Annotated in this window: 112 protein-coding genes and 4 pseudogenes (1 of these 116 running past the window's edge); 65 read left to right on the top strand and 51 right to left on the bottom strand. The window is 57.7% G+C overall.

Annotated features, from left to right (window positions below; genetic code table 11):
* On the bottom strand, positions 1-476 hold the 5' end (the start) of the coding sequence (gene tyrP / locus HMPREF3140_RS05815) for a tyrosine transporter TyrP (protein ID WP_004891013.1). Its footprint begins 736 nt before the window's first position; only the first 476 of its 1,212 coding nucleotides appear in the window; it begins with the start codon at positions 474-476; its stop codon lies beyond the left edge, outside the window.
* 191 nt (positions 477-667) lie between these two features.
* Between tyrP and HMPREF3140_RS05810 the strand changes: the two genes are divergently transcribed.
* Positions 668-907 carry a YecH family metal-binding protein gene (locus HMPREF3140_RS05810; RefSeq protein ID WP_004175410.1) on the top strand — a complete coding sequence of 80 codons (240 nt, stop codon included), beginning with the start codon at positions 668-670 and terminating at the stop codon, positions 905-907.
* A gap of 35 nt (positions 908-942) precedes the next feature.
* Here the strand turns inward: HMPREF3140_RS05810 and ftnA are convergent, their stop codons facing one another.
* A complete protein-coding gene (gene ftnA, locus HMPREF3140_RS05805) occupies positions 943-1,440 on the bottom strand; it encodes a non-heme ferritin (protein WP_004141101.1) in 498 nt (165 codons plus the stop codon).
* Between the two features lie 57 nt (positions 1,441-1,497).
* Complete coding sequence (locus HMPREF3140_RS05800) at positions 1,498-1,677, bottom strand: hypothetical protein (RefSeq protein ID WP_020324969.1); 180 nt, start codon at positions 1,675-1,677, stop codon at positions 1,498-1,500.
* Positions 1,678-1,847: 170 nt separating this feature from the next.
* Here HMPREF3140_RS05800 and HMPREF3140_RS05795 point away from each other — a divergent pair, with 170 nt between their 5' ends.
* Positions 1,848-2,486: an RpiB/LacA/LacB family sugar-phosphate isomerase gene (locus tag HMPREF3140_RS05795; RefSeq protein WP_002911528.1), complete on the top strand. Its 639-nt coding sequence runs from the start codon at positions 1,848-1,850 to the stop codon at positions 2,484-2,486.
* Between the two features lie 49 nt (positions 2,487-2,535).
* Here HMPREF3140_RS05795 and HMPREF3140_RS05790 read toward each other — a convergent pair whose 3' ends face one another.
* Positions 2,536-3,957: an MFS transporter gene (locus HMPREF3140_RS05790; protein WP_004148871.1), complete on the bottom strand. Its 1,422-nt coding sequence runs from the start codon at positions 3,955-3,957 to the stop codon at positions 2,536-2,538.
* 150 nt (positions 3,958-4,107) lie between these two features.
* Here HMPREF3140_RS05790 and HMPREF3140_RS05785 point away from each other — a divergent pair, with 150 nt between their 5' ends.
* Positions 4,108-4,359, top strand: coding sequence for a DUF2766 family protein (locus HMPREF3140_RS05785; protein ID WP_002911524.1), 252 nt, complete (start codon positions 4,108-4,110; stop codon positions 4,357-4,359).
* Positions 4,360-4,396: 37 nt separating this feature from the next.
* Here HMPREF3140_RS05785 and HMPREF3140_RS05780 read toward each other — a convergent pair whose 3' ends face one another.
* Positions 4,397-5,908, bottom strand: a complete 1,512-nt coding sequence (locus HMPREF3140_RS05780) for an MFS transporter (RefSeq protein WP_002911522.1) — start codon at positions 5,906-5,908, stop codon at positions 4,397-4,399.
* 65 nt (positions 5,909-5,973) lie between these two features.
* Between HMPREF3140_RS05780 and HMPREF3140_RS05775 the strand changes: the two genes are divergently transcribed.
* Complete coding sequence (locus HMPREF3140_RS05775) at positions 5,974-6,132, top strand: hypothetical protein (protein WP_032411883.1); 159 nt, start codon at positions 5,974-5,976, stop codon at positions 6,130-6,132.
* A 70-nt stretch (positions 6,133-6,202) separates the two neighbouring features.
* On the opposite strand, the gene HMPREF3140_RS05770 is transcribed toward HMPREF3140_RS05775, so the two are convergent.
* Positions 6,203-6,712, bottom strand: a complete 510-nt coding sequence (locus HMPREF3140_RS05770) for a non-heme ferritin-like protein (RefSeq protein WP_004175413.1) — start codon at positions 6,710-6,712, stop codon at positions 6,203-6,205.
* 434 nt (positions 6,713-7,146) lie between these two features.
* A pseudogene (locus HMPREF3140_RS28640) lies at positions 7,147-7,242 on the bottom strand (hypothetical protein); the annotation flags it as partial.
* Between the two features lie 361 nt (positions 7,243-7,603).
* Between HMPREF3140_RS28640 and HMPREF3140_RS05765 the strand changes: the two are divergent.
* The 5 genes from HMPREF3140_RS05765 to otsA all read left to right on the top strand — a co-directional run bounded on the left by HMPREF3140_RS05765 (position 7,604) and on the right by otsA (position 13,505).
* Positions 7,604-8,584 (top strand): arabinose ABC transporter substrate-binding protein, encoded by a 981-nt coding sequence (locus HMPREF3140_RS05765; protein WP_002911518.1) that lies wholly within the window; start codon positions 7,604-7,606, stop codon positions 8,582-8,584.
* A 62-nt stretch (positions 8,585-8,646) separates the two neighbouring features.
* Positions 8,647-10,161: an L-arabinose ABC transporter ATP-binding protein AraG gene (gene araG / locus HMPREF3140_RS05760; RefSeq protein WP_023341893.1), complete on the top strand. Its 1,515-nt coding sequence runs from the start codon at positions 8,647-8,649 to the stop codon at positions 10,159-10,161.
* A gap of 14 nt (positions 10,162-10,175) precedes the next feature.
* Entirely contained in the window at positions 10,176-11,156 is a 981-nt protein-coding gene (araH, locus tag HMPREF3140_RS05755) for an L-arabinose ABC transporter permease AraH (protein WP_002911507.1), read from the top strand.
* A gap of 161 nt (positions 11,157-11,317) precedes the next feature.
* A complete protein-coding gene (gene otsB / locus HMPREF3140_RS05750; RefSeq protein ID WP_002911505.1) occupies positions 11,318-12,106 on the top strand; it encodes a trehalose-phosphatase in 789 nt (262 codons plus the stop codon).
* Positions 12,081-13,505, top strand: a complete 1,425-nt coding sequence (gene otsA, locus HMPREF3140_RS05745) for an alpha,alpha-trehalose-phosphate synthase (protein ID WP_004175414.1) — start codon at positions 12,081-12,083, stop codon at positions 13,503-13,505. The genes otsB and otsA overlap by 26 nt, the downstream gene beginning before the upstream one ends.
* Positions 13,506-13,528: 23 nt before the next feature.
* On the opposite strand, the gene uspC is transcribed toward otsA, so the two are convergent.
* Positions 13,529-13,957 carry a universal stress protein UspC gene (gene uspC, locus HMPREF3140_RS05740; RefSeq protein ID WP_002911500.1) on the bottom strand — a complete coding sequence of 143 codons (429 nt, stop codon included), beginning with the start codon at positions 13,955-13,957 and terminating at the stop codon, positions 13,529-13,531.
* Positions 13,958-14,309: 352 nt separating this feature from the next.
* On the opposite strand from uspC, the gene HMPREF3140_RS05735 reads away from it, so the two are divergent.
* A complete protein-coding gene (locus HMPREF3140_RS05735; RefSeq protein WP_002911499.1) occupies positions 14,310-15,893 on the top strand; it encodes an MFS transporter in 1,584 nt (527 codons plus the stop codon).
* Positions 15,894-15,897: 4 nt separating this feature from the next.
* Positions 15,898-17,037 (top strand): beta-galactosidase BglB, encoded by a 1,140-nt coding sequence (locus tag HMPREF3140_RS05730; RefSeq protein WP_002911497.1) that lies wholly within the window; start codon positions 15,898-15,900, stop codon positions 17,035-17,037.
* A 61-nt stretch (positions 17,038-17,098) separates the two neighbouring features.
* Here the strand turns inward: HMPREF3140_RS05730 and argS are convergent, their stop codons facing one another.
* Positions 17,099-18,832, bottom strand: coding sequence for an arginine--tRNA ligase (argS, locus tag HMPREF3140_RS05725; protein ID WP_032411878.1), 1,734 nt, complete (start codon positions 18,830-18,832; stop codon positions 17,099-17,101).
* A gap of 235 nt (positions 18,833-19,067) precedes the next feature.
* On the opposite strand from argS, the gene HMPREF3140_RS05720 reads away from it, so the two are divergent.
* Together HMPREF3140_RS05720 and cutC are read left to right on the top strand one after the other, a co-directional pair.
* Positions 19,068-19,637 (top strand): VOC family protein, encoded by a 570-nt coding sequence (locus HMPREF3140_RS05720; protein ID WP_004145569.1) that lies wholly within the window; start codon positions 19,068-19,070, stop codon positions 19,635-19,637.
* Positions 19,638-19,713: 76 nt separating this feature from the next.
* Positions 19,714-20,457, top strand: a complete 744-nt coding sequence (gene cutC / locus HMPREF3140_RS05715) for a copper homeostasis protein CutC (RefSeq protein ID WP_032411874.1) — start codon at positions 19,714-19,716, stop codon at positions 20,455-20,457.
* A gap of 81 nt (positions 20,458-20,538) precedes the next feature.
* Here the strand turns inward: cutC and cmoB are convergent, their stop codons facing one another.
* The 5 genes from cmoB to HMPREF3140_RS05690 are packed head-to-tail and all read right to left on the bottom strand — an operon-like array spanning position 20,539 to position 24,152.
* Positions 20,539-21,543: a tRNA 5-methoxyuridine(34)/uridine 5-oxyacetic acid(34) synthase CmoB gene (gene cmoB / locus HMPREF3140_RS05710; RefSeq protein ID WP_004151451.1), complete on the bottom strand. Its 1,005-nt coding sequence runs from the start codon at positions 21,541-21,543 to the stop codon at positions 20,539-20,541.
* Positions 21,540-22,283, bottom strand: a complete 744-nt coding sequence (gene cmoA, locus HMPREF3140_RS05705; RefSeq protein WP_004175417.1) for a carboxy-S-adenosyl-L-methionine synthase CmoA — start codon at positions 22,281-22,283, stop codon at positions 21,540-21,542. Before cmoA ends, cmoB begins: the two co-directional genes overlap by 4 nt.
* A gap of 39 nt (positions 22,284-22,322) precedes the next feature.
* Positions 22,323-22,718, bottom strand: coding sequence for an MAPEG family protein (locus HMPREF3140_RS05700; RefSeq protein ID WP_002911484.1), 396 nt, complete (start codon positions 22,716-22,718; stop codon positions 22,323-22,325).
* A 52-nt stretch (positions 22,719-22,770) separates the two neighbouring features.
* Positions 22,771-23,589, bottom strand: a complete 819-nt coding sequence (locus HMPREF3140_RS05695) for a DUF72 domain-containing protein (protein ID WP_070552879.1) — start codon at positions 23,587-23,589, stop codon at positions 22,771-22,773.
* Positions 23,586-24,152 carry a hydrolase gene (locus HMPREF3140_RS05690; protein ID WP_004145564.1) on the bottom strand — a complete coding sequence of 189 codons (567 nt, stop codon included), beginning with the start codon at positions 24,150-24,152 and terminating at the stop codon, positions 23,586-23,588. Before HMPREF3140_RS05690 ends, HMPREF3140_RS05695 begins: the two co-directional genes overlap by 4 nt.
* Positions 24,153-24,419: 267 nt before the next feature.
* Between HMPREF3140_RS05690 and aspS the strand changes: the two genes are divergently transcribed.
* The 6 genes from aspS (at position 24,420) to ruvB (ending at position 29,686) form a co-directional block, all read left to right on the top strand.
* Entirely contained in the window at positions 24,420-26,207 is a 1,788-nt protein-coding gene (gene aspS, locus HMPREF3140_RS05685; protein ID WP_002911479.1) for an aspartate--tRNA ligase, read from the top strand.
* A 1-nt stretch (position 26,208) separates the two neighbouring features.
* A complete protein-coding gene (gene nudB / locus HMPREF3140_RS05680; protein WP_002911477.1) occupies positions 26,209-26,652 on the top strand; it encodes a dihydroneopterin triphosphate diphosphatase in 444 nt (147 codons plus the stop codon).
* A 27-nt stretch (positions 26,653-26,679) separates the two neighbouring features.
* Entirely contained in the window at positions 26,680-27,420 is a 741-nt protein-coding gene (locus tag HMPREF3140_RS05675; RefSeq protein WP_002911459.1) for a YebC/PmpR family DNA-binding transcriptional regulator, read from the top strand.
* A 34-nt stretch (positions 27,421-27,454) separates the two neighbouring features.
* Positions 27,455-27,976, top strand: coding sequence for a crossover junction endodeoxyribonuclease RuvC (gene ruvC / locus HMPREF3140_RS05670; RefSeq protein ID WP_002911456.1), 522 nt, complete (start codon positions 27,455-27,457; stop codon positions 27,974-27,976).
* A 79-nt stretch (positions 27,977-28,055) separates the two neighbouring features.
* Positions 28,056-28,667, top strand: a complete 612-nt coding sequence (gene ruvA / locus HMPREF3140_RS05665; protein ID WP_002911454.1) for a Holliday junction branch migration protein RuvA — start codon at positions 28,056-28,058, stop codon at positions 28,665-28,667.
* Between the two features lie 8 nt (positions 28,668-28,675).
* Complete coding sequence (gene ruvB, locus HMPREF3140_RS05660; RefSeq protein ID WP_004148860.1) at positions 28,676-29,686, top strand: Holliday junction branch migration DNA helicase RuvB; 1,011 nt, start codon at positions 28,676-28,678, stop codon at positions 29,684-29,686.
* A gap of 63 nt (positions 29,687-29,749) precedes the next feature.
* Here ruvB and znuB read toward each other — a convergent pair whose 3' ends face one another.
* Positions 29,750-30,535 (bottom strand): zinc ABC transporter permease subunit ZnuB, encoded by a 786-nt coding sequence (gene znuB / locus HMPREF3140_RS05655; RefSeq protein WP_004899157.1) that lies wholly within the window; start codon positions 30,533-30,535, stop codon positions 29,750-29,752.
* Positions 30,535-31,254, bottom strand: a complete 720-nt coding sequence (gene znuC, locus HMPREF3140_RS05650; protein WP_416376816.1) for a zinc ABC transporter ATP-binding protein ZnuC — start codon at positions 31,252-31,254, stop codon at positions 30,535-30,537. The genes znuB and znuC overlap by 1 nt, the downstream gene beginning before the upstream one ends.
* Positions 31,255-31,365: 111 nt before the next feature.
* Here znuC and znuA point away from each other — a divergent pair, with 111 nt between their 5' ends.
* The 3 genes from znuA to lpxM all read left to right on the top strand — a co-directional run bounded on the left by znuA (position 31,366) and on the right by lpxM (position 34,737).
* Complete coding sequence (gene znuA, locus HMPREF3140_RS05645; protein WP_004199391.1) at positions 31,366-32,310, top strand: zinc ABC transporter substrate-binding protein ZnuA; 945 nt, start codon at positions 31,366-31,368, stop codon at positions 32,308-32,310.
* A 15-nt stretch (positions 32,311-32,325) separates the two neighbouring features.
* Positions 32,326-33,645, top strand: coding sequence for a murein DD-endopeptidase MepM (gene mepM / locus HMPREF3140_RS05640; protein WP_002911444.1), 1,320 nt, complete (start codon positions 32,326-32,328; stop codon positions 33,643-33,645).
* Positions 33,646-33,762: 117 nt separating this feature from the next.
* Positions 33,763-34,737, top strand: coding sequence for a lauroyl-Kdo(2)-lipid IV(A) myristoyltransferase (lpxM, locus tag HMPREF3140_RS05635; protein ID WP_004175421.1), 975 nt, complete (start codon positions 33,763-33,765; stop codon positions 34,735-34,737).
* Positions 34,738-34,777: 40 nt separating this feature from the next.
* Here lpxM and pyk read toward each other — a convergent pair whose 3' ends face one another.
* Both pyk and HMPREF3140_RS05625 read right to left on the bottom strand, forming a co-directional pair.
* Positions 34,778-36,220 (bottom strand): pyruvate kinase, encoded by a 1,443-nt coding sequence (pyk, locus tag HMPREF3140_RS05630; protein ID WP_002911440.1) that lies wholly within the window; start codon positions 36,218-36,220, stop codon positions 34,778-34,780.
* 125 nt (positions 36,221-36,345) lie between these two features.
* The gene (locus HMPREF3140_RS05625) at positions 36,346-37,251 is read right to left on the bottom strand and encodes a MurR/RpiR family transcriptional regulator (protein ID WP_004145555.1); all 906 of its coding nucleotides are present in this window, start codon (positions 37,249-37,251) and stop codon (positions 36,346-36,348) included.
* Between the two features lie 159 nt (positions 37,252-37,410).
* Between HMPREF3140_RS05625 and HMPREF3140_RS05620 the strand changes: the two genes are divergently transcribed.
* The 4 genes from HMPREF3140_RS05620 (at position 37,411) to HMPREF3140_RS05605 (ending at position 41,760) form a co-directional block, all read left to right on the top strand.
* Positions 37,411-37,560: a hypothetical protein gene (locus HMPREF3140_RS05620; RefSeq protein WP_004145554.1), complete on the top strand. Its 150-nt coding sequence runs from the start codon at positions 37,411-37,413 to the stop codon at positions 37,558-37,560.
* A 10-nt stretch (positions 37,561-37,570) separates the two neighbouring features.
* On the top strand, positions 37,571-39,046 hold the full coding sequence (zwf, locus tag HMPREF3140_RS05615; protein ID WP_002911427.1) for a glucose-6-phosphate dehydrogenase: 1,476 nt from the start codon (positions 37,571-37,573) through the stop codon (positions 39,044-39,046).
* A 222-nt stretch (positions 39,047-39,268) separates the two neighbouring features.
* Positions 39,269-41,080 carry a phosphogluconate dehydratase gene (gene edd, locus HMPREF3140_RS05610; RefSeq protein WP_070552877.1) on the top strand — a complete coding sequence of 604 codons (1,812 nt, stop codon included), beginning with the start codon at positions 39,269-39,271 and terminating at the stop codon, positions 41,078-41,080.
* 38 nt (positions 41,081-41,118) lie between these two features.
* The gene (locus HMPREF3140_RS05605) at positions 41,119-41,760 is read left to right on the top strand and encodes a bifunctional 4-hydroxy-2-oxoglutarate aldolase/2-dehydro-3-deoxy-phosphogluconate aldolase (RefSeq protein WP_002911423.1); all 642 of its coding nucleotides are present in this window, start codon (positions 41,119-41,121) and stop codon (positions 41,758-41,760) included.
* 57 nt (positions 41,761-41,817) lie between these two features.
* Here HMPREF3140_RS05605 and purT read toward each other — a convergent pair whose 3' ends face one another.
* On the bottom strand, positions 41,818-42,996 hold the full coding sequence (gene purT, locus HMPREF3140_RS05600) for a formate-dependent phosphoribosylglycinamide formyltransferase (RefSeq protein ID WP_032411861.1): 1,179 nt from the start codon (positions 42,994-42,996) through the stop codon (positions 41,818-41,820).
* Between the two features lie 144 nt (positions 42,997-43,140).
* Here purT and HMPREF3140_RS05595 point away from each other — a divergent pair, with 144 nt between their 5' ends.
* The 3 genes from HMPREF3140_RS05595 (at position 43,141) to ptrB (ending at position 46,468) form a co-directional block, all read left to right on the top strand.
* Positions 43,141-43,488 carry a YebG family protein gene (locus HMPREF3140_RS05595; RefSeq protein WP_004175424.1) on the top strand — a complete coding sequence of 116 codons (348 nt, stop codon included), beginning with the start codon at positions 43,141-43,143 and terminating at the stop codon, positions 43,486-43,488.
* A gap of 139 nt (positions 43,489-43,627) precedes the next feature.
* Positions 43,628-44,287, top strand: coding sequence for a tellurite resistance TerB family protein (locus tag HMPREF3140_RS05590; protein ID WP_004145550.1), 660 nt, complete (start codon positions 43,628-43,630; stop codon positions 44,285-44,287).
* Between the two features lie 120 nt (positions 44,288-44,407).
* On the top strand, positions 44,408-46,468 hold the full coding sequence (gene ptrB / locus HMPREF3140_RS05585; RefSeq protein WP_004151449.1) for an oligopeptidase B: 2,061 nt from the start codon (positions 44,408-44,410) through the stop codon (positions 46,466-46,468).
* A gap of 3 nt (positions 46,469-46,471) precedes the next feature.
* Here the strand turns inward: ptrB and exoX are convergent, their stop codons facing one another.
* Together exoX and HMPREF3140_RS05575 are read right to left on the bottom strand one after the other, a co-directional pair.
* Positions 46,472-47,131, bottom strand: coding sequence for an exodeoxyribonuclease X (exoX, locus tag HMPREF3140_RS05580; RefSeq protein ID WP_002911407.1), 660 nt, complete (start codon positions 47,129-47,131; stop codon positions 46,472-46,474).
* A 78-nt stretch (positions 47,132-47,209) separates the two neighbouring features.
* The gene (locus HMPREF3140_RS05575) at positions 47,210-47,440 is read right to left on the bottom strand and encodes a DNA polymerase III subunit theta (RefSeq protein ID WP_002911406.1); all 231 of its coding nucleotides are present in this window, start codon (positions 47,438-47,440) and stop codon (positions 47,210-47,212) included.
* A 112-nt stretch (positions 47,441-47,552) separates the two neighbouring features.
* Here HMPREF3140_RS05575 and yobA point away from each other — a divergent pair, with 112 nt between their 5' ends.
* The 3 genes from yobA to HMPREF3140_RS05560 are packed head-to-tail and all read left to right on the top strand — an operon-like array spanning position 47,553 to position 49,155.
* Positions 47,553-47,927, top strand: a complete 375-nt coding sequence (gene yobA, locus HMPREF3140_RS05570) for a CopC domain-containing protein YobA (RefSeq protein WP_023286640.1) — start codon at positions 47,553-47,555, stop codon at positions 47,925-47,927.
* 3 nt (positions 47,928-47,930) lie between these two features.
* Positions 47,931-48,800: a copper homeostasis membrane protein CopD gene (copD, locus tag HMPREF3140_RS05565; RefSeq protein ID WP_032411858.1), complete on the top strand. Its 870-nt coding sequence runs from the start codon at positions 47,931-47,933 to the stop codon at positions 48,798-48,800.
* Positions 48,801-48,816: 16 nt separating this feature from the next.
* The gene (locus HMPREF3140_RS05560; RefSeq protein ID WP_016529031.1) at positions 48,817-49,155 is read left to right on the top strand and encodes a YebY family protein; all 339 of its coding nucleotides are present in this window, start codon (positions 48,817-48,819) and stop codon (positions 49,153-49,155) included.
* A gap of 635 nt (positions 49,156-49,790) precedes the next feature.
* Here the strand turns inward: HMPREF3140_RS05560 and HMPREF3140_RS28635 are convergent.
* Positions 49,791-49,934 (bottom strand): Ecr family regulatory small membrane protein, encoded by a 144-nt coding sequence (locus tag HMPREF3140_RS28635; protein ID WP_002911398.1) that lies wholly within the window; start codon positions 49,932-49,934, stop codon positions 49,791-49,793.
* Between the two features lie 104 nt (positions 49,935-50,038).
* A complete protein-coding gene (locus HMPREF3140_RS05550; protein WP_004151446.1) occupies positions 50,039-51,007 on the bottom strand; it encodes a VirK/YbjX family protein in 969 nt (322 codons plus the stop codon).
* Positions 51,008-51,163: 156 nt separating this feature from the next.
* Between HMPREF3140_RS05550 and pphA the strand changes: the two genes are divergently transcribed.
* Entirely contained in the window at positions 51,164-51,817 is a 654-nt protein-coding gene (pphA, locus tag HMPREF3140_RS05545) for a protein-serine/threonine phosphatase (protein ID WP_004180432.1), read from the top strand.
* Here pphA and HMPREF3140_RS05540 read toward each other — a convergent pair.
* From HMPREF3140_RS05540 to yebS, 5 genes are all read right to left on the bottom strand, one after another.
* Complete coding sequence (locus HMPREF3140_RS05540) at positions 51,814-52,005, bottom strand: YdfD/YebW family protein (protein WP_002911395.1); 192 nt, start codon at positions 52,003-52,005, stop codon at positions 51,814-51,816. The genes pphA and HMPREF3140_RS05540 overlap by 4 nt on opposite strands.
* Before the next feature lie 97 nt (positions 52,006-52,102).
* Positions 52,103-52,342: a YebV family protein gene (locus tag HMPREF3140_RS05535; protein ID WP_002911393.1), complete on the bottom strand. Its 240-nt coding sequence runs from the start codon at positions 52,340-52,342 to the stop codon at positions 52,103-52,105.
* Between the two features lie 115 nt (positions 52,343-52,457).
* Entirely contained in the window at positions 52,458-53,891 is a 1,434-nt protein-coding gene (gene rsmF / locus HMPREF3140_RS05530; RefSeq protein ID WP_032411854.1) for a 16S rRNA (cytosine(1407)-C(5))-methyltransferase RsmF, read from the bottom strand.
* Positions 53,892-54,015: 124 nt separating this feature from the next.
* Positions 54,016-56,649, bottom strand: coding sequence for a PqiB family protein (locus tag HMPREF3140_RS05525; protein WP_070552876.1), 2,634 nt, complete (start codon positions 56,647-56,649; stop codon positions 54,016-54,018).
* Positions 56,618-57,901: a membrane integrity lipid transport subunit YebS gene (yebS, locus tag HMPREF3140_RS05520; RefSeq protein WP_002911387.1), complete on the bottom strand. Its 1,284-nt coding sequence runs from the start codon at positions 57,899-57,901 to the stop codon at positions 56,618-56,620. Before yebS ends, HMPREF3140_RS05525 begins: the two co-directional genes overlap by 32 nt.
* Positions 57,902-58,033: 132 nt before the next feature.
* On the opposite strand from yebS, the pseudogene HMPREF3140_RS05515 reads away from it, so the two are divergent.
* The 4 genes and pseudogenes from HMPREF3140_RS05515 (at position 58,034) to htpX (ending at position 62,494) form a co-directional block, all read left to right on the top strand.
* Positions 58,034-58,547 (top strand): annotated as a pseudogene (locus HMPREF3140_RS05515) (GAF domain-containing protein).
* Positions 58,548-58,628: 81 nt separating this feature from the next.
* Positions 58,629-59,306, top strand: a complete 678-nt coding sequence (gene proQ / locus HMPREF3140_RS05510) for an RNA chaperone ProQ (protein ID WP_002911385.1) — start codon at positions 58,629-58,631, stop codon at positions 59,304-59,306.
* Between the two features lie 19 nt (positions 59,307-59,325).
* Positions 59,326-61,374: a carboxy terminal-processing peptidase gene (prc, locus tag HMPREF3140_RS05505; RefSeq protein WP_004145536.1), complete on the top strand. Its 2,049-nt coding sequence runs from the start codon at positions 59,326-59,328 to the stop codon at positions 61,372-61,374.
* Positions 61,375-61,609: 235 nt separating this feature from the next.
* A complete protein-coding gene (gene htpX, locus HMPREF3140_RS05500; RefSeq protein ID WP_002911381.1) occupies positions 61,610-62,494 on the top strand; it encodes a protease HtpX in 885 nt (294 codons plus the stop codon).
* 65 nt (positions 62,495-62,559) lie between these two features.
* On the opposite strand, the gene HMPREF3140_RS05495 is transcribed toward htpX, so the two are convergent.
* Positions 62,560-63,930 (bottom strand): MFS transporter, encoded by a 1,371-nt coding sequence (locus HMPREF3140_RS05495; RefSeq protein ID WP_004184658.1) that lies wholly within the window; start codon positions 63,928-63,930, stop codon positions 62,560-62,562.
* 177 nt (positions 63,931-64,107) lie between these two features.
* Between HMPREF3140_RS05495 and kdgR the strand changes: the two genes are divergently transcribed.
* Positions 64,108-64,899, top strand: coding sequence for a DNA-binding transcriptional regulator KdgR (gene kdgR, locus HMPREF3140_RS05490; RefSeq protein ID WP_002911378.1), 792 nt, complete (start codon positions 64,108-64,110; stop codon positions 64,897-64,899).
* Positions 64,900-64,956: 57 nt separating this feature from the next.
* Here the strand turns inward: kdgR and HMPREF3140_RS05485 are convergent, their stop codons facing one another.
* Positions 64,957-65,196, bottom strand: a complete 240-nt coding sequence (locus HMPREF3140_RS05485) for a YobH family protein (RefSeq protein WP_004145533.1) — start codon at positions 65,194-65,196, stop codon at positions 64,957-64,959.
* A 159-nt stretch (positions 65,197-65,355) separates the two neighbouring features.
* On the opposite strand from HMPREF3140_RS05485, the gene mgrB reads away from it, so the two are divergent.
* The 6 genes and pseudogenes from mgrB (at position 65,356) to rlmA (ending at position 69,613) form a co-directional block, all read left to right on the top strand.
* Positions 65,356-65,499: a PhoP/PhoQ regulatory lipoprotein MgrB gene (gene mgrB / locus HMPREF3140_RS26980; protein ID WP_002911375.1), complete on the top strand. Its 144-nt coding sequence runs from the start codon at positions 65,356-65,358 to the stop codon at positions 65,497-65,499.
* Positions 65,500-65,573: 74 nt separating this feature from the next.
* Positions 65,574-65,864: a YebO family protein gene (locus HMPREF3140_RS05475; RefSeq protein ID WP_032411849.1), complete on the top strand. Its 291-nt coding sequence runs from the start codon at positions 65,574-65,576 to the stop codon at positions 65,862-65,864.
* A gap of 590 nt (positions 65,865-66,454) precedes the next feature.
* A pseudogene (locus tag HMPREF3140_RS26970) lies at positions 66,455-66,526 on the top strand (DUF2627 domain-containing protein); the annotation flags it as partial.
* An 85-nt stretch (positions 66,527-66,611) separates the two neighbouring features.
* Positions 66,612-66,821: a transcription antiterminator/RNA stability regulator CspE gene (cspE, locus tag HMPREF3140_RS05465; RefSeq protein ID WP_001062678.1), complete on the top strand. Its 210-nt coding sequence runs from the start codon at positions 66,612-66,614 to the stop codon at positions 66,819-66,821.
* Positions 66,822-67,008: 187 nt separating this feature from the next.
* Positions 67,009-68,757 carry a peptidoglycan glycosyltransferase FtsI gene (gene ftsI / locus HMPREF3140_RS05460; protein WP_032411846.1) on the top strand — a complete coding sequence of 583 codons (1,749 nt, stop codon included), beginning with the start codon at positions 67,009-67,011 and terminating at the stop codon, positions 68,755-68,757.
* 61 nt (positions 68,758-68,818) lie between these two features.
* Positions 68,819-69,613 (top strand): 23S rRNA (guanine(745)-N(1))-methyltransferase, encoded by a 795-nt coding sequence (gene rlmA, locus HMPREF3140_RS05455; RefSeq protein WP_032411843.1) that lies wholly within the window; start codon positions 68,819-68,821, stop codon positions 69,611-69,613.
* A 3-nt stretch (positions 69,614-69,616) separates the two neighbouring features.
* Here rlmA and mntP read toward each other — a convergent pair whose 3' ends face one another.
* From mntP to manX, 5 genes are all read right to left on the bottom strand, one after another.
* On the bottom strand, positions 69,617-70,183 hold the full coding sequence (gene mntP, locus HMPREF3140_RS05450; RefSeq protein ID WP_002910921.1) for a manganese efflux pump MntP: 567 nt from the start codon (positions 70,181-70,183) through the stop codon (positions 69,617-69,619).
* A gap of 418 nt (positions 70,184-70,601) precedes the next feature.
* A complete protein-coding gene (locus tag HMPREF3140_RS05445) occupies positions 70,602-71,060 on the bottom strand; it encodes a DUF986 family protein (RefSeq protein WP_002910920.1) in 459 nt (152 codons plus the stop codon).
* Positions 71,061-71,122: 62 nt separating this feature from the next.
* Positions 71,123-71,974 (bottom strand): PTS mannose transporter subunit IID, encoded by an 852-nt coding sequence (locus tag HMPREF3140_RS05440; RefSeq protein ID WP_004145526.1) that lies wholly within the window; start codon positions 71,972-71,974, stop codon positions 71,123-71,125.
* A gap of 12 nt (positions 71,975-71,986) precedes the next feature.
* Positions 71,987-72,787, bottom strand: a complete 801-nt coding sequence (locus HMPREF3140_RS05435) for a PTS mannose/fructose/sorbose transporter subunit IIC (RefSeq protein ID WP_002910918.1) — start codon at positions 72,785-72,787, stop codon at positions 71,987-71,989.
* Positions 72,788-72,843: 56 nt separating this feature from the next.
* Positions 72,844-73,815 carry a PTS mannose transporter subunit IIAB gene (gene manX / locus HMPREF3140_RS05430; RefSeq protein WP_004184651.1) on the bottom strand — a complete coding sequence of 324 codons (972 nt, stop codon included), beginning with the start codon at positions 73,813-73,815 and terminating at the stop codon, positions 72,844-72,846.
* A 446-nt stretch (positions 73,816-74,261) separates the two neighbouring features.
* On the opposite strand from manX, the gene yoaE reads away from it, so the two are divergent.
* A complete protein-coding gene (gene yoaE / locus HMPREF3140_RS05425) occupies positions 74,262-75,821 on the top strand; it encodes a CNNM family cation transport protein YoaE (RefSeq protein ID WP_004145524.1) in 1,560 nt (519 codons plus the stop codon).
* 33 nt (positions 75,822-75,854) lie between these two features.
* Here the strand turns inward: yoaE and HMPREF3140_RS05420 are convergent, their stop codons facing one another.
* From HMPREF3140_RS05420 to pabB, 4 genes are all read right to left on the bottom strand, one after another.
* Positions 75,855-77,432: an EAL domain-containing protein gene (locus tag HMPREF3140_RS05420; RefSeq protein WP_070552875.1), complete on the bottom strand. Its 1,578-nt coding sequence runs from the start codon at positions 77,430-77,432 to the stop codon at positions 75,855-75,857.
* A gap of 182 nt (positions 77,433-77,614) precedes the next feature.
* Positions 77,615-78,979 (bottom strand): L-serine ammonia-lyase, encoded by a 1,365-nt coding sequence (gene sdaA, locus HMPREF3140_RS05410; protein WP_004151445.1) that lies wholly within the window; start codon positions 78,977-78,979, stop codon positions 77,615-77,617.
* Between the two features lie 162 nt (positions 78,980-79,141).
* The gene (locus HMPREF3140_RS05405; protein ID WP_004180429.1) at positions 79,142-79,720 is read right to left on the bottom strand and encodes a CoA pyrophosphatase; all 579 of its coding nucleotides are present in this window, start codon (positions 79,718-79,720) and stop codon (positions 79,142-79,144) included.
* A gap of 3 nt (positions 79,721-79,723) precedes the next feature.
* Complete coding sequence (pabB, locus tag HMPREF3140_RS05400; protein WP_021440371.1) at positions 79,724-81,079, bottom strand: aminodeoxychorismate synthase component 1; 1,356 nt, start codon at positions 81,077-81,079, stop codon at positions 79,724-79,726.
* 88 nt (positions 81,080-81,167) lie between these two features.
* Between pabB and HMPREF3140_RS05395 the strand changes: the two genes are divergently transcribed.
* A complete protein-coding gene (locus tag HMPREF3140_RS05395; protein ID WP_002910911.1) occupies positions 81,168-81,353 on the top strand; it encodes a YoaH family protein in 186 nt (61 codons plus the stop codon).
* Here HMPREF3140_RS05395 and HMPREF3140_RS05390 read toward each other — a convergent pair whose 3' ends face one another.
* Positions 81,354-81,698: a RidA family protein gene (locus HMPREF3140_RS05390; protein WP_002910910.1), complete on the bottom strand. Its 345-nt coding sequence runs from the start codon at positions 81,696-81,698 to the stop codon at positions 81,354-81,356.
* A gap of 131 nt (positions 81,699-81,829) precedes the next feature.
* Between HMPREF3140_RS05390 and HMPREF3140_RS05385 the strand changes: the two genes are divergently transcribed.
* From HMPREF3140_RS05385 to rnd, 5 genes are all read left to right on the top strand, one after another.
* Positions 81,830-83,740 (top strand): ATP-dependent DNA helicase, encoded by a 1,911-nt coding sequence (locus HMPREF3140_RS05385; protein WP_004175456.1) that lies wholly within the window; start codon positions 81,830-81,832, stop codon positions 83,738-83,740.
* Between the two features lie 145 nt (positions 83,741-83,885).
* A complete protein-coding gene (gene tsaB, locus HMPREF3140_RS05380; RefSeq protein WP_004151443.1) occupies positions 83,886-84,581 on the top strand; it encodes a tRNA (adenosine(37)-N6)-threonylcarbamoyltransferase complex dimerization subunit type 1 TsaB in 696 nt (231 codons plus the stop codon).
* 38 nt (positions 84,582-84,619) lie between these two features.
* Positions 84,620-85,201, top strand: coding sequence for a Slp family lipoprotein (locus HMPREF3140_RS05375; protein WP_002910905.1), 582 nt, complete (start codon positions 84,620-84,622; stop codon positions 85,199-85,201).
* 205 nt (positions 85,202-85,406) lie between these two features.
* A complete protein-coding gene (gene fadD / locus HMPREF3140_RS05370; RefSeq protein ID WP_002910904.1) occupies positions 85,407-87,092 on the top strand; it encodes a long-chain-fatty-acid--CoA ligase FadD in 1,686 nt (561 codons plus the stop codon).
* Positions 87,093-87,173: 81 nt separating this feature from the next.
* Positions 87,174-88,289, top strand: coding sequence for a ribonuclease D (gene rnd, locus HMPREF3140_RS05365; protein ID WP_004148826.1), 1,116 nt, complete (start codon positions 87,174-87,176; stop codon positions 88,287-88,289).
* A gap of 77 nt (positions 88,290-88,366) precedes the next feature.
* Here the strand turns inward: rnd and minE are convergent, their stop codons facing one another.
* The 3 genes from minE to minC are packed head-to-tail and all read right to left on the bottom strand — an operon-like array spanning position 88,367 to position 90,174.
* The gene (gene minE / locus HMPREF3140_RS05360) at positions 88,367-88,636 is read right to left on the bottom strand and encodes a cell division topological specificity factor MinE (protein ID WP_002910902.1); all 270 of its coding nucleotides are present in this window, start codon (positions 88,634-88,636) and stop codon (positions 88,367-88,369) included.
* A 3-nt stretch (positions 88,637-88,639) separates the two neighbouring features.
* Positions 88,640-89,452: a septum site-determining protein MinD gene (minD, locus tag HMPREF3140_RS05355; RefSeq protein ID WP_002910900.1), complete on the bottom strand. Its 813-nt coding sequence runs from the start codon at positions 89,450-89,452 to the stop codon at positions 88,640-88,642.
* Between the two features lie 23 nt (positions 89,453-89,475).
* Positions 89,476-90,174, bottom strand: coding sequence for a septum site-determining protein MinC (gene minC / locus HMPREF3140_RS05350; RefSeq protein ID WP_002910899.1), 699 nt, complete (start codon positions 90,172-90,174; stop codon positions 89,476-89,478).
* Positions 90,175-90,300: 126 nt separating this feature from the next.
* On the opposite strand from minC, the gene HMPREF3140_RS05340 reads away from it, so the two are divergent.
* From HMPREF3140_RS05340 to HMPREF3140_RS05330, 3 genes are all read left to right on the top strand, one after another.
* A complete protein-coding gene (locus HMPREF3140_RS05340) occupies positions 90,301-90,582 on the top strand; it encodes a YcgL domain-containing protein (protein WP_002910898.1) in 282 nt (93 codons plus the stop codon).
* Between the two features lie 16 nt (positions 90,583-90,598).
* A complete protein-coding gene (locus HMPREF3140_RS05335) occupies positions 90,599-91,258 on the top strand; it encodes a fumarylacetoacetate hydrolase family protein (protein WP_032411833.1) in 660 nt (219 codons plus the stop codon).
* 94 nt (positions 91,259-91,352) lie between these two features.
* On the top strand, positions 91,353-91,799 hold the full coding sequence (locus HMPREF3140_RS05330) for a YcgN family cysteine cluster protein (RefSeq protein WP_002910896.1): 447 nt from the start codon (positions 91,353-91,355) through the stop codon (positions 91,797-91,799).
* A 6-nt stretch (positions 91,800-91,805) separates the two neighbouring features.
* Here the strand turns inward: HMPREF3140_RS05330 and HMPREF3140_RS05325 are convergent, their stop codons facing one another.
* From HMPREF3140_RS05325 to nhaB, 3 genes are all read right to left on the bottom strand, one after another.
* On the bottom strand, positions 91,806-92,150 hold the full coding sequence (locus HMPREF3140_RS05325) for a TehB family protein (RefSeq protein WP_002910895.1): 345 nt from the start codon (positions 92,148-92,150) through the stop codon (positions 91,806-91,808).
* 150 nt (positions 92,151-92,300) lie between these two features.
* Positions 92,301-92,831, bottom strand: coding sequence for a disulfide bond formation protein DsbB (gene dsbB / locus HMPREF3140_RS05320; protein WP_002910894.1), 531 nt, complete (start codon positions 92,829-92,831; stop codon positions 92,301-92,303).
* 128 nt (positions 92,832-92,959) lie between these two features.
* A complete protein-coding gene (nhaB, locus tag HMPREF3140_RS05315) occupies positions 92,960-94,510 on the bottom strand; it encodes a sodium/proton antiporter NhaB (RefSeq protein ID WP_014343233.1) in 1,551 nt (516 codons plus the stop codon).
* Between the two features lie 36 nt (positions 94,511-94,546).
* Here nhaB and HMPREF3140_RS29485 point away from each other — a divergent pair, with 36 nt between their 5' ends.
* On the top strand, positions 94,547-94,678 hold the full coding sequence (locus tag HMPREF3140_RS29485; protein ID WP_004163532.1) for a hypothetical protein: 132 nt from the start codon (positions 94,547-94,549) through the stop codon (positions 94,676-94,678).
* 80 nt (positions 94,679-94,758) lie between these two features.
* Positions 94,759-95,478 carry a fatty acid metabolism transcriptional regulator FadR gene (fadR, locus tag HMPREF3140_RS05310; RefSeq protein ID WP_002910890.1) on the top strand — a complete coding sequence of 240 codons (720 nt, stop codon included), beginning with the start codon at positions 94,759-94,761 and terminating at the stop codon, positions 95,476-95,478.
* A 74-nt stretch (positions 95,479-95,552) separates the two neighbouring features.
* Here the strand turns inward: fadR and HMPREF3140_RS05305 are convergent, their stop codons facing one another.
* Positions 95,553-97,085 carry a SpoVR family protein gene (locus HMPREF3140_RS05305; RefSeq protein WP_002910889.1) on the bottom strand — a complete coding sequence of 511 codons (1,533 nt, stop codon included), beginning with the start codon at positions 97,083-97,085 and terminating at the stop codon, positions 95,553-95,555.
* Positions 97,086-97,161: 76 nt separating this feature from the next.
* Here HMPREF3140_RS05305 and HMPREF3140_RS28630 point away from each other — a divergent pair, with 76 nt between their 5' ends.
* The 3 genes from HMPREF3140_RS28630 to dadX all read left to right on the top strand — a co-directional run bounded on the left by HMPREF3140_RS28630 (position 97,162) and on the right by dadX (position 99,785).
* A complete protein-coding gene (locus HMPREF3140_RS28630; protein ID WP_004145506.1) occupies positions 97,162-97,308 on the top strand; it encodes a hypothetical protein in 147 nt (48 codons plus the stop codon).
* Between the two features lie 98 nt (positions 97,309-97,406).
* Positions 97,407-98,705, top strand: coding sequence for a D-amino acid dehydrogenase (locus HMPREF3140_RS05295; RefSeq protein WP_004175465.1), 1,299 nt, complete (start codon positions 97,407-97,409; stop codon positions 98,703-98,705).
* A gap of 9 nt (positions 98,706-98,714) precedes the next feature.
* Positions 98,715-99,785, top strand: coding sequence for a catabolic alanine racemase DadX (gene dadX, locus HMPREF3140_RS05290; protein WP_002910887.1), 1,071 nt, complete (start codon positions 98,715-98,717; stop codon positions 99,783-99,785).
* Positions 99,786-99,801: 16 nt separating this feature from the next.
* Here dadX and HMPREF3140_RS05285 read toward each other — a convergent pair whose 3' ends face one another.
* Positions 99,802-101,535, bottom strand: coding sequence for a potassium/proton antiporter (locus HMPREF3140_RS05285; protein ID WP_070552874.1), 1,734 nt, complete (start codon positions 101,533-101,535; stop codon positions 99,802-99,804).
* Positions 101,536-101,627: 92 nt separating this feature from the next.
* Complete coding sequence (gene ldcA, locus HMPREF3140_RS05280) at positions 101,628-102,542, bottom strand: muramoyltetrapeptide carboxypeptidase (RefSeq protein ID WP_032411830.1); 915 nt, start codon at positions 102,540-102,542, stop codon at positions 101,628-101,630.
* A gap of 175 nt (positions 102,543-102,717) precedes the next feature.
* Between ldcA and emtA the strand changes: the two genes are divergently transcribed.
* The gene (emtA, locus tag HMPREF3140_RS05275) at positions 102,718-103,329 is read left to right on the top strand and encodes a membrane-bound lytic murein transglycosylase EmtA (protein ID WP_002910846.1); all 612 of its coding nucleotides are present in this window, start codon (positions 102,718-102,720) and stop codon (positions 103,327-103,329) included.
* Between the two features lie 41 nt (positions 103,330-103,370).
* Here emtA and HMPREF3140_RS05270 read toward each other — a convergent pair whose 3' ends face one another.
* Complete coding sequence (locus HMPREF3140_RS05270; protein WP_064186243.1) at positions 103,371-105,491, bottom strand: TonB-dependent siderophore receptor; 2,121 nt, start codon at positions 105,489-105,491, stop codon at positions 103,371-103,373.
* A gap of 251 nt (positions 105,492-105,742) precedes the next feature.
* Positions 105,743-107,494, bottom strand: a complete 1,752-nt coding sequence (locus HMPREF3140_RS05265; RefSeq protein ID WP_070552873.1) for an alpha,alpha-trehalase — start codon at positions 107,492-107,494, stop codon at positions 105,743-105,745.
* A gap of 184 nt (positions 107,495-107,678) precedes the next feature.
* Here HMPREF3140_RS05265 and HMPREF3140_RS26960 point away from each other — a divergent pair.
* From HMPREF3140_RS26960 to HMPREF3140_RS05245, 5 genes and pseudogenes are all read left to right on the top strand, one after another.
* A pseudogene (locus HMPREF3140_RS26960) lies at positions 107,679-107,807 on the top strand (biopolymer transporter TonB); the annotation flags it as partial.
* Positions 107,808-107,878: 71 nt separating this feature from the next.
* Positions 107,879-109,318, top strand: coding sequence for a circularly permuted type 2 ATP-grasp protein (locus HMPREF3140_RS05260; protein WP_070552872.1), 1,440 nt, complete (start codon positions 107,879-107,881; stop codon positions 109,316-109,318).
* Complete coding sequence (locus HMPREF3140_RS05255) at positions 109,312-110,241, top strand: alpha-E domain-containing protein (protein ID WP_004184646.1); 930 nt, start codon at positions 109,312-109,314, stop codon at positions 110,239-110,241. The genes HMPREF3140_RS05260 and HMPREF3140_RS05255 overlap by 7 nt, the downstream gene beginning before the upstream one ends.
* Positions 110,238-111,053, top strand: coding sequence for a transglutaminase family protein (locus HMPREF3140_RS05250; protein ID WP_021312750.1), 816 nt, complete (start codon positions 110,238-110,240; stop codon positions 111,051-111,053). Before HMPREF3140_RS05255 ends, HMPREF3140_RS05250 begins: the two co-directional genes overlap by 4 nt.
* A 16-nt stretch (positions 111,054-111,069) precedes the next feature.
* Positions 111,070-111,816, top strand: coding sequence for a proteasome-type protease (locus HMPREF3140_RS05245; RefSeq protein WP_032411826.1), 747 nt, complete (start codon positions 111,070-111,072; stop codon positions 111,814-111,816).
* Positions 111,817-111,977 lie beyond the last annotated feature (161 nt).

Genomic DNA, 111,977 nt, shown 5'->3' with positions numbered 1-111,977 from the left:
ATCACCAGGAAGACGATTTTGGCGCTAAACAGGAAGCGATTGAACAGATCCACCAGCGCGGTGCCAATGCACACTACCGCCCCGCCGAGGAGGGTGAAGATCAGTACGCCTGCGGCCGGCGGTAGCTGCCAGTCCAGCCACTGGTTGAGGCTGGAAGCGAGTAATTCACCGGCGCCACTGATATAGGCTGCCGTGAGGGCGTACAGCAGAAACAGCATGCAGAATCCGGTAACCCACTGCCCATAACGGCCCAGATAGCGCGCCGCCAGAGAACCGAGCCCCATATCGGCAGGGACATGCTGGTAGACTTCCAGCAGCAAAAGGGCGGTATAGCACATCAATGCCCACAGGGTGAAAAGTAAACCCAACGTGACGGTAAAGCCGACGCCTGCGGCGGCCAATGGCATTGCCAACATTCCTGCACCGATGGTGGTGCCAGCTACGATTAAAATACTGCCCAGAGTGCGGTTTTTCACGCTTTTCGCTATCCCTACAGCAAGTAACAATAAATTATGCCGCGCAGAGTAGGGGATATTACGGCTTTCGTCAAATCGGGATTACAAGTTGTGTAATGAAATGTTTACATAATAAGAGGGCGAAAGCCTGCGCTGGCGCAAGGCGCGGGTTGACGGTCTGGCCTAAGCTGGCGGTTTTTGCAGGAGGGGTTATGTCTTCTATTCATGGTCATGAAGTTTTACAGATGATGCTCGCCTCGGGTGAGTCCTGGACGGTCGCCTCGCTGGAGGCCGCCATTCGCCGCCGCTTTGGCGAAGAGGCGCGGTTTCACACCTGTTCAGCAGAGAATCTAAGCGCCGCACAGCTGGTGGCGTTTTTAGAGAAAAAAGGCAAATTTATTGCCAGAGAGGAAGGTTTTACTACCGCAGAAAATAAGATCTGCCGACATTAAGGGGGCCGCGACACGGACTGTCGCGGCGCGGGGGATTAATTCTGCGCGTCGAGGGTAGCCAGCTCTTTATCGATAAAGTACAGACCTTCGCCGCTTTTTCCAGCGAGGGTCAGTTTATCGATCACCGATTTAAATAATTTCTCTTCTTCATGCTGTTCAGCAACATACCACTGCAGGAAATTAAAGGTCGGGTAATCCTGGCTGGTCATGGCCGCGTGCGCCAGTTCATTTATTTTTTGCGTGATCAGCTGCTCATGCTCGTAGGTCTGGCGGAACAGCTCGTCGAGTGAGGCATATTCGGCAAACGGGGAGGCGATAGCGTTGATCCGCGGCAGGCTGCCGGTGTCGGTTAGATAGTCGAACAGGCGCTGCATATGGGTCATCTCTTCCTGAGCATGGCGACGCAGGAAGGCCGCGGCGCCTTCAAAACTGTGGTAACTGCACCAGGCGCTCATCTGCTGATAAAGAAGAGAAGAATAGAGTTCAAGATTCATCTGTTCATTCAGTTTGTCAATCATGTCCGTTTTCAGCATCGTTGCACTCCTGGAATTAAATAATAGATGTTATTGGCTGCCACTATAATTTGTTATTTAATTATTTGCAAAAAGTAAATTTAAAAATGTTTTATTTAAAATGCTAATGGGAATAACACGCATTGGCAGTTTAATAATAAATGAGAATGCTTTTAATTTATTATTCATTATTGCCTGGGCGGTCAGGACTTTGTCGCCGGCGGGTGGTAAGGGAGGACGAAGCGGATTCGCCAGCATGCAGAGGGCTGAGGTCAACAGACAGGGGGAGCCTGCGAAAGTGTGAAGCACTGCGTAAATTTTAAAACAACTTTTCATAAAATTTGAAAGTTTGTTTTCAAGGTAGTAAAGTGCAGTCAACGTCAATGACATTCTGCGGGCAGGCCCGCACAGCATTCAGGAGAATAACCATGAAGATTGCACTGATGATGGAGAACAGCCAGGCGAACAAAAACGCCATCATCCTCAAGGAGCTTAACGCGGTTGCCGACGAAAAAGGATTCCCGGTCTATAACGTCGGCATGAGCGATGAGAACGATCATCATCTGACCTACATCCATCTTGGGATCATGGCCAGTATTCTGCTGAATTCGAAAGCAGTTGACTTCGTGGTCACCGGCTGCGGTACCGGTCAGGGGGCGCTGATGTCGCTGAACATCCATCCGGGCGTGGTCTGCGGCTACTGTATCGATCCGGCGGATGCGTTCCTGTTTGCCCAGATCAACAACGGTAATGCGCTGTCGCTGCCGTTTGCCAAAGGCTTCGGCTGGGGCGCCGAACTGAATGTGCGGTTTATCTTTGAAAAAGCCTTTACCGGCCGCAACGGCGAAGGCTATCCGCCGGAGCGCAAAGAACCGCAGGTGCGCAATGCCGGGATCCTCAACCAGGTCAAAGCGGCAGTAGTAAAAGAGAACTACCTCGATACCCTGCGCGCCATCGATCCGCAGCTGGTGAAAACCGCAGTCTCCGGCCCACGCTTCCAGCAGTGCTTCTTCGAAAACTGCCAGGATAAAGCAATCGAAGACTTTGTTCGCCAGATCGTCGCTTAACCGTCATCAGGGCCAGCGCCGCTGGCCCTTCCGTCGTTTATTTTTTCTTCTATTTCTTCTTCTCCGACACGCTGCTGCCGGCCGTTTTGGCCAGATGCAGGCTGTCGATCATCCCTACCAGACATATCAAGGCGATAAACACAAACGACAGGCGGAAGCTGATCCCCGGTAGTTCAGTAAGATGCAGCCAGTCGCCGACCTGCTCGCCCAGGCGAATGCCAATCGCCCCGAGCGTGATCCCCAGCCCTACCGCCAGCTGCGACGCGGTACTGAACAGCGTATTAGCATCACTCATCTGCGCGGCGGGGACATCGGCGAAGGCCAGCGTGCTTACACCGGTAAACTGGATTGAGCGAAACACACCGCCGAGATAAAGGATCAGCATGATGGCCCAGACCGGCGTCTGCGGCGTAAGCAGCGCGCAAGCCAGCAGCGAACAGACGTTCAACGCGCCATTGATCAGCAGTAGCCGACGAAAGCCCAGCCAGCGAATGAGCGGTGTGGTGGCGGGTTTAATGGTTAAATTACCGACAAACACCGCCAGCACCAGCAGGCCGGAATGAAAAGGATCCATACCGAATCCCACCTGGAACAGCAGGGGGAGCAGAAAAGGCACCGCGCTGATGGAGGCCCGGAACAACGAGCCGCCGTACATTGTCACCCGGAACGTCGGCACCTGCAGGGCGTCGAGACGAACCATAGGCGCCGCCGCCCGGCGGAAATGACGAATGGAATATAACAGACAGCCGAAGCCAAGCGCGGCGAGAGCCAGCGTCGGCCAGATCTGCGGCTGGCGATCGCCGAGCCGCTCCATCGCGGTTACCAGACTGACCATCGCGACCGAGGTAGTGATAAATCCGCTGAGATCGAAGGAGCGCCGTTCCGTTTCGCGAATATCAGGGATAATGCGCAGCGAAAGGATGATGGCGGCAAGGCCCAGCGGGACATTGATAAAGAAGATCCAGTGCCAGCTGGCGTAGCGGGTTATAAAGCCGCCCAAAGGCGGGCCGATAATGGGGGCCACCAGCGCTGGCCAGGTCAAGGTGGCGATGGCCTTGATCAGCTGGTGTTTCGGCGTGGTGCGTAGCACCGCCAGGCGACCAACGGGGACCATCAGCGCGCCGCCGACTCCCTGAAGGATACGCATGGCGACAAAGATATGCACCTCGGTGGAGAGGCCGCAGAAGACCGAGGCAAGGGTAAAGATCGCCAGGGCGAGAGTAAAAATAGCCCGGGCGCCGAAGCGATCGGCGATCCAGCCGCTGGCCGGGATCAGGACCGCAAGGGTAATCAGATAGGCGCTGATGCCGATATTCAGTTCGACCGCGGTGACGCCAAAATCCCTCGCCATATCGGGCAGGGCGGTGGCGATCACCGTCCCGTCGAGAAACTCCATAAAAAAGGCACCTGCCACCAGCAGCGCCGGCGCTGAAAAAGCACGTTCATCGCGGGAAGAGATCGCGGTATTCATGTTGTCACTGCCATCAAGAGTGTGATCCTGTGCAAAGCGGCAGGAGACGACCCGCCAGCCAGTAGGGTAGATAAAAAAACCTGCGACGGCAGGTTTTATTATCGTTAACGATTTAGGGTACTATTACGCTCCTGAAAAAAGGAGTAATTAATGTCTCAACATCTTACCGAACACGACGAGCTGGTTTCCGATGTGGTTGCCTGCCAGCTGGTTATCAAACAGATCCTCGATGTCATTGACGTCATTGCGCCGGTGGAAGTGCGTGAAAAAATGACCACTCAGCTGAAAGCTATCGACTTCGCCAGCCATCCGGCCTCTGCCGATCCGGTGACCCTTCGCGCGGTGCAAAAAGCGATCGCGTTGATTGAGCTGAAGTTTACTCCACAGGAAGAAACGCATTAATACCAGGCCTCGCCGGATACCGGCGGGGCCTTCTTCTTTAATGGGAAACGACGGTCTGCGCAGGCGCAGGGGCAGCATCTTTGAACAATTTGCTGTTGCCCCAGCACTCTTCGTAGCGATGGCCGACCAGATCCTCCACGATAACCCGCACGTCCGGCGCAATATCGCTAATTTTGCCGCCCGCTTTTATCCGCGCGACTTCCTGCAGCACCACCAGATGGGCCTTCCGGTCCAGCTTCATCTGCTTGCTGAAGACGATGGCGGCCAGGGCTAATGCGATCACCCCGACGCAGAATACCACTGCGATAGCGGTCACCGCGCTTTCCGGTTGGCTGTGCGCTTTTGACTGGAAACCGTAGAAGCTCAGGATCGCCCCCATCGAGAACACCACAATCGAGCGCAGAATTTTTCCTGAGAAGGTCATGGCGCCGGCATAGATCCCTTCCCGCCGGCGTCCGGTGTAGATCTCATCGACATCGGCCAGGAAGGTGTAAACGGTCCAGGGTATATAGTAAACCCCGCCGGTACCCAGGCCGAACAGCACGGTAATGCCGAACATCAGCACTGTCGCCAGGCCGGACGGTAGATGGAAAAACCACAGCGAGGTATACAGCAGAACCGCGAAAATCACGATCCCCAGCGCCAGGATATAGGGTTTGCTGAAGCCCTTTTTCACGCACAGGCCGATAAACAGCGCCGTAGAGATCAGCTGCAGAATCGAGTTCAGGCTGTTCAGCCCGGCCACCATCGCTGGATCGTGTTGTAGAACGAAGATCACGAAATAGGTGAAGATGGAGGCAAACAGCCATTCCGCGCCAAAGCCGCACAGGTACATACCAAGATGTTTGCGGAATACGCGTAGATAAAAAGTCGAACGCATATCTTTCGCCAGCGACAGCAGGGTGCTCAGCAGTCCTTTTTTCGCGCTGGTTTCCACCTCTTCCCCGCGCTCACGCTCCCAGCTGCACAACCACAGGCAGGAAATAGCGACGATCAGGATCGCGCCATAGGTCAGACCGGTGAGGAAGAAAGGGGTGGCAGAATCTTTGCCATACAGCAGAATGAACTGGCCGGGAATAAACGCCGCGAGGAAGTTGGCCAGCTTACCAAAGATAGCTTTATAGCCGGTCAGTTTTGAACGCAGTGAGAAATCATCGGTCATCTCTGTCGCCAGCGTTTCATAAGGCACCATGATAGAGGTGTAGATGATCTCAAACACCACATAGGTGCTAAGGTAGTACCAGAAACTCAGGCCTTCCACCCACAGCAGCGGGTAGAACATCATCAGCGGAATACCGATTAGCAGAAAGAAACGCCGGCGGCCGAAGCGCTTGCCCAAACGCGTTTTGCCAAAATTATCCGTCAGATAGCCCATCAGCGGGTTGCTGATAGCGTCAATGATGCTGGCGACGGAGAAGATAAATGAGGCCTCGATCAGCGTCAGGCCGCAAAAGGTCGTATAAAAATAGAGTAGCCATGCGCCGCTTATCGCCAGTGCGCCGCTCCCTAACAGATTTCCGCCGCCGTAGGCTAACTGATGGCGTAACAAGATCGGTCTTCCCTGCAGCCCTTCAGAGGCTGAAGCCGTGTATCTAGCCATAAAAAATAAACCTCGTGTTTTATATTTTTGAAACACTGTTTTTATATTTATTTATGGTTCGTCAAAAAGTGACCGCGCTCACTAATCCCCCTTATGGGGTAACGGTGATGAGGGAATGGGATCGAGTTAAAACTTTTTTATTCTTGAAAGGAATAATAGGGGAGAAAAAATAGACGTAATGGATTAATAAACCGGGCGGGGCAGCGCAGACGCGCTCCCCCTGGCAGAGCGATAAAGGCTTGATTAATGCGCTTTCTGCGCTTCTCCAACGATAGCCATCAGACGCCGATCGGTCTGCTCCATCCCGAGACCGGCTTTATCGGCATTACGAATTTCCTCAAGCACGCTTTGCAATAGCAGGCCATCCTGCTGCTGCTCTTCCGCCAACAGCGTGAGAAACCGCCAGGTACTGTCATCGCTTTGCGCTTTGGCTTCCTGAGCGAGACCGCTCAGCAGACGACTGCGCTGTTGGTAATCGCTCAGGGTTTGGGTAAACAGATCTTCCAGCGAGGTGCACTCAGGGTTACAGGCGTGGTCGGGATTGACGATCGGCCAGCTGCCGGCTTTTTTCAGGTAGTCAAATACGCGCATGGTGAGGGTGATGCTGCTTTGCGCGCGGGTGCGCAGAAACGTCGCGGCGCCGTCGAAGCGATGCCGGGCGCACCACTCACTTAAGTTTAGGTAAACGTTAGAGGCGTGAAACTCAAGATTCATTTGGGTGTTTAGCTTTTGTGCCATTCCTGGAACTGCCATAAAAAATATCCTTATTAACCGGGAAGGGGTTACTGGTGCGCGTCAGCGGATCCTGCGGATAACTACAAGATAAAATAGTGACACGCGGCACTGTTGCAGAATAATAAAACTCTACACATTCCGTATGAGTCGGGTATTTTTTCCATTTGCCGACAATTTAAGAATACTCGCTCAACGAAATTAAGAAAACTCTCAAGCGCGGTAATTTACGTTTTGTTACACCATTATTTGTGCAAACTACCAGGGCTGAGATTGTGCGCCGTTGGCAGGGGCTCGCTGGTTTCAGATTGGTTATAAGATATAAGTATTTGACTACGAGATTCGTCGTAGAAGAGAACGGAATAAGTTATTTAATTAGTAATGTTTCAGGTTGATGATCATTATTTTTATTTTTTGTTGCAGGCGCTTTTATCAAGAGGAATATATTTTTTCTATTCGGAATAAATTACGCCAAAGATCCGTTTTTTCGCGATATTAAGCGGGCCATGTGGCTCAGCGGTGCGAGGTGGGTTGCCATTTGAGTGGCGCACAGGCGATCGCCCGTAGCAGCGCCGTCAATCGCTGATGATAACAGTGCTGTAACCCTCCGTTAAACATCCTCTGACAACACAAGGATAAGCCTGCTGATGGTATAGATGATCCTGCTATGCCCCGGTAAAATTGTATGACAATTGTGTCATTTTTTATGTCATTTTTTGCTAAATGTATGTACGCAATTACTGTAATTCCGCGATGTGATAATGCTCTCGTATGGAGAAATAATTTCCGGGTATTACTACTCTAACAACGGCAGTGGGGAATGCGATTTTTCTAATGCCTTGTTTTGATGCCGATTAAATTGTTAATTCCGATTTTTCCCTACATGAAAGCGAATTAAAGCTGGAGTTTACCATGCACAAATTTACTAAAGCGCTGGCGGCCATTGGTCTCGCTGCGGTTATGTCACAATCAGCTATGGCGGAAAATCTTAAACTAGGTTTTCTGGTGAAACAGCCGGAAGAGCCATGGTTTCAGACTGAGTGGAAATTTGCTGATAAAGCAGGAAAAGATTTAGGCTTTGACGTTATTAAAATTGCGGTTCCGGATGGGGAGAAAACTCTGAATGCCATTGACAGCCTGGCGGCCAGCGGCGCGAAGGGCTTTGTCATTTGTACCCCCGATCCCAAGCTCGGGTCGGCGATTGTCGCCAAAGCGCGTGGCTATGACATGAAGGTGATTACCGTCGATGACCAGTTCGTCAATGCGAAGGGCAAACCGATGGAGAGCGTACCGCTGGTGATGATGGCGGCGAGCGAAATTGGCGCCCGTCAGGGGCAGGAACTCTATAAAGAGATGCAAAAGCGCGGCTGGGATGTCAAAGACACCGCCGTAATGGCGATCACCGCCGATGAGCTGGATACCGCGCGCCGTCGCACCACCGGCTCCATCGATGCCCTGAAGGCGGCCGGCTTCCCGGACGCGCAAATCTACCGCGTGCCGACAAAATCCAACGATATCCCGGGAGCGTTCGACGCCGGTAACTCGATGCTGGTCCAACATCCGCAGGTTAAACACTGGCTGATCGTCGGGATGAACGACAACACCGTCCTCGGCGGCGTGCGCGCGACCGAAGGTCAGGGCTTTAAAGCTCCCGATGTGATTGGCATCGGCATCAACGGCGTGGATGCCGTCAACGAACTGTCGAAGGCGCAGCCGACCGGCTTCTATGGTTCTCTGCTGCCAAGCCCGGATATCCACGGCTACAAAACCAGCGAAATGCTCTACAACTGGGTCACCAAGGGCGTCGAGCCGCCGAAGTTCACGGCGGTGACCGATGTGGTGTTGATTACCCGCGATAACTTCAAAGAAGAGCTGGCGAAAAAAGGGCTGTAACAGCCTGATTAAACTGGCCCCCGCCGCGGCGCGGGGGCTGAGTGCAGAAGAGCGGAGTCGTTATGCAACAGTCTACCCCTTATCTCTCATTTCGCGGCATCACCATGACGTTCCCTGGCGTAAAGGCCTTGTCCGATATCAGTTTTGACTGCTACCCAGGACAGATCCACGCGCTGATGGGCGAAAATGGCGCAGGCAAATCGACGCTGTTGAAAATTCTCAGCGGCAACTATATCCCGACCGCGGGCCATCTGCAGATCGGCGGCCAGCAGATGGCATTCGCCAATACCATGGAGGCGCTGAACGCCGGCGTGGCAATTATCTACCAGGAGCTGCATCTGATCCCGGAGATGACCGTCGCCGAAAATATCTATCTCGGTCAGCTGCCGCACAGAGGCGGCATCGTCAATCGCTCGCTGCTCAACTATGAGGCCCGCCTGCAGCTGGAGCATCTGGGTCTGGATATCGACCCGGAGACGCCGCTGAAATATCTCTCCATTGGTCAATGGCAGATGGTGGAGATTGCCAAAGCGCTGGCGCGTAACGCCAAGATTATCGCGTTCGATGAGCCGACCAGCTCGCTCTCCGCCAGAGAGATCGACAACCTGTTTCGCGTCATCCGCGAGTTGCGTGAGGAGGGAAGGGTCATCATCTATGTTTCACACCGGATGGAAGAGATTTTTGCCCTCAGCGATGCCATCACCGTCTTTAAAGATGGCCGCTACGTTTGCACCTTTGACGATATGCCGAGCGTCAGCCACGACGCCCTGGTCCAGGCGATGGTAGGCCGCAATCTGGGCGATATTTATGGCTGGAAGCCTCGCCCCTATGGCGAGGAGCGGCTGCGTCTGGATGAGGTCAAAGCGCCGGGCGTGCGCACGCCGGTTAGTCTCTCGGTGCGCAGCGGTGAAATTGTCGGTTTGTTCGGACTGGTGGGTGCCGGGCGCAGCGAACTAATGAAAGGCCTGTTTGGCGGCACGCAGATAACCGGCGGTCAGGTGTATATCGATGGCCAGCCCGTCTCCATTCGCAAACCGGCCCAGGCCATCCAGGCCGGGATGATGCTGTGCCCGGAGGATCGTAAAGCGGAGGGGATTATTCCGGTGCATTCCGTGCGCGATAACATCAATATCAGCGCCCGGCGCAAGCATATTCACGCTGGCTGCCTGATCAACAACGCCTGGGAGGCGGACAACGCCGATCAACATATCCAGTCGCTGAATATTAAAACGCCGGGCCCGGAACAGCTGATTATGAACCTGTCGGGCGGCAACCAGCAGAAAGCGATCCTTGGCCGCTGGCTGTCGGAAGAGATGAAGGTGATCCTGCTTGATGAGCCAACCCGCGGCATCGACGTCGGCGCCAAACATGAAATTTACAATGTGATCTATGGCCTCGCCGCCTCCGGTGTCGCCGTGGTGTTTGCCTCCAGCGACCTGCCGGAAGTGCTGGGCGTCGCTGACCGCATCGTGGTGATGCGCGAAGGACAAATCGCCGGCGAACTGCTGCATGAAGAAGCCAATGAACAGCAGGCGTTAAGCCTTGCGATGCCAACAGTGAGCCAGGCTGTCGCCTGAGTAAGGAGTAAATGATGTCATCAGTGACTACGTCCGGGGCTACCCGCTCAACCTTTAGCTTTGCCCGCATCTGGGATCAGTTTGGCATGCTGGTGGTGTTTGCGGTGCTGTTTATCGGCTGTGTGATTTTTGTGCCCAACTTTGCTTCATTCGTCAATATGAAAGGGCTGGGGCTGGCGATCTCGATGTCCGGGATGGTGGCCTGCGGCATGCTGTTTTGCCTGGCCTCCGGCGATTTTGACCTGTCGGTGGCGTCGGTTATCGCCTGCGCCGGGGTCACCACCGCGGTGGTGATTAATCTCAGCGAAAGCCTGTGGCTGGGGATCGCCGCAGGCCTGTTGCTGGGGGCGCTTAGTGGCCTGGTTAACGGCTTTGTCATTGCGCGCCTTAAGATCAACGCGCTGATCACCACGCTGGCCACCATGCAGATTGTCCGCGGCCTGGCCTATATTATCTCCGACGGCAAAGCGGTGGGGATCGAAGATGAACGTTTCTTCACCCTCGGCTATGCCAATTGGTTTGGTTTGCCGGCGCCGATCTGGCTGACCGTCGCCTGCCTGGTGGTTTTCGGATTATTACTAAACAAAACCACCTTTGGCCGTAATACGCTGGCTATTGGCGGCAATGAAGAGGCGGCGCGCCTGGCCGGCGTCCCGGTGGTGCGCACCAAGATTATTATCTTTGTGCTCTCCGGTCTGGTATCGGCCGCAGCGGGGATCATTCTGGCGTCGCGCATGACCAGCGGCCAGCCGATGACCTCGATTGGCTATGAGCTGATTGTTATTTCGGCCTGCGTGCTGGGCGGGGTGTCGCTGAAGGGCGGGATCGGCAAGATCTCCTACGTGGTGGCCGGGATCCTGATCCTCGGAACCGTGGAAAATGCGATGAACCTGCTGAATATCTCGCCATTCTCACAATACGTCGTGCGCGGGGTGATCCTGCTGGCGGCGGTGATCTTCGACCGCTACAAACAAAAAGCCAAACGTGCGGCCTGAATTTTAACCCAACTTTTTAGTTTACAGAGTAATTGCCGCCAGCGCCCGTTTCGCTGGCGGTAACTATCAAAAATGGCGAGGTTGGTCACACTGTCTATACTTACATGGCTCACATATAATTAACAACCAGCTTCGGCTGGCCATGATAAGGAGGAAACAGGGTGGATAACCAGATATCTGTACCGCCTGCGCTAACCGGAAACTACGCTTTTTTCTTTGACCTCGACGGTACTCTTGCCGATATCCAGCCGCACCCCGATCAGGTGGTAATACCCGACAGCACGCTGCAGGCGCTCAATGCGCTGGCCCAGCAGCAGGGGGGCGCGGTGGCATTGATTTCAGGGCGCTCAATGGCTGAACTTGACGCGCTAACCCATCCCTGGCGGCTACCGCTGGCCGGCGTTCACGGGGCCGAGCGCCGTGATATCAATGGTAAAACCTACATCGTCTCTCTGCCGACAGCGCTGCGCGATGAGATCGCGGCTGAGCTGACGTCGGCGCTGGAAGCGCTCCCGGGATGTGAGCTGGAGAGTAAAGAGATGGCTTTCGCGCTCCACTATCGCCAGGCCCCGCAGCAGCAGAGCGCCGTGCTGGAGCTGGCGCAGCGGATTGTTCAGCGCTATCCGCTGCTGGCGTTACAGCTTGGCAAGTGCGTGGTGGAGATTAAACCCCGCGGCGTCAACAAAGGGGAGGCGATTACCGCGTTCATGCAGGAGGCGCCATTCGCCGGCCGCGAACCGGTTTTTGTCGGCGATGATTTGACCGACGAGGCGGGATTCAGCGTCGTTAATCAACTGCAGGGAATGTCGGTAAAAGTTGGCGCCGGGGAAACTCAGGCGCATTGGCGGTTGGCGGATGCCGCCGCTGTAAGGACGTGGTTGCAACATCTGGCGTATGACGCGCAAACCGAAAGGAGGGATGACCATGAGTCGTTTAGTCGTAGTCTCTAACCGTATCGCCTTACCGGACGATAAAAAATCGAGCGCTGGCGGTCTGGCCGTCGGCATCCTGGGGGCACTGAGAGCGGCGGGGGGTCTGTGGTTTGGCTGGAGCGGCGAGATTGGCGATGACCAGCAGCCGCTCAAGCAGGTCTCCCGCGGGAATATTTCATGGGCGTCGTTCAACCTTAATGAACGGGACCATGATGAATACTACAACCAGTTCTCTAACGCCGTGCTGTGGCCGGCTTTCCACTATCGCCTTGATCTGGTCAGCTTTCAGCGCGAAGCCTGGGAGGGATATCTGCGGGTTAACGCCATGCTGGCGGACAAGCTTCTGCCGCTGATTGAGCCAGACGATACGCTGTGGATCCATGATTACCATCTTCTGCCCTTCGCCAGCGAGCTGCGCAAGCGCGGGGTGAACAATCGCATCGGGTTTTTCTTACATATTCCGTTCCCGACGCCGGAGATTTTTAACGCTCTGCCGCCGCACGCTGAGCTGCTGGAGCAACTGTGCGATTACGATCTGCTGGGCTTCCAGACCGAAAGCGACAGAACCGCTTTTCTCGACAGCATTGCTATGCAGACTCGCCTATCCGACCTCGGCGATAAACGCTATCAGGCATGGGGTAAGGCGTTCAGTACCGAGGTTTATCCGATAGGGATCGATCCGGACGAAATTACGCGCAACGCTAAAGGTCCGCTGCCGCCGAAGCTGGCCCAGCTGAAGAACGAGCTGAAAAATGTGAAGAATATCTTCTCCGTGGAGCGTCTTGACTATTCGAAAGGGTTGCCGGAGCGATTCCTCGCCTACGAGACGCTGCTCGAGAAGTACCCTCAGCACCACGGCAAAATCCGTTATACCCAGATCGCGCCGACCTCCCGCGGCGATGTGCAGGCCTATCAGGATATCCGCCACCAGCTGGAAACCGCAGCCGGACGCATCAACGGACAGTTTGGTCAGCTTGGCTGGACACCGCTCTACTATCTGAACCAGCATTTTGATCGTAAGCTGCTGATGAAGGTCTTCCGCTACTCTGACGTCGGGCTGGTGACTCCGCTACGCGATGGTATGAACCTTGTGGCGAAGGAGTACGTCGCGGCGCAGGATCCGGATAACCCTGGCGTACTGGTCCTGTCGCAGTTTGCCGGGGCGGCGCAGGAGCTGACCAGCGCCCTGATCGTCAATCCTTACGATCGCGACGAGGTTGCCGCCGCGCTGGATCGCGCGCTCAGCATGCCGCTGGCGGAACGTATCGCCCGTCATTCAGCGATGCTGGACGTGATCAGAGAAAATGATATTCATAACTGGCAGGCGCGCTTTGTCGAGGATCTGCAGCATATTTCACCGCGCAGCGAGGAGAGCCGTCTGCGGGGGAAGATAGCCACCTTCCCTAAACTGGCCTAGTTCAGGAAAAGGGCTAACCGGCGTTAGCCCTTTTCAAGGGAAACCAACAGGACATCAACGCCGCAGCTGCCGACGATACTTTTCGCCGAGCAGGTGGCGCGTGAGAAGAGGGAATGGTTGTGATTGCCGCAGATCACCAGATCAACACGGTGCGAGCGGCAGAAGTCCTTAATATGATGGCCTAGCTCGCCGCAGGCGATGGTCATTCTTTCTATTGGGTAGTCCGCGTGGCGAGCCAGCTCATTGAGAAACTCCCGCGTCTCTTCCTGCATCACTTCGCGCAGATTTTCCATCATCGGTGCGGCGAACTGGTTATACAGCTCCGGATCCGTAGCGAGAGTGATTAAGCTCACTTTCGCGTTAACGGGGCGGGCTATCGACACCGCTTTTTTAATTAATACCTGACTCTCCGGCGTTGGTGCGACGGCAACCAGCAGATGGGTATAAGGCATCTGGCCTCCTTGAGATACGCGGAATAACCCTTTCTTCCATTCTTTACTCCTGTTTCCCCGACTGCGCAAGGGCCGATCCCGGGATTTGCGAGCCTGTTCGTTAGTCGGCGACCTTCCAACCAGATCACATCAATGAACCTGTCTTTTGATTAAAAAGAAATGCTGTTTTATAAATGAGTGAAGTGGGGACGTCATCTCTTTGTCATTTTGCCACCGGCGACTGTTCCGTGGCAAAAGTACAAAGGTAACCTCCTTTCACAGCTTTTAGTGTAGCCAGGTACCCACTCCCTTCCGGTGGCAAATCCGGAACGATTGTCGGCGTTCTTTTAAAAAAAGACACAGGATCACGGCGATGAAAACACGAAAAATTGGACTGGCTAACTATCTGGCCTACGGCGCGGGCGATTTTCTCGGCGCCGGCACGACGGCGTTAACCGCCGCATGGCTGCTCTACTTTTACACGACCTTTTGCGGACTGACCCCGATTGAGGCCACGCTTATTTTTGCTGCCGCCCGCGTGCTGGACGCGGTGGTAAGCCCGCTGATGGGCTTTCTCACCGATAACTTTGGCACCACCTGGCTTGGTAAGCGCTTCGGCCGCAGAAAATTCTTTATTCTGCTCGGCATCCCCTGCGTATTCAGCTATTCAGCGATGTGGGTCGGCGAGATGGGCTTCTGGTACTACCTGGCGACCTATCTGCTGTTTGATATGGTCTATACCATGATTCTGGTGCCCTATGAGACGCTGGTGCCGGAGATGACCGATGACTTTAAACAGAAAACCAAATTCTCCGGCGCGCGCATTTCGATGGCGCAGATGTCGGCGATTTTAGCCTCCTTCCTGCCGGGGATCCTTCTCTCCTGGCTCGGCAAAGATAATGCCAGCTCGTTCTTCTATGCCAGTCTGGTGTTCTCGGTGCTGTGCGCGGTGATGCTGACTCTGGTCTGGTGTTTCACCTGGGAACGACCGCGGGAGGCGTGGTCGGAAGCGGCCCTGCGGGCGGAAGCGGAAAAACAAAACTTAACCCTTGCTCAGAGCCTCAATCGCCTGGTGATTGAGCTGAGTTCTACGCTGCGGATAAAAATTTTCCGCCAGCACCTCGGCATGTATCTGGGGGGCTATATCGCCCAGGACGTCTTCAATGCCGTGTTTACCTATTACGTGGTCTTTGTTCTGATGCAGGAAGCCGCCGTCGCCTCGAACCTGCTGGGGACGATGGCCATCTTCCAGTTTATTGCGGTAATCGCCATGATCCCGCTGTGCATTCGTTTTGGCCCCGCGCCGTCGTACCGCATGGTGGTGGTCTTGTTTGGCCTGAGCTCACTCTCCTACGCGCTGCTCTATTACGCCGGACTGAGCGACGTCTATTCCTTATTGCTGCTCATCTCTGCTGTCGCCGGACTGGGACGCGGCGGGATAAATTACGTACCGTGGAATACCTACACCTATATTGCCGACGTCGACGAAGCGATCACCGGCCAGCGCCGGGAGGGGATTTTTGCCGGCATCATGACCCTGACCCGCAAAGCCTCGCAGGCGGGGGCGGTGATGCTGGTGGGGATCATTATGCAGTTGTCGGGGTTTGTTTCCGGGCAAAAAATACAGCCTGAAGGGGTCAGCCATACCATTCTGCTGATCCTCAGCGTCGGCACTCTGGTGGTGTTAGCCTGCGGCTTCCTCGTCTCGCTGCGCTTCAAGCTCAACCTGCACACCCACAGCGTCCTGCGCAGCGAGACCCTCAGAATGCGCGAGCTCGGCTACGCTCAGTCGGAACAGACCAGTGCGGAACACCGCGCGGTGGTCGAGCTGCTGGCGGGGATGCCTTACGACTGTCTGTGGGGCAATAACAATATTGGCTATCTGAATCGTCATAAACCTGCTGCCCCGGCGCTCATTAAGGGCGGCGCTTTGAATTCGACATATACCCGAGGTTAACAACATGAAAGTTTGGCCGGTCAAACATAGCCCATTACTGCGTCAGCCTGAGCGTTTTATCGCCCGCAGCGAACTGCAGGCGCTGATCCGCAACGTGACACAAAACCTGGTGAATATTAAGGATGAGAGCGGGCAATTTTTACTACGCCTGGATGACGGGCGCGTGATCGATACCAAAGGCTGGGCCGGCTGGGAGTGGACCCACGGCGTTGGGCTGTACGGCATCTATCAGTATTACCAGCAAACCGGCGATATCGAGATGCGTGATATCATCGATCGCTGGTTTGCCGACCGCTTCGCCGAGGGAGCAACGACCAAAAACGTCAATACTATGGCCCCGTTTCTGACCCTGGCTTACCGCTTTGAAGAGACCGGCCGTATGGCGTATCTGCCGTGGCTGGAGAGCTGGGCGGAGTGGGCGATGCACGAGATGCCGCGCACCGAGCAGGGCGGTATGCAGCACATGACTCTGGCGGAGGAGAACCATCAGCAAATGTGGGATGACACGCTGATGATGACCGTGTTGCCGTTAGCCAAAATTGGCAAGCTGCTTAACCGCCCCCAGTATGTGGAGGAGGCAACCTACCAGTTCCTGCTCCATGTGCAGAACCTGATGGACCGGGAGACCGGGCTGTGGTTTCACGGCTGGAACTATGAGGGGCGGCATAACTTTGCCCGGGCGCGTTGGGCGCGGGGCAACAGCTGGCTCACCATGGTGATCCCGGATTTTCTGGAACTGGTGGATCTCCCCGAGGGGAATGCGGTACGGCGCTATCTGATTACAGTCCTCGACGCACAGATTGCCGCCTTAGCAGAATGCCAGGACGACAGCGGCCTGTGGCATACCTTGCTGGACGACCCGCACTCTTATCTTGAGGCCTCGGCGACCGCCGGCTTTGCCTACGGCATTCTCAAAGCGGTGCGCAAGCGTTACGTCGGGCAGCACTACGCCGGGGTGGCTGAAAAAGCGATTCGCGGGATTGTGCAGAATATTTCGCCGCAGGGGGAGCTGCTGCAGACCTCATTTGGCACCGGGATGGGGTCAGACCTCGACTTTTATCGCCAGATCCCGCTTACCTCGATGCCCTACGGTCAGGCGATGGCGATCCTTTGTCTGACGGAGTATCTACGCAAGTACTTCTGAGCAGGGCGCCCCGCTGGCGAGGCGCCGAATAAAACTAACCCGGCTTTCGCCGGGTTGCTTGTTACATACGCTCGACGGTTTCGATACCGAGGGTATCGAGACCCAGCTTGAGGGTTTTCGCCGTGAGCAGCGCCAGCTTCAGACGGCTGTTGCGGGTCTCTTCGCTTTCCGCGCTGAGGATCGGGCAGTGCTCGTAGAAGCCGGAGAACAGGCCCGCCAGATCGTAGAGGTAGGCGCACATCACGTGCGGCGTCCCTTCGCGAGCGACCACGGAGAGGGTCTCTTCAAACTGCAGCAGGCGCGCGGCCAGCTGAGCTTCGCGATCTTCGGCGATGACCACCGGCGCGTCGATCATCGCGTTTTCGTCGATGCCGGCTTTGCGGAACACGGAGAGCACGCGGGTATAGGCATACTGCATATACGGCGCGGTGTTGCCTTCGAACGCCAGCATATTATCCCAGTCGAAGACGTAGTCGGTGGTGCGGTTTTTCGACAGGTCGGCATATTTAACCGCGCCGATACCCACCACTTTCGCCAGATTTTCCAGCTCGTCAGCCGACATATCCGGGTTCTTCTCGGCCACCAGGCGACGGGCGCGCTCCAGCGCTTCGTCCAGCAGATCCGCCAGCTTCACGGTACCGCCGGCGCGGGTTTTAAACGGCTTGCCGTCTTTCCCCAGCATCATACCGAACATATGGTGCTCCAGCGGCACGGAGTCCGGCACGTAGCCTGCCTTGCGCACGATGGTCCACGCCTGCATCAGGTGCTGGTGCTGACGAGAGTCGATGTAGTAGAGCACGCGGTCGGCGTGCAGCGTTTCATAGCGATACTTCGCACAGGCGATATCGGTGGTGGTATAGAGATAGCCGCCATCCTTTTTCTGGATGATGACGCCCATCGGTTCGCCTTCCTTGTTTTTGTACTCATCAAGGAAGACCACGGTAGCGCCTTCGCTCTCAACCGCCAGCCCTTTGGCTTTCAGATCGGCGACGATCCCCGGCAGCATCGGGTTGTACAGGCTCTCACCCATCACGTCATCGCGGGTCAGGGTCACATTCAGGCGATCGTAGGTGATCTGGTTTTGCGACATGGTGATGTCGACCAGCTTACACCACATCTGCAGGAAGTACTCATCACCACCCTGCAGCTTAACCACGTAGCTGCGCGCGCGCTCGGCGAAGGCTTCGTCTTCGTCATAGTGCTTTTTCGCTTCGCGATAGAAACCTTCGAGGTCGGCCAGGGCCATTTCGCCGGCGTTTTCCTGCTGCTGTTTTTCCAGATACGCGATCAGCATCCCGAACTGGGTGCCCCAGTCGCCGACGTGGTTGGCGCGAATCACCTTATGACCCAGGAACTCCAGGGTACGGACTGAAGCATCGCCAATGATGGTCGAACGCAGATGGCCGACGTGCATCTCTTTCGCTACGTTGGGTGCCGAGTAGTCGACGACGATAGTCTGCGCCTGCGGTTTCGTGACGCCCAGGCGCTCAGACTGCAGCGCGCGGTTGACGTTGTCCGCCAGAAACGCGGGGTCGAGGAAAATATTGATAAAGCCCGGCCCGGCGATTTCAACCTTGTTGGCAATGCCGTTGAGGTCAAGATGAGACAGTACCTGCTCTGCAAGTTGTCGCGGCGCCATACCCAGCTTTTTGGCGACAGCCATCACGCCGTTGGCCTGATAGTCGCCGAACTGAACTTTTGCTGACTGGCGGACCTGGGGTTCGCAATCGGCAGGCGCGCCTGCCGCGATCAGGGCCTGGCTGACTTTTTCTGAGAGAAGAGCCTGAATATTCACCGGAATACCTTACGTGTAATGCGCCTGCCCCCGAGGGAGGCGGCGCCATAATGTGGACAAATTAGGGCGGGAGTATACTGCATTTGTCCCCGTCCGTCAGCATTGCGCGCGGCGCGCCGGCGTGCGCAATCCATCGCCGGTCAGTTGCCCATCAGCGGGGCGGCGGTTGGTCCGCAGGCCGAAACACGGTAAATTACCTTTTCATTACTGACGAGCATTATTGACGAGTAAACCCATGGCAAACTGGCAGCAAAATGAACAACTGGCCGATATTACGGCGGATCTCCCGCGATTTTCCGATGCGCTTGAGCGCTTCACTGCGCGACTGGGACTGGAGATCGCCGGGCTCGACGCCGACCATATCTCCCTGCGCTGTCATCAGAATACCACTGCGGAACGCTGGCGCCGCGGTCTGGAGCAGTGCGGCACCCTGCTGTCGGAGAATATGATCAACGGCCGGCCCATTTGCCTGTTCAAACTGGCGGAGCCGGTCTGCGTGGCGCACTGGCGCTTCCATATCGTTGAGCTGCCGTGGCCGGGTGAAAAGCGTTATCCCCATGAAGGCTGGGAGCATATCGAAATCGTCCTGCCCGGCGATCCGGCAACCTTAAATGCCCGCGCTCTGGCGCTGCTGGCCGATGACGGACTCAGCCAGCCGGGGATCGTGGTCAAAACCAGCTCGCCGAAAGGGGAGCATGAGCGCCTGCCGAATCCTACCCTGGCGGTGACCGACGGCAGCGTGACGGTCAAATTTCATCCGTGGTCTATTGAACAAATCGTCGCCAGCGAGCAAGCCGATACGTAACAGTGTGAAGCCGCGCGGCGTCTGCCGCGTGAAATTGTGACATGCTGCAAAGGTTGTCTGGATCAGGGAGAGAGGAATGGCGGTACTGGAAGTGTGTTGCTACAGCATGGCGTGCGCCCGGGAGGCTGAGCGCTGCGGCGCCGATCGTATTGAGCTCTGCGCCGCGCCGCAGGAAGGGGGATTAACCCCCTCTTATGGGGTGCTGGTCTCGGCCCGCGAGGCGATTACTCTCCCGGTGCATCCGATCGTTCGCCCGCGCGGCGGCGATTTCTGCTACACCGAGGAAGAGTTCGCCGCGATGCTTAACGATATTCGCATGGTGCGGGATCTGGGCTTTCCCGGGCTGGTGACCGGCGTGCTGGATGCTGATGGCCAGGTCGATATCCCGCGGATGAAAAAAATAATGGCCGCGGCGGGGCCGCTGGCGGTGACCTTTCATCGCGCGTTCGATCTGTGCGCTGACCCGCGTCAGGCCTGGAAAACGCTGGGTGAGCTGGGGGTCAAACGTATCCTGACTTCCGGTCAGCAATCCTCGGCGGAGAAAGGTATTTCATTAATTACGGAACTTATTGCCGCAGGGGATACTCCAATCATTATGGCCGGTGCGGGAGTCCGCGCCGCGAACCTGTCGCTGTTTCTGCAGGCGGGGGTGAAAGAGGTCCATAGCTCGGCTGGCCACTGGTTGCCGTCGGAAATGCGCTTTCGTCATCCGGGCGTTTCGATGTCAGCCGATCCCGATGCCGATGAATACAGACGCTACGCCGTGAATGGCGCAGCGGTGGCGGAGATGAAAAGGATTATCTCCGCCTGGAGAAGTTAAACGGTTTTTTGCTGCACATCATGTCGCCCAATATGATGATTGCCCGTACCAGGCCCCTGCCCATTAAACAGGGGCCTTTTTTTATCTCGCTTTTTTCGCCAGCGACTGCTGGGTTTCCGGTTTGGTGGCAATGATCACAGCTCGTAATGGCGCCGGATAGCCTTCCACCGTTTTGCGCTGATCCTGTGGGTCGAGGAAATCGGCCAGCGATTCGGTCGTCATCCATTCGGTGCGTCGCTGCTCCTCTGTCGAGGTGACGCAGGCGTCGACGATGCGCACGTCAATAAACCCGCACTTCTCCAGCCACATTTTCAGGGCCGCCGCCGAGGGGATAAAATAGACGTTGCGCATTTGCGCATAGCGGTCGCCCGGTACCAGCACCGTATTTTCATCTCCTTCAACCACCAGCGTCTCCAGCACCAGCTCGCCCCCTGGCGCCAGCTGATCTTTCAGCTGCCACAGATGGTCCAGCGGCGAGCGGCGGTGGTAGAGCACCCCCATCGAGAACACGGTGTCGAAGGCCTCCAGCGCCGGCAGCTGCTCGATGCCCAGCGGCAGCAAATGCGCCCGCTGGTCGTTACCGAGCAGCTTACGCACCGCTTCAAACTGGCACAGGAACAGCTGGGTGGGATCGATACCGACCGCCAGATGTGCGCCGGCGCCGATCATCCGCCACATGTGATAGCCGCTGCCGCAGCCCACGTCGAGGATAGTCCGGCCAGTGAGATCGGACAGGTGCGGCAGAACGCGCTCCCATTTCCAGTCGGATCGCCATTCGGTATCGATATTGATGCCGTACAGCGAATAAGGGCCTTTGCGCCACGGCATCAGGTTTTTAAGCAGATTTTCGATCCGCCGCTGATGGCCTTCGCTGAGCGGCGTTTCGCTCTCGGCGGTGACGCTGTGCAGAAGATCCAGACGCCAGGGCGTTAACTCCGGCAGAAATTCTACGGCGCGCTCCCATTCACGAAACTTGCCGTGCAGGGCATCGCGCTGCCAGGCGGCTACCTGGGCAGGCAGCGTCTCCAGCCAGTGAGACAGCGGGCTTTTGGCGATCAGCTGATAGAAGTTACTGAAGTCGATCATGCCTGCTCCCCGGCTTTAACAGCCACCAGCGAGCCAAAGTTAAAGCACTGGAACCACAGTTCGGCATGTTCAAACCCAGCCTGACGCAGGCGGGCTTTATGGGTTTCGACGGAGTCCGTCAGCATCACATTTTCCAGCATGCTGCGTTTCTGGCTGATCTCCAGTTCGCTGTAGCCGTTGGCGCGCTTAAAGTCATGATGCATATTGAACAACAGTTCGCCAACGTGGGCGTCTTCGAAGCTGAATTTTTCCGAGAGCACCAGCGCGCCGCCCGGATTCAGCCCCTGATAGACTTTATTGAGGATCGCCTGGCGATCGCCCGGCTCAAGGAACTGAATAGTAAAGTTCAGGATCACCAGCGAGGCGTTTTCAATGGTCACGTCGCGGATATCCCCTTCAATCACTTCGACCGGCGTCGGCGCTTTATAAGCGTCAATATGGCGACGGCAGCGCTCCACCATCGCGGGCGAGTTATCGATGGCGATAATGCGACAGTCCGGATGGCTAATATTGCGGCGCACGGAGAGGGTGGCGGCGCCCAGCGAACAGCCAAGATCGTAAACCTGAGTGTTGGGCTGAACGAAGCGCTCGGCCAGCATGCCGATCATCGAGATGATATTGGAGTAGCCGGGCACAGAACGCTGGATCATATCGGGGAAGACTTCAGCAACCCGTTCATCAAAGGTCCAGTCGCCGAGGCTGGCAATCGGCGCGGAAAAAAGCGTATCGCGGTGAGACATAACGTTAAACCCGAAAAAACGAAAACGGCGTATTGTGCGCTAACGGAGGGAGAAAACCAACTCCCAGGGCATATACCAAAGATTGGCCAGCACCATTAGCAACAACGCGCACCAGGTGGCGCTCATGCCGGAGCGGCGCCAGTAGTAGACGCGGTGATGAAAACCCCAGGAGTGCATCAGTCGCCCGACAATCAATAAAATCCCGCAAACGTGCACCATCCAGGTCTGAGCGCCGTTCATCTCCATAAATAACAGCAAAATGAGGCCAATCGGCACATATTCGACGGCATTGCCGTGAACGCGGATGGCAACCTGCAGCTCGCTAAAGCCGCCATCACCGTAGCCTACATGGTATTGGGTGCGCAGACGCACCACGTCAAATGAGAACTTCACTAACAATAACGCACCTAAAACGGCATACAGCGCGCTGACCATACGAAAACTCCCTTTAACTCTGGCAGATGGCTCCGGATATGATAGCAGGATATCAGAAAAGAGAAGATTGCTGCGGAATCGACGGCGCATTTCCTGCCGCCGGCAGGGCAGCGCGCAGGTCACCCCACAGGGTATCCACCAGCGCCGGGGCGAAAGCAATGTCCGGGGTATGCAGGAACAACCACGGGGTCCCCGACTGATGCCACTTCGCCAGGGTCTGAAGCCAGACGCGAAACAGTTCCCGGTTATGGACCATATCGTCACCGCCGATAAACCGCACCATTGGCTGTCGGGCGGTCATCACCGCATGTACCGGCACCTTCGGTTTCTTTTGTTGGGCATCGATCATCGCCGGACTGGTGGCCGCAGCGCTATGGACCGGGCGGCTGTCGAGGATCACGCGGTTGACTTTACGCTCGTGCAGCCCGCGGTTGAGCTGCTGTTCCGCTTCCCCTTTGGTGAAAAACTCGGGATGACGAACTTCGACGCCGTAGGTGAAATCTTTCGGCAGTCCGTCGAGAAAATGCCATAGCGCGGGGAGATCGCGAGGACCGAACGTCGCCGGCAGCTGCAGCCAGTACTGGCCGATGCGCGAGGCCAGCGGCGCCAGGCGGGCAAAAAATTCGCTGCTTAACTCGTCGCAATGGCGCAGGGCGGCCTGGTGCGAGATGGTGGCCGGGAATTTGAAGCAGAAGCGGAAGTCATCGTGGGTCTGTTCGTACCAGCGGGCGACAATCTCCGGCTTTGGTAGCGCATACAGGGTGGTGTTTCCCTCCACGCAGTTAAAGTGGCGGGCGTACTCTTCAAGGCTGGTGATGCCAAGGCGCACCCATTTCGGGTGCGACCACTGGGGAAGCCCAATATAAATCATAGCGCCGTGAGGATCTCCTCGGTACTGCGCACCCGGCCGATGCGCGGGAAAATATGCGTCATACTGCCCTGATGCTGCTCGGCGGAGGCGGCGCTGCAGGCATCTTCGGCGATGACCAGGTTAAAACCCAGCTCCCAGGCATTGCGGGCGGTGGATTCGACGCCGATGTTGGTGGAGATGCCGCAGAGAATAATGGTGTCGATCCCGCGGCGGCGCAGCTGAAGCTCAAGGTCGGTGCCATAGAACGCGCCCCACTGGCGTTTGGTCACTTCGATATCGCTCTCCTGCTTACCCAGCGTGGCCGGGTAGGTCCACCAGTTTTCGGGCAGCGTATGCGCCCCGGCCTGAGCGTCGACAGGCTGTTTCAGCGCTTCGGCGAAATCGGCCGACCAGCCCACGCGGACCATGATGACCGGCGAACCCTGTTGCCGGCACTTGTCTGCCAGGCGAGCGGCGCGCGCCACCACCTCGTCAGCCCGATGCGGGCCGCCGGCGAAAGGCAGAATGCCTTCCTGCAGATCGATTACCACCAGCGCCGTGTTTTTTGCATTGAGTTCTAACATGGTATCCCCGTATCTTCATCTGTTGTCAGGCGGCTACAATACCTTTGCGGCTTCAGCAAAAGAGTAACAAATTTTGTTAATTTATGTGAGTGTGGACGTTAAGCGCGCAGCAAAGCAGCGTACATCGTGCGTCGGACTTATCGAACGACAGAATTTCCAGTATAATAGCCGCCTTTTTTCATTCAGTTGTGACATCAGCTAAAGCTGCGACCTCGTCGCCTGCAGGGCAGACGACAATCCGCCGACGGCTAAGTTAAGGGATATCTCATGCGTACAGAATATTGCGGACAGCTTCGACAGTCCCACGTTGGGCAGCAGGTGACTCTGTGTGGTTGGGTCAACCGCCGTCGCGATCTCGGTAGCCTCATTTTTATCGATATGCGCGACCGCGAAGGCATCGTTCAGGTGTTTTTCGATCCGGATCGTGCGGATGCGTTGAAGTTAGCCTCTGAACTGCGTAATGAGTTCTGCATTCAGGTCACTGGCACCGTTCGCGCGCGTGAAGAGAAAAACATCAACGCGGACATGGCCACCGGCGCTATCGAAGTGCTGGCTTCCGATCTGACGATCATTAACCGCTCAGAATCGCTGCCGCTGGACTCCAATCACGTCAACACCGAAGAAGCGCGTCTGAAATACCGCTACCTCGACCTGCGTCGTCCGGAGATGGCGCAGCGCCTGAAAACCCGCGCGAAAATTACCAGCTTTGTGCGCCGCTTTATGGACGACCATGGCTTCCTCGACATCGAAACCCCGATGCTGACTAAAGCCACCCCGGAAGGCGCCCGCGATTACCTCGTGCCTTCCCGCGTGCACAAAGGCAAATTCTACGCGCTGCCGCAGTCGCCGCAGCTGTTCAAACAGCTGCTGATGATGTCCGGCTTCGACCGCTACTATCAGATCGTCAAATGCTTCCGCGATGAAGACCTGCGTGCCGACCGTCAGCCTGAATTCACCCAGATCGACGTGGAAACCTCCTTTATGACCGCGCCGCAGGTGCGTGAGATCATGGAGGCGATGGTGCGTCAGCTGTGGCTGGAAGTGAAAGGCGTCGACCTGGGCGAGTTCCCGATCATGACCTTCGCCGAAGCCGAACGTCGCTATGGCTCCGATAAACCGGATCTGCGTAACCCGATGGAGCTGGTGGACGTCGCCGACCTGCTGAAGTCTGTGGAATTCGCGGTCTTTGCCGGCCCGGCCAACGATCCGAAAGGGCGCGTGGCGGCCCTGCGCGTCCCGGGCGGGGCCTCTCTGACCCGCAAGCTGATTGACGAATACGGCAACTTTGTGAAGATCTACGGCGCGAAAGGGCTGGCCTATATTAAAGTGACCGAGCGTGCCAAAGGCATGGACGGGATCAACAGCCCGGTGGCCAAATTCCTGACCGCTGAAATCGTGGAAGCGATCCTTGACCGCACCGGCGCGCAGGATGGAGACATGATCTTCTTCGGCGCCGACAACAAGAAAGTAGTGGCCGACGCGCTGGGCGCGCTGCGTCTGAAGCTGGGTAAAGACCTGAGTCTGACTGACGAGAGCAAATGGGCGCCGCTGTGGGTGATCGACTTCCCGATGTTCGAAGACGACGGCGAAGGCGGCCTGACGGCGATGCACCATCCGTTCACCTCGCCGAAAGATATGACCGCGGATGAGCTGAAAGCCGCCCCGGAAGAGGCTGTAGCCAACGCCTACGATATGGTTATTAACGGTTATGAAGTCGGCGGCGGTTCGGTGCGTATCCACCGCGGCGAGATGCAGCAGACCGTATTTGGTATTCTGGGCATTAACGAACAGGAACAGCGTGAGAAATTCGGCTTCCTGCTGGATGCGCTGAAGTACGGTACGCCGCCGCATGCAGGTCTGGCCTTCGGTCTTGACCGTCTGACCATGCTGCTGACCGGTACCGATAACATCCGCGACGTTATCGCTTTCCCGAAAACCACCGCGGCCGCCTGCCTGATGACCGAAGCGCCAAGCTTCGCCAATCCGGCGGCGCTCGGTGAACTGGGTATTCAGGTTGTGGAGAAAGAGGCAAAAGCGTCTCTGGAGAACAAGTAATATGTCATTTAAGCTGCCCGTTTCGGTGCTGGTGGTCATTTACGCCGAAGATACGAAACGGGTGCTGATGTTGCAGCGGCGCGACGATCCCGCGTTCTGGCAGTCGGTCACCGGCAGCCTGGAAGCTGGAGAGACCGCGCTGCAGGCCGCCGCGCGTGAAGTAAAGGAAGAGGTCGCCATTGACGTTGCCTGCGAGCAACTGACCTTAATCGACTGTCAGCGCACGGTGGAGTTCGAGATATTTTCTCATTTGCGTCATCGCTATGCGCCGGGTGTAGAGCGCAATACGGAATTCTGGTTCTGTCTTGCGCTGCCTCATGAGCGGGAGATTACTTTCACCGAACATCTGGCCTATCGCTGGGTCAGCGCGACGGAAGCCGCTGCGCTGACCAAGTCGTGGAGCAACCGGCAGGCGATTGAAGAATTTGTAATTAACGCCGCCTGAAAGGGCGCGCTTTTTGGAGAGTTTTTTATGGCAGGTCATAGTAAATGGGCCAACACCAAACACCGCAAAGCGGCACAGGATGCCAAACGCGGTAAAATCTTTACGAAAATCATTCGCGAGCTGGTCACCGCCGCGCGTCTGGGCGGCGGCGATCCGGCTTCCAACCCGCGTCTGCGTGCGGCCGTTGATAAAGCGCTGTCTAACAACATGACTCGCGACACCCTGAACCGCGCCATCGCGCGCGGCGTCGGCGGCGATGAAGACGCGAACATGGAAACCATCATTTATGAAGGTTACGGTCCTGGCGGCACCGCGGTGATGGTGGAATGTCTGTCCGACAACCGTAACCGTACCGTTGCGGAAGTGCGTCACGCCTTCACCAAAACCGGGGGTAACCTCGGCACCGACGGTTCCGTCTCCTACCTGTTCAGCAAGAAAGGCGTTATCTCCTTCGAGAAAGGCGATGAAGACACTATCATGGAAGCGGCGCTGGAAGCAGGCGCAGAAGACGTGGTGACCTATGACGACGGCGCCATCGACGTCTACACCGCCTGGGAAGAGATGGGCGCCGTGCGCGACGCGCTGGAAGCCGCCGGCCTGAAAGCCGACGCTGCCGAAGTCTCAATGATTCCGTCCACCAAAGCGGATATGGATGCCGAGACGGCGCCGAAGCTGCTGCGTCTGATCGATATGCTGGAAGACTGCGACGACGTGCAGGAAGTGTACCATAACGGCGAGATCTCCGACGAGGTCGCAGCCACCCTGTGATGCAGCCGCATCCACGGTTAACCGGAGGCGCGTGATGGCTATTATTCTCGGCATTGACCCGGGGTCGCGCGTTACCGGTTATGGCGTGATCCGCCAGGTTGGGCGGCAGCTGAGCTACCTGGGCAGCGGATGCATCCGCACCAAAGTGGACGATCTGCCGTCGCGGCTGAAGCTGATCTACGCCGGGGTGACGGAGATCATCACCCAGTTCCAGCCCGACTATTTCGCCATTGAGCAGGTCTTTATGGCCAAGAATGCCGACTCGGCGTTAAAGCTCGGGCAGGCGCGCGGGGTGGCGATCGTCGCAGCGACCAATCAGGCGCTGCCGGTGTTTGAATACGCCGCCCGTCAGGTCAAGCAGACCGTGGTCGGGATTGGCAGCGCCGAAAAGAGCCAGGTCCAGCATATGGTGCGCACCTTGCTCAAGCTGCCCGCCAATCCGCAGGCGGATGCGGCGGATGCGCTGGCGATTGCCATCACCCATTGCCATGTCAGCCAGAATGCCGCTCAGATCAGCGAGACCCGGCTCAATCTGGCGCGGGGGCGCTTACGATAATCGCAAATCAGGCTGGATATCTATCCAGCCTTTTTTTATGATACCGCCAGATACTTAGACCATAACGCAGGAGCCCCACGTGATAGGCAGACTCAGAGGCATCATTCTCGAAAAACAACCCCCGCTGGTGTTGCTGGAAACGGCGGGCGTCGGCTATGAAGTGCACATGCCAATGACCTGCTTCTATGAGCTGCCGGAGGCCGGGCAGGAGGCGATCGTCTTCACCCACTTTGTGGTGCGTGAAGATGCCCAGCTGCTGTATGGGTTTAACAACAAACAGGAACGTACCCTGTTTAAAGAGCTGATTAAAACCAACGGCGTGGGGCCCAAGCTGGCGCTGGCGATCCTCTCCGGCATGTCGGCGCAGCAGTTCGTCAACGCCGTTGAACGGGAAGAGGTCGCCTCGCTGGTGAAGCTGCCGGGGATTGGCAAAAAAACCGCTGAACGTCTGATCGTTGAGATGAAAGATCGCTTCAAAGGGCTGCACGGCGACCTGTTCACCCCGGCGGCCGATCTGGTGCTGACCTCGCCGGCAGGCCCAACGGCGGACGATGCCGAGCAGGAAGCGGTTGCCGCGCTGGTCGCGCTGGGCTATAAACCGCAGGAGGCCAGCCGGATGGTCAGCAAGATCGCGCGTCCGGACGCCAACAGTGAAACGCTAATTCGCGAAGCGCTGCGCGCTGCGTTGTGAGGTAAGGGATGATTGAAGCAGACCGGCTGGTATCGGCAGACAGCAGCGGCTTTGAAGAGGCCGCTGACCGCGCCATCCGCCCAAAATTGCTGGCAGAGTATGTCGGCCAGCCGCAGGTGCGTTCGCAGATGGAGATCTTTATCCAGGCGGCGAAGCTGCGCGGCGACGCCCTCGATCACCTGCTGATTTTTGGCCCGCCAGGGTTGGGGAAAACCACCCTGGCCAATATCGTCGCCAATGAAATGGGGGTGAATCTGCGTACCACCTCCGGCCCGGTGCTGGAGAAGGCGGGCGACCTCGCCGCGATGCTCACCAACCTCGAACCGCACGATGTACTGTTTATCGATGAGATCCATCGCCTCTCGCCGGTGGTGGAAGAGGTGCTCTATCCGGCAATGGAAGACTACCAGCTGGATATTATGATTGGCGAAGGTCCGGCGGCGCGTTCCATCAAGATCGATCTGCCGCCGTTTACCCTGATCGGCGCCACCACCCGCGCCGGTTCGTTGACCTCGCCGCTGCGCGACCGCTTTGGCATCGTGCAGCGTCTGGAGTTCTATCAGATCCCCGATCTGCAGCATATTGTCAGCCGCAGCGCCCGCCATATGGGGCTGGAGATGAGCGACGAGGGCGCGCTGGAAGTAGCCCGCCGTTCACGCGGCACGCCGCGTATTGCCAACCGTCTGCTGCGCCGGGTGCGTGACTTTGCGGAAGTGCGCCACGACGGCACCATCTCCGCCGATATTGCCGCCCAGGCGCTGGATATGCTTAACGTCGATGCGGAAGGGTTCGACTATATGGACCGTAAGCTGCTGCTGGCGGTGATAGATAAGTTCTTTGGCGGCCCGGTGGGGCTGGATAACCTCGCCGCCGCGATTGGCGAAGAGCGGGAAACCATTGAAGATGTACTGGAGCCCTACTTAATTCAGCAGGGCTTTCTGCAGCGTACGCCGCGGGGAAGAATGGCGACGGTGCGCGCCTGGAATCATTTCGGGATTACGCCGCCGGAAATGCCGTAGCGCGTTGCGGTTGAGCAGTTCATGGTGAAGCCCGGTCAGCAGCGTGACCGGGCTTTTTCATTTTCAGCTGGCGGCTTTTTTCGTCATGCTGAGAATAAACAGCACCGCGGCGCAGAGCACCACCGACGGCCCGGCCGGGGTATCATAGAAAGCCGAGAAGGTTAACCCGCCGGTAACGGCCAGCATGCCCACGCCCACCGCCACGGCGGCCATCTGCTCCGGCGTACGGGCAAAACGGCGGGCGGTGGCGGCCGGGATAATCAGCAGGGAAGTAATGATCAGCGCCCCGACGAACTTCATCGCCACGCCGATAGTCAGGGCGGTGACCAGCATCAACAGCAGCTTGACCCGCTGCAGCTTCACGCCGTCGACAAACGCCAGGTCCGGACTGATGGTCATCGCCAGCAGATTCCGCCACTGCCAGAGCAGAATGCCAATCACAATCACCACGCCAATGGCAATGGCGATCAGGTCCTGCGGCGTAACCGCCAGCAGATCGCCGAACAGGTACGCCATCAGATCGACGCGGACGTTAGACATCAGACTGACCACCACCAGCCCCAGGGACAGCGCGCTGTGCGCCATGATGCCCAGCAGGGTATCGATCGCCAGATGCGGTCGTTTTTCCAGCCACACCAGCCCGCCGGCCAGCAGCAGGGTCACGACGATCACCGCATAGAACGGATTGACGTTAAGCAATAAACCGAAAGCGACGCCGAGCAGAGACGCATGCGCCAGCGTGTCGCCGAAATAAGACATGCGGCGCCAGACCACAAAGGAGCCCAGCGGACCAGCGGCGCAGGCCAGCATCATCCCGGCAAGCCAGCCAGGTAACAGAAGTTCAATCATTAGCGGCTGTTTTCCCGACGCAGTACAATTCGCCCCTGAAGGTCGTGGCGGTGATTATGGTGGTGGCGGTATATCCCCAGCTGTTCCGCGCCGCGCGGTCCGAACATGGAGATAAACTCCGGGTGCATGGAGACCACCTCCGGTGCGCCAGAGCAGCAGATATGCTGGTTCAGGCACAAAACTTCGTCGGTTTTGGCCATCACCAGATGCAGATCGTGGGATACCATTAGCACCGCGCAGTCCAGTTCATGGCGCAGCTGGTTGATAAGATCGTAGAGCGCCACCTGGCCGTTGACGTCAACACCCTGGGTCGGTTCATCCAGCACCAGCAGCTGCGGACGGTTGAGCAGGGCGCGGGCCAGCAGTACGCGCTGCGTTTCGCCGCCGGAGAGCTTTTGCATCGGCGCATCGATCAGATGCCCCGCCTGCACGCGCTTCAGCGCCGGCAGGATGTCGTCTTTACGGGTGCCCGGGCGCAAACGCAGGAAGCGGCTAACGGTCAGCGGCAGCGTGGCGTCCAGATGCAGTTTCTGCGGCACATAGCCGATGCGCAGGCGTGCGTCACGCTTGATAACACCCTCTGTCGGTGCTACCAGCCCGAGAACCACCCGCACAAGGGTCGATTTGCCGGCGCCGTTGGGGCCCAGCAGGGTTAAGATTTTGCCTGGCGTGAGAGCCAGCGAGATGTCAGACAACACGCGGCGTTGGCCAAAGGCCACCGAGACATTTTCCAGCGTTACAAGGTTTGTCATAGTAATTTAGGGGTTGCACAAGCTAGTGAATGTTATAATATCACATCACACTCACTTATTTCGATGACTAGACGCATTATGTTACATAAAAATACGCTTCTTTGCGCTGGACTTGGCGCTGTTTTTTTGTTCGCGCAGGTACCGCTGGCCAGCGCCGCCGTGGTGACTTCTATGAAACCGCTGGGCTTTATTGCGGCGGCCATCGCCGATGGGGTGACCGAGACCCAGGTGCTGCTGCCCGATGGCGCCTCCGAGCATGATTATTCCCTCCGTCCTTCTGATGTAAAACGCTTACAGAACGCAGACTTAGTGGTGTGGATTGGTCCGGAAATGGAAGCCTTTATGGATAAGTCGACGCAAAGCATTGCGGCGAATAAAAAGGTGACGATTGCCGAGCTGGATGGGGTCAAACCGCTGCTCATCACCGGGGCGGACGACGATGACGATCACCATGGTCATGGCCATGGCGCAGCAGAAAAAGGTGACGGCGATCACCATCACGGTATTTACAATATGCATCTGTGGTTATCCCCAGAGATAGCGCGGCTTTCGGCGGTTGCAATCCACGATAAATTATTGGAACTTATGCCGCAGAGTCGAGCCAAACTCGACAGCAACCTGCAGCAGTTCGAGACCGCGCTGGCGGCGACCGACAAGCAGGTGAGCAATGAGCTGGCACCGCTGAAAGGGAAGGGCTATTTCGTTTTTCATGACGCCTACGGTTACTTTGAAAAACACTACGGTTTGACCTCGCTGGGGCACTTTACCGTCAACCCTGAAATACAGCCCGGTGCGCAGCGTTTACACGAAATCAGAACACAACTGGTTGAGCAGAAAGCCACTTGCGTTTTTGCTGAGCCACAGTTCAGGCCAGCGGTTATCGAAGCTGTTGCCCGGGGCACGTCTGTGCGCATGGGGACCCTGGATCCACTGGGGACAGGAATTACGCTGGGTAAAACGAGTTACCCGCAATTCCTCACCCAACTGGCGAATCAGTATTCGAGCTGCCTGAAAGGAGATTAACGAGGAAGTGAATACGTGCAACAGATAGCCCGCGCTGTCACTCAGGCATTCAACAATTTGCCACGACCTCATCGCGTCATGCTGGGGTCGCTTAGCGTTCTTACCTTAGCGGTCGCCGTCTGGCGACCCTACATTTACCACCCGGAATCCGCCCCCATCGTCAGAACCATTGAACTGGAAAAAAGCGAGATCCGTTCCCTGCTGCCGGAAGCCTCCGAGCCGATCGACCAGGCCCCGCAGGAAGAAGAAGCCATTCCTCAGGATGAGCTCGACGAAAAAGCCGATAGCGATGCCGGCGGGCACGAATATGTGGTGTCGACCGGCGATACGCTCAGCAGCATCCTGAACCAGTACGGTATCGATATGGGCGATATCGCCCAGCTTTCCTCCGCCGATAAAGAGCTGCGCAACCTGAAGATTGGCCAGCAGCTCTCCTGGACCCTGACCGCCGACGGCGATCTGCAGAGCTTGACCTGGGAGATGTCCCGCCGCGAGACCCGCACCTATACCCGTGTGGATAACGGTTTTAAAATGAGCAGCGAGCTGCAGAAAGGCGATTGGGTCAACAGCGTGCTGAAGGGCACCGTCGGCGCCAGCTTTGTCTCCAGCGCGCGTGATGCCGGGCTGACCAGCACGGAAATCAACGCGGTGATCAAGGCCATGCAGTGGCAGATGGATTTCCGTAAGCTGAAGAAAGGCGACGAATTCTCGGTATTGATGTCGCGCGAAATGCTCGACGGCAAACGTGAGCAAAGCCAGTTACTCGGCGTGCGTCTTCGCTCTGACGGTAAGGATTACTATGCCATCCGCGCCGAAGACGGCAAATTCTACGACCGCAACGGGACGGGTCTGGCGAAGGGCTTTATGCGCTTCCCAACGGCGCGTCAGTTCCGCGTCTCCTCTAACTTTAATCCGCGTCGTCTGAACCCGGTCACCGGCCGCGTCGCGCCGCACCGTGGCGTCGATTTCGCGATGCCGCAGGGAACGCCAGTGCTGGCGGTGGGCGATGGTGAAGTAGTCGTGGCCAAACGCAGCGGCGCTGCCGGGTATTACGTCGCGATCCGCCACGGTCGCACCTATACCACTCGCTACATGCACCTGCGTAAGCTGTTAGTGAAGCCGGGGCAGAAAGTGAAGCGCGGGGATCGCATTGCGCTGTCGGGGAATACCGGACGCTCTACCGGGCCACACCTGCACTACGAAGTGTGGATCAACCAGCAGGCGGTCAACCCGCTGACGGCTAAGCTGCCGCGTACCGAAGGGCTGAGCGGTTCCGACCGGACCGACTATCTGGCGCAGGTCAAAGAGGTCGTTCCGCAGCTGCGGTTTGACTAACCACCGGTCAGTGGAAAGCCGGTGCCCCAGGGCGCCGGCTTTTTCTTTTGTAGGATACCCGACGTCTCGCTACACTATCCCATTATCTTGATTAAGCAGTCGATCTGCGGATTGGGCATGGAAACGAAAAAAAATAATATTGAGTTTATCCCTAAGTTTGAAAAATCCTTTTTACTGCCGCGCTACTGGGGCGCCTGGCTGGGGGTCTTTGCCTTCGCCGGTATTGCGCTGACGCCGCCATCCTTTCGCGATCCGCTCCTCGGCAAACTCGGTCGTCTGGTAGGGCGTCTGGCGAAAAGCTCGCGCCGCCGGGCGCAGATTAATTTGCTGTACTGCTTCCCGGAAAAAAGCGAGTACGAGCGGGAAGCGATCATCGACGCCATGTATGCCTCGGCGCCGCAGGCGATGGTGATGATGGCCGAGCTGGGCCTGCGCGATCCGCAGAAAATCCTTGCCCGCGTCGACTGGCAGGGGAAAGCGATCATCGACGAGATGCAGCGCAATAATGAGAAGGTGATTTTTCTCGTTCCGCATGCATGGGGTGTGGATATCCCGGCGATGCTGATGGCCTCCGGCGGGCAGAAGATGGCGGCGATGTTCCATAACCAGGGTAACCCGGTGTTCGATTACGTATGGAATACCGTGCGTCGTCGTTTTGGCGGGCGTATGCACGCGCGCAACGATGGGATCAAACCGTTTATTCAGTCGGTGCGCCAGGGCTACTGGGGCTACTATCTGCCCGATCAGGATCACGGCGCCGAACACAGCGAGTTTGTGGATTTCTTTGCCACCTACAAGGCCACGCTGCCGGCGATTGGCCGCTTAATGAAAGTATGCCGCGCCCGCGTCGTACCGCTGTTCCCGGTCTACGATGGCAAGACGCATCGCCTGACGGTGCTGGTGCGCCCGCCGATGGACGATCTGCTGGACGCTGACGATACGACCATCGCCCGGCGGATGAACGAAGAAGTGGAAGTGTTTGTTAAGCCGCACACCGAGCAGTATACCTGGATCCTGAAGCTGCTGAAAACGCGCAAGCCGGGTGAAATCGAGCCCTATAAACGCAAAGAGCTGTTCCCGAAAAAGAAATAAAAAAAGCCTCCGTCAGGAGGCTTTTTTATCTCTACCGTGCTTACTCGACGGTGAGGATACGGGTGGTGTTGGTGCTGCCGATGGTGCTCATCACGTCACCCTGGGTCACGACCACGAGGTCGCCGGAGACCAGATAGCCTTTGTCCCGCAGCAGATTGACGGCGTCGTGCGCGGCGGCCACCCCGTCATTCTGGCTGTCGAAGAACACCGGCGTCACCCCGCGGTAGAGGGCGGTCAGGTTCAGGGTGCGCTCGTGGCGGGAGAGGGCGAAAATCGGCAGACCGGAGCTAATGCGCGAAGTCATCAGCGCGGTACGGCCCGATTCGGTCATGGTGATGATGGCGGTAATGCCTTTCAGGTGGTTGGCGGCATACATCGCCGACATGGCAATCGCTTCTTCCACGTTGTCGAACTGGACGTCCAGACGGTGTTTGGAGACGTTGAGGCTAGGGATTTTTTCCGCGCCCAGACACACGCGCGCCATCGCGGCCACGGTTTCCGAAGGATACTGACCGGCAGCGGTCTCCGCGGAGAGCATCACCGCATCGGTACCATCCAGCACGGCGTTGGCCACGTCCATCACTTCCGCGCGAGTCGGCATCGGGTTGGTGATCATCGACTCCATCATCTGGGTGGCGGTGATGACGGAACGGTTCAGCTGACGGGCACGACGGATCAGCGCTTTCTGGATGCCCACCAGCTCAGGATCGCCGATCTCGACGCCGAGGTCGCCACGGGCAACCATTACCACATCGGAGGCGAGGATCACGTCGTCCATCGCATCCTGATCGCAAACCGCTTCGGCACGCTCAACTTTGGCGACGATTTTCGCATCGCAGCCGGCATCGCGCGCCAGGCGACGGGCGTAGTTCAGGTCTTCGCCGCAGCGCGGGAAAGAGACGGCCAGGTAGTCGACGCCGATTTTAGCGGCGGTGACGATATCAGCTTTATCTTTGTCGGTCAGCGCTTCGGCAGACAGGCCGCCGCCCAGCTTGTTGATCCCTTTGTTGTTGGACAACGGGCCGCCGACGGTCACTTCAGTGAACACTTTCATCCCCTGAACTTCGAGGACTTTCAGCTGCACGCGACCATCGTCGAGCAATAAGATATCGCCCGGCACGACGTCCGCCGGCAGGCCTTTATAGTCGATCCCGACTTTCTCTTTGTCGCCTTCGCCTTTGCCAAGGTTTGCGTCGAGCAGGAATTTATCGCCGACGTTGAGGAAAATTTTGCCTTCTTTGAAGGTCGATACGCGAATTTTTGGTCCCTGGAGGTCGCCGAGGATGGCCACATGACGGCCCAGTTTTGCCGCAATCTCACGCACTTTGTCGGCACGGAGCTGATGATCTTCCGGGGTGCCGTGAGAGAAGTTCATACGTACTACGTTTGCGCCCGCGGCGATAACCTTTTCCAGGTTGTTATCGCGGTCAGTTGCCGGGCCTAAGGTAGTAACGATTTTGGTTCTGCGAAGCCTTCTGGACATGTAATACTCCGTTGACTGATACAACTTTGGTGTTGCGTGAACATGGATTCGGTAGCGCCAGCCTGCAACGTCGCACAGCCGGATCGTTATCGAAGGTGTAATGGGGTACTGCTTGTTATCAACTTTTATTGATTATCACTGGGTACGAATGGTTCTTTATCAAAACGCGATTCCTTCAGCGCTTCCTTGACCCTCTTCAAGTTATCTCTGAATTTTGCCCCCCGACGCAAGGTAAAGCCAGTCGCCAACACGTCAATGACGGTCAACTGGGCCAAACGGGAGACCATCGGCATATAGATGTCGGTATCTTCCGGCACATCAAGGGTAATGGCGAGCGTGGCTTCCCTGGCTAGCGGCGTACCGGCGGAGGTGAGAGCGATCACCATGGCATCGTTTTCACGAGCCAGCTGCGCCAGCTCCACCAGGCTCTTGGTTCTTCCGGTATGCGAGATAATCACCACCACATCATCGTCATCGCAATTCATACAGCTCATGCGTTGCAGGACAATGTCGTCGGAATAGATGACCGGCACGTTAAAGCGGAAAAATTTGTTCATCGCGTCGTGAGCGACCGCCGCTGAGGAGCCGAGGCCGAAAAAGGCGATTTTTTTGGCCTGAGTCAGCAGATCCACCGCGCGATTTACCGCCGACATGTCGAGAGAATGGTGCACCTGATCTAAACTCGCCATGGCCGATTCGAATATTTTTCCCGTGTATGACTCAACGCTGTCGTCTTCATCGACATTCCGGTTAACATAGAGCGTGCCGTGCGCAAGGCTCTGGGCCAGATGCAGTTTGAAGTCAGGGAATCCGCGGGTTTCGAGACTACGGCAGAAGCGATTGACGGTCGGTTCGCTAACCCCGGCCTCAAGGGCGAGGGCGGCGATGCTCGAATGAATGGCCTGCTCGGGGGTGGCGAGGATCACTTCCGCCACTTTGCGTTCAGATTTGCTAAGGTGTTCCAGTCGGGACTGGATTTTTTCCAGCATGTTCATTAGTAACAGGGCGCTCATCAATGGAAACGATTTCATTAATGGGTGAAATCATTGGGCGTTTTAGCAAGAATATACCCCTCCGCAAGCGCAAGCGGTGAGGAATGACGTGAAATGATGTTGTTTTTTTTCATTACATGATCAGGGTCGTATTTTACTGACCTGAACCAGGTACAAACAACGAACAATAACGGCCGAATGCCCAAATCATCGCCGAATGTTTTCACCCTGTGCGGTTTTACCGCCGCAAACGAAGGGGAAGGCTTTCGGGAAATACGTAAACACAGTACAGTGCAGTGTAAGAAAATTACAAATATAGCCTGGCAAAAGCACCAGACTATCAACTGAGGAGAATGACATGGCGGTAACGCAAACGGCCCAGGCATGCGACCTGGTCATTTTCGGCGCGAAGGGCGACCTGGCGCGGCGTAAATTGTTGCCTTCCCTGTATCAGCTTGAAAAGGCGGGCCAGATCCACGCTGACACCAGAATCATTGGCGTCGGCCGTGCCGACTGGGATAAAGCGGCTTATACCAAAGTCGTGCGCGAAGCGCTGGAAACCTTCATGAAGGAAAAAATTGATGAAGGTTTGTGGGATACCCTGAGCGGACGCCTGGAGTTCTGTAATCTTGACGTCAATGACACCAGCGGCTTCACCCGCCTGGGTGAGATGCTGGATCAAAAGAACCGTGTCACCATCAACTATTTCGCTATGCCGCCGAGCACCTTTGGCGCGATCTGTAAAGGGCTGGGCGAAGCGAAGCTTAATGCCAAGCCTGCGCGCGTGGTCATGGAAAAACCGCTCGGCACCTCGCTGGAAACCTCCCGTGAAATCAACGACCAGGTCGGCGAGTTTTTTGAAGAGTGTCAGGTCTACCGTATCGACCACTATCTCGGTAAAGAGACGGTCCTCAACCTGCTGGCGCTGCGCTTCGCCAACTCCCTGTTCGTCAATAACTGGGACTGCCGCACCATCGATCACGTCGAAATCACCGTCGCGGAAGAGGTGGGTATTGAAGGGCGCTGGGGTTACTTCGACCAGGCCGGGCAGATGCGCGACATGATCCAGAACCACCTGCTGCAGATCCTGTGCATGATTGCCATGTCACCGCCGTCCGATCTCAGCGCCGACAGCATCCGTGATGAAAAGGTCAAGGTGCTGAAATCCCTGCGCCGTATTGACCGCTCCAACGTGCGCGAGAAAACCGTTCGCGGCCAGTATACCGCCGGCTTTGCCCAGGGCAAAAAAGTGCCTGGCTATCTCGAAGAGGAGGGGGCCAACAAGACCAGCAACACCGAAACCTTCGTGGCGATCCGCGTCGATATCGATAACTGGCGCTGGGCTGGCGTACCGTTCTATCTGCGCACCGGCAAACGTCTGCCGACCAAATGCTCAGAGGTAGTGGTTTACTTCAAAACCCCGGAACTGAATCTGTTTAAAGAGACCTGGCAGGAGCTGCCGCAGAACAAGCTGACCATTCGCCTGCAGCCGGACGAAGGGGTAGATATCCAGGTACTGAACAAAGTGCCGGGCCTCGATCATAAACATAACCTGCAGATCACTAAACTGGATCTGAGCTACTCCGAAACCTTCAACCAGACGCACCTGGCCGATGCCTATGAACGTCTGCTGCTGGAGACCATGCGTGGCATCCAGGCGCTGTTCGTTCGCCGCGACGAAGTAGAAGAGGCGTGGAAATGGGTTGACTCCATTACCGAAGCCTGGGCAGCCGACCGCGATGCGCCGAAACCGTATCAGGCCGGGACCTGGGGACCGGTTGCGTCGGTGGCCATGATCACTCGCGACGGTCGTTCATGGAACGAGTTCGAGTAAGGCTGGAGGCTAATCCGTCAGGGCTATTTTACCGGTAACATGATCTGACGCAGAAAGTCGCACGCTTTTTAATCTTTTAAGCTCCGTGAGGATTCACCCACGGGGCTTTTTTTATTACACTGCCTGCAGACATTTTGCCCCTGAGCGCTGGTGTTTGTGGCCTTTACCACGTCAACACGTCATCACGCAGCGGCCGGACAGATAAAAATTTGAGGAGCCTTTATGAATTCGACAATGTTACGGGTAACAAATCGCATTATCGAACGGTCGCGTGACACCCGCGCGGCTTACCTCGCAAGGATTAACCAGGCCAAAACCGACACCGTGCATCGTGCGCAACTGGCCTGCGGCAATCTGGCTCACGGATTCGCGGCCTGCCAGGCTGACGACAAAGCCTCCCTGAAGAGCATGTTGCGCAACAACATTGCCATCATCACCTCCTACAACGACATGTTGTCCGCTCACCAGCCCTATGAACACTACCCGGAGATCATCCGCAAAGCGCTGCACAGCGCCAATGCGGTCGGCCAGGTCGCCGGCGGCGTGCCGGCGATGTGCGACGGCGTAACGCAGGGGCAGGACGGGATGGAGCTTTCACTCCTGAGCCGCGAGGTGATCGCTATGTCCGCCGCCATCGGCCTGTCGCATAACATGTTCGACGGGGCCCTGTATCTCGGGGTCTGCGATAAAATTGTTCCCGGTCTGACCATGGCGGCGCTCTCATTTGGCCATCTGCCGTCGGTCTTTATTCCCTCCGGTCCGATGGCCAGCGGCCTGCCGAATAAGGAGAAGGTTCGCATTCGCCAGCTGTATGCAGAAGGGAAAGTTGACCGTATGGCGCTCCTGGAGTCCGAAGCCGCCTCTTATCACGCGCCGGGGACCTGTACTTTCTACGGAACGGCGAACACCAACCAGATGGTGGTCGAATTTATGGGCATGCAGCTGCCGGGCTCGTCCTTTGTCCATCCGGATGCTCCGCTGCGGGAAGCACTGACCGCCGCCGCCGCGCGCCAGGTCACCCGCATGACCGGCAACGGCAATGAGTGGATGCCGCTGGGCAAAATGTTTGACGAAAAAGTGGTGGTCAACGGCATCGTGGCGCTGCTGGCGACCGGTGGCTCCACCAACCACACTATGCACCTGGTGGCGATGGCCCGCGCGGCGGGAATTATCATTAACTGGGACGATTTCTCCGACCTGTCAGACGTGGTGCCGCTGCTGGCGCGCCTCTATCCCAACGGCCCGGCGGATATCAACCACTTCCAGGCGGCAGGCGGCGTTCCGGTACTGGTGCGCGAGCTGCTGAAAGGCGGCCTGCTGCATGAGGATGTTCACACCGTGGCCGGCTTTGGCCTGTCGCGCTACACCCTGGAGCCATGGCTGAATAACGGCGAGCTGGACTGGCGCGAAGGGGCGACAGCGCCATTGGACGACCAGGTCATCGCGACCTTTGAAAAACCATTCTCCCGCCACGGCGGCACCAAGGTGCTGAGCGGCAACCTGGGACGTGCGGTGATGAAAACTTCGGCGGTCCCGGTGGAGAACCAGATGATTGAAGCGCCGGCGGTGGTATTCGAGAGCCAGCACGACGTGTTGCCGGCCTTTGAAGCGGGGCTGCTGGACAAAGACTGCGTGGTGGTGGTCCGTCATCAGGGGCCAAAAGCGAACGGGATGCCAGAATTACATAAACTTATGCCGCCACTTGGTGTATTATTGGACCGCCGTTTCAAAATAGCGCTGGTGACCGATGGCCGACTCTCTGGCGCCTCCGGTAAAGTCCCGTCAGCCATTCACGTCACGCCTGAAGCGTATGATGGCGGCTTGCTGGCGAAAGTGCGCGATGGCGATCTTATTCGCGTGAACGGACAGACGGGGGAACTGACGCTGCTGGTGGATGAGGCCGAACTGGCGGCGCGTCAGCCGCATATCCCTGACCTCAGCGCGTCGCGCGTGGGAACCGGTCGGGAGATGTTTGGGGCGCTGCGTGAGAAGCTCTCTGGCGCGGAGCAGGGCGCAACCTGCATCACTTTTTAAGACGATTTAATTTCTAGATCTGGCGAGAGAAAATCCTGATGAAAAACTGGAAAACAACAGCAGAAGCAATCCTCACCTCCGGTCCGGTTGTCCCGGTTATCGTAGTGAAAAAGCTGGAACACGCGGTACCGATGGCGAAAGCGCTGGTGGCGGGCGGCGTTCGCGTGCTGGAAGTGACTCTGCGCACCGAGTGCGCCCTGGAGGCGATCCGCGCGATTGCCAAAGAAGTTCCGGACGCGATTGTCGGCGCGGGCACGGTTACCAACGTTGAGCAGTTGAAAGCGGTAACGGAAGCCGGCGCGCAGTTCGCTATCAGCCCGGGTCTTACCGAATCCCTGCTGAAAGCGGCGACCGAAGACGGCACCATCCCGCTGATCCCGGGGATCAGCACGGTATCTGAGCTGATGCTGGGTATGCAGTATGGCCTGAAAGAGTTTAAATTCTTCCCGGCGGAAGCCAACGGCGGCGTGAAAGCCCTGCAGGCGATTGCGGGTCCGTTCGGCCACATTCGTTTCTGCCCGACCGGCGGTATCTCTCCGGCCAACTACCGTGACTACCTGGCGCTGAACAGCGTACTGTGCATCGGCGGTTCCTGGCTGGTGCCAGCCGACGCCCTCGAAGCCGGCGACTACGATCGCATCACCACCCTCGCGCGAGAAGCGGTGGAAGGCGCGAAATAAACCACGCCTCCAGGTCAACAACCCGGTCTGCGGCAACGCGACCGGGTTTTTTTGTCTTTACCCTTCGACGATGACCGCCGCGGCGGCGGCTTTAGCCCGCGCCACGGCTTCCTCAACCGAATCGGCGACGGCGAGGGTTACCCCCAGGCGGCGGGTACCGTCAATCTCCGGCTTGCCGAACAGACGCAGCTGCAGGCCAGCCCCGACGGCCGACTGCAGCTGGCCAAAGCTGACGTTCTGGCTGGACAACTGCGGAAGGATCACCGCGGAGGCGGCCGGACCATACTGGCGGATAGCGCCGACGGGTAGCCCGAGGAAGGCGCGAACGTGCAGGGCGAATTCCGAGAGATCCTGGGAGATAAGCGTCACCATCCCGGTGTCGTGTGGTCGCGGGGAGACTTCGCTGAAGATCACCTCGTCGCCGCATACGAACAGCTCCACGCCAAACAGACCATAACCTCCCAGCGCCAGCACCACCTCGCGGGCGATGGCCTGGGCACGCTCGAGGGCCAGGTCGCTCATCTGCTGCGGCTGCCAGGACTCACGGTAATCGCCGTCTTCCTGACGATGGCCAACCGGAGCGCAGAAATGCACGCCATCGACAGCGCTGACGGTGAGCAAAGTGATTTCGAAATCGAAGTTCACCACCCCCTCGACGATCACCCGTCCGGCGCCAGCACGGCCGCCCTGCTGCGCATAGCGCCAGGCTTCGCTGAGCTGGTCAGCCGAGCGGATAAAGCTCTGGCCTTTGCCGGAGGAGCTCATCACCGGTTTAACGATGCATGGCAAACCGATCTCGGTAACCGCCGCGCGGAAGCCTTCTTCGCTGTCGGCAAAACGATAGCGGGAGGTGGGAAGCTGCAGCTCTTCCGCCGCCAGGCGGCGAATGCCTTCGCGGTTCATGGTGAGCTTTGCCGCCCGCGCCGTGGGGACCACTTTCTGCCCGGCCTGTTCCAGTTCGACCAGGGTGTCGGTAGCGATAGCTTCGATCTCCGGCACGATGTAATCGGGTTTTTCCTGTTCAATCAGGGCGTGCAGGCTCTCGCCGTGCAGCATATTGATGACGTGGGCGCGGTGGGCGACCTGCATCGCCGGGGCATCGGGGTAGCGGTCTACGGCGATGGTTTCAATGCCCAGACGCTGACATTCAATAGCGACTTCTTTACCCAACTCGCCGGAACCTAACAGCATAACTTTGGTGGCTGCCGGGCGCAGCGCGGTGCCTAATACAGTCATAACTCTCATCCGCAGTAAAAAAAGATGGCAGCGATTATAAACGAAAACGTTTGCGTATGTCTTTACGCGCGTAACGCGCGTGAGTTGAGTCCGGGAGGGAAATTTGCTATACTGTATAAAAATACAGTGTTGAGAGGCTGCAGTATGGCGGTTGAAATTAAATATGTGGTGATCCGCGAAGGTGAGGAAAAAATGTCTTTTGCCAGCAAAAAAGAGGCCGACGCTTACGACAAAATGCTCGATCTGGCAGAGGTGCTGAATGACTGGCTGGTGGCATCGCCGCTGGAGATGGATGACGTCCAGCGCGATACCATGGCGATGTGGCTGGCGGAGCGTAAAGAAGCGCTGCAGCATATCCTGCGAGTTGGCCGACTGCCGGAGCAAGAGACGCCCGCACAGGACGCCTCCGCGCCGTCGGCTACCGCCGAGACTTCTCCGGCGGGTGATGACGCCGTGCCGGCGGCCAAAGCGCGCAAAGCCAAGGCAGCCTGAACGCTGGCGGTCAGTCACTGGTCGGTCGGCTCCGATGCTGCCGTCGCACGTACCTTTGCGCATCTTTAGCCATATCTAACATTTCCTGACATCGCGTCGTTTAGGCTGATAACAGTGTTTGTCACCTGAGAGGAAAACCATGGCTAACTGGCTACATCAACTGCAGTCGCTGCTCGGGCAGCAGGGTGCGTCACCGTCCGGCGAGTCGTCAAAAGGGAGCGGCCTGCTGCCCGGCGCCATCGGTGGGCTGGCCGGATTGCTGGTGGCCAGCAAATCGTCACGCAAATTGTTGGCGAAATATGGCACTAGCGCGCTGCTGGCAGGCGGCGGGGCGGTGGCGGGCACGGTGTTATGGAACAAGTATCAGCAGAAAATGCGCGCGCAGAATACGTCCGCCCAGGCGCCTGAGACGGCAGCGGCGCCGACGGATGTCGATCCGCGTAGCGTGCGGCTGATCACGGCCCTGGTATTTGCCGCGAAAAGCGACGGTCATATTGATGACCACGAGCGGGCGAATATTGAAACTCAGCTGCGGGCGGCCAATATTGACGTTCAGGCCCGGGTGCTAATTGACCAGGCGCTGGCCCAGCCGCTGGATCCGCAGCGTCTCGCCGAGGGCATCATCGACCCGCAGGAGGCGCTGGAGATCTACTACGTCAGCTGCGCGGTGATTGATATCGACCATTTTATGGAGCGTAGCTACCTTAATGCGCTGGGAGACGCCCTGGCGCTGCCGAAAGATGTCCGGGCCGATATAGAACAGGATATCCAGTCACAAAAACAAGCGCTAAGCGTCTAAATCATCACGTTTCGCTTGCATCGCTCGCGTCTTTTGCCACCCTTATAGACACGTCATCATTCAGGCGCCACCCTGCGGCCTGAATGCTCTTGTGTCACGATAAAGCAGCAGAAGAATAACATGCCACCTAAAGCTAAACGGATCCCTCACGCCATGACCTTGCATGGCGATACACGCATCGATAATTATTACTGGCTGCGCGACGATGAGCGCGCGCGACCTGACGTGCTGGAGTATCTGCACGCGGAGAACGCTTACGGCAAGCAAGTGATGGATTCGCAGCTCAGCCTGCAGGAGCGTCTGCTGAAGGAGATTATCGACCGCATTCCGCAGCGGGAAGTCTCTGCCCCCTACAGTAAAAACGGCTTTCGCTACCGTCAGGTGTATGAGCCGGGCTGCGAATACGCTATCTACCAGCGGCAGTCGGTGCTGAAAGAAGAGTGGGATGAGTGGGAGATCCTGCTCGATGCCAACCAGCGTGCGGCGAAGAGCGAGTTCTACACCCTGGGCGGACTGGGCATTGCGCCCAACAACCAGCTAATGGCGGTGGCGGAAGATTACCTTTCCCGCCGCCAGTACGGCCTGCGCTTTTGCGACCTCAGCAACGGCGAGTGGTACCCGGAAATCCTCGAAAATGTCACCTCCGGCTTTGCCTGGAGCAACGATTCACGCTTTGTTTGGTATGTGCGTAAACATCCCACCACGCTGCTCCCTTATCAGGTCTGGCGCCACACCGTCGGGACACCGGCGCAGAGCGACGCGCTGGTCTACGAGGAAAAAGATGAGACCTTCTACGTCAGCGTGCATAAAACCACCTCCCAGCAGTTCGTGGTAATTTATCTCTCCAGCGCCACCACCAGCGAAGTGCTGCTGCTCAACGCCGAACTGCCAGACGCCGAGCCGGTCTGCTTTCTGCCACGGCGTAAAGATCATGAATACAGTCTTGATCACTATCAGCACGCTTTCTATCTTCGTTCCAACCGGGAGGGGAAGAATTTCGGCCTCTACCGTACCGTGCTGCGTGATGAAGAACAGTGGACCACGCTGATCCCCCCGCGTCACGACGTGATGCTCGAAGGATTTACCCTGTTTACCGACTGGCTGGTTGTGGAAGAGCGTCAGCGTGGCCTGACCAGTCTGCGGCAAATTAACCGCAAGACCCGGGAGGTGGTGGGGATCGCTTTTGACGATCCGGCCTATGTCACCTGGCTTGCCTATAATCCGGAGCCCGAAACGTCGCGACTGCGCTACGGCTATTCCTCCATGACTACGCCGGATACGCTGTTTGAACTGGATATGGATACCGGCGAACGAAGAGTGATCAAACAGCAGGAGGTAAAGGGGCTGGATACGAGCTGCTACCAGAGCGAACACCTGTGGGTGACCGCCCGCGATGGCGTCGAAGTCCCGGTCTCTCTGGTCTACCATCGCGAACATTTTCGCAAAGGGAGCAACCCGCTGCTGGTCTATGGCTATGGCTCATATGGCGAGAGTATCGATGCCGATTTCAGCGCCAGCCGGCTGAGCCTGCTCAACCGCGGCTTTGTCTACGCCATCGCCCACGTCCGCGGCGGCGGCGAGCTGGGTCAGCAATGGTATGAAGACGGTAAATTCCTGTGTAAGAAAAATACCTTCAACGACTATCTGGACGTCTGTGACGCGCTGCTTGCCCAGGGGTACGGCGATCCGCGGCTCTGCTACGGCATGGGGGGCAGCGCCGGCGGAATGCTGATGGGCGTGGCCGTGAATGAACGGCCAGAGCTGTTCCATGGCGTGATAGCCCAGGTGCCGTTCGTCGATGTGGTGACCACCATGCTGGATGAAACTATTCCGCTGACCACCGGTGAATTTGAAGAGTGGGGAAATCCGCAGGATGAAACCTATTATCATTATATGAAAAGCTACAGTCCCTATGACGGCGTGAGGGCGCAGGCGTATCCCCACATGCTGGTGACTACCGGTCTGCATGATTCCCAGGTGCAATACTGGGAGCCGGCTAAATGGGTGGCGAAACTGCGGGAACTGAAAACCGACGATAACCTGCTGCTGCTCTGCACCGATATGGATTCCGGACATGGCGGAAAATCCGGGCGCTTCAAAAGCTATGAAGGGGTGGCGCTGGAGTACGCCTTTTTCATCGCCCTGGCGCAGGGGACACTGCCGGGAAAAGCGGCAGTGTAGGCGCTATTCCCCGAGGTAATGCCTGAGCGTCAGGCGCAGTTCGGGGCTCATGCGGTCGAGATTGTTGAATAACCAGCGCAGATAGCCTGGATCGTTTTCAGCAATCTCGGCGACGGCCTTACCCCGGTATTTGCCGAAGGTAAAAGTAGTCAGCAGCGCCGGCCGACCGGTGATATCGGCCATTTCGTCAGGGGTCCAGCCGGAAACATTGATGATATCCAGCAGCAGCGCGGCGGTGATATAGCAGTCATACAGCGCCCGGTGGTGATGCAGTCCCGGCGGCGTAGTCACGTTCAGCTTACGTGATTTATATAACCCCATATTGCTGTATTTGATTCCCGGCCACAGGCGTCGGGCCAGCTTCATCGTACAGATCCACTCGCCGTGCATCTCCGGCAACACCCGGCGATCGAAGCTGGCGTTATGCGCGACGTACCACGGGCTGCCATGATAGTGCGGAATAATCTCCTCAATCCACGGCTTATCGGCGACCATCTCTTCCGTGATCCGGTGGATAGCCATTGCCTGCGGGCTGATGGGCCGATCGGGACGCACCAGATGGCTCATGGGATTGGTAATTTGCCCGTCGACTATATCGACCGAGGCGATTTCAACGATGCCCCCCTGCAGGCCGCAGGTTTCGGTATCAATGACGCGCAGCATGGCTCGCTCCAGAGCAAAACAATAAGCGTAATGGAATTGGCCGGGCTTGCCAACCGACGGGGAGGAGGCGAGCGCGCATTATTTCTGTTTCGGCTCCCACGGTAGTCGCGAAAGGGAGACGGAGGCCAGCCGATGGGCGATCAGTCGTTCACGGAACCAGTCGCGCAGATGTGCAGGCTGTTCACGCTCGACTAAATCAGCGACCACCGGCATATTGTACCGTTCCTTAAAAGCAACGCCGGCGGCGGCGAGATCGACATTGACTTTATCCATCTCATCTTGCGAAATTTTGGCCAGATTTCTTTCCATCATCCACTCCACTCTGCTTATAAATCCGGTCAGGGCCAGATGCCTGGCTCGACTCTGGCATTATACAGGGTTATTCTCTGTGCTACAGACATAACAAAAGGGAATGACGAATATGCGACTTCTTGCTGGACGCGCGTTGCGTCTCTCCGTTGCGCTTGCCGGGATGTTAACCGCGGCGGGCGCCTTCGCCCACGCTCACCTGCAGCAGCAGATCCCGACCGCCGGGGCGCAGCTTTCAGCTTCCCCACAGACGTTGACGCTCAGTTTTTCCGAAGGTATTGAACCCGCATTCAGCGGCGTGACCGTCACCGGTCTGCAGCAGCATGCGGTAGCTACCGGAAAACTGACCCGCAGCGCCGATAATCCCGCCGAGGTCACGTTACCTTTGGCGGAAGCCTTGCCGCCGGGAGAGTACACCGTGGCATGGCATGTGGTCTCGGTGGATGGTCATAAAACCAAAGGGCAATATACCTTTAGCGTGAAGTAAGCGATGCTGACCGGGCTCTATATTACCCTGCGCTTTGGGCACTTTATCTCCCTGATGCTGGCTTTTGGCTGCGTGCTATATGTCGCCTGGTGGGCGCCGGTACCGCTGAGACGCGTGCTGATGCTGCGCTTTTATCCACTACTGCGCCCGCTGCTGCTGATCGGCGCGATCTCTACGCTGGCGCTGTATCTCCTGCAGGGAGGAATGATGGGCGAGGGCTGGACGGATGTCTGGCGACCCGCCGTCTGGCAGGCGGTGGCCGGGACCCGCTTTGGTAGAGTGTGGATCTGGCAGATCCTACTGGCGTGGATCGCGCTTGCGGTAGTGTGGATCCGTCCCCGTCACGGCGCCCGCCAGCTGGTGGCCCTGCTGGCGGCACAGCTGCTGCTTTCCGCCGGGGTAGGGCACGCCGCTATGCACGATGGTCTCACCGGCGTGCTGCAGCGGACAAACCACGCTGTGCATCTCTTCTGCGTCGCCAGCTGGTTCGGCGGTCTGTTGCCCTTTATCTATTGCCTGCGCCTGGCGCAGGGGCGCTGGCGGCCGGCCGCGGTCTATACCATGGCGCGCTTTTCACGTTACGGGCATCTGGCCGTCGCCGGCACGATTGCCAGCGGAGCGCTCAATGCGCTGTTGATCCAGGGAGGATTGATTGGCGCATCGCCGTGGGGACGCATGTTGTTGATCAAATGTGCGCTGGTCGCCGGGATGGTGGTAATTGCGTTAGTGAACAGGTATGTTCTGGTACCGCGCATGTCGGCAAGCGGTTCGCAGGCGGAAAGCCTGATCCTGCGAACCACGCAGGCTGAAATAGGGCTGGGCGCGCTGGCGCTGCTGGCCGTCAGTCTGTTTGCCACCTGGGAACCTTATTGAATTAACTGGCAAAATCATGAAAAAAATTGTTCTGACCATGTTGTTACTGGCAAGCTCCGGGGCTGCTCTGGCAGCGCCGCAAATTATCACCGTGAGCCGTTTTGAGGTGGGGAAGGAGAGCTGGGCGTTCAACCGGGAAGAGGTTATGTTGACCTGTCGACCGGGTAACGCGCTTTACGCCATCAACCCGAGCACGCTGGTTCAGTATCCGCTCAATGAGGTGGCTGAGCAGCAGGTCAAAGCCGGCAAAACCACCGCGCAGCCGATCTCAGTGATCCAGATCGACGATCCGCAGCATCCGGGACAAAAAATGAGCCTCGCGCCCTTTATCGAGCGAGCGAAGAAGCTCTGCTAAACTTTCTCGCTATCCTGCTGTAATAACATTAAAAAAACCGCCCTTGCCGGACAACGGCAGTGGCGGTTTTTTCGCTGGCAGAGGCCCCCTTTCCAGGAATTATGCAGCCACTTTGGCCGCGGACTGGAAAAGCTGACGCGTTAAACTATTCTTATAGTGCAAGGCGACTTAGCCTGCATTAATGCCAACTTTTAGCGCACGGCTCTCTCCCAAGAGCCATTTCCCTGGACCGAATACAGGAATCGTATTCGGTCTCTTTTTATCTTTATCTGTCTTCTTTCTCAATAGCCAGCGACATCCTGTCAGTCAAACACCCGCTGGCCTCTGGATGTCCCGTTATAGCACACCGTTTTTAGCATACACAATTCATTTACACATAAATCGCATCCTGTGGAAGGGGAGGTGGCAAAGGTGGAACCGTAAACGAGGGCGGAGAAAAGAAAAAACCTGCACCTAAACAGGCCCGGCGTGCAGGTTAACTGGCGGGCCAACATCGGAAGCCTGCTAGTATACATATTTGTATGATAAATAAAATAAGCAAAATCTAAACGATTTGGCAATTCATGCGATTACACCTCGCCGGCTGACGAGGTGGCATAAATAATAAGCACGAGCACTTTTGCGGGCGGAAAATATTATTGCGGAACGCTGAATGTAGGGTATATCTGACTTTCCAGATAGCAGAGCAATAGCCAAATTTCATCGCTGAAAATAAACCATATGCTCCCGAGCAGAATGACCGCCAGAATAATCAGCAGAAAAATTTCGGTTTTACTCATTATGCAAGCGACTATCCGGTGGCCTTCGGGGACCCTGATAGTAGCGAAATATTGACATAATAAGCAAACGCCATGTTGTAATTCGGCTTCACCGACAGCGCAATTTAGTCACCGGCATGCCGCTGCGTCAATATTGCCACCTGCTCCGTCAGCTGATCCAGCAGCTGGAATCGCCGCCGATATTCAGCCCGTTTTTTACTGGCGATACTCTCCAGCGATTTTCTTTCCAGACATAGCGGTAGCCGCCAGCGCCAGGGGCTTTCTGGCTGGCCGTCGATAGACTGCCAGAACTCGTCGTAGCTGGCGTGGAAATGGCGGCCTTTGCTCAGGCGATAGCGCAGGGCGCGGAACACGTGACCATTATCGCTGACGCCGTAAATAGCCGCGATTTGGCTGCGCGCGGCCAGCTGCCAGATAAACTCCAGCAGCAGGCGCTTCGGAAACAGGCCGTAGCAGGCGCGAGTCGCCTGCTTAATCACCTCATGAGAAACGTGACGTCGTGGCCCCTGCAGACCGCCGATAACCAGCTGCCAGGCATCGTGATCACGGGTTACGCTGAAGGTGGCGCTGGCCAGCAGGGTGTGGTCGCTGTCGCGCAGCCACAGAGTGGTTTCACCCTCACGTTCGGCTTTGCCTGCCGAGGAGGCATAAAGAGTAAACCGGCGGTCCTCTTTTCCGTTTAACGTCAGCAGCGGGACCTCAGACACCGCGGTCATAGCGTGCGCCAGCCGCGATCCGCGTAGGGTGTCGATATAGCGATAATGGTTGATTACCGCCACCGCCCGCTGCCAGGCGTTGAGATCGCGGGTCAGATATTGACGGTGTACTTTGCCCGGCAGCGTAGCCTGTGCGGCCAGCAGCTGATTAAAATCATCCCGAGCGCTGAGCGCTTCCAGCATCGCTCTGGTGGCGTTATAAAATAAGGCCGTGCGCAGCAAAAACTTAAAGCGGTAATTTTTTTGCCGCCAGATGGGGGCAGGTGTCAATCTGCCCATCACCAGATCGGCAATAAGATGCGAGCGCGGCGCTAGCACGCCGGATGAATGCAGGCTATTGTCTGTCACGATAAACACCTCGTTGTGATTTCCCCCTATTTTAAAGCGAGCCACTGACAAGCTTAATCCTCTGGCGGACTATATTTGCCGTCTGTTTAAAATTGATTGAGGTGTAAATTAAATTCCGTGGACCTTTGCTGGAATTACCTATAATTACCGCTGAGAGGTAATTATATGTATCAACGTATTAACGGCAGCGACTGGCGTAATATCTGGCTGATGGGCGATCTGCATGGCTGCTTTGCGCTGCTGATGAATCGCCTGCGTCAGCTGCGTTTTGATCCCTGGGCCGATCTGCTGATCTCGGTGGGCGATCTGATCGATCGCGGGCCGCAGAGCGCCGATTGTCTTGGCCTGTTGCGCTGTCGCTGGTTCAGGGCCGTTCGGGGGAATCATGAGCAGATGGCGCTGGAGGCGCTGGAGAGCGGAGATATGCGGCTCTGGCAGATGAACGGTGGCGACTGGTACGTCAAGGGTGATGCGCGGCAGCGGGCCGACGTCGATCGGCTGCTGGCGCACTGTCGGCGGCTACCGTTGATTATTGAAGTGGAATGCGGGAAAGCGCGGCATGTGATCGCCCACGCCGATTACCCGGCGCCGGTCTATCGCTGGCAGCAGCCGGTGGATCCCCAACGGGTACTATGGAGCCGCCATCGTCTGAGTGAACACCTGGCGGGGCGCCATGGCGCTATTGCCGGCGCGGACCATTTCTGGTTTGGCCATACGCCGCTTCAGGCGCGTTATGACCACGATAATCAACACTATATTGATACGGGCGCTGTGTTTGGTGGGACGCTGACGCTGGTGGCGCTGCAGTCGGCAGGCTAAAAGTCGCTGTATTCGCTGGCGGGTTGCCAGAAGCCATCAATAAAATCTTCTATCGGGTAGCAGCCACCGTGGCGGATCCGCTGATCCTCCATCGCCACTAAGCACTGCGTTTCCTCGCGGTAGACGTCAACCACAATGTCCTCGCAGCCGCCATCCAGATAGCAAATAAACAACACTAAGGCAAACATCCTGGCCTCATGCTCGGGTTCACATACTATTTAGTGTAGGGGATGACGGCGGGACGGGGAAATAAATAACCCGTCTCAGGCGACGGGTTCATTGGTGTCAGGCAAGGCGCATGACCCAGGCATCGGACTGGCGGTCGTAATGTTTACGGTAGAGAACGGAATGTTCGCCATTGAGAATCGCGGGCACGCTGGTGTCGGCATCCCAGGCGTCAAGCTGCATACATAAGTCTGGATCGGATTTGCAGGGTATGCTTAACGTTCGCTCACCCTGATGCTCACCGTGCAGTTCGGCATCGTCTATTTCGAACGCGCCGATGCGGACATTGGTTTTACTCATCGCTTCACCCCATTTTTCAGCTGAGTTGTGGTACGACCAGTTATGGCCGTTATTTTTCAGCGTAGTCAATGGGGCGAAAAGCGCCAGTCAAAAAGTGCGCATTTTTTGCGCGGCCTCACACCTTGCCGGCAAAAAGTTTTCCATCGCGCACCAGTTCGCGCGGATAGCTGTTCTTCAGTCGGGAGCCGACGCGCTTCGCCAGGCCCAGCGGGACGCCCTGGAAGGTCACAATGGTTTCATCCTGCCCAGGCGCGGTTTGCGGATAGACGTCGCGCCCGCGATACCATTCCTCCGCTTCCTCCTGCGACAGCTCGAAGGCGCGCTGCGGCGCGGCAAAGGCGATAACCGCCTCATGCTGCCAGCGGTACCCCTTATTGTGCAGCTCCGCCAGGCGCACGCCGATGCGAGAAAAGCGCACCTTGCCGAACAGGGACTCCAAAGCCAGCGGAAACAGCCACAGCTCTTTATCCCGCTGCCACAGCGTATGGCCTGCGTCCCACTCCAGGCCAACAGCCCTGGCGGCGGCAGTTACCGCGGCGGCCTCCCGGTCCTTCAGCGGCGTAAACGGGAATTTACCGACCTTATAGCCTGGCGCCGGGAGCGGATCGATCGCCGCAGTTTTGCGCAACCTTGCGACAAAGAAGCCTTCGCAATCGTAAATTTGCGGAAAAACGTGCAGAAAACCTTCCGCGGTTAAGGCGTCGGCTGCGCCGGGAAACAACTCTCCCAGCGGCAGGATCTCCACCGCCTGCGGATAGCGGGACAGCAGCCACTCAATGACCGATTGATTTTCTTCACGATTCAGGGTGCAGGTGGAATACACCAGCGTCCCGCCAGGGCGCAGAGCATGGAAGGCGCTGTCGATAAGCTCGCGCTGAGTGGCGGCGATGTCGAGGTTGCTCTCCGGCGACCAGTTTTTCAGCGCGTCGGCGTCTTTACGTACAACCCCTTCGCCGGAGCAGGGGGCGTCAAGCAGGATGGCATCGAAGGTTTCGGGCAAGGCCGCGCCAAAAACCCGGCCGTCGAAGTGGGTCAGAGCGACGTTGCTGATGCCGCAGCGGCTGATGTTGGCATGCAGCACCTTCACCCGGCTGGCGGAGAATTCATTGGCGAGAATGCCGCCCGCGTTGCCCATTCGGGCTGCAATTTGGGTGGTTTTCGATCCCGGGGCGGCGGCAACGTCCATCACCCGTTCGGGCTGCCGGTTATCGGCGAACAGGGCGGCGACCGGCAGCATCGAACTGGCTTCCTGAATATAGAACAGCCCGCTGAGATGTTCGGCGGTACTGCCCAGCGGCAGCGCGTCGTCATCCTCTCGCTCGATCCAGAATCCCTCTGCGCACCAGGGCACCGGCGCGAGCTGCCAGCCGTAGGGGGCAACCAGAGAGAGGAAATCATCGACGCTAATCTTCAGCGTATTGACGCGAATACTGCGGCGTAGCGGGCGCTGACAGGCGGCGATAAAGTCGTCGAAAGAGAGATGCGCTGGCATCGCCGCGCGCATTTGAGCGAGAAACGCTTCAGGGAAATAGACAGTATTTTCAGCCACGGGCAGCGCACCACAGAAAAAAAAGGGTGCGCAGTTTAGCACAAACGCCCCGGCGCGTGACACCGGGGCGTGCGGTTTACCCTCTCCCCGCGCCCGGCGTTGCCCGGGGCGGGAGAAGGGGGCATTACTGCGGCAGAGCGGTGCCCCACTCCCGCCACTCTTTCGGCTCGCTCTCCTGCAGCAGGAAGTGCTTGCCATCCTGGGCCTTCGGCGCCAGCGGCGTGCCCGGCGGCGTGGCAAAGGCGATCCCGCCGCGGATAAACTGATTGAAGGTACCGGTTTTCACCACCCCGCCAATCAGGCCGAAGTCGAGGCTGTAACCCGAGGCCAGCCAGAACACCGAGTTATTACGTACCAGGTACTGGTAGCGCTTACTGATGCGCAGCTTAACCATCACCCGGTCAGACATCGACCCCAGCGACAGTCCGGTAACCGTCCCGACTTCCAGTCCGCGGAACAGGACCGGCGTACCGATGCCAAGCGACCCCGCCTCCGGCGCTTCCACCACGATGTTCAGGCCGTCGATATAACGCGAATCGCTGATCGTCGTATCCTGGATCTCAAAATCGCGTCGTGCCGGGCCGCGGCCGGGCTCAACGTTGATGTAGGCCTGGAACAGGGTGTCGAGATGTTCCACGCCCGCGGCGGAGATTTGCGGGGTGATCACCGAGAAGCGGGTCCCGGCGCGGGCGAAGGTGCCGACGTATTCCGGATAGAGCACCGCTTTCGCCTGCACTTCGTTTTTGGCGGTGATTAGCTCCAGCGACTGGATTTGACCGATGTCGATGCCGAGATAACGAATCGGCATCCCGGCCGCCATCTTCCCGGCGTCGTACGCGTGCAGGGTGATTTGGCCGCCCACGGCGCGCGCCGCCGTTTCAGATGCATAAAGGATACGTTTGTTATTCAGCCGTGCTCCGGCGCTGCTGCCATTGAGGTTATCGAAACTGATCGCCCCTTTGATCGCGCGCGCCAGCGGCGAGGCCTGCACGGTGAGTCCGTTACCGTCAAGCTTGACCTTCGCACCGCCTTCCGCCCAGAAGACGCTGTTGTTGGTCAGCAGGTAGCGGTACTCCGGCTTGATATGCAGATCGATATCGAATGCATCCTTGCGCGGTTTGACGGCGATGATCTCGCCGACGGCGAATTTACGATACAGCACCACCGAGCCGGCCTGAACGTCAGGCAGCGTCTCAGCAGACAGGCTCAGGGTAGTAGTCGGCACTTCGCTCAGGCTATTTTCCTGCGCCTTTTCAAGGTTAGCGTACAGCGGATAGCTGCTTTGCATTTTGTCTTTTTCGCCGGGGATCACCCTGATCCCGCCGTTCACCCATTCGCTGGCGCTGGCGCCCAGCACCTGCACGCCGTCGAGCCCCACTTTGACGTCCAGACGACTGTTAACCACAAATTTGCTGTCGCCGTGAATTAGATCGCGGTATTCAGGGTCAATGGCAACCTGAAAGGTCACCCCTTTGGCCGTCAGTTTACGCTCCAGCACCTGGCCGACTTTTACTCCGTGCAGCACCAGCGGCTGACCGCCGTCGATGCCGTAGCTCTCCGGCGCCGAGAGGGTAACGGTGGCGACGTTGGGCTCATCCAGCAGCGCTTTATCCGCCGGCATTACCGAGAAGTGATTGCGTGGCTCGCCTTCGCCGGGCACCAGCTCAAAGGTATTGCCGGTGAGCAGGGTGCTAATGCTGGGGTTATCGAGGGAGAGCTTCGGCTTCTTCATCTGAATCAGCGTTTTCTCCCGCAGCAGCGTCACCACGCTCGGGTCGACGGTCATCTCGCCAGTAACTTTGCCGCCGGGGTTTAGATTCAGTTTGCTTAACTGGCCCACCTCCAGCCCCTGATACATGAGCGGCGTCGAGCCTGCTTTCAGTCCGTCGCCATCAGGCAGATCGAGGGTCACTACCACGCCGCGCTGGCTATGCGCCAGATCTTCATACAGGTGATATTCATCGTTTTGCGAGGCGACATGCGAATCGGCGGGGGAGTCAAAGGCGATGGCGCCGTTCACCAGCGCGGACAGGTTCTCCAGTTGCACTTTGGCCCCGCTCAGACCGACGTCGGCCTTGACGCCTGAGACGTTCCAGAAGCGGCTGCCTTTTTTCACCAGATTGGTAAACCGGCGCTCAATTAGCACATCGATGGTCACCCCCTGATTATTGGCATTCAGGGAATAGTCATACACCCGCCCGACCGGGATTTTTCGGAAGTAGACCAGCGAGCCGCTGTTCAGAGAGCCAAGATCCGGCGCCTGCAGGTGGATCATTAGCTCGCCGTTGTTGATGCGGTATTTAGGTTGGGTGTCGAGGGCGACAAAGTGATCTTCGGGTTCACCCTTGCCCGGCATCATGCCGATGTAGTTCCCGCCCACCAGCGCATCGAGGCCCGATACGCCGGCCAGAGAGGCTTTCGGCGTGACCAGCCAGAACTGGGTCTCTTTGCGCAGCGCATCTTTCATATCGCGTTTGATGCTGGCCGAAACCTCAATCTTACTCAGATCTTTACTGAGGCTAATATCCTGGACGGTGCCGACTTCAACCCCCTGATAGCGGATCGGCGTCCGTCCCGGCACGATGCCGTTCGCGGACTGGAAATCAATCGTAATCGTCGATCCGCGATCGTCAAAGCTGGTCCAGATTAGCCAGGCGGCAATCAGCAACGCGATGACCGGCAGCAGCCAGAATGGCGAAATACGGCGTTTGGTTTTTATTCTGGCTTCAGTCTGCGAAGCGGGCGTTTCCTGACTCATGTGCGTCCCAAAGTAAGCGGCTGTCCAGCCATTCAACTGCAAGAATAGTTAAAATTACCGCGCCGCCAAAGTAAACCGCAGCCGGCCCCATGGTGAAGGCGAGGAGCTGATCGCGATTTATTAGCGACATGGTGAGTGAGATAACAAACAGATCCAGCATCGACCAACGGCCAATCCAGGTGATTAGCCGCAGCAGCAGGATGCGGGTGCGCAATCCCTGCTCGCACTTGAATTGTATGCTGAGCAGCAGGGTAAATAACACTATAACTTTGGTGAATGGCACCAAAATACTGGCGATAAACACGACCCCGGCAATGGCGATATTGCTGCTGGCCAGGGAGATGATCCCCGAGAGGATCGTGTCGTCCTGGCGCGCGCCGTTGACGTAGATGATGGAGATTGGCAACAGGTTGGCCGGAAAGAGGAAAACCAGCGAGGCAATCAGCGCCGCCCAGCTGCGCTGCAGGCTCTGCGGTCGGCGATGATGCAGCGGCGTGTGGCAGCGTCGGCAGCGGCCGCGCGCGTCGCGATAGCCGGTGTAATGGCAGCCGGTGCACACCTGCAGATTATTATCGGCGCGGGTCGCCGGACGCTCGGGATAGAAACGCTCCCATAGCTCTTCGACGTTCATATGAATAAGCGTCAGGATGCTCAACAACGTCAGGGAGATAAACGCCACCAGACCGATGCCCGGCTGCAGGAAGGCGTAATCCTGCACCTTGATGGAGGCGACGCCGATGCCCACCAGATAGATATCCAGCATCACCCACTCTTTAAGCTTGCCGAGCATCAGCAGCACCGGCCGCAGGTTCATCCCCAGCACATTGCCCAGCCAGAGATAGCTGATGGAGACCACCAGCAGCACCGGGGCGACCACCGCGCAAAACAGCACCATGGCGGCGGTAATCGGATCGCCCTGCGCGGTCATCTGCCAGATCCCCTGCAGGACGTTGGCGTCGATGCGTACGCCCAACAGATGCAGGCGCAGCAGAGGTTCAGACCAGGCGAAAGGCATGAGCAATAGCATCGCGAGGGCCATGCTGCCCAGGCGGGTCAGCGACCAGTCGCGGCCATCGCGCACCTTCGCGTTACAGCGCGGACACCAGGCGCTTTGGTTGCGTTTGAGCACCGGTAAGCGGAAGAGCATGTCACACTGCGTACAGCGCTGGTAATGCGCATAGGGAAGCGGCGTGCTGACGGTATGCACGACCATCTTTTTCGCAGGTTTGAGGGTGGGTGTTTTTATCGGCATTTATTACGTACAGGAATGAATGTATCTCACTATCTTAACCTATGAATGAATTCATCTTGAGCCCAAGCGCATTTAATGCTTATTTTAGTAGGCTGTACGTATCAGGCAGTAAGACAACAAAGTGAAGATATAATGAGCAAAACAGAATTTTACGCGGATCTGAACCGCGATTTCCAGGCATTAATGGCAGGTGAAACCAGTTTTCTGGCGATGATCGCCAATACCAGCGCGCTGCTGTTCGAGCGGCTGAGCGAGGTCAACTGGGCCGGTTTCTACCTTCTGGAAGGCGATACCCTGGTGTTGGGACCGTTCCAGGGCAAACTGGCCTGCGTGCGGATCCCGGTCGGGCGAGGCGTATGCGGCGCGGCGGTGGCGCAGGCTCAGGTCCAGCGCGTCGAGGACGTCCACGCCTTTGACGGCCACATTGCCTGCGATGCCGCCAGTAATTCGGAAATTGTCTTCCCTCTGCGCGTGAATGGCCAGATTATCGGCGTGCTGGATATCGATAGTCCGGCTTACGGGCGCTTCACCGCTGAAGATGAGCAGGGGTTGCGCACGCTGGTCGAGCATCTGGAAAAACTCATTGCGGCCACGGATTATCAAAAAATCTTTACCCGTGTCGTGGGATAATCAACGGATAACGTAGCATTTAGCGAGGACGTCATTATAATGTCGCCTGTTCATGCCTGCGGCTTGTTGGCTACGTCCGTTGTAATCAGGAAATTTCATGGAAAATCAACCTAAGTTGAATAGCAGTAAAGAAGTTATCGCCTTTCTGGCCGAACGTTTCCCGCAGTGCTTTAGCGCTGAAGGTGAAGCGCGCCCCCTGAAAATCGGAATTTTTCAGGATCTCGTTGAGCGAGTGGGTGGTGAGATGAATCTCAGCAAGACCCAGCTTCGCGCTGCATTACGTCTCTACACGTCCAGCTGGCGTTATCTGTACGGCGTAAAAGCCGGCGCTATTCGCGTTGACCTGGATGGCAATCCGTGCGGCGAACTGGAAGAGCAGCACATTGCCCATGCGCGTCAGCAGCTGGAAGAAGCGAAAGCTCGCGTTCAGGCGCAGCGCGCAGCCCAGCAGGCGAAAAAACGCGAAGCCGCTGCGGCCGCAGGCCAGCAGGATGAAGGCGTTCGCCGCGAGCGTAAACCGCGTCCTCAGCAGCCGCGTCGTAAAGAAGGCGCTGAACAGCGTAAACCGCGTCCTGTTGCGGCCAAAGCCCCGCGTGAAGAGCGTCTTACTCCGGTATCGGATGTATCCGTTCTGACCGTCGGCCAGGCGCTGAAGGTAAAAGCAGGCAATAACGCCATGGACGCCACCGTTCTGGAAATCACCAAAGATGGCGTTCGTGTACAGCTGACTTCTGGTATGTCAATGATTGTACGCGCAGAACACCTGGTGTTCTGAAACGGAGGCCGGGCCAGGCATGAACACATTTTTTAAAATCACCGCGCTTGCGGGCCTGCTGGCAATAGCAGGCCATGCATTCGCTGTTGATGACATAACCCGCGCAGATCAAATCCCCGTGCTGAAAGAAGAGCCGCAGCACGCGACGGTAAGCGAGCGCGTGACGTCGCGCTTTACCCGCTCTCATTACCGTCAGTTTGATCTCGACAACGCCTTCTCGGCAAAGATTTTTGACCGTTACCTGAACCTGCTGGACTACAGCCACAATGTGCTGCTGGCCAGCGATGTGGCGAAGTTTGCGGCTAAAAAAGACCAAATTGGCGATGAGCTGCGCAGCGGGAAACTGGACGTCTTTTACGACCTCTACAACCTGGGGCAGCAGCGCCGCTTCGAGCGCTATCAGTATGCGCTGAAGGTGCTTGAACGTCCGATGGACTTTACCGGCAATGATAATTTCAATCTTGACCGCTCCAAAGCGCCGTGGCCAAAAGACGAGGCCGAGCTGAACAAGCTGTGGGACGCTAAGGTTAAGTTTGACCAGTTAAGCCTGAAGCTGGCGGGTAAAGACGATAAAGAGATCCGCGACACCTTAACCCGTCGCTATAAGTTTGCTATCCGTCGCCTGGCGCAAACCAACAGCGAAGATGTCTTCTCGCTGGCGATGACCGCCTTCGCTCGCGAAATCGATCCGCACACAAATTATCTGTCGCCGCGTAATACCGAGCAGTTCAATACCGAAATGAGCCTCTCACTCGAGGGGATCGGCGCCGTGCTGCAGATGGATGATGACTATACCGTCATTAATTCGCTGGTGGCGGGCGGTCCAGCCGCGAAAAGCAAAGCGATCAGCGTCGGCGATCGCATCGTTGGCGTTGGCCAGACCGGGAAGTCGATGGTTGATGTCATCGGCTGGCGTCTGGATGACGTCGTGGCGCTGATTAAAGGGCCGAAGGGCAGCAAGGTTCGTCTTGAAATCCTGCCGGCCGGTAAAGGAGCCAAGACGCGTATTGTAACGCTGACCCGCGAGCGCATTCGTCTGGAAGACCGTGCGGTGAAGATGTCGGTGAAAACCGTCGGGAAAGAAAAAGTCGGCGTGCTGGATATTCCAGGCTTTTACGTTGGCCTGACCGATGACGTGAAAGTGCAGCTGCAGAAGCTGGAAAAACAGAACGTCAGCAGCATCATCATTGACCTGCGCAGCAACGGCGGCGGAGCGCTGACAGAGGCGGTATCGCTCTCGGGTCTGTTTATTCCGTCCGGCCCGGTAGTGCAGGTGCGGGATAATAATGGCAAAGTGCGCGAAGACAGCGACAACGATGGCGTGGTTTATTACAAAGGGCCGCTGGTGGTGCTGGTTGACCGCTTTAGCGCCTCGGCGTCTGAAATCTTCGCCGCAGCGATGCAGGACTATGGCCGCGCGCTGATCGTTGGCGAACCGACCTTCGGTAAAGGGACGGTACAGCAGTATCGCTCGTTGAATCGTATTTACGATCAAATGCTGCGTCCGGAGTGGCCGGCGTTGGGTTCCGTCCAGTACACCATCCAGAAGTTCTATCGTATTAACGGCGGCAGTACGCAGCGCAAAGGCGTGACGCCGGATATCATGATGCCAACCGGCAATGAAGATCGCGAAACCGGCGAGCAGTATGAAGACAACGCGCTGCCGTGGGATAGCATCAACGCGGCCACCTATGTGAAGTCCGGGGATCTGACCCCGTTTGGACCGGAGCTGCTCAAGCGCCACGACGAGCGTATTGCGCAGGATCCTGAATTCCAGTACATCATGAAGGATATTGCCCGTTATAACGCGATGAAGGACAAACGTAACATCGTCTCTCTGAACTACGCCCAGCGTGAGAAAGAGAACGAAGAAGATGATGCGATTCGTCTGGCGCGGATTAACGATCGCCTGAAACGCGAAGGCAAGCCGCCGCTGAAAAAACTGGACGATCTGCCGAAGGATTACCAGGAGCCGGATCCGTATCTTGATGAAACGGTCCATATCGCGGTAGACCTGGCGCATCTGGAAAAAGCGCGCCCGGCGGTGGAACCGCCGGCCAGCAAATAAGTTGCTAACGGGCACCCTGAGAGGTGCCCGTTTTTTTTGTGCGCGTTGTCATCGCCATTCAGCTCATCTAACAAAATGTCAACCTGCGCTGCCGCTGTCAGCAAGATGCTACAAAATGTAAAGTTGTGTTTTTATCGTGACTTAGCGGGGGCTGATGGTTGAAAATTGCAGCCTGACCCATACGATGTGGGTAATCGCATAGTGCGTTTTGTTAAATTGAGGTAAAAAGAAAATTATGATGCGAATCGCGCTTTTCCTGCTGACGAACCTGGCAGTGATGGTCGTGTTCGGGCTGGTGTTAAGCCTCACGGGGATCCAATCCAGCAGCATGACCGGTCTTCTGATTATGGCCCTGCTGTTCGGCTTCGGTGGTTCTATCGTTTCGCTGATGATGTCGAAGTGGATGGCGCTGAAGTCAGTGGGTGGGGAAGTGATCGAGCAGCCGCGCAACGAAACGGAACGCTGGCTGATGAATACCGTTGCGCAGCAGGCGCAGCAGGTAGGTATTGCCATGCCGCAGGTAGCTATCTATCACGCGCCTGACATTAACGCCTTCGCCACCGGCGCGCGTCGTGACGCCTCGCTGGTCGCCGTCAGCACCGGGCTGTTGCAAAACATGAGCCGTGATGAAGCGGAAGCGGTCATTGCCCATGAAATCAGCCACATCGCCAATGGCGATATGGTTACCATGACCCTGATCCAGGGGGTGGTGAACACCTTCGTTATCTTTATCTCCCGCGTTATCGCGCAGATTGCGGCCGGTTTCCTCGGCGGCAACCGGGAAGATGAAGGGGAGAGCAGCAATGGCAACCCGCTGATCTACTTCGCCGTCGCCACGGTGCTTGAGCTGGTGTTCGGTATTCTGGCCAGCATAATCACCATGTGGTTCTCGCGTTACCGTGAGTTCCATGCTGACGCCGGCTCGGCGCGTCTGGTAGGCCGCGAGAAGATGATTGCAGCCCTGCAGCGTCTGAAAACCAGCTATGAGCCGCAGGAAGCCAGCAGCATGATGGCGTTCTGCATTAACGGTAAAGCGAAATCCATGAGCGAACTGTTTATGACTCACCCGCCGCTGGATAAGCGTATTGAAGCCCTGCGTAGCGGTGAATATCTGAAATAATCTATCTTCTGACGCTGAAAACGAAAATCCGCAGCCCGCAAGCTGCGGATTTTTTTTACCGTCCGTCAGGCTGCGCGCGGCTGAGTGACCCGCAGACCGCTAATTAGCGCGGCGACGATAGCCAGGGTGCCGGCCAGCAGCAGGGCGGTGTGGGTGCCGTTGTTACCGAGCAAATTGAATAGCAGCGCCACCAGCGCCGCGCCGGTGCTCTGTCCGAGCAGGCGAGCGGTGCCCAGCATGCCGCTGGCGCCGCCGCTACGATGGCTCGGAGCCGAGGCGACGATGGTATGGTTGTTCGGCGACTGAAACAGCCCGAAGCCGGCGCCGCACAGCGCCATGCGCCAGATGATATCCAGATCGGAGGGCGACGAGGGCAGCAGCGCCAGGCCGAACAGGCCGCAGGCCATAATCAGCAGGCCGACAGCCCCCAGCAGCCCGGCATGACATTTCTCGATCAAATAGCCGGCCAGCGGCGCCATCACCATGGTCGCTAACGGCCACGGCGTTAGCAGCAGACCAGTCTCCACTTCGCTGCGCCCCATCATCGACTGCAGAAAAAAGGGCAGGGAGACCATCGCCAGCATCTGCGCGCAGAAGGAGCAGATGGAAGTGCAGATAGAGAGAGAGAAGAGTGGGATACGCAGCAGGTCGACCGGCAGCAGGGGGACGGGCATCGTGAGCTGGCGGCGAACGAAGAAGAACCCCACCACCAGCATAGCGGCGACCTCCGCCAGCACCAGCTGAGTGGACTGCCCCTGGGCGAAACCGCTCAGGGCGGTGATCAGCAGCCCGAAGGTAAGGGCGTTCATAATGGCGCTCGGCAGATCGAAGCGGATGATTTTGCTGCGCGCGCTGTTGGGCGGCAGAAAGCGCATGGCCAGAACAAAGGCGACGATGCCGAGAGGCACGTTAATTAAAAACAGCCATTGCCATGAGGCGAGGGAGAGGATCGCTGCGGCGATAGTCGGGCCTGCCGCCGAAGAGACGGCAACGACAAAGGAGTTAATGCCCATGCCGCGACCAAGAAAGCGCTGCGGATAAATCAGACGGATCAGCGCGGTGTTGACGCTCATCAGCGCGGCGCCGCCCAATCCCTGCGCGACGCGGGCGAAGGTTAGCATTTCGAGGCTACGCGACAGCGCGCAGGCCAGCGAGGTAAAGATAAACACCACCAGGCCTATCTTATAGATACGCCGATAGCCGACCATGTCGCCGAGGAAGGAGAGCGGCAGCAGGGCGATGACAATGGCGATTTGGTAGGCGTTAACGATCCAGATTGAAGCCGCCGGTGAGGCGTTGAGATCGCTGGCGATAGTCGGCAGCGCGACGTTGGCGATAGCCCCGTCAAGCACGGCCATGGTCAGCCCAAGCACGATGGTCAGAATGGCGCCATAGCGTTGCGGCAACGGCACGCCATCAGAAGAATTTTTATCCATGGTGAATATGAGTCTTAAATGAAACGGTTTTTTGAATGATGAGTTTAGCATTGATTAATTCGCAGTATGTCGCAGATTTGTAACGAAGTGGCAGAAGAATGATTGCGGCTCAGAGGCGGCGAATTTATAATAAAAACCGGTTCTAATTTTTATAAAACAGTTACGACGAGGTGATAAATGGCAGGTGCAGATTTGGATAAACAGCCAGATTCTGTCTCTTCGGTATTGAAGGTTTTCGGCATCCTACAGGCGCTGGGTGAAGAGCGTGAAATTGGCATTACCGAACTGTCCCAGCGCGTCATGATGTCGAAAAGCACCGTTTATCGCTTTTTACAGACCATGAAATCACTGGGCTATGTGGCACAGGAAGGAGAGTCTGAGAAATACTCTCTCACCCTCAAGCTGTTCGAACTGGGCGCGCGCGCGCTGCAGAACGTCGACCTGGTGCGCAGCGCCGATATTCAGATGCGCGAACTTTCGCGACTGACGAAAGAGACCATCCATCTTGGGGCGCTGGATGAAGACAGTATCGTCTACATCCATAAAATTGACTCGATGTATAACCTGCGGATGTACTCGCGTATTGGCCGCCGCAACCCGCTGTACAGTACCGCGATTGGCAAGGTGCTGCTGGCATGGCGCGATCGCAGCGAAGTGGAGCAGATCCTCGACGGCGTGGAGTATAAGCGCAGCACCGAGCGGACCATTACCAGCACCGAGGAGTTGCTGAAAGTGCTGGATGGCGTTCGCGAGCAGGGCTATGGCGAGGATAATGAGGAACAGGAAGAGGGGCTGCGCTGCATTGGCGTGCCGGTGTTTGACCGTTTCGGCGTGGTCATCGCCGGGCTGAGCATCTCATTCCCAACGCTACGTTTCTCTGAAGAACGCTTGCATGAATACGTGGCGATGCTCCACCAGGCGGCGCGTAAGATTTCTGAACAAATGGGATACAACGACTATCCGTTCTGAGGCGGCGGATAACGGGGTTGGCGACCGCGGCGCTACGTCGCGATCGCCGGTTCGATGTTAGCCGTTATCAACCACGGTTGTGCTTTTACGCAGCAGAGGGCAACTGCTGACGCCGATCACTCCGCTGTCGGAATGAACATAAAGTGCGGTGCTGACTCCGCGGGCGGTGAGATATTGGCACTTAAGACCCAGACCGCCGACGTTTTCCTCACTGTGGAATAACACCCCATAACCGCTCAATAATACGCCAATCCATAAGATAGCCACCAAGATAATAGTACGAATGATTAATCGCATTGATGCCTCATTATTTGTATGATCCCTGGCTTGATTTTGACACGAACACGTTTTGAAACAAGTCGATGATTCCTAAACTTACCTTTCGTAATACAGTTAGCCGCGGTTTAAGAAGGCCGTGCTATCCTGGCGACATTGCGTACTGATGCGGAGAGTGGAGTGAAAAAATTACGGTGGGTTTTACTGATAGTCATCATAGCAGGCTGCCTGTTGCTGTGGACTCAGATGCTTAACGTAATGTGCGACCAGGATGTTCAGTTTTTCAGCGGCATTTGCACTATTAATAAATTTATTCCGTGGTAAGACATTTTTCTGCCGACTGATTTCCTTCTGCGCCGCGGGTGGTAGAATGAACGCCTTCTCTTTGAGGTGGTGAAATGAGTGAGTTACTAAATCCTGGGATTTTAAATCTGGCATCGCTGGCTGTGTCCGTGGCGCTGCTGCTTGTCGGTCTGTTGTTATGGTTCTTCGTCAACCGCGCCAGTTCGCGGGCCAATGAGCAGATAGAGCTGCTGCAAGCGCTGCTGGATCAGCAAAAGCGGCAGAATGCGCTGTTACGTCGCCTGTGCGAAGCTAATGCGCCAGAGAAAGAGGATATGGCTGAGCCGACCGTCGCCGGCAAGGCGAAAGGGGAGGATGAGTTTATCCGCCTGGTAGCTGAACGTTAAGGTGCCCGACAGGTGTGCATCATAAGATGCGCACCTGCATGATAGCGGGCGGTAATATCTTATTCTTATTCCATTATTCCTTTCTTAGTGCAATATCCTCTTTATTACACGCTGTAAATAAAGTCATTCTCGCCGCGTTTATTGTTGGGTAACGTGACACTGTCATCTTTTTTTCATTATTAAGGTGCAGAATTAGCACTATTTTTAGCGTGACGACTAACAGGTTTTATTATCACTACACTGGCACGGCTTAGCGATTTTTAGCCTGGAGTTATAACGAATTATGCGCATCAATATTCACCGTTGCCCACCAGACGCTTACATTACAGCAGTTCGTGTACGGACATACCTGGACGAAGCGAAGTTGTTGAGCTATGGTAAAAAAGTTGCAGTAATGAGGCAACGAATGGGCGATATTGGCTGATGCTGTAGCGCCTTGCCAGGGGCGGCAAAGACGCATAAATGTGCAGGCGATCAAATGATTACCTTATAATTTGTGCGAACGATCGAGACACGTTTAAAAATGGCTTGCCATTATTTACGTAGTGTGTGATAACACGTTTCGGGTTAAACGAGGTACAGTTCTGTTTATGTGTGGCATTTTCAGTAAAGAAGTCCTGAGTAAACACGTTGTCGTTGAATACCGCTTCTCTGCCGAACCTTAAATTAGTGCCTCATGCAGTTATGTGTCAGTTTTATCTAGGTAAACGCCAGCAGGCGAAGAAAACAGTCTAAGGAATTTTGCAAATGGCAAAGATTAAAGGTCAAGTTAAGTGGTTCAACGAGTCTAAAGGTTTTGGTTTCATTACTCCGGCTGATGGCAGCAAAGACGTGTTCGTACACTTCTCCGCTATCCAGGGTAACGGCTTCAAAACTCTGGCTGAAGGCCAGAACGTTGAGTTCGAAATTCAGGACGGCCAGAAAGGTCCGGCTGCAGTTAACGTAACTGCTATCTGATACAAGACCACTCTTCTTGTATAAAAGCCTCGCCTGCGCGGGGCTTTTGCATTTTTATTGCAAAGCATGTCATTTTTCCCCCTCCCGTCGCGTCTTGTTGCAAATACTCATCTTTATTAGCATTGTGTAGCAGTCTGTTTTGCTAATTTTCTGTTAAATCAGTTGGTTGCAAAACAATGCCGGAGCTATGGTGCTAAAGAAAAAAACGAAGTCCGCCGCCAGTTTCACCCCGATTCGCTTCGGGTTACTGTGTGTGGCCATTCTCGGTTGTCTGGGGCTGCTGCTGGTCCGCGTGGGCTGGCTACAAATTATCTCCCCCGATAACCTGGTAAAACAAGAAGATATGCGCTCCCTGCGCGAAGAACCCGTAGCGGTTGAGCGGGGGATGATCAGCGACCGGGAAGGACGGCCGCTGGCGGTGAGCGTTCCGGTCAGTGCTATCTGGATCGACCCGCAGACCACTATGGAGAAGGGCGGTGTGGGCTATGGACCCCGCTGGCAGGCGATGGCCGAAGCGCTGCACCTCAACCTCGGAGAGCTGGCCCAGCGGGTACAGAGTCATCCCCACGCTCGCTTTCTCTATCTGGCGCGTCAGATCAATCCCGAGCAGGCAGAGTGGATTGATAAACTGCATCTGCCGGGTGTCTACCTGCGCGATGAATCGCGACGGTTCTACCCGGCGGGCCACGTGGCTGCCAATCTGCTGGGCTTTACCAATGTTGATAATCAGGGCATCGAAGGGGTGGAGAAAAGCTTTAACGCCCAGTTGACCGGTAAACCCGGGCGACGTCTGGAGCGTAAAGATAAACATGGCAATGTCATTGAGAACATTACCGAAGTGCCGCCGGTTCCGGCGCATAATCTGCAGCTGAGTATTGATGAACGCCTGCAGACGGTGACGGAAGACGCCCTCGACAACGCCGTCCGCTGGAACAAAGCAGAGTCCGGGGCGGCGGTATTGATCAAAATTGATACCGGCGAGATCCTGGCGATGGCCAGCTATCCGGACTTCAATCCGAACAATCGCGATAGCGCGACGCTGGATGATTTTCGCAACCGGGCCATCAGCGACACCTTCGAGCCCGGGTCGACGGTCAAACCGCTGGTGATCATGACTGCGCTACAGCAGGGGATTGTCCAGCCAGACAGCGTGGTGGATACCCATCCGTTCGTCCTCGATGGCCATCGTATTCGCGATGTGGGCTATTATCCGGAGCTGAGCCTGACCGGGATCCTGCAGAAATCCAGCGATACCGGCGTGTCCCATCTCTCGCTCGCCATGCCGGTGCAGCATCTGATCGATACCTATAAAGCTTTCGGCTTTGGCGAACCGACGGGGCTGGGGTTGACCGGCGAAAGCGCCGGGCTGATGCCGCATCGCCGCTACTGGGGGCAACTGGATCGCGCCACCTTCGCCTTCGGCTATGGTTTGATGGTCACCCCGCTCCAGCTCGCCCACGTCTACGCCACCATCGGCGGCTTCGGCATTGCGCGACCACTGTCGATTACCCGCATCGATCCGCCGGTGATGGGCACGCGGGTGATGCCGGAGAGTATTGTGCATAGCGTGGAACATATGATGGAGAGCGTGGCGCTCCCGGGCGGGGGCGGTACCAAAGCGGCGGTACGCGACTACCGGGTGGCGGTAAAAACCGGCACGGCGAAGAAAATCGGCCCGGACGGCAAATATATCGATAAGTATGTGGCCTATACCGCCGGCGTGGCGCCCGCCAGTCGACCACAGTTCGCGCTGGTGGTGGTGATGAACGATCCGAGCAATGGTTCCTATTACGGCGGCGCTGTGTCCGCGCCGGTCTTCAGCCAGATCATGGGCGATGTCCTGCGGCTGGAGAACGTCATGCCGGACGGCATGCCGCAAGGGGCGGAGAATCTGATCGTAATGCACGATAGCCACCCACAGGGGCCGGCGCTGTAACAGTGGTCTGCAGGGGCGAATAGCGCTACACTTTCGCCCTTTCAGCAACACCGGAGCCGTCATGTCATACAGTTGCCCCCTTTGTCACGCGCCGCTCAGCCGTAGCGACAACCACTATTCCTGCCCGCAGCGGCACCAGTTCGATCTGGCGAAAGAGGGGTACGTCAATCTGCTACCGGTGCAGTTCAAGCGGTCGCGCGATCCCGGCGATAGCGCCGAAATGATGCAGGCCCGGCGGGCGTTCCTCGACGCCGGACATTATCAGCCGCTACGGGATGCTATCGCTGAGCGGCTGCGACATTACGCCCCTACGGATTTACTGGATATCGGCTGTGGCGAGGGGTATTACACCCACGCGTTTGCCGCCATCGCCAGCTGCAGCTGGGGGCTGGACGTGTCGAAGCCGGCGATCCGCGCGGCGGCAAAACGCTACCCGCAGGTGAATTTTTGCGTGGCCTCCAGCCAGCGCCTGCCATTTTCCGACGCTAGCTTCGACGCGGTAGTGCGCATTTACGCGCCCTGCAACGCCGAAGAGCTGGCGCGGGTGGTGCGTCCCGGTGGTTGGGTGATCACCGCCACGCCGGGTCCCCGTCACCTACTGGAGCTGAAAGGGCTGATTTACGATGAAGTTCGCCTGCATGAGCTGAAGACGGAAGCGATGCCGGGGTTCCGCCTGGAGGCTCAGCAGCAGCTGGCTTATCCGATGATCCTGACGGGAAGTGAAGCGCAGGCCCTGCTGCAGATGACGCCGTTCGCATGGCGGGCTAAAGCCGAAGTGTACGCCGCGCTGCGTCAGCAGCCGACCTTTGGTTGCCAGACCGATTTTATGATCCACTGCTGGCAGCGCGAAGCGTAAAGCTTAACCGGCGAAATGGCTCCAGAGGATTTCGCTGCCGATGCCAATCAGCACGATACCGCCGAGAATTTCGGCTCGTTTGCCAAGCAGCGGGCCGATAAAGCGACCGACCATCATCCCCAGCGTCGACATGATAAAGGTGGCGCAGCCGATCGCCAGCGCGGTGGTCACAATGCTGACCTGCAGGAAGGCCAGACCGACGCCGACGGCCATCGCGTCAAGGCTGGTGGCGAAGGCGGTGGTGACCAGAAGCCAGAAACCATGTCGGTGAGGCGCCTCGCACGCCTCGTCGCTGTCGCCGCGAAAACCTTCGACGATCATTCGCCCGCCGAGAAACACCAGTAAAATAAAGGCAATCCAGTGATTCCACTCGAGGATAAACTGGCTGGCCAGCATGCCAAGCCCCCAGCCGACCAGCGGCGTCAGGGTTTCAATGGCGCCAAAAATCAGCCCGGTGCGTACTGCCTCTGAAAATTTGGGTTTATGCAGGGTGGCGCCTTTGCCGATGGAGGCTGCGAAGGCGTCCATGGACATGCCGAAAGCGAGAAGAATGGTAGCGGATAAATTCATGTGCGTGTCCTGACCGGGGATAATCCATATGACACATCGCTGCCCCCAGTAAACATACGCGGAGCCGCTCAATGGCTGAGCAATACGTACAGCAGTGATGTATCTATGGTCTCGCCTGATTGAATCTCTTCAACCCGTACGTGCCACGTTTTGCAACGAGTATGTTGACACGTACATTTCCTGGCGGGCAGGAAATCGGCTACTCCCCAACGACGGGCGCAACCTTAACATATTTTTAGAATATAAAACAATAACAGAAGAGGGCTATTTTAATAACCAAATGATAACGATTTTCATTTAAATTTATAAGTGAAAAAATAGTTAATAAAAAAGATAAGGTTAGGCGGGAAATATAGCCGTGGCTATAATATTTCTCCGCTGCTAACGGGAATAATATAGCGCTGGCTATATTTTTAAGTCATTGAGTTGTAATGAGAAGTTTGTATATCTTCTCCAGATCGTCGATATTTCGTACGCGTATCAGCAGCCGCCGTTGCTCTAATTGCATCACCAGCACACCGTCCTCGGATAAATTCATCTCTTTAATCCGCTGATATTCTATCCACACGTTGGCGAAGAAAAAGCCGCGCGGTTTAAAAATGATTTTCGGCGTACGGATCCAGAATAAATAGAGCCCCATCAGCGCCAGCGCAGATAATAGCCAGGTGGTGATCGCCGTGCCGTGCTGGGTAATGTTGTTATAGATCAGAATGGCGGTGAGGCCGACAAAGATCATGCCGTCAACGCGACTGCGGCGAAGCAGGGGGATGGCCAGCAGTACCGGGCCGTTTCGCCTCGGCATAATAAACTGGTCATATATCGCGTAGGCCAGTAGCGCAAGGATAAACAGGATGATCACCAGGTCCGTGAAGGTCATTGCTTTGCGTTTCTCCTGATAAAAAAAAGCCGGGGGCAAGCCCCCGGCGTACAGCCTGGAAATTACAGACCCAGCAGGCCGACCGCGTAGCCGGCGATACCGATGACGAAGAAGCCAACGATGATCCACAGCGGGTTAACTTTCTTACGCAGCAGCCACATACAGGCGAAGGTCAACAGCAGCGGCACCAGACCAGGCATCAGCTGATCAAGGATAGTCTGCACCGTGGTGACGTGAACCTGTCCGTCAGAGCCGGTGATTTTTGACACCACCATCGGAATGTTCACATGCGTCCACTTGTTAACCAGCGCCCCCATGACAAACAGGCCGAGGATTGACGCCCCCTCAGTCAGTTTCTGCAGGAAGCCGCCGCCCATATCTTTAACGATATCCACGCCTTTGCGATAACCATAGGCGACACCGTAGTAACGGGTCAGCAGACGCACCGCGTTGAACAGGATAAAGAACAGCAGAGGACCGAGCAGGCTACCGCTCATCGCGATCCCGGCGCCTAAGGCTGCAAACACCGGACGCACGGTACCCCAGAAGATCGGGTCGCCAACGCCGGCCAGCGGTCCCATCAGACCGACTTTGATGCCGTTGATAGCGCCATCGTCAATCTCTGCGCCATTGGCGCGCTGCTCTTCCATCGCCAGCGTTACGCCCAGTACCGGAGCGGCAACGTAAGGGTGGGTGTTGAAAAACTCAAGGTGACGCTTAATCGCCTGCTTACGCGCATCGTTGTTCTCCGGGTACAGACGACGAATCGCCGGAACCATAGAGAAGCAGAACCCCAGCGCCTGCATACGTTCGAAGTTCCATGAACCCTGGAACAGGTTAGAACGAATGAACACGCCACGAATATCACTCTGTGTGAGTTTTTTCTCGGTGGTATTTTTAGTCATATCAACCATTTCGCTCACCTGTTAGTCCAGTTCGTTATCGAGATCGTTGTTACCAGCCGCCTGAGCCGGCGCACCGGCGACGCGGTTATATTTCGGGCTCAGCTGGATGTAGAGGATTGCCATGACCGCACCAATCACACCCAGGGCCACCAGGTTGAAGTTGGTGAAGGCGGCGGTGACGAAGCCGAGGTAGAAGAACGGCATCAGATAGCCTGCGCGCATCATGTTGATGACCATTGCATAACCGACAACCACGATCATACCGCCGGCGATGTTCAGACCGCTGGTGACCACTTCCGGGATAGCATTCAGCAGGCCCTGAACTTCGCTGGTGCCGACGGAAATCGCCACGATAACGGCCGGGATAGCGATACGCATCGCCTGCAGGAACAGGGACGAGACGTGCAGCCACGACAGGGCGGTCAGGTTACCATTCTCCGCCGCTTTATCCGCCGCGTGCTGGAAGGCCACGGTGATGGTGCGCACGATGATGGTCAGCACCTGGCCTGCCGCCGCCAGCGGGATAGCCAGCGCGATACCGGCGCCGATGCTCTGATGGCCGGCAATAACCAGGACGGTGGAAATAATGGACGCCAGCGCGGCATCAGGGGCTACCGCCGCACCGATGTTCATCCAGCCCAGGGCTATCATCTCCAGCGTACCGCCGATGATAATACCGGTTTTCATATCGCCGAGAACGGCGCCGATCAGCGTACAGGCGATCAGGGGACGGTGGAACTGAAATTCATCAAGTACCGACTCCATACCCGCAATACACGCGACGATGAACACCAGCACAATCTGAAGAAGGGTAATCTCCATTGTACTTCTCCTGTTGATTAAGTCTTAAAGTGAAAACTGGGGCGCGATCCGCCGGGTTATTTATCAACCTTAGCGATCAGATCCATCATTTTCAGTTTCGGGTCGGTGGACACTTTACGTGCCTCCAGCTCGATACCGCGGGCGTTCAGCTTTTTAAACGCCTCAATATCTTTGGCATCGACTGAAATCGCGTTGTTAACCTGGGTTTTACCCTGGCGGAACGCCATACCGCCGATGTTGACGCTGGTGATTTTCACGCCGCCCTCGACGATACGTTCAACGTCGGTCGGGTTAGTAAACAGCAGCATAACGCGCTGTCCGGCATACTTGGGGTTGTTGTAGACGCGGATCATTTTGGCCACATCCACCACGTGAGCGGTGACGCCCGGCGGCGCAACCTGGGTCAGCAGAGTTTTACGCACGGTATCCGCGGCCACTTCATCACTGACAACGATGATGCGGGTAACGTTGGTCTCTTTGGTCCAGCGGGTGGCGACCTGACCATGGATCAGACGGTCGTCTATACGCGCAAGGCCAATTACCATGTAGTCGTCCGGGCCCATGGGTTTGGCCGGTGCGGCGGCTTTTGGCGCTGCGGCAGGCGCGGGCGCAGGGGCCGCTTTTTCCACCGGTTTGGCTTTAAGCGCTTTCACGCCTTCGCTGCCGGTTTCAACCGCTAAGGCGACCAGTTCATCAAAGGAAGGATCGTCGTCGCGGGCCATGAAGGTTTCCACCAGCATCGGGATATTGACGCCGGCGATAACTTCGTAATGCTCTTTATCGACGACAATGCGGCTAGCAGCGTTGAAAGGGCTGCCTCCCCATGTATCGACGAGAAACAGCACGCCTTTACTGGTATCCAGTTTTGCCAACTGGGCGTTGTATTTCTCGATCAACGTTTCGGCATTTTCACCCGGAACGAAATCGATCCAGCCAACGTTTTCCTGCTCGCCCAACAGCATTTCTGCTGTTTTCAGCAGCTGTTCTGCAGCCCAACCATGTGTGCCTATTACAATAGCAATCGTCACTTGCTACCTCCTTTATTATCGTGAATGCATCATCTGCTTTGATACATCCTGAATCACTCTTGAGGACAAAATCGATTCAGTTAGGGTGTAAGATAGAAAATAGTTACTACCGCGAATTATTTTAGACAGTGAAAAAATAATTAATGTGATGAAGATCCGTTAATCACGTATCGTCTGCGAATAATTTTGCAGCGCAAAAAATAGCCTTAGTTATTGCAAATTCAGGTAAATTATTTCCAATTTCGATCTATATTTTGCTATGTTTAACTTCCGTTTAATTACTCAGGAGTATAGGGCATAGCCCGCAGTATGGACCGTCATCGACGTCTTTTCACTTTCTGGCATCTGATTGCCACCTCTACGTATCCCGCATTTCTTTCAGCACCTGGTGTCGCGCCCCTGCATGGCATGGCGATGACTGACCTTGCCGCAAACCGGAGTCGTACATGGAATTGTTAATGGATCCCTCAATCTGGGCCGGCCTGTTGACGCTTATCGTTCTGGAAATTGTGCTCGGTATCGACAACCTGGTGTTTATTGCCATCCTGGCGGACAAACTGCCGCCGAAGCAGCGCGATAAAGCGCGTCTGATCGGCCTGTCACTGGCGCTGGTGATGCGCCTGGGGCTGCTGTCGGTCATCTCCTGGATGGTGACGCTGACGAAACCACTGATTACCATCGCCGATTTCTCCTTTTCCGGGCGCGATCTCATCATGCTGCTCGGCGGGATCTTCTTGTTGTTTAAGGCGACAACCGAGCTGCATGAACGGCTGGAAAACCGCCAGCACGATGCCGGTCACGGTAAAGGCTATGCCAGTTTCTGGGTAGTAGTATTGCAGATAGTGGTGCTGGATGCCGTCTTCTCCCTGGACGCCGTGATCACGGCGGTCGGGATGGTTAACCATCTGCCGGTGATGATGGCGGCGGTGGTGATCGCGATGATCTTGATGCTGCTGGCCTCCAAGCCGTTGACGCGCTTTGTCAACCAGCACCCGACGGTGGTCGTGCTCTGTCTGAGCTTCCTGTTGATGATTGGCCTTAGCCTGGTGGCGGAAGGGTTTGGCTTCCATATTCCAAAAGGGTATCTGTACGCGGCGATCGGTTTCTCGATCATTATCGAGTTCTTTAACCAGGTGGCGCGCCGTAACTTTGTTCGCCACCAGTCGACGCTGCCGCTGCGCGCTCGGACCGCGGATGCCATCCTGCGCCTGATGGGCGGCCGCAAACAGGCCTCCGTCAGCCATGACGCAGACAGTCCAGCCGCGGTGCCCGTTCCTGAGGGCGCCTTTGCGGAAGAAGAGCGCTACATGATTAACGGCGTGCTGACCCTGGCCCAGCGCTCCCTGCGCAGCATCATGACCCCGCGCGGAGAAATCAGCTGGGTCGACGCTGAGCAGAGTGAAGATGAAATTCGTCGTCAGCTGCTGTCGTCGCCGCACAGCCTCTTCCCGGTCTGCCGCGGAGAGCTGGATGAAATCATTGGTATCGTGCGGGCGAAAGAGATGCTGGTGGCCCTGGAGTCGGGGGAAAACGTCGCGGCGCTGGCTTCTGCCTCCCCGGCAATTGTCGTTCCGGAAACGCTGGACCCGATCAATCTGCTCGGGGTCCTGCGTCGGGCGCGCGGCAGCTTCGTCATCGTAACTAATGAATTTGGCGTGGTGCAGGGGCTGGTCACGCCGCTGGACGTCCTTGAAGCCATCGCCGGTGAATTCCCGGACGCTGATGAGACGCCAGAGATTGTCATCGATGGCGATGGCTGGCTTATTAAGGGGTCGACCGACCTGCATGCGCTGCAGCAGGCGCTGGGGCTGGATCCACTGATCAATGACGATGAGGATATTGCCACCGTTGCCGGGCTGGTGATCTCCGCCAATGGTCATATCCCGCGCATTGGCGACGTCGTGTCGCTTCCGCCGCTGCATTTTACCGTAGTGGAAGCGAATGATTACCGGGTCGATCTGGTGCGCGCGGTGGTCACTCGTCCGCCGAGCGACGAAGAAGAGTAATCGCCAGGCTCGCCGGCCGCTGCGGCCGGCGAGTTATTCTGTCGTCTCGCTCTCATCCTCACTCTCCTCCCTGCTGGCCAGCCACGCCGGGAACGCCTCCACCGGCATCGGCCGCGCATAATAAAACCCCTGCAGCACATCGACGCCGTGGCTACGCAGGTAGCTTTCCTGCTCCAGCGTCTCCACCCCTTCGGCAACGGTAACAATATGCAGGCGGTTGGCGAGGGCGATAATAATATCTGTCACCGTCGCGTTCACGCTATCTATGCCGACCGAGCTGGTGAACGAGCGGTCGATCTTCAGGACGTCCGGGCGCAGCTTTTCCAGCCATGAGAGCGAAGTATTGCCGGTACCAAAATCATCGATCGCCAGCTGTACGCCCTTAAAGTGCAGATGTTCGGCCATATGCTGGTCGCCATCCTGCAGGACATCGCGTTCGGTTAGCTCGACCACCAGCTGCTGCACCGGATCCACGCTGAACCAGTAATTGTGCAGGTCGCGCAGCAGGAGTCCGTTAGCGAAATGGCGCGCGGCGACATTGATCGCGATGTGAAAATGGCGGTCGCGAGGAAAAGCGTCCAGGCGGCGAGCGGTTTCGGCAATCACATAGCGGGTGAGAGGGATGATCAGATTATTGCCTTCGGCGATGGGGATAAATACCTCCGGCGAAATCGTCCCACGGCGGGGATTATTCCAGCGCAGCAGGATCTCCACCCCGCAGCAGCGGCCGCTGCGCGCATCCTGCAGCGGCTGGCACCAGAGGGCAAACTCCCGGGCCGAAATGCCAAGGCTTATTTCCCGCGAGAAACTCATTCTGCCGGCGGTGGCCAGCCAGGCGATGCCGGTCATTAGCAGGCTAAAAATCAGCGCCAGCGGCAGCTCGCCGGGCAGCTCCTCAAGCGCAATCGCCGAGGCGCCAGGGCCGTTAATATTGACAGTAAACGGAAACTCCGTAGAGCGCTGGCGATAAATCACCGTGCCCTGCGGGACATGCGCTTTTTCGAGAAGCCCATGGCGGCTGCTAAAATAACGATCGCCAACCTGCAGGCTGACGTCGCTGATCAGGGCCGATTTTTCATTAAGAATTAAGGTTCCCAGCAGCTCAATATTCACCACCAGCATCACGCCGTCCAGGCCGCTCTCCGCGGCTGGATACCATTGGATCAGTACCGGCGAGCCTTTGAGCAATGAGCTGTCGTTCGAGAAGAGCAGCAGAGGGCGGGGCGCAGGAAGCGCGGGCTGCAGGCGATGTAAGTCTGCCTGTCGCGGGCCAAAAATACTGGAACAGTAAACGATACCTGACGTGACGAGGGCGACGGAACGAATGGTTTGCAATGAGGCCGCCATTTTGCGCAGCGTCAGATGGATATCAGGGCAGGGTTTGCCCACCAGAGGGAGCAGGGTGGCTCGCTGCGCGCTTAGCGGGCGCAAGATGTCATTGAGCGCCGCCACCCGTTGGCTGGCGGCCGTGCGAATATAATCTTCATTTACGCTGCGCTGCGAAATAAATCGGATGGCTAATGTGGCGCCCAGGGTCGCCAGGGCTACCAGCAGGCAGATAATAATGCGTTTGTGACGATAGGCCGTAATGACTTTTTGTGCAGTCTGCATGTGCGACACCCTGTCGACAGGACGAGTGGTTAAGCGTGGCTTATTTTATAGAGCAAGTGTAGTGGCAGAATATCGCCAGGTATAGAAAAAAGAAAATGCGCCGTTGAAGGCGCATCAGGGAGATTTCAGTCACCAGGGTTAACCCCCTGCGCGCTTTGCAGGCGCAGAGGGACACGAATAGTTTAGTCACACTGAACTTTAATCGCCAGGCCGCCGCGCGAGGTTTCGCGGTACTTGGCGTTCATGTCTTTACCGGTTTCATACATGGTCTCGATCACCTTATCGAGCGAGACGCGCGGTTCGCTGGTGCGGCGCATCGCCATTCGCGCGGCGTTGATCGCCTTGACGGAAGCGATGGCGTTACGTTCAATGCATGGCACCTGCACCTGGCCGGCGACCGGATCACAGGTCAGGCCGAGGTTGTGTTCCATGCCGATCTCCGCCGCCACGCAAACCTGTTCCGGGCTGGCGCCGAGCAGTTCAGCCAGGCCCGCCGCCGCCATTGAGCAGGCGACGCCCACCTCGCCCTGACAGCCGACTTCCGCGCCGGAAATGGACGCATTCATCTTATACAGCGCGCCGATCGCCCCGCAGGCCATAAAGTAGCGAATATAGATCTCCGGGCTGACGGACTCGATAAAGTGATCGTAATAGGCGAGTACCGCCGGAACGATGCCGCAGGCGCCGTTGGTCGGCGCGGTTACCACGCGACCGCCGGCGGCGTTCTCTTCATTGACCGCCAGCGCGAACATATTGACCCAGTCAACAACGTTCATTGGATCGCTGGAGAGCTTATCGCTGGCCACCAGCAGACGACGCAGCGCCGAGGCGCGACGCGGTACGCGCAGCGGGCCAGGCAGCACGCCCTCGGTGTTCATCCCGCGGTCGATACAGGCGCGCATGGTTTGCCAGACGTTGGCGAAATAATCCTCGATCTCTTTTTTGCTGTGCAGAGCCAGCTCGTTCTGCATCACCATCCCGGAGAGCGACAGGCCAGTCTCTTTGCAGTAGGCCAGCATTTCCTGCGCCGATTTAAATGGGTAGGGCACCTGCAGTTCGTTGGCGTTTTCCTTGCCGAAGTGCTCTTCGTCGACAATAAAGCCGCCGCCGATCGAGTAGTAGGTCTTGCAGTAGATCTCTTTCTCGCCGGCCCAGGCGTGAATGGTCATGCCGTTTTCGTGCAGCGGCAGGTTGTCGCTGCGAAAACGCATGCCGTCATCCGCCGGGAAGTCGACCTCATGCTGGCCGTTGGCCAGCAGCAGACGACCGCGCGCTTCGACGTCACGGATAAAAGCCGGGATCGCGTCAATATCGACCGTATCGGGCTGATTGCCCGCCAGTCCCATGATAATGGCGATGTCCGTATGGTGGCCTTTGCCGGTTAATGACAGTGAACCGTAGACGTCAACCGCCACACGAGTCACTGCATTAAGCAATCCTTTTTCGACCAGGTCATCGACGAACTGTTTTCCGGCCTTCATCGGGCCAACAGTGTGGGAAGATGAGGGACCAATCCCCACCTTGAACATGTCGAATAGACTAATCACGATAATACTCCTGACAGGGTTACCGCGGGTGCGGTAACGATGTAATAACTACGCATAGTGTAAGAGGGAAGCGCCCTGTCAGTTCAACTATTCACATGAATTAAACTAATGGCTAACCGCGATTTTACTAATAATGAGAGCGCCCTCTCATTATCAGTATAGCTAAGGACGTGCGCCAATTTGCAGCGCCAGCTCGCGAATGATCCCGGCGGTCATTCCCCAGACAAAATAATGCTGGTACCAGGAGAGCCAGACGCGGTGGTCGTTGCCCCGGCGGTGGATATCGAGTGGATGGTAGCGCCCAAGGCGCAGGGCTTCGGCGAGCGGCATTTCAAATACCGCGGAGACTTCGTCCTGGCTGGCGTGATAGTGCAGATCCGGGGGAATAATGCCCACCACCGGCGTCACCTGAAAGCCGGTGACGCTGTCCACCGGCGGCAGGACGCCGATCACCTCGACCGCCTCCGGCGGGATCGCCACCTCTTCCTGAGCTTCGCGCAGGGCGGCGGCAATAAGCGTCGCGTCGGTATTATCTACTGCGCCGCCGGGAAAGGCGACCTGGCCGGCGTGCTTGCGCAGCAGCGGCGAACGCTGGGTCAGCAGCAGGCCGGGCTGCGGCCGGCGCACGATCGGCACCAGCACCGCCGCCTGCCGCTGATTGAGCGCATGGCGCGAAGGCTGCGGGCGCAGAAGCTGAAAGCGGGACAGAAAATCATCCAGATTAAGGGCGCGATCCGCCATGGTCTAGTTCTCCAGTTGCTGCAGGATACGATTAACTTTATCAAAAGTTTCCTGATATTCCGCCGCTTCCTCGCTATCCGCCACAATTCCGCCGCCGGCGGAGCAGTACAGCTGTCCCTGCCATGCCGTCAGGGTGCGAATGGTGATGCTGGTATCCATATTGCCGCAATAGCTCAGGTAGCCAATGCTCCCACACCAGGCGTTGCGACGCTGGGGCTCCAGTTCATCGATAATCTCCATCGCCCGCACTTTCGGCGCGCCGGTGATCGAGCCGCCGGGAAAGGCGGCGCGCAGCAGGTCGCTGGCGTGCAGCGTCATTGGCAGGCGGGCGGTGATGGTACTGACCAGATGATGGACCGCCGGGAACGGCTCCACCACGAACAGCTCGGGGACCCGGACGCTGCCCGGGACGGCGACGCGGCCGATGTCGTTGCGCATCAGGTCGACAATCATTAAATTCTCGGCGCGATCTTTCGGCGAATTCGCCAGCTTCTCAGCCTGCTGCGCATCTGCCAGCGGCGAATCGAGCCGCGGCAGGGTGCCTTTTATCGGCCGCGTCTGGATCTCCCCCTGGCGCAGCTGGATAAAGCGCTCCGGCGACAGGCTTAAAATCGCCCCTTCATCGAGGCGAATAAAGGCGCTAAAGGGGGCGCGGTTGACGGCGTTCAGCTGGCGGAAGGCCTGCCATTCATCACCGACGTAGCTGGCCTGAAAACGCTGGGCGAGGTTGACCTGATAGCAGTCGCCGCTGTGCAGATAGGCCTGTACCTGGCGAAATTTTTCGCCGTACTGCTGGCGGCTCATATTTGACTGCCAGGCAGAGGTCAGGGCGAAAGGTTTCATCGCCGGACGTGATTGCGCCAGCAGCCACTGGAAACGCCGCTGAGGATCGTCATAGCTGAGCAGCGATATCTGTTGGCGCTGGTGGTCGACGATCAGCGCCCAGTCATAGATCCCCACCGCCATATCCGCCAGCGCGATATCGGCCTGCGCGTGCGAAGGGAGACGCTCAAAGCGACGGCCCAGGTCGTAACCGAATAATCCCAGCGCGCCGCCGAGAAACGGCAGATCGTCATGGGGCTGCGGCGTGAACGGCTGACGATCCAACTGCTGCTGCAGGAGCTGCAGCGGATCTTCCGCTGAGACAACAACGGTTTCGCCGTCGTCGACCCACGTCTGTTCACCGCGCGTCAGCAGCGTGGCGCGCGGGGCAGCCACCAGAATATCAAAGCGGTTATGCGGATGGTCGGCAAAGCCGGAATGCAGCAGCATCGCCCAGGGCAGGGCGCTTAACGGCGCAAAATAGTGTTCGGCCGCATCCGGGCGCCAGGGCAGGGTAATAATCGCGGGGGACAACATCTTTCTCGATCCTGAACGTTGCCGCCCCTCTGGCGTAGTCGGGGACGGCGTGAAATAATTACGCCCCACAATGTAGCAGGAGTAAAAGATGTTTGCAGGTTTACCTTCGCTGAGCCACGAGCAACAGCAAAAAGCGGTCGAACGTATCCATGAGCTAATGGCTCAGGGGGTAAGCAGCGGCCAGGCGATTGCCCTGGTGGCGGAAGAGCTGCGCGCAACGCATACCGGCGAGCAGATCGTCGCGCGCTTTGAAGATGAGGATGAGGACGAGTAATTACACCGCGGCGATAATTTTGATCTCAACTTTATACTGCGGGTTCATCAGCGTCGCTTCCACCGTGCAGCGCACCGGGGCGTGACCAGCCACCACCCACGCGTCCCAGGCTTTATTCATCGCCGCAAAGTCGCTTTTATCGGCGAGGAAGATGGTGGCGTCAAGAATACGCGACTTGTCGCTGCCCTGTTTTTCCAGCACCGCGTCAATCTGCGCCAGGGTATTGGCGGTCTGCTCGAAAGCGTCGGCATCGAGATTTGCCGGCACGCCGGTGTAGTACAGGGTCTGGTTGTGGATCACCACGTCTGACCAACGGGCTTCGGCATCAATACGCGTAATTGTCATTGCTTTTTCCTCTTTAAGCATTCCATTCGGCTGCGGCAAGACTGCCATAATGTGCCGCTCGCGTCACTACCCGGACTGGCGAAACGCCGTCCTCCCTGACATAATCACTGTCCAAATAACCAGGGGGCAATGTGATCGACGATTTTGCAGCAGACGGCCAGCTAGCCAAAGCCATACCGGGATTTAAACCGCGCGAGCCGCAGCGCCAGATGGCGGTGGCGGTCAGCGAAGCGATTGAGGCCTCCCGGCCGCTGGTGGTGGAAGCGGGGACCGGAACCGGTAAAACCTACGCTTACCTGGCGCCTGCGCTGCGGGCGAAAAAAAAGGTGATTATCTCCACCGGCTCGAAAGCGCTGCAGGATCAGCTTTACAGCCGCGATCTGCCCACCGTCGCCAAAGCGCTCAAATTCACCGGGAAACTGGCGCTGCTCAAAGGGCGCTCCAACTACCTGTGTCTCGAACGTCTTGAGCAGCAGGCGCTGGCGGGCGGCGATCTGCCGGTGCAAACCCTCAGCGATGTGATCCTCCTGCGCTCCTGGTCGAATCAAACCCAGGATGGCGATATCAGCACCTGCGCCAGCGTCGCGGAAGACTCTCAGGCCTGGCCGCTGGTGACCAGCACCAACGATAACTGTCTCGGTAGCGACTGCCCACTGTATAAAGATTGCTTCGTGGTGAAGGCGCGTAAAAAAGCGATGGACGCCGACGTGGTGGTGGTCAACCATCACCTGTTCCTGGCCGATATGGTGGTCAAAGAGAGCGGCTTTGCCGAGCTGATCCCCGAGGCGGAAGTGATGATCTTCGATGAAGCCCATCAGCTGCCGGATATCGCCAGTCAGTACTTTGGCCAGTCGCTCTCCAGCCGCCAGCTGCTGGACCTGGCGAAAGACATCACCATCGCCTACCGCACCGAACTAAAAGACACTCAGCAGCTGCAAAAATGCGCCGACCGCCTGGCGCAAAGCGCGCAGGATTTCCGCCTGCAGCTGGGAGACCCGGGCTACCGCGGCAATCTGCGCGAGCTGCTGGCGGACAGCCACATTCAGCGAGCGCTGCTGCTGCTCGATGACGCGCTCGAGCTATGCTATGACGTCGCCAAACTTTCGCTGGGCCGCTCGGCGCTGCTCGACGCCGCTTTTGAGCGCGCCACCCTCTATCGCGGGCGCCTGAAGCGGTTGAAAGAGATCAACCAGCCGGGCTACAGCTACTGGTATGAGTGTACCTCGCGCCACTTTACTCTCGCGCTGACGCCGCTGACCGTGGCCGAGAAGTTCAAAGAGGTGATGGCGCAGAAGTCGGGGAGTTGGATCTTTACCTCGGCGACGCTGTCGGTGAACGACGATCTGCATCACTTTACCGCCCGGCTGGGGATCGACGAGGCGCAGACTCTGCTGCTGCCGAGTCCCTTTGACTATCAGCACCAGGCGCTGCTCTGCGTGCCGCGCAACCTACCCCTGCCGAACCAGCCCGGCGCGGCGCGACACCTGGCGGCGATGCTCAAGCCGCTGATCGAGGCCAACGATGGTCGCTGCTTTATGTTGTGCACCTCGCACGCCATGATGCGCGATCTGGCGGAGCAGTTCCGCGCCACCATGACGCTACCGGTGCTGCTGCAGGGCGAGACCAGTAAAGGCCAGCTGCTGCAGCAGTTCGTCAGCGCCGGCAACGCGCTGCTGGTGGCTACCAGCAGCTTCTGGGAGGGAGTCGATGTGCGCGGCGACGCGCTGTCGCTGGTGATTATCGATAAGCTACCGTTCACCTCGCCGGACGATCCGCTGCTAAAAGCGCGGATGGAAGATTGCCGGCTGCGCGGCGGCGATCCCTTCGATGAAGTGCAGCTCCCGGATGCGGTGATCACCCTCAAGCAGGGGGTGGGGCGTCTGATCCGCGATATCGACGATCGCGGGGTGCTGGTGATCTGCGACAACCGGCTGGTGATGCGCCCCTACGGCGCGGTGTTCCTGGCCAGTCTGCCGCCGGCGCCGCGAACCCGCGATATCCGTCGGGCGGTGCGCTTTCTCGCCGTACCGCCGGCAAGGTAATCCGCACTAAAATGTGTTAAGCTGCGCGCCATTTTGTTAATTAGCGGTTCCCAATAGACTTCGGGCGGCATGGCGGCGGGTTGGCCGTTTGCCGGAAATCAGGCTGCCTGAAGGCCTGAACTATGTAACGAGAGCGTGACCACCCATGCGAATTTTGGCTATCGATACCGCCACAGAGGCCTGCTCCGCGGCTCTGTGGAATGATGGCACCCTTAGTGCTCATTTCGAAATTTGTCCCCGCGAACATACCCAACGTATCCTGCCGCTGGTGCAGGAGGTCCTCACCGAGAGCGGCACCACGCTGAGCGAGCTGGACGCGCTGGCCTTTGGCCGCGGTCCGGGCAGCTTTACCGGCGTGCGCATCGGCATCGGTATCGCTCAGGGGCTGGCGCTGGGCGCGGAGCTGCCGATGATTGGCGTTTCCACGCTGGCCACCATGGCGCAGGGCGCCTGGCGCAAAACCGGCGCCACCCGTGTGCTGGCGGCCATTGATGCGCGTATGGGCGAAGTCTACTGGGCCGAGTACCAGCGCGACGAGCAGGGCGTCTGGCATGGCGAAGAGACGGAAGCGGTGCTCAAACCGGACGCGGTAGCCGAACGGCTGGCACAGCTTTCCGGCGAATGGGCCACCGTCGGCACCGGCTGGCAGGCGTGGCCGGATCTGGCGAAAGCGAGCGGACTGACCTTAAGCAGCGGCGAAATTGAATTGCCGGCGGCGGAGGATATGCTGCCGTTAGCCTGTTACCTGCTGGCGGCGGGGAAAACCGTGGCCGTGGAGAAAGCGGAGCCGGTTTATTTGCGAAACGAGGTGGCGTGGAAGAAACTTCCAGGCCGCGAGTGAATCTCAGTAACAAGAAGACTGAGAAAAGGAGTCGCATCATGGCGGGTCAAAAACAGGGCGTTCGCTGGCTGTTAGCCGCGGCGGTTGCCGTTGCGCTAAGCGGCTGCGTGTCAGTGCCGGATGCCATCAAAGGCACCAGCCCGACGCCGCAGCAGGATTTAGTGCGGGTGATGAACGCCCCGCAGCTGTACGTTGGCCAGGAAGCGCGCTTTGGCGGTAAGGTGGTCAATGTGCAAAACCAGCAGGGGAAAACCCGCTTAGAAATCGCCACCGTACCGCTGGACAGCGGCGCGCGGCCAGTGCTGGGCGAGCCGTCCCGCGGAAGGATTTTTGCTGACGTCAATGGCTTCCTCGATCCGGTGGATTTCCGCGGTCAACTAGTGACCGTAGTCGGACCGATCGCCGGGGTGGTTGACGGCAAGGTGGGCAGCACGCCGTATAAATTTATGCTGATGAACGCCACCGGCTACAAGCGCTGGAACGTAGTGCAGCAGGTGGTGATGCCTCCGCAACCTATCGACCCGTGGATGCTGGGTCCGCGCCCCTGGGGCTACGGCTATGGCGGCTGGGGCTGGTACAATCCCGGCCCTGCTGAGGTGAGAAACGTTGTAACCGAATGATTTTGTTGTTTATGTTAGTTCAAAGAAACAGCGGCCGGTCCGCTGTTTCTTTGTTTTCAGTCGAATAAGAAAAAAAATAGTGACGCGCTTCGCAACCTGCTCATTGCCTAATTAATAAACTGGTACGCTGAGTTAATATAATGTTAACAAAATGTATTATCCAGGGGCTGTGATGACGACGAATAACTATTTCAGAGGTGATGCAGTGAAAAAGGTTTGGCTAAACCGTTATCCCGCAGATGTTCCGGCGGAGATAAATCCTGACCGCTATCAATCCCTGGTTGAACTGTTTGAACATGCCACCACCCGTTACGCCGACCAACCGGCGTTTATCAATATGGGTGAAGTGATGACCTACCGTAAGCTGGAGGAGCGTAGTCGCGCCTTCGCCGCTTATCTTCAGGAGGGGTTGGGGTTACAGAAGGGCGATCGCGTGGCCCTGATGATGCCTAACCTGCTGCAGTATCCGGTGGCTCTGTTTGGCATCCTGCGCGCCGGGATGATCGTGGTTAACGTCAACCCCTTATATACCCCGCGCGAACTGGAGCATCAGCTCAACGACAGCGGCGCGGCGGCGATCGTCATAGTCTCCAACTTTGCCCATACCCTGGAAAAAGTGGTGGCGAAAACTCAGGTCCAGCATGTGATCCTGACGCGCATGGGCGACCAGCTTTCCACCGCCAAAGGCACGCTGGTGAACTTTGTGGTCAAGTACATTAAGCGCCTGGTGCCGAAGTACCACCTGCCGGACGCCATCTCGTTTCGCAGCGCGTTGCAGCACGGCTATCGCATGCAGTACGTCAAGCCGGAGATCGTTGCGGAAGATCTGGCGTTTCTGCAGTACACCGGGGGCACCACCGGCGTGGCCAAAGGTGCGATGCTCACCCACCGCAATATGCTGGCTAACCTCGAGCAGGTCAATGCCACCTACGGCCCGCTGCTGCATCGCGGCAAAGAGTTCGTGGTGACCGCGCTGCCGCTGTATCACATTTTCGCCCTGACCATGAACTGCCTGCTGTTTATCGAACTGGGCGGGCAAAATTTGCTGATCACCAACCCACGCGATATCCCCGGGCTGGTGAAGGAGCTGGCGAAGTATCCTTTTACCGCCATGACCGGGGTCAATACCCTGTTCAACGCCTTGCTGAACAACAAAGAGTTCCAGCAGCTTGATTTCTCCTCGCTGCATTTGTCCGCCGGCGGTGGGATGCCGGTGCAGCAGGCGGTGGCCGAGCGCTGGGTAAAACTGACCGGGCAATATCTGCTGGAGGGCTACGGCCTGACAGAGTGTTCCCCGCTGGTCAGCGTTAACCCGCACGATATTGACTACCACAGCGGCAGCATTGGCCTGCCGGTGCCCTCCACCGAAGCCAAACTGGTGGATGATGATGATAACGAAGTGGCGCCGGGTCAGCCGGGCGAGCTCTGTATTAAAGGGCCGCAGGTGATGCTGGGCTACTGGCAGCGCCCTGACGCGACGGATGAGATTATTAAAGACGGCTGGCTGCACACCGGGGATATCGCGGTGATGGATGAAGAGGGGTTCCTGCGCATCGTCGATCGCAAAAAAGATATGATCCTGGTGTCGGGTTTTAACGTCTATCCGAACGAAATCGAAGATGTGGTCATGCAGCATAGCGGGGTGCTGGAAGTGGCGGCCATCGGCGTGCCGTCCGGCAGCAGCGGCGAAGCGGTGAAGATTTTCGTAGTCAAGAAAGATGCTGCGTTAACCGAAGAGGCGCTGATTACGTTCTGCCGTCGCCATTTGACCGGATACAAGGTGCCGAAGCTGGTGGAATTCCGTGACGAACTGCCGAAATCCAACGTCGGGAAAATTTTGCGGCGAGAACTGCGTGACGAAGCGCGCGCTAAAGTGGACAATAAAGGCTAAGTAACGAATGAGTCGCCTGACGCCGGCTACGCCGGCGTTTTTTATGGGCGCAAGTTAAGAGAGTATGCTTTGAACTATCAGATGATCACCACCGACGATGGCCTGCGCGCTGTCTGCGAAGCGGCAAGCGCGGCCTCCGCCGTCGCTCTGGATACGGAATTTGTCCGCACCCGCACCTATTACCCGCAGCTGGGCCTGCTGCAGCTGTTCGACGGCCAGCAGGTCTCTCTGATCGATCCCTTGACGATTAACGACTGGGCGCCGATGCGCGACCTGCTGCTCAACCAGGATGTGACTAAATACCTGCATGCCGGCAGCGAAGATTTAGAAGTCTTCCTTAATGCATTTAACCTGATGCCGCAGCCGCTGATTGACACTCAGATCCTGGCGGCCTTCTGCGGCCGCCCAATGTCCTGGGGCTTCGCCTCAATGGTGGAAGAGTATTCCGGGGTAGCGCTGGATAAAAGCGAATCCCGCACCGACTGGCTGGCGCGCCCGCTGACTGAGCGTCAGTGTGAATATGCCGCGGCCGACGTCTGGTATCTGCTGCCGATCGCCAGCCAGTTAATGGCGGAGACCGATCGCGCTGGCTGGCTGCCGGCGGCGCTCGACGAGTGCCGCGTGATGCAGCAGCGTCGTCAGGAGGTGGTCGACCCGGCCGAGGCCTGGCGCGATATCGGCAACGCCTGGCAGCTGCGTACCCGCCAGCTGGGTTGTCTGCAGCTGTTGGCGGAGTGGCGCCTGCGCAAAGCGCGCGAGCGCGACCTGGCGGTAAACTTTGTGGTGCGGGAAGAGCATCTGTGGAGCGTGGCGCGCTATATGCCCACCAGCCTGGGCGAGCTCGACAGCCTCGGGTTGTCCGGTAGCGAAATTCGCTTCCACGGCAAAACGCTGATTAGCCTGGTCGAAAAAGCGCAGGCGCTGCCGGAGTCGGCCCTGCCGGCGCCGCTGCAGAATCTGATCGACATGCCGGGCTATCGCAAAGCCTTTAAAGATATTAAAGCGCTGGTGCAGGAAGTGAGCACGGAGAAGGGCGTAAGCGCGGAGCTGCTGGCGTCGCGTCGGCAGATCAACCAGCTGCTGAACTGGCACTGGCAGCTGAAAACGCAAGCCGGTGAACCTGAGCTGATTTCCGGTTGGCGCGGGGAGCTGATGGCCGAGCGGCTGAAGAGGCTGTTAAACGACTATCCGCGCTAGTTCGCGGCCAGGTTCAGACCATTAAAAAACCGGCGGCGCGTGGCGTAGCCGGTTTTTTTTCGCGATAGCGCGACAGGTCAGGATTTCGACTCTTCCGTTTCGGGTAGGGTCACGTTCAGCTCAAGAATGGATATATCCCCGTCCCGCTGCTCCAGCTGCACGCTGACCATCTCCGGGTCGATCTGTACGTATTTACAGATCACTTCCAGGATATCTTTGCGTAACTGCGGCAGGTAATGCGGCTCCGCGTCTCCGCGGCGGCGCTCGGCGACGATGATTTGCAGGCGTTCTTTCGCAATATTAGCCGTGTTCTTTTTTCGCGAGAGAAAAAAGTCGAGTAAAGCCATAATTTATCCTCCGAACAGGCGTTTGAGGAATCCTTTCTTCTCTTCTTCAATGAAGCGGAAAGGGCGTTCTTCTCCGAGCAGACGTTCAACGGTATCGGCATAGGCTTTGCCTGCGTCCGAGGCGGCATCGAGGATCACCGGCTCACCCTGGTTGGATGCGCGCAGGACTGACTGGTCTTCCGGGATCACGCCTACCAGGTTGATGCGCAGAATTTCCAGCACGTCTTCCATGCTCAGCATATCGCCTTTATTAACGCGGCCTGGATTGTAGCGGGTCAGCAGCAGATGCTCTTTGATTGGCTCTTCGCCATTTTCCGCGCGGCGGGATTTAGAGGCGAGAATGCCAAGGATACGGTCGGAGTCGCGAACGGAGGAGACTTCCGGGTTAGTGGTGATGATGGCTTCATCAGCAAAGTAAAGCGCCATCAGCGCACCGGTTTCAATGCCTGCCGGGGAATCACAGACGATGAAATCGAATTCCATTTTCTTCAGTTCTTCGAGAACCTTGTCGACGCCTTCGCGAGTCAGAGCGTCTTTATCCCGGGTCTGGGAAGCCGGGAGAATGTAGAGATTTTCCGTGCGCTTATCTTTAATCAGCGCCTGGTTCAGTGTGGCATCGCCCTGAATGACGTTGACGAAATCATAAACGACGCGACGTTCGCAGCCCATAATCAGGTCGAGGTTACGCAGGCCGATGTCGAAGTCGATAACGACGGTTTTCTTTCCCTTCTGGGCCAAACCTGTAGCGATGGCCGCGCTGGAGGTGGTCTTGCCAACGCCCCCTTTACCCGAAGTCACAACAATAATGCGTGCCATAGAAATTCCTTGTTAAAAAGGGATTAATTTAACGGTTGAATTGCCAAAGCGCTTTCACCTAAACGCAGGCGCGCCGCTTTGCCATAAAATTCGGCCGGGATGTTATCGCTCAGCCAATATTCCCCGGCGATGGAGACCAGCTCCGCCGCAAGGTGGGTACAAAATATCTGGGCGTCTCTGTCGCCACCGGCGCCTGCCAGCGCACGTCCTCGCATCATGCCATATACATGGATATTTCCGTCAGCGATAAGTTCCGCACCGGCACTCACATGATTTGTAACAATAAGATCACAGTGTGGCGCATAAATGCGCTGACCGGAACGTACCGGCTGATCAATCAAACGCGTTTTTGTGATCTGACTAGCAACTGGCGGCGGCGGGGTGGGTTCGGACGGTGCCGGACGAGAGGCTTTTTCTTTCCCTTCGGTTAATAACGGGATGCCGGCGCGGTCGATTTCGGTTTTCAGGCGCGGAATTTTGCATCCGCTAACGCCCATAATACGTAAACCGGTCGCGGCGATAGCCTCGTTGATGGCGCGCCATTCCACCTCCTCCTCGATGCTGGCGATATTCACCACCACCGGAGCATGACGTAAAAAAGCGGGAGCCTGGGCGATTTTGTCTTCTAACGCCTGACGAATAACCTCGGGATTTGCATCGTGCAAATGAACGACAGATAACGTGAAGCTACTGCCTTTAAGTTCGATTGGCGTATTTGACATCCTGGCCTTACTCAATTTGCTGTTTATCAACCGCCGAAGTGCGGTGATATTCCGAAGACTAAAAGGCATGTTATAGTCACTCATATATTGAGGCAAGTGACCACGGGTCTAATTCCGAGTAAAACTATGTTTTGTGTGATCTATCGAAGTACTAAACGTGAACAAACCTATTTATACGTCGAAAAAAAGGACGATTTCTCGCGCGTTCCTGACGAGCTAATGCGCAGCTTTGGCACGCCGCAAATGGCGATGCTGCTGCCGCTGGATGGGCGCAAAAAACTGGTTAACGCCGATCTGGAAAAAGTGAAACAGGCGTTAAGCGAACAGGGCTATTACCTGCAACTGCCTCCGCCGTCTGAAAATCTACTAAAGAAACACCTGGCGGAACAGGGGAAACAATCCGATTAACCCACGAGGGAAAATAATGTACCAACATCATAACTGGCAGGGTGCGCTTCTGGATTATCCAGTAAGCAAAGTGGTTTGCGTCGGCAGTAATTATGCGAAACACATCAAGGAAATGGGCAGTGCGACGCCGGAAGAGCCGGTGCTGTTTATTAAACCTGAGACTGCGCTGTGCGATCTTCGTCAGCCGTTGGTGCTTCCTGAGGGGCTGGGCTCGGTGCATCACGAAGTCGAGCTGGCGGTGCTTGTCGGCAGCACGCTGCGTCAGGCGACGGAAGAGCATGTGCTGAAAGGGATTGCCGGCTATGGCGTCGCGCTGGATCTCACGCTGCGCGACCTGCAGGCGAAAATGAAAAAAGCGGGACAACCCTGGGAGAAGGCCAAAGGCTTCGATAACGCCTGTCCGATCTCCGGCTTTATCCCGGCCGCTGAGTTCCACGGCGACCCGCAGAATACGTCGTTAAGCCTGAAGATTAATGGCGAAGTGCGCCAGCAGGGCATCACTGCCGACATGATCCATAAGATTGTGCCGCTGATCGCCTATATGTCGCGCTTCTTTACCCTCAAAGCCGGGGATGTGATCCTCACCGGCACCCCGGAAGGCGTGGGGCCGCTGCACAGCGGTGACGAGCTGGAGGTCGGCTTCAACGGCCTGGCGCTCACTACCCGCGTGCTGTAAGCGCTATTTGCCGCCTTTTGGGGCGGCAAAACTTGCATCGGCGTGCCAGACTGGTTATAAGGTGCACCCTTAACTGGCAACGACGGACACTCCGATGAGCGAACAACCTTTCTGGCAACAAAAAACACTGGATGACATGAGCGACGCGGAGTGGGAATCGTTGTGTGACGGCTGCGGCCAGTGCTGCCTGCACAAGCTGATGGATGAAGACACCGACGAGATCTACTTCACCAACGTCGCCTGTCGTCAGCTCAATATCAAAACCTGCCAGTGTCGTAACTACGCGCGTCGCTTTGAGTATGAGCCGGACTGCATCAAGCTTACCCGCGAAAATCTGCCGACCTTCGAATGGCTGCCGCCGACCTGTGCCTATCGCCTGCTGGCGGAAGGCAAGCCTCTGCCGGCCTGGCACCCGCTGCTGACTGGCTCAAAAGCGGCGATGCACGGCGAACGCATCTCCGTTCGCCATATTGCGGTGCCTGAGTCCACGGTGGTCGACTGGCAGGACCATATCCTTAATCTGCCTGACAGGGCGCGCTAAGCGCCGTCACGCTTTCTTCGCGTGGAACAGCCCGTTTTCACCGTCGGTTTCTTCCGCCACCCAGAAGTGAATATTGAAGCGGGCGTCGTCACTGAGTTCGACGCGGTGCCAGTACTGCGGCGGACTGGTAGCAAACTGCCCGGCATGAATCACGACTTTTTTCTCCGGCTCCGTCGCCTGTTCATTGGCAAAACCGTAATAGGTCACCGTTCCCTCCATGACGCACAGCTGGCCGAAGACGCCAGCCGCGGTGTTGTGGTGGCTCAGCAGGGCGGCAGGGACATTCTCTTTGGTAAAGAATGGGGTGGAGCGTTTAACTTTCCAGTCTGCGGGGATCAGTAAAGATGACATGTGAGCTCCTGTGGGGTTTTAAAAGATGTATTTAATATGCGCCTTTTGGTGGCTGTGGTCAACCATAGACATGAAACGATTCAGCGATGCGCAGGAGCCATAAAAAAACGCCCCGCAGGGCGTTTCATTATGGGCTGGACTTGCCGCGGCTTAACGACCAAACAGATCGCGTTTTTTCGCTTTGAAAGGCTGAGCAACGATCACCAGAATAGCGACCAGCAGATAGGCGGCGAAAATCCCCACCAGCCATTGCGGCATCTCCAGCGACAGGAACTGCCACTGACGTACTGAGCAGTCTCCGGACGCAACGAAAACCTGCGGCAGCCATTTATCCAGCGGCAGCCAGGTTGGGAAGCGGGCGGCGAAATCGCAGGTCTGGAACGGTGAAGGGTGCAGCTGGATCATCGTATGCTCCCACGCCAGCTGTAGTCCGCGTATCGCGCTGTACAACCAGATTGCCATGGCGACATAGCGCAGCGGCGTTTTGGGAGCGATAGCGCCCACCAGTCCCGCGCCCATGATGCCGAACAGCGCGCAGCGTTCGTAAATACACATGACACACGGCTGCAGCAGCATCACGTGCTGGAACCACAGCGCGACAAGTTCGAGAATAAAAGCGGTCAACGCCATCAGGAGCCAGGCACCGCGTCCTCTTGAGCACTGGTTTAAATATTGCAACATAATCATTTCCCTGGAAGATGCTAAATCATGGCAGTGTAAACGAAAACCGAACCGACGCCAGAGGCGCGGCGGAAAATATTCCGTAACGGGTTATTGATGCGCCCGGGCGAACCCGGGCAAAAACTGACTCAGGGGAGGGTGGGCGTCACCAGCCAGCCGTGCGCCAGCAGCCAGTCGGTGACTGGCATCAGGGTGAACTCGACGCATAACAGGCCGACCAGCGTCAGTACGATGGTGTAGGGCAGCGCCATCCACACCATACGGCCATAGGAGAGCCTAATAAGCGGCGCCAGGGCGGAAGTCAGCAGGAAGAGAAACGCCGCCTGGCCGTTCGGGGTGGCCACCGAGGGCAGGTTGGTGCCGGTGTTGATCGCTACCGCCAGCATCTCAAACTGGGGCAGGCTGATGGCGCCATGTTCGAGCGCCGCTTTCGCTTCGTTGATGTAGACCGTGCCGACAAACACGTTATCCGAAATGGACGACAGCAGGCCGTTGAACAGATAAAACAGCGACAGCTGCGCGTGCGGCGAGGCCTGCAGGACAAACTCGATCACCGGCGTGAACAGCTGCTGATCGATGATAACCGCGACGATGGAGAAGAAGACCGTCAGCAGCGCGGTAAAGGGCAGCGCCTCGGTGAACGCCTTGCCAATGGCGTGCTCATCGGTAACGCCGGTAAAGGTGGTGGCGAGGATGATCACCGACAGGCCAATCAGGCCGACCTCAGCCAGGTGAAAAGCCAGGGCCACGATCAGCCAAACGCCAATGAGCGCCTGGGCAATCAGCCGCAGTCGCTCCTGACGGCTGCGCTGGGCGCGGCTGCGATCGTCAAACTCCTGCAGCACCTTGCGCACCGTCGGCGGTAGCGGTTCGCCGTAGCCAAACAGGCGATACTTTTCGACCAGCAGACAGGTTAACAGACCGCAGACCATTACCGGCAGGGTCACGGGCGCCATGCGAAGAAAGAACTCGCCAAAATGCCAGCCCGCGGCTTTGGCGATAATCAAGTTTTGCGGCTCGCCGACCATGGTCATGACGCCGCCGAGCGCGGTCCCGACGCCGGCGTGCATCATCAGGCTGCGCAGAAAGCCGCGGAACTGCTCCAGAACCTCGCGATAGTGCTGCTCGATATGGCTGTCATCGAGCAGGTCGCTATCGTCCGGGCGCGCCGAGGCGACGCGGTGATAGATGCCGTAGAACCCGACGGCGACGCTGATCACTACCGCCACCACCGTCAGCGCATCGAGAAAGGCCGAGAGGAAGGCTGCCGCCAGGCAGAAGGCCAGCGATAGCAGCATTTTGCTGCGGATCCCCAGCAGCAGGCGCGTAAACACGAACAGCAAAAGCTGTTTCATAAAGTAGATACCCGCCACCATGAACATCAGCAGGAGCAGCACCTCCAGATTGCCGGCGATCTCTTCCCGGACGTGCGCCGGGCTGGTCATGCCGATCAGCAGCGCCTCGATAGCCAGCAGACCCCCCGGCAGCAGCGGATAGCACTTCAGCGCCATGGCGAGGGTAAAGATAAACTCAACCACCAGCAGCCAGCCGGCGACAAACGGCGCCACGGCGAACACCAGCGGATTTACGATTAAGAAAATGATTAATGCCAGCTTGTACCAGTCCGGCGACTGGCCAAGAAAATTGCGCCACAGCGCGCGGCCATAAGAAATTTCCACGACAGAATCCTTCCCCGTCAATGAGTGCATGGTTTTGTGCATAACGATTGGCAAGAGTACCAGTTGAGCAAAATGAGAAGCAACTTTCTTCGCGCCGCGCTGGCGGTTTGTGAAGATAAGGAAAAGCGCAAAGTAAAAGCGGAAAATGAAACGGCGATCCCTTTTTAATTCACTTGCCATGCTATCTGCGCTATAGCGGCTCTGGTATGATGAGTGCAATTGTAACGCTGTGTAATGGAAATCTTACTATGGTCATTAAGGCGCAGAGCCCTGCGGGTTTCGCGGAAGAGTACATCATTGAGAGTATCTGGAATAACCGCTTCCCTCCCGGATCGATTCTCCCCGCTGAACGCGAGCTTTCTGAGCTGATCGGTGTCACCCGCACAACCCTGCGCGAAGTATTGCAGCGTCTGGCCCGTGACGGCTGGCTGACCATTCAGCATGGTAAGCCCACTAAAGTGAATAACTTTTGGGAAACCTCCGGCCTGAATATCCTCGAAACGCTGGCGCGCCTCGATCACGACAGCGTACCGCAGCTGATTGATAATCTGCTCTCCGTGCGCACCAACATTTCCACGATTTTTATCCGCACCGCGTTTCGCCAGCATCCGGATAAAGCGCTGGCGGTCCTGGACAGCGCCCGGGAGGTGGAGGATCACGCCGACGCCTTCGCCGAGCTTGATTATAATATTTTCCGTGGTCTTGCGTTCGCCTCCGGCAACCCGATCTACGGTCTGATCCTCAACGGCATGAAGGGGTTGTATACCCGCATCGGCCGCCACTATTTCTCCAGCCCGGAAGCGCGCAGCCTGGCGCTCGGTTTCTATCATCAGCTGGCGAAAGTGTGTGAGGCTGGCCTGCATGACCAGGTTTACGAGCTGGTTCGTCGCTACGGCCATGACAGCGGCGAGATCTGGCACCGGATGCAGAAATCGCTGCCCGGTGATTTAGCCATGAATATGCGTTAAGCGGGCTTTTCGCGATCGATATACAGAACAAGGGGGCCAATGGCCCCCTTTGTTATTTTACTCGCCCCGCAATGCTATAGCGCGTTCGGCCGCGCCGGGCAGCGGTCCAACAGCTCAATGCTGCCGTCGGCGTTCTGCTGCTCCAGCAGCACATCGAACCCCCACAGACGATGCACATGCTTCAGCACTTCGCGCCGGCCTTTGTCCAGCGGGACGCGGTTGTGCGGCACATAGCGCAAGGTCAGCGATCGGTCGCCGCGCAGGTCAACGTTCCACACCTGGATATTCGGCTCAAGATTGCTGAGGTTATACTGCGCGGAGAGCTTATTGCGGATCTCGCGATAACCCTCTTCGTTGTGAATCGCCGAGATCTCCAGATAATTGTTGTGATCGTCGTCGAGCACGGTAAAGAAGCGGAAATCGCGCATGATCTTCGGCGACAGGAACTGACTGATAAAGCTTTCATCCTTAAAGTCGCGCATGGCGAAATGCAGCGTTTCCAGCCAGTCAGAACCGGCGATATCGGGGAACCAGTACTTATCCTCTTCCGTGGGCGACTGACAGATGCGCTTGATGTCCTGGAACATGGCGAAGCCCAGCGCGTAGGGGTTAATCCCGCTGTACCACGGACTGTTGTACGGCGGCTGGAACACCACGTTGGTATGGCTGTGGAGAAACTCCAGCATAAAGCGCTCAGTCACTTTCCCTTCATCGTAGAGATGGTTGAGGATGGTGTAGTGCCAGAAGGTGGCCCACCCCTCGTTCATCACCTGGGTCTGTTTCTGCGGGTAGAAATACTGGCTGACTTTACGCACGATGCGCAGGATCTCGCGCTGCCACGGTTCGAGCAACGGGGCGTTCTTCTCCATAAAGTACAGCAGGTTCTCCTGCGGTTCGGAAGGGTAGCGACGAGCGGATTCAATCGCTTTTTCCTCTTCGCGCTTCGGTAGGGTGCGCCACAGCATATTCACCTGGCTTTGCAGATACTCTTCCCGGCTTTTCTGCCGCGCTTTCTCCTCCTGCAGAGAGATTTTTTGCGGACGTTTATAGCGGTCGACGCCGTAGTTCATCAGCGCGTGGCAGGAGTCGAGCAGTTTCTCTACTTCGTCGACGCCATAGCGCTCTTCGCACTCGGTGATGTACTTACGGGCAAAGATCAGATAGTCGATGATCGAGCTGGCGTCGGTCCAGCTGCGAAACAGATAGTTATTTTTAAAAAACGAGTTATGCCCGTAGCAGGCATGGGCCATCACCAGCGCCTGCATGGTGATGGTGTTTTCCTCCATCAGGTAGGCGATACAGGGGTTGGAGTTGATGACTATCTCATACGCCAGACCCTGCTGACCGTGCTTATAGGCCTGCTCGGTCTCAATAAATTTTTTGCCAAACGACCAGTGCGGATAGTTGATGGGCATGCCGACGCTGGAGTAGGCGTCCATCATCTGCTCGGAAGTAATGACTTCGATCTGGTGCGGGTAGGTGTCAAGACGATAGAGCTTGGCGACCCGGTCCACTTCGGCCAGGTAGGTTTCCAGTAACTCGAACGTCCAGTCGGGTCCATCGCTTAAACGGGTGGTGTCCCTGTTCATGGAGTCAATCGTAGCCATTAGCGCGCCCTCGTTGTTGTTGGTTTTCTCTGAACGGAAAACCTCTAAACAAGCATAGAACACGGTGCAGCAAACTGTGCTGTACGCCAATCGCTTTTCTTCGCGATTTCCCCATCTCAAAGCCGTTTTTTTGCCTTGTTTGCAGAATTTAATGCTGGGTAAAAATAAAGCGCAGCATGAGATCGTAAATCTCACAGCGCAGGGCTGGTGCGGTTTGCTGTGAGTTAAGTCACCATAAATAAAGCGTATGTTGAATAATATTTTCAACTGAGTTATCAATTTGTAATTAGATGATTGTTCTTTAACTGTTACGGAGTCGCTATGCGTGTCGTCATACTGGGAAGTGGGGTGGTTGGGGTAGCCAGCGCGTGGTATTTGAGTCAGGCGGGTCATGACGTGACGGTCATCGACCGTCAGCCCGGTCCGGCAGAGGAGACCAGCGCGGCCAACGCCGGGCAGATTTCTCCCGGCTATGCGGCGCCCTGGGCGGCGCCGGGGGTGCCGCTGAAGGCGATCAAATGGATGTTTCAGCGCCATGCGCCGCTGGCGATCGGTCTTGACGGCACCTCGTTCCAGTTGAAGTGGATGTGGCAGATGCTGCGCAACTGCGACACCCGCCACTATATGGAGAACAAAGGCCGTATGGTGCGCCTGGCGGAGTACAGCCGCGACTGCCTGAAGGCGCTGCGCGACACCACCGGCATTCAGTATGAAGGGCGCCAGGGCGGGACGCTGCAGCTGTTCCGTACCGCCAAACAGTATGAAAATGCCACCCGCGACATCGCGGTGCTGGAGGACGCCGGCGTGCCGTATCAGCTGCTGGAAGCGAAGCGGTTGGCGGAGGTGGAGCCGGCGCTGGCGGAGGTCAGCCACAAACTGACCGGCGGCCTGCGCCTGCCAAATGATGAAACCGGCGACTGCCAGCTGTTTACCACCCGTTTGGCGGCAATGGCGGAACAGGCCGGCGTGACCTTCCGCTTCAACACCGCAGTGGATGCGCTGCTGCACGAGGGCGATCGCATTGCCGGGGTGAAATGCGGCGATGAGATTATCAAGGGCGACGCCTATGTGATGGCCTTCGGCTCCTACTCGACGGCGATGCTTAAAGGGCTGGTGGATATACCGGTCTACCCGCTGAAAGGCTACTCATTAACTATTCCGATCGCTCAGGAGGACGGCGCGCCGGTTTCAACTATCCTTGATGAGACTTACAAAATCGCCATCACCCGCTTCGATCAGCGCATTCGGGTCGGCGGCATGGCGGAGATCGTCGGTTTTAACAAAGCGCTGCTGCAGCCGCGTCGCGAAACCCTGGAGATGGTGGTGCGCGATCTGTTCCCGCGCGGCGGCCACGTGGAGCAGGCGACGTTCTGGACGGGCCTGCGGCCGATGACGCCGGACGGCACGCCGGTGGTCGGCCGCACAGCGTATAAAAATCTGTGGCTCAACACCGGCCACGGCACGCTTGGCTGGACCATGGCCTGCGGCTCCGGGCAGCTTATCAGCGATCTGATCTCCGGCCGCACGCCGGCGATCCCTTACGACGATCTGGCGGTTGCCCGCTACAGCCCCGGTTTTACCCCGGCGCGCCCGCAGCACCTGCACGGCGCACACAACTAAGGAGCTTGCATGACCCGTCCGGTAGTGGCCAGCATCGACCTGCTGGCCTTGCGGCAGAATTTACAGATAGTGCGTCGCGCGGCCCCCGGGTCGCGCCTGTGGGCGGTGGTCAAGGCCAACGCCTACGGCCACGGCGTGGCGCGCGTATGGAGTGCGTTAAGCGCGGCGGATGGTTTCGCCTTGCTCAACCTGGAAGAGGCGATCCTGCTGCGCGAGCAGGGCTGGAAAGGCCCGATCCTGCTGCTGGAGGGCTTCTTCCATGCCGATGAGCTGGCGGTGCTGGATCAATATCGTTTAACCACCAGCGTCCACAGCAACTGGCAGATTAAGGCCCTGCAGCAGGCGAAGCTGCGCGCGCCGCTGGATATCTATCTCAAGGTGAACAGCGGCATGAACCGGCTGGGCTTTATGCCTGAGCGGGTCCACACCGTCTGGCAGCAGCTGCGGGCGATAAGCAACGTCGGCGAGATGACGCTGATGTCGCACTTCGCGGAGGCGGAGAACCCGCAGGGAATTGTCGAGCCGATGCGCCGTATCGAACAGGCGGCGGAGGGGCTGGATTGCCCGCGCTCGCTGGCCAACTCGGCGGCGACCCTCTGGCATCCGGAAGCGCATTTTGACTGGGTTCGTCCAGGCATCGTGCTGTATGGCGCGTCGCCTTCCGGGCAGTGGCAGGACATCGCCAACACCGGGCTGAAGCCGGTCATGACGCTGCGCAGCGAAATCATCGGCGTGCAGAACCTGCGCCCCGGCGAGGCGATTGGCTATGGCGGCCTGTACCGCACCACCCAGGAGCAGCGGATCGGCATCGTCGCCTGCGGCTATGCCGATGGCTATCCGCGGGTGGCGCCGAGCGGCACGCCGGTGCTGGTGGATGGCGTACGCACCACTACCGTGGGACGCGTATCGATGGATATGCTGGCGGTCGATTTAACGCCTTGTCCGCAGGCCGGGATCGGCGCGCCGGTCGAGCTGTGGGGCAAAGAGATTAAAATCGACGACGTGGCGGCCAGCAGCGGCACCGTCGGCTATGAGCTGATGTGCGCCCTGGCGCCGCGGGTGCCAGTTGTGACCCTGTAACTTATTCCGGGGCGGATCACTCCGCCTCGTCTTCCGCGACCCGCACCCCAACCTTCAGCACGTGATCGTTCTCTTTTTCAGCTACCGTCCACACCATCCCGGCGAACTCCACCTGGTCGCCCACCACCGGCGCGGCGCCCAGCAGCTGCTGCACCACTTCCCCGAGCGACTGCTGATGCTCGCGGAACTCCTCACCGCCGTCGAGACCGTAGATTTGCGCCACATCGGCGAAGCGGGCCTCAGCATCAAGAATGAAGTCGCCGAAAAAGCGCTGATCGAGCGCCACCGGCGGCGACTGGCTGAACATTTTGCCGAGCGCCGGCAGGTCGTGCTCCCGACCAATAACGCACAGGATATCGCCTTCCCGCAGGCGGGTGCTGCCGGTGGGGTGCAGCAGGACATTGTTGCGAAACAGCGCGGCAATCCGCGTCTCCGGTGGCATGTGCAAGTCGCGCAGCGCCGCGCCGATGCACCACTTATCGGCCCCCAGCTGGTAGACAAACTGCTCCCACGGGTTTTCCGGGTGAATATCCAGCCCGACGCGGGAGATGGGCCAGCTGATGGGCGGCACCACCACTTTGGCTTTTTTCGCCGCCCACGACAGCGAAGTGCCCTGCAGCAGCAGCGATACCAGCACCACGAAGAAGGCGACATTGAAGAACAGGCGGGCGTTGTCCAGGCCGGCCATCATCGGGAACACCGCGAGAATAATGGGCACCGCGCCGCGCAGGCCAACCCAGCTGATAAACACCCGTTCGCGCAGGTTAAAGCCGCGAAACGGCAGCAGGCCGGCAAACACCGACAGGGGCCGGGCAATGAATATCATCCACATCGACAGCAGCAGCGCCGTGATAGCGATCGGCAGCAGGTCGGAGGGCGTCACCAGCAGGCCCAGCACCAGGAACATGGCGATCTGCGCCAGCCACGCCAGGCCGTCGAAGTTCTGCAGGATGCCGTGCCGGTTGCGGATCGGCCGGTTGCCCAGCAGAAAGCCGCAGAGATAGACGGCGAGGATACCGCTGCCGTCGAGGGAGGTGGTGACGGCAAAAATCATGATCCCGCCGCTCAGCGCCAGCAGCGGATAGAGGCCGGCGGGCAGCACGATGCGGTTAATCATCTGCAGCAGCAGGTAGCCGCCGCCGAGGCCGATGGCGATCCCGAGGCCGAACTGCTGAATGATATGCACGGCGAACATCCAGCTGAGGCCGGTTTGGTGCTGCTGGATCATTTCGATCAGGGTGATGGTCAGGAAGACCGCCATCGGGTCGTTACTGCCTGACTCTATCTCCAGCGTCGAGCCGACGCGCTCGTTGAGCCCCTTGCCGCCGAGCAGCGAGAAGACCGCCGCGGCGTCGGTGGAGCCGACAATGGCGCCGATCAGCAGGCCTTCGATCAGATCCAGCTTGAACAACCAGGCCGCCATCATCCCGGTCAGCGCCGAGGTGATCAGCACCCCAACCGTCGCCAGCGACAGCGCGGGCCACAGCGCGACGCGAAAGGAGCTGGCCTGGGTGCGCATCCCGCCGTCTAGCAGGATCACCGCCAGCGCCAGGTTACTCACCATATAGGCGAAGGGGTAATTGTCGAAGGGGATGCCGCCGATGCCGTCAATGCCTGCCAGCATCCCGATGGCCAGAAAGATGACCAGAATCGGGATGCCAAGGCGCGAAGAAAAGGAGCTCAATAAGATACTGCAGGTTACTAAAACAGAACCCAGAATAAACAGACTAATGACCGCAGCGGCGTCCAATGTTCACGTACTCCCTGACTGGCGTGAAAAAATGGCTAAAAGTGACACTATTTTAACAATTCGCAGGGGATCCGCCTATGCGTTCGGGAAATTTATTCTGTCAGCACCGGATGGCCGCCGATCGTCAGGGTGGTGGCCGCCGCCTGATTCACCAGGCGCGCGCGGGCGCCCAGCGGCAGGGTCACCGTGCGCTGCTCGTGGCCAAACTCCAGTCCGCTAATCAGCGGCAGGGGGAGCTGTTGGCGCAGATAATCAAAAACCTGCGGCAAATCGTATCCCGCGTCATAGTCGTTCGGCGCGCTGCCGGTGAAGCTGCCGAAGATCACCGCTTTCTGCGCCGCCAGCACGCCGCTGTGCAACAGCTGAAGCAGCATGCGCTCGACGCGGAACGGGTGCTCGTTGATATCCTCCACCACCAGGATGCCGTCGCGGATCGCCGGCAGCCACGGCGTGCCGATAAGCGAGGTCAGCATCGCCAGATTTCCCCCCCACAGGGTGCCTTCCACCCGGCAGTTCGGCCCTTCGCCCGGCCATTCGAGGGTGAATTCCGGCTGGCGTAGCGCCTGCCAGAAATGGTGCTCGGTAAACGGGTCGAGGGTCTCCGCGCCGAAGTTGCCGGCGAGCATTGGCCCGCTGAAGGTGATGACGTTGCCCATGGCCAGCAGGCCCGACTGGATAGCGGTGAAATCGCTGTGGCCGCAAATCAGCAGCGGGTCGCGCTGCTGGCGGGCAACCAGTCCCTGCCAGTCGATATGCGGCAGCAGGCGACTGGCGCCGTAGCCGCCGCGCACGGCGAGGACGATCCGGTTGCGGCCGGGCAACTGGGCCAGCTGGTTAATATCGACCAGCCGTTCATGTTCAGTCCCGGCGAAACGCTGCTGCCGGCGGGGAATGACCTGCTGGTGGGCCACCTCGTGTCCGGCCTGCTGCAGACGCTCGACGCCGCGTGCTGCCGCCTGCTGGTTGATGCAATACCCGGATGGCGCGACCAGATAAAACTGAGACATGATAATTCCTTGCTATGAATGAAAGGGTTATGATGCCGCCTGGAATGGCGATTGTCATCTCCAGGTGGCTAACTTCAGTCCGCACCCGTCATCCTTCAGGTTGTCGGCAGGCGGGAGACGTACCGCGGCCGTCGTTCTGTAGCATGATGGCGTTTGGGTAGATAAGGATAGATGTGTGAAATTGAGATGGTTGCTTATTTTAGTCGTTTTTCTGGCCGGTTGTAGTTCGAAACATGATTACACTAACCCGCCATGGAACCCCGAGGTCCCGGTGAAGCGGGCGATGCAGTGGATGCCGATCAGTGAAAAAGCCGGCGCCGCCTGGGGCGTGGATCCGCAGCTGATCACGGCGATCATCGCCATCGAGTCGGGTGGTAATCCTGCAGTGGTGAGTAAATCCGGCGCCGTCGGGCTGATGCAGCTCAAGCCGTCGACCTCCGGACGCGATGTCTATCGGCGGATGGGGTGGCGCGGCGAGCCGTCGGTCAGTGAGCTGAAAAACCCGGAACGTAATATCTCGATGGGGGCCGCCTATCTGAGCATTCTGGAGAACGGTCCGCTGGCGGGGATCAAAGACCCGCAGGTGATGCGCTATGCGGTGGTGGTCTCCTATGCCAACGGCGCTGGCGCGCTGCTGCGTACCTTCTCCTCGAACCGCCAGGACGCCATCGAGGAGATTAACGATCTCGACGCCGATGAGTTCTTCGAACATGTGGTGAAAAAACACCCGGCACCGCAGGCGCCGCGCTATATCTGGAAACTCCAGAAAGCGCTGGACGCCATGTAATCCCTCGTTTGGCCTCCGGTAGTCTCCCGGAGGCCACGTCCTCAGAAATCGTAGCCCACGGTGGCTATAACGCTGCGCTCTGCTCCCCAGTAACAGTTGCCGGTGCCATAGCAGCCGGAAATATACTCGCGGTCGCCGATATTGTTGGCGTTAACCTGCACATAAGCGCCTTTCAGCGTTGGCGACCAGACGCCGAGGTCGGCCCGCATCATGGCGTCCATCAGCGTGACCGACGGCAGCCGCGCGGTGTTGGCATCATCCGCCCACTGTTTACCGATGTAGCGGACGCCGGCGCCAACGGAGATCCCCGCCGGGAACTGATAGCGCGCCCAGAAGGAGGCCATCTGATCCGGGGTCAGCTGCGGCGTGTTATTGTCGGTCCCGTCTTTGGTGTCCTGGAAACGCAGACGATTCCAGGTATACGAGGCGATAGTACTCAGCTGCGGGGTGATCTGGTGGTGCGCTTCCAGCTCAACGCCCTGGGAATGGACCTTACCCGCCGGAATATAGGTGGCGGTGGCGATGTTCGGGTCGCGAGTGGCGACATCCTTTTGCGTCAGGTCGTAAATCGCGATGCTATAGAGATCGCTGCTGCCCGGCGGCTGGAACTTCAGGCCGGCTTCAACCTGTTCGGCGGTGGTCGGTTTCAACGGTTTGCCGTCCGCGCCCGGCAGCATCGCCGGAGTGATCGCCTGGCTGTAGCTCAGGTAGGGCGACAGACCGTTGTCCAGGGCGTACAACAGCGAGGCGCGGCCGCTGATATGGTCGTCTGAACGGCGGTTTGAGGTCCCCTGTGTATCGCTGACCTGCTGGGAAACGATGCGGTCGTAGCGGGCGGAAACATCCACATGCCAGCGGTTCCAGACCATCTCATCCTGCAGATACAGCCCGGTCTGGTAATAGCGGCGATTATTGTCGTCGCTGTAGGTAACGGTATGTCCGGTCTGCGCGGTATAGCCGCTAAACGGGTTAAGGGGCGCCGCGCCGCCGGCGCCGGTCCACAGGTCGTTACGGAAGCGATGATATTCGGCGCCGAGGATCAGGGTGTGCGCCAGGTCGCCTGTATTGAAATCGGCGCGCAGGCGGTTATCGGTTGACCAGCCGTCCAGCGAACCGCGCGAACCGCTGTAGCCGCGGGCCAGCATGTCGCTGTCATCTATCCAGCCGACCTGGTAGACCTGATCGAGGGAGACGTTGGTATGGGTGTAGCTCCCGGCGGAAGAGACCGACCAGACGTCGGTGAACTGGTGGTCAAACTCATAGCTGTAAATCTGCTGGCGGCGCTGATAGCCATCTCCCGGATCGCCTTCGTTGGTGCTGGGGGAGAGCTTACGGCCATTGTGCGCGTAGCGGGTGCCGTCCAGCGGCAAAGAGCCGTGGTAGCCGCCGGAAGGATCTTTTTGCAGATAGGCGCGCAGCAGCAGCGAGGTGTCGCTGTCCGGCTGCCACAGCAGGGAAGGCGAAATCGCGTAGCGCTCTTCGCGGGTATGGTCATACTGCGTGTCGCTGCTGCGGGTCATCCCGATCAGCCGCCATGCCCACTGGTCATTGATGGCGTCGGTGGAATCGAAGGCCGCGCCTTTGGTATTTTGCGTGCCGCCGGTCAGGCGGATGTGGCCCTGCTGACTGAACTGCGGACGTTTGGAAGTCAGGTTGACCACGCCGCCCGGCACGCTCTGCCCGTAGAGCGCGGAGGAGGGGCCGCGGATCACATCCACGCGTTCGATAAACCACGGGTCGATTTGCAGTACGTTATGGCTGCCGCCGTCGCTCATCAGGCGCATGCCGTCGAGGAACAGGTTATCGACGTCGCCGCCGTGGTAGCCGCGCAGGGAGATGGCGTCGAACCGGGTGGCGCCGCCGCCGAAGCTGGAGTAGACCCCCGGGGTATATTCCAGCGCCTGGCTGATGGTATTCGCCCCCTGATCCGCCATCTGCTGGCGGGTGACCACCGACACCGACTGGGCGGTAGTGATTAACGGCTGGTCGGTTTTCGTCGCCCCGAGCGAGGTGCTGGCGCTGTAGCCCTCCGTCGGCGCGCTGGCGGACGCCGGCGGGGTGGCAGTGACCACCACCGTCTCTTCGGCTTGCGCGGTGAAGGGGAGTGCGACCGCAAGGGCATACAGCAGCCCCGGGCGTTTTCGAGAAATAGCCACGTTCATAAGATCATCCTGAACCAACGCGGTCTGGTACTCCTGTACGCCGCCGCGTGAAAAACGAATCTGTCATTATTCGTTAAAAAGTAATGCGAATTATTATTGTTTGTATTTGTGCGATCAAGCGAAAAGGTGACCTGTTCAACGCGAGGGGGTGGGGAAGTGTTTCCCGCGAGCCGCAGAATGGGTCTGCGCGGGATGATAGTGACCAGGGAGACCGCTTCCCCCTACCGATTTTGGTAGGGGGCGGCGATGCGTCAGGAGCCGGTCTTTTGCGGTTCCGCAGGGGCGGGGTCGTTAGCCGCGGGCGCCGCAACAGGTTTGTCCTGCGGTGAAGGGGTTGTCGCCGGACGGGTAGCGGGCAGCGCATCGCAGGGTTTCTCCTGCGGGCAGATCAGATCCAACATCTTCAGGGTGACGCCGTTGGTCCAGCCAAAGCCGTCCTGCAGCGGATATTCCCCGCCGCCGCCGCCGCCGCCGGTGCCGGTCGAGCTCACGTCATACTTCTCCACCAGCTTTTGCTTACTGTCATAGGTATGCTGCACGTTGGTCAGGAAGCGCCAGGTGACCTCCATGGCGATCTTCTGCTGACCATAGTTTTGCAGCCCCTCGACCGCCACCCACTGCAGCGGCGCCCAGCCGTTGGGGGCGTCCCACTGCTGGCCGCTGTTGACGGTGGTGGTGGTCAGCCCGCCGGGTTTAAGCAGGCGCGACTCGGCGGCGGCGGCCACTTTCGTCGCCCGCTCGCGTGACGCGGCATTGACGTACAGCGGGAACAGCGCCGCCGCGGTCAGCTGATTGCGCACCTTGTGGCTTTTCAGATCGTAGTCGGCGTACCATCCCTCTTTATCATTCCACAGGTATTTCTCGATGGCCTGCTGGCGGGCGTTAGCCAGCGCATCGTACTGCGTAGCGCCAGCGCTGTCCCCGGATGCCTTGCTGGCGCGGGCGAGGGTTTTCTCCAGATGGAACATCAGGGCATTGAGATCGACCGGGACAATCGAGGTGGTGCGAATGGTGGCGAGCTGCTGCGGATTGTCCATCCAGCGGGAGCTGAAATCCCAGCCGGAGGCGGCGGCGGAGCGCAGGTCGCGATAGATCTCGGTTGCCGGACGATTCGGGTTGCTTTTGGCGGTTTTGACGTCGTCAAGCCAGGACTCGGGACGCGGGGTGTCGTTATCGTCCCAGTAGCGGTTGAGCAGCGCGCCGTCCGCCATCCGCACCGCCCGTTTGTCGGCGCTGCCGGGAGCCAGCGCGTCCGCTCCGGCCATCCAGTAGCGATACTCTTTCTCCAGCTGCGGCTGGTAGGTTTTCAGCACCTGGTCGCCATCGTGCGTCGCCAGCAGGCTCACCATAAAGGAGAAGAAGGGGGGCTGCGAACGGCTGAGATAATAGGTGCGGTTGCCGTTGGGGATATGGCCCCAGGCGTCAATTTCCGCGGCGAAGTTGGCGACCATATCCTCGACTTTATCCCAGTGACCGCTTTCGGCAAGACCCAGCATCGTGAAATAGCTGTCCCAGTAATAGACTTCGCGGAAACGTCCTCCGGGCACCACGTAGGGCTTAGGCAGCGGCAGCAGCGAGTCCCATTTTTCCACCTCGACGGTGCTGCGGGTCAGGACCGGCCACAGGCCATCGATATATTGACGCAGAGTTTGCCCTTTGGGCGGCACATAGGTGTCGTTCTCTTTCGGCAGCGTGAAGTTCAGTTCGACGAAGTGGCGCAGGTCGAAGCTGGCCTGGTTTTTTTGCATCCGGTAATCGGCAAGGATCATCAGCGGATCGCTGTTAGGGATAGCGTCGGCGAAGGTTTTCTGATCGGCAAACAGTTTCGCGCTCTGGACATCATTGAACAGCGGGCCCAGCAGAATATCCGGCGAGGGGGGCGGCGCGGTTTTGCCGTCTTCCGCCTGAGCGTTCAGGCTCATCAGGGCGATCAGAGCGCCGCCGATCGCCAGGCGCAGGGAACAGGGCAAAGCAGCGGGACGACGTGCATCAGTACTCGTCATGGGGAGTTCTCCTTATCATTATCGACTGCGGGCCACGACGTTTGGCCATCCAAAAACCTTAGACGAATATCTGCCGCTGCGCGTGTCAGGGGTAACATTTTGCGCGAAAACAGAGGATTTACCTGCCAGGTCTCCTGAGACCGCCGCGGGCTGGGCCGCCTGGCTGAGGGCGCTGGCGTCCACGATGGCGCAAAAAACGTCGCCCTGCCTCACGACGGTGCAGCCGCCGCCGGGCGCGGGCGGCTGTTTTGGCGATTTTTTGCACAGCCAGACGGCGGGGCTGAACCGATTTGCACAACGCCGCGGCGGCAGAGGACCTGGCATAATTAATGCTTATCTCTTAGCGGGATTACCACAAAGTGAGTACAACCGGAGGGGATAGCCATGATTAAAATTACGCTACCTGACGGGCATTATTATGACGAGATGCTGACCGCGCAGGGTGAACAGCGGCCGCACTATAATGCCTGGTGGCAATGGTTTCGCAACACCGATCAATTCTCTATCCGGCAGAAAAAAGCGCAAGCGGAACTGCTTTTTCACCGTATCGGCATCACCTTTAACGTGTACGGCGAGGATGAGGGGACCGAGCGGCTGATCCCGTTTGACAGCGTGCCGCGGATCATACCCGCCGGGGAGTGGCAGCGCATTGACCGCGGCATACGCCAGCGGGTGAAAGCGCTGAACGCCTTCCTCTATGACATCTATCATGAGCAGAATATCCTGCGCGCGGGGCTGATCCCGGCCGAGCAGGTGCTGGCCAACGAGCAGTATCAGCCGTGCATGCAGGGCATCAACCTGCCAAACAACACCTATGCCCATATCACCGGCGTCGATATGGTGCGCAATAACGACGGTCAGTACTACGTGCTGGAGGATAATCTGCGCACGCCGTCCGGCGTCTCCTACATGCTCGAAAACCGTAAGATGATGATGCGCCTCTATCCGGAGATGTTCGAGCAGCATCACATTGCGCCGGTGGAGCGCTACCCAAGCTACCTCCTGCAGACCCTGCGCGAAAGCTCGCTGGTGGATGATCCCTGCGTCGTGGTGATGACCCCGGGTCGCTTCAACAGCGCCTACTTCGAGCACAGCTTCCTGGCGCAGCAGATGGGGGTCGAGCTGGTGGAGAGCGCCGATCTGTTTATTAAAAACGGCGCGGTGTATATGCGCACCACCGAGGGGCCGCGGCGGGGGGATGTGATTTATCGCCGCATCGACGACGCCTGGCTCGACCCGCTGGCCTTCCGCGCCGATTCGATGCTCGGCGTCCCGGGGCTGCTGTCCGTCTATCGCGCCGGCGGCGTAGTGCTGGCCAACGCCATCGGCACCGGGGTGGCTGACGACAAATCAATCTATCCGTACGTCCCGGAGATGATCCGCTTTTACCTCGGCGAACAACCGATCCTCAGCAATATCCCCACCTGGCAGTGCCGGAAAGCGGAGGACCTGCGCTACGTGCTGAGCAATCTCGAGCTGATGGTGGTCAAGGAGGTCCATGGCGCCGGGGGCTACGGCATGCTGGTCGGCCCGCGTTCCACCAAAGAGGAGCGGGAGGCCTTCCGCCAGCGCCTGCTGGCCAATCCGGCCAACTATATCGCCCAGGACACCCTCGCGCTGTCGACCTGCCCCACCTTCGTTGATGAAGGGCTGTCGCCGCGGCATATCGATTTACGGCCCTACGTGCTGTCCGGGCAGGAGATGCGGCTGGTGCCCGGCGGCCTGACCCGCGTGGCGCTGACCGAAGGGTCGCTGGTGGTCAACTCGTCGCAGGGCGGCGGAACCAAGGATACCTGGGTGATGGAGGATGACGCATCATGCTAAGTCGTACGGCGAGTGAACTGTTCTGGATGGCCCGCTATCTCGAGCGGGCGGAGAGCTACGCCCGGGTGCTGGACGTGACCTGGAAATTATCGATGATCCCCCGTCACAGCCAGCAGTCGCGGGATCTGGCGCTGCCGCTGAATTTGTCGATGACCCACGAGTTGTTTCAGGCGCGCCATGCCCGCTTTACCATGAGCAATCTGCTCAACTTTTTTGCCCTTGATGGCAACAACCCCTGCAGTATTTACAGCTGCGTGGAGATGGCGTGGAACAACGCGCACGCGGTGCGCGGCAGTTTGTCGGCCGAAGTGTGGGAGAGCATCAATGCCACCCGCATTGAGCTGCGAAGCCTGCGCCAGCAGGGGCTGGGCGAGCTGGGGAGCGATGGCTTTTTTGAGTGGGTGAAAGAGCGGGTGCATCTGTTTCGCGGGGCAGTGATCGGCACGCTGCTGCGCAACGACGCGCTGAGCTTTATCGGTATCGGCACCCTGATTGAGCGCGCCTTCGCCACCACCCAGTTGCTGCTGATTAAGGATCAACAGCTGACCAACGATCCGGATCCGGTGCGGGAATACTACCGACTGGATACCCTGCTCAATGCGGTCAGCGCCCGCGAAGCCTACAACAGCCTCTACCGCCAGCCGGTCAGTCGCGAAACGGTGATGGAGCTGCTGATCCTGCGGAACGATATTCCGCGTTCGCTGCGCGCCAGCATTGCCGACCTGGTGGGCGAACTGGAGAAGATCGCCAACGATCGCTCCTATCAACCGTTGCGCCTCGCCCATCAGCTCAACGTTGACCTGCGCTTCAGCACCCGTGACGACCTGGCGCAGGCGGACCTGCAGACCACCCTTAACGGGCTGCTGGCGAGAATTAACGCGCTGTCCGACAGCATCAGACAAACCTACCTGGAGGCCTTATGAAACTGGTCATCGATCATCTCACCCGCTATGGCTACGATGAAGAAGTGAAGTTTTCCACCCAGTATCTGCGCCTGACGCCGCGCAGTACCGCCCGGCAGACGATCACCGCCTGGACGCTGACCCTGCCGGACGGCGCGGCGGTGACCACTACCGACGGCTGGGGCAATGTGCTGCATGTGCTGACGCTGGATAACCCGCACAAGGAGATCACCATCCGCGCCAGCGGGATTGTCGATATCGCCGACGAAGGGGAGGAGACGCGTGATGAAGAGGCCGAGCTGCTGTCGCCGCTGGTTTTTCTGCGCTGTACGCCGCTAACCCGCGCCGATAGGGCGATCCGTGAGTTTGCCCAGCGCCTCTATCGTCCCGATGCGGCGGAAGAGAGTCTGAATCAACTGATGGCGGATCTGCTGTTAAGAATGCCATACTCCCCCGGCGCGACCCAGGTGCAGGACTCCGCCGCCGACGCTTTCGCCCGCGCGAAGGGGGTGTGCCAGGATCATACCCATGTTTTTCTCGCCTGCTGCCGCGCGCTGGAGATCCCGGCGCGCTACGTCAGCGGCTATGTCTACAGCGATAACGCCCAGCATGTGGCGATGCATGCCTGGGCGGAAGTCTGGCTCGACGGCCGCTGGCTGTCGTTTGATATCACCAATAATACCCGTCGCCTGAATCAGCATTTACGGCTGGCGACCGGGCTGGATTATCTCGACGCCTGCCCGGTACGGGGCACCCGGCTGGGCGGCGGCGGGGAGATTATGTTAACTAACGCTGAAGTGCGCGAACACAGCCAGCAGGCGCAGCAGCAATAATACGGGAATAACCGCAATGACCTACTGTGTGGCCATGTGCCTGGTGGATGGACTGGTGTTTGCTTCCGACTCCCGCACCAATGCGGGCGTCGACCATATTGCCACTTTTAAAAAGCTGCACGTTTTCCATCAGGAGGGGGAACGGGTGCTGGTGCTGCAATCCGCCGGCAATCTGGCCACCACCCAGAGCGTGATAAGCCTGCTCAGCGCGCGCATCCGTACCCAGCAGGAGCCGAATCTGATGCAGGTCACTTCCCTCTACGACGCCGCGATGCTGATCGGTAAAACGCTGCTGGAGGTGATCCAGCGCGACAGCAGCAACCAGCAGACCTGCAGTAACACCAACTTCAACTGCAACCTGCTGCTTGGCGGCCAGATCGCCGGCGAAACCCATCGTCTGTTCCATATTTATCCGGAGGGCAACTTTATTGAAGCCACCCGCGACACGCCTTATTTCCAGATTGGCGAAAGCAAATACGGCAAACCGATCATCGATCGGGTGCTGACCATCGACACGCCGCTGGAGCAGGCGATGTGCTGCGCGTTGATCTCCATTGATTCGACGCTGCGCAGTAATCTGTCCGTCGGCCTGCCGCTGGATACGCTGCTCTACCGCAGCGGCAGCTTCAGCAGTGCCGGGCAGCATCGCATCACCGACAGCGATCCCTACTTCAACCGCATTCGCAAGGCGTGGTCCGAAGGGCTGTTGCACACCTTCCAGACTCTGCCGACCTGGACGCCAGCGGAGCGGGAAGAGGAGTAGTCGCTGTGACGCTCCGCCGGTATCGTCGGCGCGAAGGCGGGTAAGGCGCTGGTGTCCTTTAGTATCCTCGACCTGGCGGTAAAATTTCAGCAACAGCGGTAAATAAATTAACGACAGGCCGCACGGATCGTAGGCCGGGCAAGGCGTCGCCGCCGCCCGGC

Source organism: Klebsiella sp. HMSC16A12 (assembly GCF_001808265.1).
In the GTDB taxonomy this organism is placed as follows: domain Bacteria; phylum Pseudomonadota; class Gammaproteobacteria; order Enterobacterales; family Enterobacteriaceae; genus Klebsiella; species Klebsiella pneumoniae.
This window is presented reverse-complemented; position numbering and strand designations above follow the sequence as displayed.

What these genes read in the sequence shown, in the direction of transcription:
- HMPREF3140_RS05810 (WP_004175410.1), top strand. Translation starts at nt 668, where the DNA reads ATGTCTTCTATTCATGGTCATGAAGTTTTACAGATGATGCTCGCCTCG.
- ftnA (WP_004141101.1), bottom strand. Translation starts at nt 1,440, where the DNA reads ATGCTGAAAACGGACATGATTGACAAACTGAATGAACAGATGAATCTT.
- HMPREF3140_RS05800 (WP_020324969.1), bottom strand. Translation starts at nt 1,677, where the DNA reads ATGCTGGCGAATCCGCTTCGTCCTCCCTTACCACCCGCCGGCGACAAA.
- HMPREF3140_RS05795 (WP_002911528.1), top strand. Translation starts at nt 1,848, where the DNA reads ATGAAGATTGCACTGATGATGGAGAACAGCCAGGCGAACAAAAACGCC.
- HMPREF3140_RS05790 (WP_004148871.1), bottom strand. Translation starts at nt 3,957, where the DNA reads ATGAATACCGCGATCTCTTCCCGCGATGAACGTGCTTTTTCAGCGCCG.
- HMPREF3140_RS05785 (WP_002911524.1), top strand. Translation starts at nt 4,108, where the DNA reads ATGTCTCAACATCTTACCGAACACGACGAGCTGGTTTCCGATGTGGTT.
- HMPREF3140_RS05770 (WP_004175413.1), bottom strand. Translation starts at nt 6,712, where the DNA reads ATGGCAGTTCCAGGAATGGCACAAAAGCTAAACACCCAAATGAATCTT.
- HMPREF3140_RS05765 (WP_002911518.1), top strand. Translation starts at nt 7,604, where the DNA reads ATGCACAAATTTACTAAAGCGCTGGCGGCCATTGGTCTCGCTGCGGTT.
- araG (WP_023341893.1), top strand. Translation starts at nt 8,647, where the DNA reads ATGCAACAGTCTACCCCTTATCTCTCATTTCGCGGCATCACCATGACG.
- araH (WP_002911507.1), top strand. Translation starts at nt 10,176, where the DNA reads ATGTCATCAGTGACTACGTCCGGGGCTACCCGCTCAACCTTTAGCTTT.
- otsA (WP_004175414.1), top strand. Translation starts at nt 12,081, where the DNA reads ATGAGTCGTTTAGTCGTAGTCTCTAACCGTATCGCCTTACCGGACGAT.
- uspC (WP_002911500.1), bottom strand. Translation starts at nt 13,957, where the DNA reads ATGCCTTATACCCATCTGCTGGTTGCCGTCGCACCAACGCCGGAGAGT.
- HMPREF3140_RS05735 (WP_002911499.1), top strand. Translation starts at nt 14,310, where the DNA reads ATGAAAACACGAAAAATTGGACTGGCTAACTATCTGGCCTACGGCGCG.
- HMPREF3140_RS05730 (WP_002911497.1), top strand. Translation starts at nt 15,898, where the DNA reads ATGAAAGTTTGGCCGGTCAAACATAGCCCATTACTGCGTCAGCCTGAG.
- HMPREF3140_RS05720 (WP_004145569.1), top strand. Translation starts at nt 19,068, where the DNA reads ATGGCAAACTGGCAGCAAAATGAACAACTGGCCGATATTACGGCGGAT.
- cutC (WP_032411874.1), top strand. Translation starts at nt 19,714, where the DNA reads ATGGCGGTACTGGAAGTGTGTTGCTACAGCATGGCGTGCGCCCGGGAG.
- cmoB (WP_004151451.1), bottom strand. Translation starts at nt 21,543, where the DNA reads ATGATCGACTTCAGTAACTTCTATCAGCTGATCGCCAAAAGCCCGCTG.
- cmoA (WP_004175417.1), bottom strand. Translation starts at nt 22,283, where the DNA reads ATGTCTCACCGCGATACGCTTTTTTCCGCGCCGATTGCCAGCCTCGGC.
- HMPREF3140_RS05700 (WP_002911484.1), bottom strand. Translation starts at nt 22,718, where the DNA reads ATGGTCAGCGCGCTGTATGCCGTTTTAGGTGCGTTATTGTTAGTGAAG.
- HMPREF3140_RS05695 (WP_070552879.1), bottom strand. Translation starts at nt 23,589, where the DNA reads ATGATTTATATTGGGCTTCCCCAGTGGTCGCACCCGAAATGGGTGCGC.
- HMPREF3140_RS05690 (WP_004145564.1), bottom strand. Translation starts at nt 24,152, where the DNA reads ATGTTAGAACTCAATGCAAAAAACACGGCGCTGGTGGTAATCGATCTG.
- aspS (WP_002911479.1), top strand. Translation starts at nt 24,420, where the DNA reads ATGCGTACAGAATATTGCGGACAGCTTCGACAGTCCCACGTTGGGCAG.
- nudB (WP_002911477.1), top strand. Translation starts at nt 26,209, where the DNA reads ATGTCATTTAAGCTGCCCGTTTCGGTGCTGGTGGTCATTTACGCCGAA.
- HMPREF3140_RS05675 (WP_002911459.1), top strand. Translation starts at nt 26,680, where the DNA reads ATGGCAGGTCATAGTAAATGGGCCAACACCAAACACCGCAAAGCGGCA.
- ruvC (WP_002911456.1), top strand. Translation starts at nt 27,455, where the DNA reads ATGGCTATTATTCTCGGCATTGACCCGGGGTCGCGCGTTACCGGTTAT.
- ruvB (WP_004148860.1), top strand. Translation starts at nt 28,676, where the DNA reads ATGATTGAAGCAGACCGGCTGGTATCGGCAGACAGCAGCGGCTTTGAA.
- znuB (WP_004899157.1), bottom strand. Translation starts at nt 30,535, where the DNA reads ATGATTGAACTTCTGTTACCTGGCTGGCTTGCCGGGATGATGCTGGCC.
- znuA (WP_004199391.1), top strand. Translation starts at nt 31,366, where the DNA reads ATGTTACATAAAAATACGCTTCTTTGCGCTGGACTTGGCGCTGTTTTT.
- lpxM (WP_004175421.1), top strand. Translation starts at nt 33,763, where the DNA reads ATGGAAACGAAAAAAAATAATATTGAGTTTATCCCTAAGTTTGAAAAA.
- pyk (WP_002911440.1), bottom strand. Translation starts at nt 36,220, where the DNA reads ATGTCCAGAAGGCTTCGCAGAACCAAAATCGTTACTACCTTAGGCCCG.
- HMPREF3140_RS05625 (WP_004145555.1), bottom strand. Translation starts at nt 37,251, where the DNA reads ATGAAATCGTTTCCATTGATGAGCGCCCTGTTACTAATGAACATGCTG.
- HMPREF3140_RS05620 (WP_004145554.1), top strand. Translation starts at nt 37,411, where the DNA reads ATGCCCAAATCATCGCCGAATGTTTTCACCCTGTGCGGTTTTACCGCC.
- zwf (WP_002911427.1), top strand. Translation starts at nt 37,571, where the DNA reads ATGGCGGTAACGCAAACGGCCCAGGCATGCGACCTGGTCATTTTCGGC.
- edd (WP_070552877.1), top strand. Translation starts at nt 39,269, where the DNA reads ATGAATTCGACAATGTTACGGGTAACAAATCGCATTATCGAACGGTCG.
- HMPREF3140_RS05605 (WP_002911423.1), top strand. Translation starts at nt 41,119, where the DNA reads ATGAAAAACTGGAAAACAACAGCAGAAGCAATCCTCACCTCCGGTCCG.
- purT (WP_032411861.1), bottom strand. Translation starts at nt 42,996, where the DNA reads ATGACTGTATTAGGCACCGCGCTGCGCCCGGCAGCCACCAAAGTTATG.
- HMPREF3140_RS05595 (WP_004175424.1), top strand. Translation starts at nt 43,141, where the DNA reads ATGGCGGTTGAAATTAAATATGTGGTGATCCGCGAAGGTGAGGAAAAA.
- HMPREF3140_RS05590 (WP_004145550.1), top strand. Translation starts at nt 43,628, where the DNA reads ATGGCTAACTGGCTACATCAACTGCAGTCGCTGCTCGGGCAGCAGGGT.
- ptrB (WP_004151449.1), top strand. Translation starts at nt 44,408, where the DNA reads ATGCCACCTAAAGCTAAACGGATCCCTCACGCCATGACCTTGCATGGC.
- exoX (WP_002911407.1), bottom strand. Translation starts at nt 47,131, where the DNA reads ATGCTGCGCGTCATTGATACCGAAACCTGCGGCCTGCAGGGGGGCATC.
- HMPREF3140_RS05575 (WP_002911406.1), bottom strand. Translation starts at nt 47,440, where the DNA reads ATGGAAAGAAATCTGGCCAAAATTTCGCAAGATGAGATGGATAAAGTC.
- yobA (WP_023286640.1), top strand. Translation starts at nt 47,553, where the DNA reads ATGCGACTTCTTGCTGGACGCGCGTTGCGTCTCTCCGTTGCGCTTGCC.
- copD (WP_032411858.1), top strand. Translation starts at nt 47,931, where the DNA reads ATGCTGACCGGGCTCTATATTACCCTGCGCTTTGGGCACTTTATCTCC.
- HMPREF3140_RS05560 (WP_016529031.1), top strand. Translation starts at nt 48,817, where the DNA reads ATGAAAAAAATTGTTCTGACCATGTTGTTACTGGCAAGCTCCGGGGCT.
- HMPREF3140_RS28635 (WP_002911398.1), bottom strand. Translation starts at nt 49,934, where the DNA reads ATGAGTAAAACCGAAATTTTTCTGCTGATTATTCTGGCGGTCATTCTG.
- pphA (WP_004180432.1), top strand. Translation starts at nt 51,164, where the DNA reads ATGTATCAACGTATTAACGGCAGCGACTGGCGTAATATCTGGCTGATG.
- HMPREF3140_RS05540 (WP_002911395.1), bottom strand. Translation starts at nt 52,005, where the DNA reads ATGTTTGCCTTAGTGTTGTTTATTTGCTATCTGGATGGCGGCTGCGAG.
- HMPREF3140_RS05535 (WP_002911393.1), bottom strand. Translation starts at nt 52,342, where the DNA reads ATGAGTAAAACCAATGTCCGCATCGGCGCGTTCGAAATAGACGATGCC.
- HMPREF3140_RS05525 (WP_070552876.1), bottom strand. Translation starts at nt 56,649, where the DNA reads ATGAGTCAGGAAACGCCCGCTTCGCAGACTGAAGCCAGAATAAAAACC.
- yebS (WP_002911387.1), bottom strand. Translation starts at nt 57,901, where the DNA reads ATGCCGATAAAAACACCCACCCTCAAACCTGCGAAAAAGATGGTCGTG.
- proQ (WP_002911385.1), top strand. Translation starts at nt 58,629, where the DNA reads ATGGAAAATCAACCTAAGTTGAATAGCAGTAAAGAAGTTATCGCCTTT.
- prc (WP_004145536.1), top strand. Translation starts at nt 59,326, where the DNA reads ATGAACACATTTTTTAAAATCACCGCGCTTGCGGGCCTGCTGGCAATA.
- htpX (WP_002911381.1), top strand. Translation starts at nt 61,610, where the DNA reads ATGATGCGAATCGCGCTTTTCCTGCTGACGAACCTGGCAGTGATGGTC.
- HMPREF3140_RS05495 (WP_004184658.1), bottom strand. Translation starts at nt 63,930, where the DNA reads ATGGATAAAAATTCTTCTGATGGCGTGCCGTTGCCGCAACGCTATGGC.
- kdgR (WP_002911378.1), top strand. Translation starts at nt 64,108, where the DNA reads ATGGCAGGTGCAGATTTGGATAAACAGCCAGATTCTGTCTCTTCGGTA.
- HMPREF3140_RS05485 (WP_004145533.1), bottom strand. Translation starts at nt 65,196, where the DNA reads ATGCGATTAATCATTCGTACTATTATCTTGGTGGCTATCTTATGGATT.
- HMPREF3140_RS05475 (WP_032411849.1), top strand. Translation starts at nt 65,574, where the DNA reads ATGAGTGAGTTACTAAATCCTGGGATTTTAAATCTGGCATCGCTGGCT.
- cspE (WP_001062678.1), top strand. Translation starts at nt 66,612, where the DNA reads ATGGCAAAGATTAAAGGTCAAGTTAAGTGGTTCAACGAGTCTAAAGGT.
- ftsI (WP_032411846.1), top strand. Translation starts at nt 67,009, where the DNA reads ATGGTGCTAAAGAAAAAAACGAAGTCCGCCGCCAGTTTCACCCCGATT.
- rlmA (WP_032411843.1), top strand. Translation starts at nt 68,819, where the DNA reads ATGTCATACAGTTGCCCCCTTTGTCACGCGCCGCTCAGCCGTAGCGAC.
- mntP (WP_002910921.1), bottom strand. Translation starts at nt 70,183, where the DNA reads ATGAATTTATCCGCTACCATTCTTCTCGCTTTCGGCATGTCCATGGAC.
- HMPREF3140_RS05445 (WP_002910920.1), bottom strand. Translation starts at nt 71,060, where the DNA reads ATGACCTTCACGGACCTGGTGATCATCCTGTTTATCCTTGCGCTACTG.
- HMPREF3140_RS05440 (WP_004145526.1), bottom strand. Translation starts at nt 71,974, where the DNA reads ATGGTTGATATGACTAAAAATACCACCGAGAAAAAACTCACACAGAGT.
- HMPREF3140_RS05435 (WP_002910918.1), bottom strand. Translation starts at nt 72,787, where the DNA reads ATGGAGATTACCCTTCTTCAGATTGTGCTGGTGTTCATCGTCGCGTGT.
- yoaE (WP_004145524.1), top strand. Translation starts at nt 74,262, where the DNA reads ATGGAATTGTTAATGGATCCCTCAATCTGGGCCGGCCTGTTGACGCTT.
- HMPREF3140_RS05420 (WP_070552875.1), bottom strand. Translation starts at nt 77,432, where the DNA reads ATGCAGACTGCACAAAAAGTCATTACGGCCTATCGTCACAAACGCATT.
- HMPREF3140_RS05405 (WP_004180429.1), bottom strand. Translation starts at nt 79,720, where the DNA reads ATGGCGGATCGCGCCCTTAATCTGGATGATTTTCTGTCCCGCTTTCAG.
- pabB (WP_021440371.1), bottom strand. Translation starts at nt 81,079, where the DNA reads ATGTTGTCCCCCGCGATTATTACCCTGCCCTGGCGCCCGGATGCGGCC.
- HMPREF3140_RS05395 (WP_002910911.1), top strand. Translation starts at nt 81,168, where the DNA reads ATGTTTGCAGGTTTACCTTCGCTGAGCCACGAGCAACAGCAAAAAGCG.
- HMPREF3140_RS05390 (WP_002910910.1), bottom strand. Translation starts at nt 81,698, where the DNA reads ATGACAATTACGCGTATTGATGCCGAAGCCCGTTGGTCAGACGTGGTG.
- tsaB (WP_004151443.1), top strand. Translation starts at nt 83,886, where the DNA reads ATGCGAATTTTGGCTATCGATACCGCCACAGAGGCCTGCTCCGCGGCT.
- HMPREF3140_RS05375 (WP_002910905.1), top strand. Translation starts at nt 84,620, where the DNA reads ATGGCGGGTCAAAAACAGGGCGTTCGCTGGCTGTTAGCCGCGGCGGTT.
- rnd (WP_004148826.1), top strand. Translation starts at nt 87,174, where the DNA reads ATGATCACCACCGACGATGGCCTGCGCGCTGTCTGCGAAGCGGCAAGC.
- minE (WP_002910902.1), bottom strand. Translation starts at nt 88,636, where the DNA reads ATGGCTTTACTCGACTTTTTTCTCTCGCGAAAAAAGAACACGGCTAAT.
- minD (WP_002910900.1), bottom strand. Translation starts at nt 89,452, where the DNA reads ATGGCACGCATTATTGTTGTGACTTCGGGTAAAGGGGGCGTTGGCAAG.
- minC (WP_002910899.1), bottom strand. Translation starts at nt 90,174, where the DNA reads ATGTCAAATACGCCAATCGAACTTAAAGGCAGTAGCTTCACGTTATCT.
- HMPREF3140_RS05340 (WP_002910898.1), top strand. Translation starts at nt 90,301, where the DNA reads ATGTTTTGTGTGATCTATCGAAGTACTAAACGTGAACAAACCTATTTA.
- HMPREF3140_RS05335 (WP_032411833.1), top strand. Translation starts at nt 90,599, where the DNA reads ATGTACCAACATCATAACTGGCAGGGTGCGCTTCTGGATTATCCAGTA.
- HMPREF3140_RS05330 (WP_002910896.1), top strand. Translation starts at nt 91,353, where the DNA reads ATGAGCGAACAACCTTTCTGGCAACAAAAAACACTGGATGACATGAGC.
- HMPREF3140_RS05325 (WP_002910895.1), bottom strand. Translation starts at nt 92,150, where the DNA reads ATGTCATCTTTACTGATCCCCGCAGACTGGAAAGTTAAACGCTCCACC.
- dsbB (WP_002910894.1), bottom strand. Translation starts at nt 92,831, where the DNA reads ATGTTGCAATATTTAAACCAGTGCTCAAGAGGACGCGGTGCCTGGCTC.
- fadR (WP_002910890.1), top strand. Translation starts at nt 94,759, where the DNA reads ATGGTCATTAAGGCGCAGAGCCCTGCGGGTTTCGCGGAAGAGTACATC.
- HMPREF3140_RS05305 (WP_002910889.1), bottom strand. Translation starts at nt 97,085, where the DNA reads ATGGCTACGATTGACTCCATGAACAGGGACACCACCCGTTTAAGCGAT.
- HMPREF3140_RS05295 (WP_004175465.1), top strand. Translation starts at nt 97,407, where the DNA reads ATGCGTGTCGTCATACTGGGAAGTGGGGTGGTTGGGGTAGCCAGCGCG.
- dadX (WP_002910887.1), top strand. Translation starts at nt 98,715, where the DNA reads ATGACCCGTCCGGTAGTGGCCAGCATCGACCTGCTGGCCTTGCGGCAG.
- ldcA (WP_032411830.1), bottom strand. Translation starts at nt 102,542, where the DNA reads ATGTCTCAGTTTTATCTGGTCGCGCCATCCGGGTATTGCATCAACCAG.
- HMPREF3140_RS05270 (WP_064186243.1), bottom strand. Translation starts at nt 105,491, where the DNA reads ATGAACGTGGCTATTTCTCGAAAACGCCCGGGGCTGCTGTATGCCCTT.
- HMPREF3140_RS05265 (WP_070552873.1), bottom strand. Translation starts at nt 107,494, where the DNA reads ATGACGAGTACTGATGCACGTCGTCCCGCTGCTTTGCCCTGTTCCCTG.
- HMPREF3140_RS05260 (WP_070552872.1), top strand. Translation starts at nt 107,879, where the DNA reads ATGATTAAAATTACGCTACCTGACGGGCATTATTATGACGAGATGCTG.
- HMPREF3140_RS05255 (WP_004184646.1), top strand. Translation starts at nt 109,312, where the DNA reads ATGCTAAGTCGTACGGCGAGTGAACTGTTCTGGATGGCCCGCTATCTC.
- HMPREF3140_RS05250 (WP_021312750.1), top strand. Translation starts at nt 110,238, where the DNA reads ATGAAACTGGTCATCGATCATCTCACCCGCTATGGCTACGATGAAGAA.
- HMPREF3140_RS05245 (WP_032411826.1), top strand. Translation starts at nt 111,070, where the DNA reads ATGACCTACTGTGTGGCCATGTGCCTGGTGGATGGACTGGTGTTTGCT.